Genomic DNA, 113,125 nt, shown 5'->3' with positions numbered 1-113,125 from the left:
GGCAAGGTCAGCAAGGTCGGGACGGTCAAGATCCCCCGGGGTGCGGGCTACGCACTGAGCGCCGGTCTCGGCACCGGCGCCATGGGCAACGGCACCACGGCCACGGCGGCCTCCATCCGCACCTGCCGCTGAGTCACGCAGCGACGCCCGGGGCACGAGGTCCGACCTCGTTTCCCGGGCGTCCGCGCGTCCGGGGTGAGCGAGCGCGGCTCAGCCGCGGGTGGCGGCTGCGAGCTCGGCGAGCGAGGCGAAGTGGTGGTCGGGCTCGGTGACCATCCGCTGGTAGATCGGCTCCAGCATCTGGGTGAACGGCAGCTGGGGGGTCAGCTGCTGCTGGTCCCCGGTTGTGCGCTCAAGCGTTGATCTCCGGGTCGGCGGAGTCCGGCATCTGCCCGGGCTGGGCGTCCGGGTCCGGCTCGCTCTCGGGGTCCGTGGCCGGGAACTCGGACGGCTCCGCCGGGGAGGCGGGGTCGCCGGAGGGCACGACGGTCGGGTCCTGCTCGGGTTCGTTCGGTGTGGTCGTCATGGCTGGCCCATACCCGTTCAGCCGCCGTCGTACGCCCTCCGGGACGGCGGTCAGGCTCGCCGGCCCGGGACCCGTCCGGACCGGCTCAGCGTGGTTTCCTGCGCGGTGCGGGCAGTGAGTTCACCCACACCACCGAGCTGATCGGCGCCGAGTTCGTCGACGACGAGCACTGGGTCGCCGTCAACCGGCTCGAGGGCGACTTCCCCGGTGGCGTCGTCGGGTCAGTCGGTCGCCGACTCGTGTCGCAGCGAGATGTCGTCGACGGTGGGCCAGGTGGTGGGCCAGGCCGGCTCGGCCGCATCTTCCGGGGCGAGGGCGGCGGCGGGGGTGAGGGAGACGCTGCTGAGGCGTCCTTGCTGGATGTCGAGCTCCACCTCGAAGGTCGCGCCGGCGTGCTGGAACTCCGCGCGGACCGGGAAGGCGAACGAGTGCGGCACCGCACGGGCCACGTCGTGGGCGCCGGCGACCGCGAGCCCCACGAAACCGGGCAGCTCGTCGTCCGGGCCTTCCTCGGGGTCCCACACCTCTGCCTGTGTCAGCGTCAGCTGCTCCCGCAGCACCGGGGCGCTGAAGTCGTTGGTCGCGGCGAGGATCGCGGCGACGAGGGCGCGCAGCCGCGGGTCGAGGTCCACCAGCTCGGGAGCGGTGTCCCGGTCCCCTTCCTCGTTCTCCTCCTCGTCCTCCATCGCGGATCCCAGGAGACCCGTGACCAGCGACGTCACCGCTGTGCCGGCCGCGATCACCAGGCGGGGGTGCTTCACCCCACGGGCGACCAGCCACCGGTGCGCCGCACTGTCACACCGCTCCCACAGGCCCATCGTCCCGAACATCGCACCGGTCGCTCCGGCGGCGAGCGCGAACCGAGCGGCGGGCTGGTCACCGAAGGTGTCCTCCTTGCGGAGCGTGTCGTAGGTGTAGACGCCGGACAGACCGGCGCTGACCACCCGGTAGGCCAGCAACGCACGCGGCGGCAGGGCTGCGGGGCTGATCAGTCCCAACGCGCCAGTGGCACCCGCGATCACGAGCTCTCGACGGACATTGGCTGGCAGCAACGACATGCAGCTCCTCGGTAGGGGTGTGGGTGGCCGGGCGGCCGCGTTGGCGCCCATCATGGTGGGCCGCGCCAAGTCCGTTCGCGGTGGGTGGATGCCCACCGACCGGATCACTACGCTCTCTCTCCATGACTGCTGACCGGATCACGTCGTACTCCCGGGACGGGCTCACCTTCGAGGTCCGCGACGAGGGGCCGCTCGAGGGGGACGTGGTGGTGCTGCTGCACGGCTTCCCCCAGCTGAACACCTGCTGGGACCAGGTGGTGCCGCTGTTGCACGCCCAGGGGCTGCGGACCCTTGCACCCAACCAGCGCGGCTACTCCCCCGGTGCTCGCCCCGACGGGCGCCGGTCCTACCGGACCTCGGAGCTGGTCAAGGACGTGCTCGCACTCGCCGACCTCACCGGCGGGCCGGTGCACCTGGTCGGCCACGACTGGGGTGCCGCGGTCGCCTGGGGGACGGCACTTCTCGCACCGGAGAAGGTGCGCACACTGACAGCAGTCTCGGTCCCGCACCCGGGCGCCTTCATGGCAGCGATGCCGCGCGGCCAGGCGCTGCACTCCTGGTACATGGCGTTCTTCAACCTTCCCTGGCTGCCCGAGCGGGTGCTCTCGGACCGGCGTGCCGCCGCCCGGTTCCTGGGCGGCAGCGGGATGACGGAGGCGATGCTGGCCGCCTACCAACGCGACATCGTGGAGAGCGGGGCGCTGCCCGGCGCCCTGGGCTGGTACCGCGCCCTGGCCCTGTCCAGCCCCGGCACGTTCAACAAGCACGTGCAGGTGCCCACCACCTACGTCTGGAGCGATGGCGACGCCGCCCTGGGCCGCGTGGGCGCCGAGCTGTGCGAGAAGTACGTCGACGGCCCCTACCGGTTCGAGGTGATCGAGGGCGCCTCGCACTGGCTTCCCGACGAGCGGCCCGAGGAGCTTGCCGCGGCGATCCTGGATCGGGTCGGCTCACTCACCTGACACCGAGGCCTTGACTTGATCTCGCCCCATTCATACATTCATACATCTTCTGCATAAACGTATGAATGGGGTCTGCGTGTGAAGGTTGGAACCACTGCCGTCGTGCTGGGTGGAAGTGCTGCTGGACTGTGCGCGGCCGGCGCCGTGGCGCCGTACTTCGAGCGGGTGCTGATCCTGGAGCGCGACGAGCTTCCCGCCGAGGCAGAGCACCGGCGGGGCGTCCCTCAGAGCAAGCACCCCCACTTCCTGCTCAACTCGGGCCGCCGTGCCATCGGCGAGCTGTTCCCGGGCTTCGAGGAGGAGCTGATGGCGGCCGGCGGGTTGCACCTGATGCCCTCCATGGACGCCGGTTACCTCCAGGGCGACGGCTGGTCGGCCAGGAAGCGCAGCTCGATGACCATGGTTTACAGCTCCCGGATCCTGATCGAGCGGGTCCTGCGAGACCAGGTCCGTCGCCTGGAGAACGTCACCATCCGGGAGGGGGTCACCGTCCAGGGACTGGCCACCCGGGCGGGCGGCACCGCGAGCGGCGAGGTCACCGGGGTGCGCTTCGCAACGGCGGAGGGCGATGACGAGGTGCAAGCAGACCTCGTCGTCGACGCGCTCGGTCGGGGTTCCTCCGTGGGCGACTGGCTCGTGGCCGCAGGCTGGCCCGAGGTGCCCGTGCAGACGCTGGACGCCAAGGTGACCTACACCTCGCGCTGGTACGACCTGCCGGATGCCGCGGACCGGCCAGCCTCCTGGTGGTGGCAGCACCTGGTGATCATGCCGACCGACGACAAGGGTGAGCACCCCGCCGAGCACGAGTACCTGGTGAACTTCTTCCCCATCGAAGGCAACCGTGCGATCGCGTGCATGGGTTCCTGGGGACACGACATGCCCCGCACCCCCGAGACCTTCGTGGAGTCGGCACGTCGCGTGCGTGCTCCGTTGTTCGCGGCGGCAATGGAGAAGAGCACCCCGACCTCCGAGGTCCACCTCACCCGGTCCACCGGCAACAAGTGGCGCCGCTACGACCGCTGGGAGCACGCACCGGGTGGCCTCGTCTTCGTGGGCGACTCGATCTGCGCCTTCAACCCCTTCTACGCGCAAGGCATCAGCTCGGCGTCCAGCTCCGCGGTGCTCCTCAAGGAGACGCTCGCCTCGGCAGCACGGGAGAGCAGAGCCCCGGACTCTGCCTTCCATGCCGAGTTCCTGGCGGCCCAGCGCAAGCGTCTCGAGGTGCCGTGGGGACTGGCGATGGCGCGCGACCAGGGCTACGCGTGCGCGGTCGGCACCGAGCGGCTGCCTGAATGGCGACGGCGCATCATCGCGGCAGTGAGCGAGCCCGCCTTCCGCTTCATCGTCGGCGCTGCTCGCGAGGACGCCGTGGTCGATGAGCACTTCAGCAAGGTCTTCAACCTCGACGAGCCACTGGGCGAGATGTTGAAGAGCCCTCGGGTCATCGCGGGCCTGGTCCGCTACCGCGTGCGCTCGGCTCTCGGCCTTCACCGAGTCCCCTTCGGCTTCGACTCGCAGGCCGATCCCCCGGCAACGGACTACTCCGAGCTCGATGACGGCGCCGTCCACGAGGCAGCGAGCACACGATGAGCGCGACCTGCGAGGCAGCAGCAGAACAGGTCACCCGCGGGCTCGGGTTCGACTGCCACGACGTGTCGACCGTGGCCTCGGTGCGGGCTCCGTGGGACCTGGCGCACTGGTCGATGCCGTTCCTCGAGCTGCTCGTCGTGGGAGGAGCCGTCTTCGCCCTCGTGCACGCCTGGAGGCGCTACCAGCAGGGCGACCCGGTGAACCTCGCGCTGTGGTGCACGTCCCTGGTGTACCTGTTCGTCATCGAGCCACCGTTGTACTTCCCGGAGTGGTTCGGCCTCGACGGGCAGTACGGGTTCATCTTCGCCCACAACCAGTTCACGGTTCAGTTCATGTGGGACCGGCTGCCGCTGTACATTGTCGCGTTCTACCCGGTCATCAGTCAGCTGGCCTACGAGCTGGTCCGCACGCTGGGGATCTTCAGGTCGCGCGGTGCCGCTACCGGAGCGGTCGCGGTGGCCTTCGTGTGCCAGGTGTTCTACGAGGTCTTCGACCAGATCGGCCCCCAGCTGAAGTGGTGGGCGTGGAACCCGGACAACATGCTCGTGAACCATCCGATGATGGCGTCGGTCCCGATGAACAGCGTGCTGCTGTTCGCGTCGGTCTCGATGGGAGCGATGACGTTCCTGGTCGTGAAGCTCACGGGGGGATCCCACGGCGACGGCGGGCCACGACGGGGCGCCTCGCTTGCCCTTCGCATCCTGGTGGCGGGGGTGCTGACGCCGCCCAGCATGGCGATCGCCGGCATTCCGTCGGGCTTCTTCGGCGGCGAGACTCCCAACGTGACGGCTCAGGCGTGGGTCCTCGGCGCGGAGCTGGCCATCGTGTGGATGGCAGGGGCGTTCATCATCGTGCGCGAGTGGCGTGCCGGGACTCCCGCGCTGGAGCCACTGTCGCCCTTCACGCGCTACTACCCGGCTCTGTACCTGGGCGCGATGGCCCTGTTCTGGCTCACCGCGCTTCCGGCGTACGTCGGGGCGACCGACGGGGTCACTGCTGGTGGGACCCCGACCGGGAGCGGCGCCTACGCCCTCGTCTGCTTCGCGGGTGCCGGCCTGCTGCTGGCGGCGATGTACCGGGCACACAGTCGCACCCCGGCCCTGCGCTGACGCAGCGCGGACCCGATCGGTCACCATTGCGCCATGGGACATCACGGTTGGCAGGGGAACCCTCCCGGCACGGAAGAGGCTGCGCGTCGGCGGATCGTCGAGGCGGCGACCGCCTGCATCGATCGGACCGGCCTGGCCAAGACCACTCTCTCCGACGTCGCCCATGAGCTCGGCGTCACCCGGCAGACGGTGTACCGCTACTACCCGAGCCTGAACGAGATCCTGGGCGCGGTCGCGCAGGCCGGTGTCGAGGACTTCGCCGCGCGCATGCAGGAGCATCTGGCCACGTGCACGACCGCGCAGGAGGTGGCCGTCGAGTCGGTCGTCTTCGCGGTCCGCTCCATCCCGGACGAGAAGTACCTCAGCCTGCTGGTCCAGGCGAGCGAGACGGAGTTCTTCACCGCTGGTGCGACCTCGTCTGCCGCATTCCAGGTCGGTGCGAACATCCTGCGAAGCGTGCCCGCTGACTGGGACGAGGTGGGCATCCGCAGCGACGCGGACTTCGCAGGTCTCGCAGAGATCCTGATGCGCCTGTTCATCTCGTTGCTCCAGTTCCCGACGGCACCGCCGCGTACCGAGGACGAGCTGCGCGATCTGGTTCGCCGTTGGATCGGGCCTGCACTCGTCAGCAGCTCCCCCGCCTGAAGGTCCACCACCGAGCGGTTGAGGTGAAACGAGGCGCAGAAACGAGGACGATGGCCCAGACTGGGCGCACTCCGCCCACGCGGTCAGGAACCCGGCCGACTCCCGGCCCAGAAGGAGCATCGTGACCTCCCTGGACATTTCCCACCGCACCCGCCGGCGCCTCGCCGCTGTGACCACAGCCGCACTCGTAGCCGGATCCGCCGCAGCGGTGGCTACGGCGATGGCGCCGGACGGGCCGGCCGACCCGCCGCAGGCAGCGTTGGCCGCGGCGAGCGCGGACGACCACATCAACCACGTCGTCGCCATCTCCGTCGACGGGCTGAACCCCGATGCGATTCGCAGGCTGGGCCCGTCGCGAGCGCCGTATCTGCACCGGATGATCAACGGTGGCGCGACCACCCTGAACGCGCGAACCGCAGTGGAGTCGACGAGCACGCTGCCGAACCACACCTCGATGCTCACCAGCCGCAAGGTCGCACGCAGCGCTGCGGGGCACGGGGTGCTGTTCAACGACAACCGCAGGAAGGTGACCGTGCACAAGGCCGCGGGTCGTTACGTGCCGTCGGTCTTCGACGTCGTCCATGACGCGGGCGGCGCCACCGCGCTCTACACCTCCAAGGACAAGTTCGCACTGTTCAACCGGACCTGGAACCGCAAGAACGGCGTGGTGGACCGGACCGGCGCCAACAACGGTCGCGACAAGATCGGCGCCTTCGTCTACCGCAAGAACGAGAACCGCCTGGTCTCCGCGGTGCGCAAGGACCTGCTCTCCTCCCCCAACGCGTTCACGTTCGTGCACCTCTCCCAGACCGACAAGGTCGGGCACGCGTCCGGCTACATGTCAGCGAAGTACCTGGCTGCGGTCCGTGCGGTGGATGCGCGGATCGGGGTCATCATGAACACGATCTCGCGCAAGGCGCAGCTCAGGGCGCACACCGCGATCGTGCTCACCTCCGACCACGGCGGGTACGGCAGGTCGCACTCGCTGATCACCTCGCGGGTCAACTACACGGTCCCGTTCATGGTGTGGGGCAAGGGCATCGCGAAGTCCGACCTCTACGCGCTGAACCGCGACTACCGCAATCCCGGGACCGCCCGCGTCGGGTACGCCGGCGCCCAGCCGATCCGCAACGGCGCGCTGGGCAACGTGGCCGCCGACCTGCTCGACCGGCGCGCGATCTCGGGTTCCCAGATCAACGCTCGCCGGAACCTCGACGTGTTCCGCTGACGCCCAGCCCGGTGGCACGCGTCCGGTGGCCCGGTGGCCTCCTCGGACAGACGAAGGGCGCGCACCGATGACTCGGTGCGCGCCCCACGGTCGATCGGCTACTTGGCCCAGACGTACTTCATCCGGAGCACGTCCACCGTCTGCTCTCCGCGACTGCCGGGGAAGCCGGCCACCGCGTCGCCGGCGATCCACCCGCCGACCTGCTGGACCAGTGGCACGCTCGGCATCCAGTCGGCCAGCTCCTGCTGGGCCCGGTCGTAGAGGTCGCCGCGCTCGGCCACCGGCGTCTGCGACATCTCGTCGAGCAACGTGTCCAGCTCTGGGTTGCCGGCGTGAGCGATGGTCCCGGAGGCGCCGGTCTTCAACCTGTTGCGCAGGTCGTTGGCGGCCAGGAGGGTGAACCCGATGTAGCGGTAGATCGCCTGGTAGTTGCCCTGTGCACCGTTCAGGATCGAGGTCGGCTGGTCCAGGGGCGCCACCGTGACCTTGATGCCGACGTCGGAGAGCATCTGCTGGATGATCTCGACCGCCCGGGTGCTCTCCGGGCTGGGAGTCACCTGCACCTCCAGGGTCACCGGGCTGCCCTTCGCCTGGTACTCCTTGACGGCCGACTTGGCCGCGTCGGGATCGAAGGCGGGGTAGTCGACCTCGCTGTAGTCGGGGTGGTTGGGGGTGAACCAGCCCTTCATCGGCGTCGCCCGGTTGGCGAAGACGACCTTGGAGAGGGCCTTGGTGTCGATCGCCTGGATGACGGCCTTGCGCATCGCGGCGTCATCGAACGGCGGCTTGGACAGGTTCAGGGCCAGGTAGTAGTAGGTGAAGAGCGGCTGCTCGAGCACCTTCAGCCCCGCCGCCTCGGCCTTTTCCATGTCAGCCGGCGATGTCGTGGTGGCGAGGTCCAGGCTCCCCGACTCCAGCGCAGCCAGCCCCGCCTGAGGGTCGGAGGCTGTCACCATGGTGACCTTGTCGAGGTAGGGGTACTTCTCGTCGAAGTAGTCCGGGTTGCGCTCCAGCACCAGGTCGCCGCCCGGCTGGAAGGACGCGACCTTGAACGGCCCGGCCCCAACCGGCTTCAGACCGAAGCGCTTGGGGTCCTTCTGCACCGCCGTCGGGGAAGGCACCATGCCGAGGCTTCCGGAGAGCATCAGGGGGAAGTCCAGGTTGGACGCGGCCAGCACGAACTCGACGGTGAGATCGTCCACCTTGTCGGTACTGGTGATCTGCTTGGTGCTCCCGGCGTCGCGGGCGGTGGCGCCGGGCGACTGGTAGCGCTTGACGTGGGCGACGACGGCGTCGGCGTTGTACGGCGTGCCGTCTGTGAACGTGATCCCCTCGCGCAGCTTCAAGGTCCAGCGCTTGCCGTCCTCGGACTCGAGCGACCGGGCGAGCTCAGGCACCACCACTCCGGTGGGCTCCACCCGCATCAGCGGCTCGTAGATGTTGAGCGCCGCCGAGTTGGCCGAGGTCGAGAGGCCCGCCGTCGGGTCGAGGGTGTTGATCGGTGCGACGATCCCGACCTTCAGCTCCCCACCCCGCTTCGGCTTCCCCAGCGCGAGCTGGGCACCGCCGTACTCGTTCCGGGTGACGCCCTCACCCTTGATCTGGACCTCACCGGGCTTGCCGGCCCCGGCCGCATCGGTGTTCGTCTCGGTGCCGCCGCAGGCGCTGGCCAGCGCGAGCACGGCGACCAGGCTGGTCGCCAGTCGCGCGCGTCGGGGGATGGTCGTCACGGTGTCTCCTCTTCGGTGAATCGCGGTGTGAGGTACCTCACCCCCAGAGTGTGGAGAGCAGGTGAGCCCGCGGCGCGACCACCTATCACTTAGTGGAAAACCACGTTCTCGCCCGCGGCGAGCATCCACCGAGGGGGTCAGGCGAGCTCAGCGGCAGCTTTCGACTGGTCGGGCGCACTGAGCGGGTGGTGGCACGCCACGACGTGCTGCGGTGCGAGCTCGGTCAGCGGCGGCATCGTCGAGCGGCACAGGTCCGTCGCGGCCGGGCACCTCGGGGCGAACGGGCATCCCGTCTCGGGAGCACGCCTGGACACCTCGCTCATCACCGTCTGCCGGCGGCGCCCGCCCTTCGGGTTCGGGACCGAGTCGAGCAACAGGTTGGTGTAGTGGTGCAGGGGCCGTTCGTACAGCTCGGTCGCCGGCGCGATCTCGCAGATCTTGCCGAGGTACATCACCGCGATCCGGTCGCTGATGTTCTTCACCACCGCCAAGTCGTGGGAGATGAACACCATGGAGAGCTGGTGCTCGGCCTTCATCTTCTCGAGCAGGTTCAGCACGGCCGCCTGGACGGACACGTCCAGGGCGGAGACCGGCTCGTCACAGATGAGCACCTCCGGCCTCTGCACGATGGCGCGAGCGATCGAGACCCGCTGGCACTGACCACCGGAAAGCTCATGGGGCCGCCGGTCCGCCATCCGCTCGTCGACCCCGACCTCCTCGAGCGCTGCGAGCGCGGTCTCCCGGGGGTCAGGGTGCTTGGCCAGGCGGAGCGGATCGGCCACGATCTCAAGCGCGGTACGACGGGGATTCAGCGAGGAGATCGGGTCCTGGAAGACCAGCTGGATGCGGCGCCGCAGTGGGCGCAGCTGCCGTTGGCTCAGGCCGGTGAGGCGGGTCTCCCCCAGGTGGATCTCACCCGAGGTGGGCGGCGGCAGCTGCACCAGCGAGCGTCCCAGCGATGACTTGCCGCACCCGGACTCCCCCACGAAACCGAGCGTCTCGCCCCGGAGCAGGTCGATGCTGAGTCCGCGAACCGCCTGCAGCGACGGTCGGCCGGGGACGCGGTACTCCACCACGATGTCGCGCGCCGACAGGGCGCTCTGCACACCGGACTCAGGTGGCCCCGTCTGCGTGATGGACTGGATCGGCTGGGTGGTCATGCGCGGGTCCCTTCGACGACAGGAGCCTCGCCGGCCTCGGTGCTGCCGAAGGCCGGCTCCTCGGGGTTGTGACAGGCAGCGGAGACCGGGCCCATCGGTACCAGGCTCGGATGGACGGTGGCGCAGATGTCGAGGGCCCGCGGGCACCGGGCACGGAACGCGCAGCCGTCCGGTCGGTCGAGCAGGTTGGGCGGCCGGCCGGAGATCGTGTGCAGCCGGGTGTGCGGGGGCTCCTCGAGCCGGGGGCGGGCCATCTCGAGGAGGCGGGTGTAGGGGTGCCGAGGGTTGGCGAACACGTCGGCCGAGGCGCCGTGCTCGATCACCTCGCCGGCGTACATCACCGAGACCTTGTCGCACCGTTCGGTGAGCAGACCGAGATCGTGGGAGACGAGCAGGATCGCCAGCCCCCGCTGCTCGCGCAGCTCGTCGAAGAGATCGAGCACCTGAGCCTGCACCGTGACGTCCAGCGCCGTGGTCGGCTCATCCGCGATCAGCAGCTGCGGGTCGCAGGCGAGGGCCATGGCGATCATCACCCGCTGCCTCTGCCCACCGGAGAGCTCGTGGGGGAAGGCGGAGAGCCGATGAGTGGGATCGGGGATCCCCACCTGGCCGAGCAGGTCGGCGGCCTTGGCGCGCGCCTGCTTCTTGCTCAGCCCCTGATGGAGCCGGATGGGCATCGCGAGCTGCTGCCCGATGCGCATGACGGGATTGAGCGCGGTCATGGGGTCCTGGAAGATCATGGCGATCTGCTGACCCCGGATCGAGGTGCGCATCTCCTTCTCCGAGAGCGTGGTGAGCTCTTGGCCGCGGTAGCGGATCGAGCCACCCAGGTGCGCGACGCTGCGGCGCGGCAGGATGCCGAGGATCGAGCGGGCGGTCACCGACTTCCCCGAGCCGCTCTCGCCGACCAGCCCGTGGACCTTCCCGGCCTCGATCCGCAGGTCGACGCCGTTGATGACGTTGGCGATGCCGCGAGCCGTGTGGAAGCGCAGGTGGAGATCCTCGATCTCGAGCAGCGCCGGCTCCCCGGGTCCTCCCAGGCCGGCAGCTCCCTGCTGGATGGCGCTCACAGCGCAGCCTCCTTCACGTCGAACTTGCGGTTGAGCGCCTCGGCCAGGAAGTAGATCGAGAGCAGCGTGATGAACATGGCGGCGGCGGGGAGCAGCGCGATGTGCGGGGTCTCCTCGATCTCCGTGCGCCCAGCGGCGATCATCGTGCCCCAGCTCGAGGTCGGCGGCGGCACGCCGAGCCCGAGGAAGGAGAGCGAGCCCTCGGCGACGATCGCCACGGCGACCATCACGGTCGCGAAGGCGATCACCGGACCTACGACGTTCGGCACGATCTCCCGCCTCAGGATCCGCAGGCTCCCGGCCCCCATGCCCCGGGCTGCGGTGACGAACTCACGCTGGGCGAACCCGAGAGTCGCAGCCCGCGTCACGCGAGCGATGCCGGGCGAGCTGACCAGGCCGATGCCGATGATGAGCGTCCACAGCCCGCTGCCCATGAAGACGCTCAGTGCGATCAGCGCCACCAGGGAGGGGAACGCCAGCAGGATGTCCATCAACGCGTTGATGGGACGCGCCACGAACCCGCCGTAGAACCCGGCGAGCAGACCGAGCACGGAGCCGATCAGCAACGCGATCAAGGTGCCGCCGATGCCGACTGCCAGGCTGACCCGCGCTCCGATGACAAGTCGGCTGAACATGTCGCGGCCCACCATGTCGGTGCCCAGGATGTGGCCAGGGCTCCCTGGCTCCACGGCGATGGCGAGGTAGTCGCTCCTCGTGGGGTCGGGCAGCGGCAGCAGCGGGAAGGCGACAGCGCCGACCACGAGGAGGGTGAGCCACAGGGCGGCGAGCGCCGTGCCCACGCGCATCGTGCGCTTGCCCATCCAGTGACGCTTCCGGCCGCGGGCGGTGGGCGCTCCCGTGGGCGGCGACACCAGAGCGGTGGTCGTGCTGGTCTCGATACTCATGCGCGCACCCTCGGGTCAAGCATCGTGTGGAACATGTCGACGAGGAAGTTGACGACGACGTACGTCGTGGCAACGAGGAGGATGATCCCCTGGACCATCACGTAGTCCCGGGCGTTGATGCTGCTGTAGAGCAGCGTGCCGATCCCCGGCAGACCGGAGATCAGCTCGATGACGATGGAGCCGCCGACGAGGTGGCCGACATTGACGCCCACGACGGTGATCAGCGTCGGCATGGAGGGCTTGAGGGCGTACCGCACCAGGATGTTGGGGCGGCTGATGCCGACCGACCGAGCCAACAGGATGTAGTCCTCCTGGAGGGTGCGGACCATCTCGCTGCGCAGGATGCGCAGGTAGACCGGGATCAACCCCGAGGCGAGCGCCAGCGTCGGGATGGTCAGCGACTTCACGCTCGCCCACACTCCCTCGGACAGAGGAACGTACCCGATGGCCGGCAGCAGCTTGAGCTGGACCGCGAAGAGGAAGACCAAGAGAATCGCGACCATGAAGTTCGGCACCGACTGGCTGCCGAAGGTGAACACGGCGACCGTCTTGTCGAGCACCGAATCGCGGCGGCTGGCCGCGATCGTGGCCAGCGGGATCGCGACGGCGAGAGAGACGATCTCGGCCATCACCAGGAGCTGGAGGGTGACCGGCGTCCGCTCGACGATCGCCGCGAGCACCGTCTGCCCGGTGCGGTAGGACTCTCCCAGGTCGCCTTGGAAAAGTCCTCCGAGCCAGGAGAAGTAGCGCTGGATGAGCGGCTGGTCGAGGCCGAGCTGCTGGCGAATCGCCTCCACCGCACCTGCCGAGGGCGAGTCCGTGGCAGCCACGATGACCTCGGCGGTGTCACCGGGCATCAGGTCCATCAGGACGTAGACGAAGAAGGTCACGCCCAGCAGCACACCGATCAGGTGGACCAGCCGAATGGTCAGGATCCGCATCACTTGCCTCCAGGTGTGCGGCAGGGCCCGGCGTACGGGCCGATGGACGCGCGTAGGACGCTCAACGGGCTTGCCACTGGGGCTCCCGGCGCTCGAGGAAGGCGCGTGCGCCCTCGATCTGGTCCTCCGAGGCGTACACGTCCGGACCGGCGTCGAGCCGGATCGCGGTGTGCGGCGCCATGCCGGCGGTCTTGCGATAGGTCAGCTTCAGGCGCTGCAGCGACAACGGAGCCGAGGACACGACATCGTCGAGCCACTCCATCGCCTCCGCCACCAGGTCCTCGCCGGGAAGGATGGCGTTGACGAGCCCCCACCGCTCCGCCTCGGTCACCGGGATCCGCCGACCGGTGTAGAGCCACTCCATGGCGATGCCCGGTGGCACGGTCACGGGCAGCATCACCGAGGCGAAGTGCGCGCCGCGGCCGCGCTTGGCCTCCGGGAGACCGAAGAAGGCAGTGGGCGCGACCAGCCGCAGGTCGCAGGAGAGCGCGAGCTCGCAGCCGCCGGCCATCGCAGGTCCGTTGACCACCGCGATGGTCGGCTTGCGCGTCTCGATCATGACCTCCATCAGGCTGCGCCGGCCGTTGTGCAGCGGCCCCCGGAACGGGAGGCCCTTGGCCGCGAGGTCGCGGGCATCCTTGAGGTCGGCGCCGGCGCAGAACGCCGTACCGCTCCCGGTGATCGCCACGGCATAGACGCCCGGGTCGTGGTCGGCCTCGACCAGGGCAGCCATCAGCGCCTCGTTGAGCTCGTGGTTCAACGCATTGCGGACGGTGGGCCGGTTGAGCGTCATCAGCCGCACGTGTCCGTGGTCCACGACGTCGAGCACCGGTTCGGTCATGTTCTCCTCCATCGTCTGCCAGGTGGGCTGGGGTGCCCGGGAATGTGTTCGGGGAATGTGGTTCCGAAGTTCAGCTGGGTGGGTCGGCGCGGACCGTCACCCACTGGGTGTCGGTGAAGGCCGCCAGGTTCGTGCGGTGGCCGCCGTGCCGGGCGCCGTTCCCCGAGTCCCGGACACCACCGAAGGGCACCGTCGGTTCGTCGTTGATCGTCTGGTCGTTGATGTGCACCAATCCGCTCGGCACCCGCTCCGCCAGAGCGAGGCCTTTCATCACGTCACGCGTGAGGATTCCGAGCGACAGCCCGTACGGTGAATCGGCCGCGAGCCTAGCGGCTTCGTCGAGGTCGCCGAACGCGAGCACGGGCGCCACCGGCCCGAAGACCTCCTGGACGTAGGCGGGCGTGGTCGGCGTGACGTCGGTGAGCACCGTGGGCCGGTAGAAGAGCCCCTCGAAGCTCCCGCCGGTCGCGACCGTGGCACCGTCGGCGACGCTCGCGGTCACCAGGGCGTGGATGCGGTCGCGTTGACCCTCGTCGATGATCGGACCGATCATCACGGTGGGATCGGTGGGATCGCCGACGGGCAGTCGGGCGGCGTGCTCGGCCAGCCGTGCGGCGTACTCGTCCGCGATCCGCTCGTGCACCAGATGGCGCCCGGTGGCCATGCAGATCTGGCCCTGGTGACGGAAGGCGCCTCGGGCCGCAGTGGCCACCGCAAGGTCGAGGTCGACGTCGTCGAGGACGACCAGGGCGGAGTTGCCACCGAGCTCGAGGTGCACCCGCTTGAGCTGCTGCGCGGCCAGGGTTGCGATCGCCCGCCCGGCCCCGGTCGAACCGGTGAAGGCGATGACGGGCACGTCGCGGTGACGCACCAGCGCCTCACCGACGTCGGCCCCGCCCGGCAGCACGTGCAGCAGGCCCTCCGGCAGCCCGGCCTCCTCGAAGACACGGGCGAGGACGGCACCGCCGACCACCGAGGTGCGCGGGTCGGGCTTCAGGACCACGGCGTTGCCCAGGGCGAGTGCCGGCGCCACCGAGCGGATCGCCAGCGCGATCGGGGCGTTGTACGGCGCGATCACGCCCACCACCCCGACCGGCCGCTGCTGGGTGAAGGAGAGCCGCGGCTGGGTGGAGCGGAGCAGCTCGCCGTAGGGGGCTGCGGACAGGGAGGCAGCCTCGTGGCACTCCTCCGCGGCGCTCGGCCCCTGCATCATCGCGCCGGGACGGTTCCAGCCCGCCTCGCGGACGGCCCACCCGCCGATCTCCTCGGCGTGCTCGACGAAGAGCTCAGCGGCCCGGCGCAGCACCTGCGCCCGGACCTGGTGGCCGGCCCTCGCCCAGTCCCCCTGCGCGCGTACGGCGGCGGCAACGGCGCGATCGACGTCCACGGGCGTGGCCTGACCGATCTCCCCCAGCTTGTCGCCGGTCGCGGGCTCGATCACCGCGAGTGCCTGCGGGACTGCACGCCAGCCCGAGGAGTAGATCGCCCGCTCCCAGACGCGGGGCTCCAGCAGACTCATCACGCGACCGGCCCGGGGACGCCGGCCTCGGTCTCGCCCACGACACCGTCGCTGACCAGGGCCTGCACGGCGGACTCGTCGTACCCCAGGGAGCCGAGGATGGCGGCCGTGTCGGCGCCGAGCATCGGCGGGGCGGTGGGCGCCGGGAGGTGGGCGCCGTCCACCTGGATCGGCAGCGCGACCACCTTCAGGTCAGGGACCTGCGGATGCGGGAGCTCGCGGATCCCGCCGATGGCCTGCACCTGCGGGTCGTCCGGCAGCTCGTCTGCCGCACGGATCGGTGCGTGCGGCACCTTCGCCGCGGACAGCAGCTCGCACAGCTCGCTGCGGTTGAAACCCCGGGTCACCCCGGAGAGGGTGGTCTCCACCTCGGCCCGGTTCGTGGAACGGTCACCGTTGCTGCCGAAGCCCGGCTGCTCGTCGAGCTCGGGCACGCCCAGGGCCGCGATCAGCTGGAGCCACAGCTTCTGGTTGCCGGCGGCGATGAACACAAGTCCGTCGCTGGCCGGGAACGCACCGTAGGGGACCATCCCGGGGAACCCGGACCCGAGGTTCTCGCGCTTGTTGCCGGCGTTCGCGTTCATGATCGTGCCGCCGACCCAGTCGAGCGCGGTGCTCAGCAGGGACACGTCGACCACGCTGCCGACGCCGGTCGCCTCGCGCCGCCGCAACGCGTCCAGCACCCCGATCGCGGCCCACATGCCGGTCCCCTTGTCGAGGACCGAGAGCGGGACCCGCGCCGGGCCGGCCGCCGTGTGGGGCATCATCGCGACGATGCCGGAGTAGGCCTGCAGGACGGGGTCGTACGCCGGTTCCGCGGCCTTGGGCCCGACCGCGCCGTAGCCCGTCATCTCCACGTAGACCAGGCGGGGGTTCAGCTCGCGCAGGCGGGACCAGGAGAACCCGGCGGCGGCGAGCGCGCCCGGGCGGAGGTTCTGGACCAGCACGTCAGCAGAGCGGACCAGGTCCTCCAGGATCGCCCGGCCGCGCGGGTCCTTGTAGTTCAGCTCGAGACTGCGCTTGCCCCGGTTCAGCCCGAGGAAGGCGGTGCTGACCCCGTTCCAAGCCGGCGGGTTCCACGCGCGGGTGTCGTCACCGTGGCCCACGCGTTCGACCTTGATCACCTCGGCGCCGAGGTCGCCGAGGATCATCGCGGCCATCGGCCCGGCGACACTCGTGCTGATCTCGATCACGCGCAGCCCGTGCAGGGACCCCGGGTGCTCGGACGTCGGTATCTGGCTCATCGCCGGCTCGCCTTCTCGATGGTGCGGATTCGCTCGACCGCGTCGCGATCAGCAGAGCTGATCGGCTGCTTCCAGGGGCTCGGGCAGCCCTCGTAGGCGACGGGACCGAGCCTGAAGTGCTGGGCCTGCTCCACCGTCTCCACGAACGGCATGTCCATCGGGTACAGCGAGTCGGGTCCGGGCCGCGGGCCCGCCTTGCTCACCCGCCCGTACAGCTCGTGGCCGACGACCTCCTCCGCGAGGAGTGCCGCCTCGACGAGGGCAGGCAGGTCCACGCCGGTCTCGACGCCCTCGGCCTCGAGGAGGTGCACGAGGTCCTCGGTCGGGATCATCCTGGTGGCGCGGCCGTTGCCGCCGTACGGGCAACCGCCCATGCCGCCGACACTCGAGTCGATCACCAGAGTGTGCTCGGGCCCGAGCGCCCGGTAGGCCTGGTAGGCGGAGAGCAGGGCCGTCCCCCGGCCGTCGTGCAGGTGGAGGTGGTAGGTCGTGATGTCGGGGAACTCCGCAACCATCGCCTCGATGGTCTCGTCGACCGCCGCCGGCGTGTTCCAGCTCATCGGGTCGCCGATCCAGGCGTGCGTGACCGGTATCCCCGCGGCCTCCCAGGCCCGGACCTGTAGTCGCAGGTCGTCCAGCCGTTGCCCGGTGGTGAACCCGCCCAGCCAGTTGGAGCCCCAGGCCGCGTTGATCCTGACCGAGGCCCGGGCGAGGCCTTGCTCCCGGGCCGCAGCCACCCGGTCGGGGATCCGAGCCAGCTCGTCGGCGCGGGTCTTGCCGGTGTTGCGCTGCACGAACACGTCGCACAGGTGGACGCTGGTCGCGCCCATCGGCTCGTACTCCGGGACGAGCTTGGTCCCGAGGTACGGCGCACGCCGGTCGATGCCCCGCTGGTTGAGGGCCAGCGCGAAGTACTGCACGCCGGGGACAGGCTCGAAGCGTTCCACCAGCTCGTCGATGTGTGCCATCTGCGGCACCCACCTGGGGCTCACGAACGACCCCACGTTGATGGTGCGGAGCCCGGTGCGCCCCAGCGCGTCGAGCAACCGCAGCTTGTCATCGACCGAGATCTCGGCGCTCTCGATCTGCATGCCCTCGCGCATGCCCTCCTCACGGATCTCCACGCTCGCGGCGCTCATGCCCGCCTCCTCAGGGCGTGCTGGACCCAGCCCAGCGAGGTCTCGGCCGGTGCCGATGCCAACCGGCCGATGAGCTCCGCGCTCTCGGCCGAAGTCCACCCGCCTGCGGCGAACGCGCCCGTGGCCTTGGCGACCAGCTCCTCGTCCGACAGCGGATCGCGCGCGTCACCGTGGGTCAGGTCCACGCCCTGGCGCAGCTCTCCCCCGCCGGCGAGCCGCACTGCCACCGAGGTGTGGTGACCGTCCGGTCCGCGCTGATCGGCGGGTCGCCGCACGATCCGGCACAGCCCCGTCAGGCGGCGTACGTCGGCGTCGAGGACTCGCTCGTCGGTGAAGTCGGCCAGCTCGACATGACCGGCAAATAGCGCCTGCGCCACGCAGTACTCGAGGCTGAACTTCCCCTCCAGCCCGGTGGTCGGCAGCCGGTCGATCAGCGGGCTCCCCTCGCTGTCGGGCACGGAGACCTCGATCGCGGCAACCCGGTCGGCGCCGCCGAGCTGCTGGTGCAGGTCGATGGCGGCGTCGATGGCGCGGTGGGTCGCGTAGCAGGACGGGTACTGCTTGAGGACCCAGTCCTGCACCCAGTCGCGCTCCCACGCGTCCAGCCGCTCGGCCAGGCTCTCGATGCCGGCGGGGGTGCCCGCGCCGTACATCGCGAAGAACCCGCGGCGGTCCTCCAGGACGGCGGCGTTGGCGGTGAAGTCCCTCTCCGCCAGGGCCACGGCCATCAGCGAGTCCCGGGCGGCGAGGCCCGCGTGCAACGGCTTGGTCATCGTGCCGAAGTTCGCGAGGCTGCCCGCCGCGGTCGAGGCCGCGATCCCCAGGGCGTGGCTCGTCCGGTCCGGGTCGAGACCGACCAGGTGGGCGAGCGCGGCCGTGGCGGCGAGCCGTCCCGTCGTGGCGGTGTTGTGAAACCCCCGCGCCGAGTGGTGCCCGACCGGGAGGACCTCAGAGATCGCACGCGCCACCGCGGAGCCGACGTCGTACGCCGCCACCAGCCGGGCGCCGCTGGCCTCGGTGTGCGCGAGCCTCGCCAGCAACGCCGGGACCAGCACCGTCCCGGGATGGAACGGCATGCTCGGGACCGCGTCGTCCCAGTCCAGCGCGTGCGCGAAGGTGCCGTTGAGCAGGGCGGCCTGCGAAGGGGCCAGGGACAGGTCGGTCCCCCAGACGGTGGCCGGGCCCTCGGCCGGTTCCGAGGTCACCCAGTCAAGGGCCCGCGCAGCCACCTCGGTGCGGGCGCCGGCCACCGCGACCGCGACCGTGTCCACGAGGACGCGGCCGACGGCCTGCGCGTGCGGGGCCTCGGGCCGGACCCTGCTCGCGAACTCCGCGACGGCCCGGGTGGCCCCCGGTGTACTGCTGCTCACTGCGATGGCTGCTCTCTGGGACTGATCAGTAGGAACGCGGCATGCCCAGGTCACGCTGGGCGATGCCGGCGAGGATGAGGTTGCGGCTGATCGGGGCGATCAACGAGCCGCGAGCTCCCTGGAACTTGCGCGCGATGCCGAACTCCTCGGTCAGGCCCATGCCCCCGAAGGTGTCCATGGCCGCGTTGGCCGCCTCCCACTGGGCATCGGCGGCGAGGAACTTCGAGGTGTTGGCGTACATCCCGTCGCGGCTGCCGTTGGCGAACTGCCGCGCGGCCTCCCATCGCGTCACGCTGGCAGCCTTGAGGTGGGCGTACGCGCTGGCGAGCGGGAACTGGATGCCCTGGTTCGCACCGATGGGCTTGCCGAAGACGACGCGCTCCTTGGAGTACTGAACGGCCCGGTCGATGAAGTACAGGCCGGCCCCGATGTACTCCGAGGCCACGCTGATCCGCTCGGAGTTCATCCCCGACATGATCACCTTGAAGCCCTTGTTCTCCTCGCCGATCAGGTTCTCCACCGGCACCTCGAGGTCGGTGAAGGTCAGCTGGTTCGTGTGGTGACCACTCATCACCTTGATCGGCTGTGCGTCGATCTGGCCGGTGTGCCGGGCCTCGCGGGTGTCGACGAGGAGCACCGAGATGCCGTCCGTCTTCACCGCGACGTCCTCGTACCGCTTGGTGCGCACCAGCAGCAGCATCAGGTCGGTCTGCATGAACCGCGAGGTGAAGATCTTGCCGCCGTTGACGATGTACTTGTCGCCCCGGCGCTCGGCGAAGGTCCGGATCCGGGTGGTGTCGGTGCCGGCGTCGGCCTCGGTCACGCCGAAGGACTGCAGGCGCAGGCCCTCGTTCGCGATCTTCGGCAGCCACTTCTGCTTCTGCTCCTCGCTGCCGTGTCGCAGGAGGGCGCCCATCTGGTACATCTGCCCGTGGATCGACCCGGCGGGGTTGCCCCAGCGGTTGAGCGTCTCGAGGACGACGCACGAGTCGGTGATGGTGGCGCCACCGCCGCCGTACTCCTCGGGGATGAGCATCGAGAGCCAGCCCGCGTCGGCGAGCGCCTTGACCCACTCGTCGGGGTAGACGCCGGCGTCGGCGATCTCGTTCCAGTACTCCACCGGGTACTTCAGGGCGAAGTCGGATACCGAGTCACGGATGGCCTCCTGCTCCTCGGTGAGCAGATCATCGGCCAGCCAGTCCTTAGCCATGGGGTGTTCCTTCCTCGTTCACGGGAGAGGCGCCTTGACGTGTACGTCGAGGAGCAGGGGCTCGGTGCGCTCACCGAGAGTCGGTATGACCTGGTCGAGAACCGTCACCAGCTCGTGGTGGTCGGTGATGCGAAGCGACGGGCAGCCGAAGCCGAGCGCCAGGGTGGCGGGGTCGATCTCCTCGAGGCTCGGCCACGGACCCCGGCCGCCCCGGGCAGCCGCCAACCGGTCCATCACGGCGTAGTGACCGTTGTTGAGGATCACGAAGAGAGCGCCGACCCGGTAGTGGACCGCGCTCCAGAGCGCCTGGATGCCGTAGAGGCTGGCGCCGTCGCCGACCATCGCCACGACGGGACGGTCGGGCCGCGCCATCCTGATGCCCGTCGCGGCGGGGATCGCGAAGCCGAGACCGCCCTGGGCCACGGTCACGAACCCGAACGGAGCTCGCGCCGGCATCAGGTCCAGGAGCCGGGCGCGGGTCGAGGGGCTCTCCTCGAGGACGGTCGAGGCCGCCGGGAGGCGGGCCGCGACCTCGGCGTACACGTGCTCGGCGCGGAGCGGGTCGGTTGCCGCGGGCACGAGACCGGACACGTCGCGGATGGGGACGGGCACGGCACGTCGCGGCAGCTCCGGGACGCGGGCGACGAGGTCGGTGACCACGGCCCGGACGTCCCCGACCACGGCGATGTCGGCGGCGCTGTAACCGGCCTCGTCGGGATCGTCGGTGATCACGAGGACCGACGTGCCCGGCTCCACGAACGGACCGGGACGGTAGCCGCCCTGCCGGAAGGCGGGCGCACCGACGACGACCACGGTGTCGTGGGCTGCCAGCGTGGCCCGCAGCTCGTCCCTGAACTGGGTCAGGTGTCCCTGGAAGCGCGGGTGGTCTCCCGGGAAGCCGGCCTGCGAGGCGGCCGACGACTGCCAGACGGGTACGTCGAGGCGGTCGGCGAGGGTGGTCAGCGCAGCCCAGGTCTCCGGGTCGTCGGCCCCGGGGCCGACCACGATCGCGGGTGAGTCCGCGGCGCTGAGCGCGTCCGCCAGCTGCTGCCCGACGACAGGGTCCGCAGCGGCACTGCGCACCAGTGTGCGTGGGGCCGCGGGCAGCGCCTCCGCATCCGCAGGCTCGAGCCAGTCGCTCATCGGCACGATCACCACGGCGGGCCCACGGTGCAGGCAGGCGTCGTGGTGGGCGCGCATCACGGCACCGGGGACCGCCTGCGGGTGCTCCGGTGAGTGCACGGCCACGGGGTAGTCACCTGCCAGGCCCGCGAGGTGGCCTGCGAGGAAGGGCTCCGACGCCAGGTGCCGGCGGTCCTGCTGCCCGACCAGCACCACCATCGGGGCCCGGTTGGTCCGGGCGGTCGCGATCGCGCCGACGCCGTTGCCCAGGCCGGCAGTCGTGTGCAGCAGCACCAGCGCGGGGCTGCCCGACGCCAGCGCGTGGCCGGCTGCCATCGCGACGACGGAGTTCTCGTGCAGTGCCAGGACGAAGTCGATGTCCTCGGGCAGGTCGGTGAGCAGCGCCACCTCGGTGGACCCCGGATTGGCGAAGACCTTCGTCAGGCCGAGATGGCGCAGCACCTCGAAGAGCTGATCGCGGACCGTTGCCATGTCGCTACTCTCAGCGAGTGCGGAGAGGACCGCAGTGGACCTCGCATCCAGTGGAACTCGACTCGAACCGCCCGCGGCCGGCGCCCATAGTGAGGCCATGGACATCCAGGTCAACTCCGAACGCAACCGCATCCACCAGGTCACGGACCTGGAGCCCGAGACCATCCACGGCGTCGCCGACCGCACCGCGGTCGCGACCACCTTCGAGGACCTCATCTACCGGGAGTCCGAGGTGGACGCGATGTGGTCACTGGTCGACATCCAGGTCCGGCAGGCCGAGCTCAACGGCTCGCCCGAGCTGGACAAGTGGGTCCGGCTCCGCGAGCGCCTGTGGGAGGCGCACGACCTGATCCCCGAGGGCAAGGTCGTCGAGTCCTCGGAGATCCTCCGCAGCCTGACCACGATGCTCTGACGGGCTGCCCGCGGGTCGCCCGTCCATCGGACGGCGGCCCGCGGCAGCCGGTCCGGTCCTACAGGTCCAGCACCAGCTTCTTGGTGCAGGCGCGGCTGACGCAGATCATCATCGTCTGGCCGGCGGCCCGTTCGATCGGGTCCAGCACCTCGTCGCGGTGGTCGGGGACTCCCTCGATCACCGGGGTCTCGCAGGCGCCGCAGAACCCCTCCTCACACGAGGAGATGGTCTGCGGCAGGTGCTCCCTGACCGTCTCCAGGACGGTGCGGTCGGACTCGACCGTCAAGGTGATGCCCGTCCTCTTCAGCTCGACCTGGAACGGCCCGTCGGGGGTGTGCTCCCCGCCGTCCTCGCCCGCGCCCCCCTCGACCGAGGCAGCCGCGGGCACCGGCGACACCGGTGCCTGAGTCGAGCCGGGAACCGGCCGGGACGCGGGAGTGGCCTTCGGCCCGGCCGCGAAGCGCTCCACGTGAACCGGGATCTTGAGATCCGCCCCCGTCTGCTCCACCGCCCGCAGGAGTCCCTCGGGACCACAGCAGTAGATGGCGGCGTCCATCGCGCCCTGCTCGAAGAAGGCACGCAGGTCGGGAAGGCCGTGCTCGTCCTCGGGAACGACCGTCACCGAGCTGCCGTAGGCCTCGAGCTCCTCGAGGAACGCCATCGTCCGGCGGGATCGTCCGCCGTACAGGAGCCGCCAGGGCAGGCCCTCGCTGTCGAGGTGGCGCACCATGGTGAGGATCGGCGTGATGCCGATGCCGCCCGCGACGAGGAGGTACTCCCCCGCCTCGCGCACCTTGAAGTGGTTGCGCGGGCCGCGCACGGCGATCGTCTTCCCCACCAGCTGGGTGTCGTGCAGCTCCTTCGAACCGCCCCGGCCGTGGATGTCGCGCAGCACCGCCACGCGCAGCTCCCTGCGGTCCTGGGTCCGGCCGCACAACGAGTACTGGCGCACCAGGCCTGAGGGCAGCACCAGGTCCACGTGGGACCCGGGCGTCCAGTCGGGGACGTCCTCACCCTCGGGATGGGCCAGGGCGATCGAGATGATGCCCTCGGCCTCCCAGCGCACCTGCTTGACGAGCATGTCACGCAGCGCGAAGCGCCCGGTGTCCTCAGTCATGCGTACCTCTCGTGTCCACCGTCAGACGGTGCGGAAGCCATAGATGTCCAGCGTCAACTCACCGGCCCGGATGCGCTCCATGAAGGCGGTCTCCTTCTCGATGCGCTCCTGCGACGCGGCCAGGGTGGCCTCGACCTTCTCCGGGGACAGCACGACGACACCGTCGGCGTCGGCGATCACGGCGTCCCCGGGGTTGACGAGCACCCCGCCCACGGTGACCGGCTCGTTGACGATGCCGGGGAAGTTCTTGCCGGTACGCCGTACGCACACTCCGCGGGAGAAGGCCGGGAAGCCCATCTGCTCCTGCTCGACGATGTCGCGCACGCCGCCGTCCATCACCAGGCCCACGACCCCGCGGGTCTGCGCGGCCACCGCGAGCACCTCGCCCCAGTAGCCGCACAGCTCCTCGCGGCCGTCCACGACGAGCACGTCACCGGGCCGGGCCTGCACGAGTGCGAGGTGCAGCGGCAGGTTGTCGGCCGGGTGCGTGCGCACGGGCAGGGCCCGGCCGGCGATCCTGGCGCCCTTGTAGATCGGCCGGATGGCCGGGTCGAGCGCTGCGTCGACACCAGAGGCCTCGTAGACCGTCGCGGCGCCGAAGTCCGCCAGCGCCTTGATCTGCGCGTCGGTGACCCCCATGTCAGGACTCCTGCCGCTGGAGCACGTGGTAGCCGAACTCGGCACGAGCACCGGCGATCGTGGCGCCGCCCTCGACCGCGCTCATGATCTCGTCCTCGGTCCTACCCACCTCGTCGGCGAGCCGGAAGACCTCTTCGGCGCGGTGGGACGGGATCACCACGACCCCGTCGTCGTCGCCGACGACGATGTCGCCGGGACGCACCTGCACGTCACCGAGCGCGACGGGCACCTGCACGTCGGCCACCTCGACGCGGTCCTTGCCGGTGCGCATGAAGCGTCCGGCGCTGAACATCGGGTAGCCCAGGCCCAACGGCACCCGGGTGTCTCGGCACACGCCCCAGATGGCGGTGCCGGCGAGCTTGTGGAGGTTCGCGTACGTCGTGAGGATGTCGCCCCACACCGTGCAGTCGGTGCGGCCCTGGTTGTCGAGCACCGCGACACCGCCCTCGGGGATGTCGTCGATGAAGTCGCCGACGGTGCCGACCGGGTCACCCGCCGGCACGTACCGCACCGTGTACGCGGGTCCGGCCATCCGGGTCCCGTTCTGCAGCGGCGCGACGCCGTGCACGCTGCCGGGGAGGCCGAGGCGGTCGAGTGCGTCGGAGATGGTCGCGGTCCCCAGGTCCTTGAGTCGTTCCACGTCGAGGTTCATCGTGGTTTGCCCTTCTCTCGTTGGGGATTGTCGTCATCCGCGGCGTTGGTCCACCGCGGTGCGACCGAGGCTATTGAGGAGTGGCGACCGTCCGGAGCGCTCCGATCACCGCGCGGAATACCTGTTCGCGAACCCGGTGGTTCCCGGGTGGGTGAGGCTGTCGAAACCACGCCGTCCCGCCCTGGTCGGCGGACGAGAGCCCTCAGCCCTGGGCGTCCGGCTTCAACGCGTTCTCGTAGGTGCCGTCGAGCACTTCCACGGCAGCCACCCCGGCCTGCAGCGCCTGCAGCATCCTGCGCTCCCGGGCGACGAGCTGCTCGGCCTTGGCCAGCACGGCCTCTGCGTCTTCGGGGGCGAACACGACGATCCCGCTGCCGTCGGCGACCACGAAGTCGCCGGGGTCGACACGCACACCGGCCAGGCTCACCGGCTCGTTGGTGCTGACCTCGTGCACCCGTGCACGCGCCGTACGCACGGCGCCGCCGCGTGCGAACACGGGGAACCGCATCTCACGTGCCTCGTCCACGTCGCGGCAGGCGCCGTCGGCGACGACCCCCGCGACTCCCTGGGCGACGGCCGCGGCGCTGAGCAGTCCGCCCCACGAGCCCATCGTGTCGCGACCGTCGTTGTCGACGACGATGACCCGGCCAGGCCCCGCCAGCCCGACTGCCCTCGCTCCGAGATGGACCGGAGCCGCGTCGGCGGGTGCGGGCCCCTCCGCCAGCTTCATCGTGACCGCGCGGCCCGCGACCTTGGCCCCCTCCCAGAGTGGGTGCAGCCCGTCGACGACGCCGACGAGGCCGAGCGCGTCGATGGCATCGGAGAGGGTGCAGACGTCAAGCGCCGCGATCCGGGCGTCGACGTCGTGGGTGTCCAGTGGCGCGTTCATCGGCCGCCTTTGCCTGTGGTGGTTGGGGATGAGTGCTCACCGGGTCCCGCGGAGACCGCGGGACCCGGTGAGGAAGGCTGGAGCTAGCCGCGGACGCCGGCCTCGAGGCTCTCGCTCGCCTGTACGCCGTTGAACAGGTCCGCCCACGTCTCCTCAGGGGTGCCGACCCCGGCGAACGAGCGCTGCCGGAAGGCCTTCGAGTGCTGCGCCTGGGTGGGCTCGGTGCCGTCGCGCAGCGCCTTGGCCGTGCGCAGCATCAGGCGCCGGGCCGCGACGATCGCCCGGTCCGTCGTACCGAGGTGCTCGCTCTCCCGCTGGCAGATCGGACCGTCCTGGTCCTCCTGCACCGGCATGTCCTGGCTGCGGATGCCGGTGATGCCGGTGAAGTTGTCGTTCGCCATCACCTCGAAGTCGCGCAGGTAGTCGTTGTCCATGTTGGCGATCGGGACGAAGTTGGCATCGGTGTGGACGTGCAGCCGGGTACCCGACATGTCGGCCTCCAGCTGCTCCTCGTTCATCGGTGCGTTGGCCGTCCACGACACGGTGAAGCCCCACATGCTCTCGTCGTCGATCGGGACCGCCGCTGTGAAGGTGTACTTGCCGTCACGGTTGGTGGGGACGATCGTCGAGGAAGGCATCAGGAAGGGCGTGATCCGGAAGTAGTTGCTGGCATCGCTCCGGGGCCGAGCGGCGATCGCGAGCAGTCCGACCGGGGTCTCGGCGATGGTGTACTCCGGGTTGCCCGCGGTCTCGAACATCTTCTGTGCCACGAACCCGTGCTCGGACTTGAGCTCCTTGTGCAGGAACTGCACGTGCGCGGTGTCGAGCTCACCCTCGATGCTCTGGAAGAAGTTGTTGCGCTGGTGCCGCTTGGAGACGAAGTAGTGGTCCTCGGGGAGCAGGGTCCAGTCGTGCTCCGGGAACTCCGGCTGCAGGTCCGCCGGTCCCATGTAGGTCCAGATGATGCCCCCGGCCTCGTGGGTGGGGTAGGCAACCGCCTTCACCCGTGACCGGTAGTCCGAGTCGTCCGGCTCGGCCGGCATCTCCATGCACTGACCGTCGAAGCCGAACTTCCAGCCGTGGTAGACGCAGCGCAGGCCGTCCTCCTCGTTGCGACCCCAGTAGAGGTTCGCGTGCCGGTGCGGGCACCGCGACTCCAGCAGGCCGACCTTGCCGTCCTTTCCGCGGAAGGCGATCAGCTTCTCGCCCAGCAGGGCCACCTTGACCGCGGGGCCGCCCTGCTTCGGCAGCTCGGTGGAGAGCATCGCCGGGATCCAGAAGCGACGGAAGACCTCGCCCATGGGCGTGCCTCTCCCCGTCTTGGTGAGAAGTTCGTTGTCTTCGACACTGAGCATGGTCTTTCCCTTTCCTCTGCTGTTCGTTTCAGTTGGTCGCGGCGAGCGCCGGCTGGGCGATCCGGCCGCTGCGAGCGAAGCCAGGGACAACCCGGAGCGGGTTGTCGTGGAAGATCGCTCGACGGTCCTCGTCGGTGAGGAAGTCGAGGGAGTCGAGCACCGGCACCAGGTCGTCCGAGGTGCGGCCGGTATCGGCCCGCACGGCCCCACCGGAGCCCGGAGCCTCGGTGCCGAAGACCATCCGGTTCACGCCGCGCTGCTTGATCGCCGCCTCGAGGAAGTTCAGGTCGTAGCCGCAGCTGTCGTAGAACAGGTTGTTCGACAGGTCCTTCTGCGCCAGGTGCTTGTCGGTGTCGATGAAGCGGTCGAGGGCACCGCCGCAGTGGCAGATGATCACCCGCAGCTTGGGGAAGCGGTCGAAGACCGGGCCGTGGCTGAGGAACTGCCCGGCCAGGTACTGCTCGGTGAGGAAGTGCATCTGGTAGTTCATCGGCACGTTGTTGGTGCGGAACCTCGGGTCGAGGGTGTTCGTCCCGTGCACGATCAGCGGGATGTCGTACCCCTCCGCGGCCTCGTAGAGGTCGAAGTACCACTCGTGGTCGAGTCCGTGTCCGCTCCGGTTCCCGGTGATGTCGGGCGAGAGGTACGCCGCCACGAAGCCCAGCTGGTTGACGCTGCGGTCCAGCTCCTTCAGGACGTGCTTGGTGTCGGGGTGCGAGGCGTGCAGCGGAAGCTGGGCCGCCCCGACGAACCGGTCGGGGAAGAAGCCGACCTGCTGGGCGATCATGTCGTTGACGTACTCCGTCCACCCCGGCTGGATGTGCGGCTCCATCCAGCCGAACTGGAGGAAGGGACGCGGACCGAGCACCTGCACGTCGATGTTCCGGGCGTCGATGTAGTCGACGTGGGTCTGCGCCGCGGCGCGGAACTCGTCCTCGCTGACGCCCCTCGAGGTGATCGCCTTCTGCCCGATGTTGCTCGGCATCGGCTGGTTGGAGCCGAGCATCGCGACGACTCGGTTGTTGGCGGCCGGCGGGACCGTGACGTGGCCATGCACGTCTAGAACCAGGTAATCGTTGTAGGTCATGTGGTGTTCCTTTGGTTCAGGGGTGGGGGGCTCGGCTGCTACTGCCAGTAGGCGAAGGCCATGCCGGTGCCGGTGCCCGCCGGGCTGCGGTAGCCGGGGACGTAGTCGACGATGGTGGCGGTCTGCTTCTCCAGGACTCCCGCGGCGGCGACCCAGTTGAGGATCTCGGCGCTTCCCGAACGAAGGTGCTTGCGCGGGATGTCGGCGAAGGCCGCCCCGTCGCCCGACACCAGGCCGTCGAGCACCTTCTGGTCGAGCTCCTCGTTGACCACGAAGTGGGAGAGACCACCCGAGGTGATCACGCCGACACGTACGTCGGCCTCCCACGACTCGACCGCCTCCCGGATCGCCTGCCCGAAGGCGAAGGTGCGCGCGGGCTTGGGGGTGTTGGGCGGGAAGTAGCAGTTGATGAACAGCGGCACCATCGGGATCTCGGGGTCGAGACCGAGCCGGTAGCGCGGGAACGTGAACGCGTGGCCCAGGGTGCGGTCCTCGCGCTGCTCCTTGAACCAGTGCACGTCGAAGTCGCGGTCGGTGAGCTGCCCGGTGATGTGCGCGGCCAGCTCGCCGTCCGTCTTGTGCCAGGCACGGTCACCGGCGTGGGCGGCCCACGACGCGGCCTGGATCCCAGCGGGGAGCTTGGAGAGGTCGCGCTGGTTCTCGTCGAAGAGCTTGTCACCGTGGTAGAGCGCGAAGGCGGGGACACCCTCGTCCTTGAACAGCTCCCACTGGTCGTCGCCGATCACGAGCACGACGTCGGGCTTCGCCTCGGCCAGCTTGGCGGAGAGCACCTCGATGCCCTTCTGCGCACGCTCGTACTTGGCCCGGTAGATCTCGGGGTCGAGCTGGTCGAGCACCTCCTGCGGAGCGGTCGGCAGCTCGTCGTAGGTGTGGAACTCGCCGTCCTTGCCCAGCAGCCTCGGGTTCCCGCGGTCACGCTCACCGTGGTTTGCCCACCACTCCACACCTGAACTGAGTTGGGGGGTGTGGGACGCAGCTACGCCCACTACGATCTCGGCCATCGAAGTTCCTCTCCACGCGTCATCGGACGAGTACCACTGTCGAGGTACCTACGCGTCGGAGCCAGAGGTGCTCGCACCTACCGGAACGTCTCCTGGCCGATCACCGAATCTCAGCGCGCGTCGGCGGGGGGCCTGCCCTGGTCGGCGATGAGGAGCTCGGTGATCTCGTTGCTGCACGCGGTCATCGGCTCACGGAAGTCGTCGAGGTCCTGGGGGGTGAGCCGGGTCGAGGGACCGGAGACGGTCATCGCCGCGATGACTCGCCCTCCCGGGCTGCGCACGGTGGTCGCCGCAGCCACCACGCCGTCCGTGCGCTCGCCGTACGACACCTCCCAGTGGGCCTCGCGGAGCCTCTCCAGGTCTGCAGGCGTGGGGACGAACCCGCCCCGGGGGCGCTCCAGCTCGGCCAGGACGGCTCCGCGGCGCGGTGCCGGCTCGAAGGCCAGCAGCAACCTGCCGCTCGCCCCCACCCCGAGCTCCGCGTGCCGGCCGAGCGACACGATCGGGCGCAGCGAGTAGCGGGACTCGACCGAGGCGATGCAGACGCGGGCGCCGCTGTCCACGACGTAGAGGTGGACACTCTCGCCGAGGCGATCCCGGAGCCTGCGCATCGGAGCCTCTGCATATGCCCGGAGGTTGAACCCCGCGATGGCGACAGCACCCCAGTAGAGGAGTCGCGAGCCCAGGGAGTAGCCGTCGGCCTCCCGGCGCACGATCCCGAGCGAGATCATCTCCGCGAGCAGGCGGTGAGTGGACGACTTCGGCAACCCGACCGCTGCCGCCACCTCACCCAGACGGGCGGGCGACTCGGCCGCGCACAGGTAGTCGAGCGTCTGGCTCGTCCTCTGCAGCACCGACATGGCGATCCTCACTCTCGACGCGGTCGGGCACCACCCCGGGGGTCAACTACCGACGACGGCCAAGCACTCTAGCTGGATCCGCATGCCGGTGAGCTCGGTCTTCAGTGTGTGCCGGACGGGCCGGCTATCAGCGTCGGGAAACATCTCGATCCACACCGGGTTGACGTGTGCGCGGATGTCGCGGTCGTTGACGAAGACTGTCACTTTCGCGACATCATCAGGGCTCGCACCGGCAGCGTCAAGGATGGATCTCAGGTTGGCGAAGGCCTGGGCGACCTCGGCTGCCGGGTCCTCGGGAAGCTCCCCCGACTTCGGGTCGCGTCCGCTGACGCCGCCGGTGAACAGCAGGCCGCCGAGGACCGTTGCAAGCGGGATGGGCTGGTTGCCGTGGCCCAGACCGGCCACCTCGATCGTGCGTCGCATGTTCAGACCTTTCTTTGGCGGATCAGACGGGTGCAGCGGTTCGACCGAAGAAGGAACGGGTGGCCCCGAGCTCCTCGGACACGGCACGGGCCGCCTGCCGGACGGCCTCGCCGTGGGCCCGGGTCAGGCGCTCGGTGGGAACCACCACCGAGAGCGTGGTGCGCATGGCGCCGGCGGCGTCGAAGACGGGAGCGGCGATCCAGGACCTGGTGCCCGCACGGTCCCGCGTGGTGGCCAGCCCGTGGGCACGGATCTCGGCCATGCTGCGCAGCAGGAGGAACTCCTTGCGCAGCAGCTCCTGGGGCAGCCGGACGGCGCGCTCGGCGGCCATGCTGCGCAGCTGGGCGATCGGCAGGTGGGCGAGGAAGACCAGGCCCGGGGCAACCGTGCCGAGCGGGAAGCGTCGGGTGGACTGCCAGGTGAGGTCGCACGACCGGCCGGCGATCTGGTCCACCAGCAGCAGGTCGTCCTCGTCCCGGGAGCCGAGCACCACGACCTCACGTGTCGCGGAGTAGAGGTCGACCATGTGCGGACGTGCCACGTCGCGCACCTGCCGGGCTCCCGGCACACCCCAGCCCAGGCGCCACAGCCGCATGCCGAGCTGGTAGCGACCGCGCGTGGTCCGCTCGACCGCTCCCCACTCCACGAGGCTCGCCAGCATCCGGTGCACGGTCGCCGGGGGAAGCCCGGTCTTGTCACAGAGCCGCGAGATCGTCTGCTCGGGTTCGGAGCCCGAGAAGCAGTCGAGGATGTCGAACGCCCGACCAAGCACAGAGCGCTTGGCGTCGAGATCCGCACTGATGGGGGGCATTAACTCTCCTGTTATTCGGAACGCTGCTGGACTGGTGGCCCAACCTACGAGACGCTCCGCTGCGTGTCAACGGTCACATGTGCGCTCCATCACCTACGCTTAGAGCGCAAATCTCCCTCCCGACGCCTCTGTTCCTACCCCACCCAACCGAAGCCGCAGCGTTCCGAATAACAGAACACCCACCTCTCCCCCGCCCCGCCGACACGTCGCAACTGAAACCCCAGACGTCGCCGAGACGTCACAACTGAAAGAACTGGCCGTACGCTCGGAGGCAACCCTGGAGGTCGTCATGCCGGAGCAGGTCGAGAGCGCCCCTCGCCAGAACAAGTACGCCAAGCTGCCCGAACAGGTCAGGTTCGAGGACATGGTGGCCACCCACGAGGTGCGTCAGCAGCCGACCGAGAAGGGCGAGCACGACCGCGACACGGAGTTCATGCTGCGGACCACGGGCCTGTTCATCTAGGGGCGTCGTCCGGCGTTGGCCTTCACAGCCGACGCCGCGCCCGCCGTACCCCGTCGAGCAGGATGCTCTCGATGTCGCGGTCGTTTCCGAAAACGTTCTCCTTGGTCACCGGCTCGATGATCCAGCCACGTTCCTCGCGCAGCCAGGTACGTCGCTTGAGATCACGCTCGCGCTGCTCCGGTGTACGGCGATGCCACTCCTCCCCGTCGTACTCGGCAGCGAAGCGAAGCTGCTCCACCCCGAGGTCCAGCCAGTAGGAGAACCCGCCCGGGCGAGTGATCTCGATCTGCAGGTCGGGCCGCGGCAGGATGAGGAGGTCGAGCCAACGGAGCCGGAGAATCGACTCACCGGGCGACTCCGCACGTCCGTCGGCCAGCGGGGCGAACCCACGCAGCTGACGCACGCCGCGCATCCCGCGGAACAGCTCCACCGCCTCGCACAGCTCCTCCCGGGTGAATGCGCCGAGGCGCAGCATCGCGTCCAGCGCCGCGAACGCCCGATCTCGCGGCAGGAGCCGACCGAGGTCGCAGGCCGTGCGCAGCGGCGTCGTCACCCGCAGGCCGAGAATTTCCACGATGTCCTCGGGCCGGAGGGTTCGCTGGCCGCTCGCGCTGAGGTCGTTGCGCAGGCGGGCACCCGTGCGGTTCACGAAGATCGACACGGCCGGGACGACCAGGTGGTCGCCGGGCGCGAGCACCATGGGTGCGCCGAGCAGCCAGCCGGCGGTCCGGTCGGTCACCACGGCATCGGGCGGGACCACCAGCCGTAGCGCCGCCGCACGCAGCTCGAGGGAGTCGGGCACCTGCATGGCGACGTACACGCCCTTGACCAGTCGTCGCAGATACCCCTCCGCGCACAGCACGCTCAGCTCGGATGAGCAGATCCCCGCGCTGCGCGCGTCCGCAGCGGTGAACGGTCGCTCCAGCGGCAGCGGGAAGCGCTCGTCGAGAAGCACGGCACCTGGTGCGAGGAACGGTCTCATCATGACCTGAGCCTCGACCGAAACGGCGGAGGCTGGTTCCTGTTATCCACAGGCCATCCCAGCCGGCTTTCAGATAGGACGTCTCGGCGGGGTTTGGGCTTTCAGATGGGACGTCTCGGCGGGGTTTGGGCTTTCAGATGCGACGTCTCGGCGGGAGGGTGGGGGCGGGAGGTTGGGGGCGGGGGGTCAGGCGGTGCCGTAGCGGCGGTTGCGGGTGGCGTAGGTCTCGATGGCGGCCCAGAGGTGGCGGCGGTCGATGTCGGGCCAGAGGACGTCGCTGAAGACCATCTCGGAGTACGCCGCCTGCCACAGCATGAAGTTGGACAGGCGCTGCTCGCCGGAGGTCCGCCAGACCATGTCGGCGTCGGGGAGCTCGGGGACGTAGAGGTACTTGGCGAAGGTGCGCTCGTCGATCCGCTCAGGGTTCAGCCGCCCGGACGCCACGTCGCGGCCCATCGCCGCGGCCGCGTCGGCGAGCTCGGCGCGACCGCCGTAGTTGACGCACATCGTCAAGGTGAGCACGTCGTTGTCCCGGGTGAGGTCCTCGGCGACCTGGAGCTCCTTGATCACCGAGCGCCACAGCCGCGGGCGGCGACCGGCCCAACGCACGCGTACGCCGAGCTCGTGCATCTCGTCGCGCCGGCGGCGGATCACGTCACGGTTGAAGCCCATCAGGAACTTCACCTCATCGGCCGACCTCGACCAGTTCTCGGTCGAGAACGCGTAGGCCGAGATGGCCTTCACGCCGATCTCGATCGCGCCCTCGACCACGTCGAACAGCGAGGACTCCCCCTGCTCGTGGCCGGCCGTGCGCGGCAGCCCACGCTGCTTGGCCCACCGGCCGTTGCCGTCCATGATGATCGCCACGTGGCCGGGGACCTGGTCCAGCGGGATCGCGGGCGCAGTGGCACCGGAGGGGTGGGGTGTCGGTGGGCGCACGGGACGCCGCGGGGACCTGCGCACGGCTCATCCCTCGCTGACGTAGGGCATCGAGCGCAGACCACGTTCGAGGTGCCAGGCCACGAACGCCGACACCAGCCCGCGGGCCTCGCGACGGTTGCGCTGCTGGGCTCCGTCGACGACCGCCCAGTCGCCGGCCAGGAGCGCGCCGAGCAGGAGCAGGGTCTCCGGCGCCGGGCTGGCAGAGCCGGGCACCCGGCAGTCCGGGCACAGGGTGCCGCCGGCTGCGGGGCTGAACGCGCGGTGCGGCCCCTCGAGCCCGCAGTTGGCGCAGCCCGCGAACGAGGGCGCGTAGCCGGCCACCGAGAGCGACCTCAGCAGGAAGGAGTCGAGCACGTCACCGGAGCGGTGCTCGCCGGCCGTCATCGCCCGCAGCGCCCCGACGAGCAGGAGGTACTGCTGCACCGAGGGCTGGCGCTCCTCCGAGACGAGGCGCTCGGCGGTCTCGACCATCACGCTCGCGGCGGTGTAGCGGTCGTAGTCGGCCGAGATGGCGTTGCCGTACGGCGACCGCGTCTCGGCCTGGGTGATCGTGTCGAGGTTGCGGCCCACGGCGAGCTGCAGGTCGACATGGGTGAACGGCTCGAGCCGCGACCCGAACCGGGAGGAGGTCCGGCGTACTCCCTTGGCGACCGCACGGACGACGCCGTGCTCGCGGGTGAGCAGCGTGATGATCCGGTCGGCCTCTGCGAGCTTGTGCGTGCGCAGCACGATGGCTTCGTCGCTGTACAGGGGCATGGGGCCATTGTCCCCTGCCGCGCGGACAACCGAGAACGACCCGCCGCCCGGCTCGCACAAGGCCCCGGCACTGCCCGCCCAGGGCCCGGAGAGGGCTCAGCCGCGGAGCCTGCGGGCGCTGGCCTGCTCGTCGAAGCACCGCTCCACGAACCCGGCGGCGATCTGGTTCAGCCGCTGGGGCCGCAGCCGCCACTCCAGGATGTTGTGCGCCTCGACGAAGGTGGAGTCGGGGAGCTCCTCGGCCAGCATCGCGGCGTCGGCCGCCGGGTGCACCGGGTCGCGTCGGTGCCCCACCACCAGGGCCGGGGTCTCGATGCTCCTGCGCATCCGCGAGGAGGGCGCGATCCGGCCGAAGAAGATCCCGTGGATGGCCGCGGCCATCGGTGCGGGCCGCTGGTCGAGGGTGTCCAGCACGATCCCGGTCCAGAAGGGCACGACGCCGCGGGGCACGGCCCGGGTGACGAGGCGTACGCCGGCCACCGTCGCCGGCATGAAGCGCGAGAGGAACAGCAGCGGCGCGAAGGCGAGCATGCCGGCCTCGAGGGCGTTGTCGAGCACCGGCATCTCCAGCAGCAGCCCGCGCACGCGCTCGGGGGCGAGCACCGCTGCCTCGAGGGAGGAGTTCGCGCCCAGCGACGTGCCGCCGATGACGGCGCTCTCGATCTCGCGGTCGTCGAGGAGCGCGATGATCTGCTCCCCGAATGCGGTCATGGAGTACTCCAGCGGGTCCTCGGGGCGGTCCGAGCGCCCGTGGCCGAGCAGGTCGACGGTCAGCACGTGCGCCCCCTGCGCCGCCAGGTGGCGGGCGAGCGGCTGGTGCATCCGCCGCGGCATCAGCTGGCCGTGCACCAGGACGACCCAGCGCTCGCCGCTGCCGTACTCGGTGTACTCGAGCCGGTGACCGTCGTGGAAGAACTGCCCGATCCGCTCCGAAACCAAGGTCATGGCGCCACTTTGGCACGCGTGTGCCACACGGCGTACGACCGCACGCAACGAGGGTTCGCAAAACCCATCAAAACGTCTCGCCATGCGGGACAATCGGGCGGTGCGGAGAGGATGGCTGACCTCAGGGGGCCTGCTGGTCGGGTGCCTGGTGGTCGCTGCCTACCTCGCCGGCATCAGCGCCCTCGCACTCGCGGAGCGCTCCGACAGCACTGCGGCCTGGTGGCCCGCCGCCGGGATCGGCGTCGTCGCGATGATGCTGGCCCCTCGGCGGCAGTGGCCGGTCGTCCTCACCGGGCTGTTCCTGGCCTACACCCTGGCCAACCTCACCCTGGGCCGGTCCCTGCTGGTCGCGACGCTGATCGGGGTGGTGGACCTCGCCGAGACCGTGGTGGTGGTGCTGCTGCTGCTCGCCCACGTCGGTCGCCAGATGCGCGACGTGCTGGACGTGTGGAAGCTGTTCCTGATCGCCGGCACCGGTGGGCTCGTCGCCGCCGTGGGCATCGCGGCGGTCCTGACGGCCTTCCTCGACCAGCCGTTCTGGCCGACAGCGAGCCTGATCCTGCCCTCGCACGCCGCGTCGTTGATGCTCATCGCCCCCCTGGCGCTGCTCGGGCGCGGCGGTTCACGGCCGCGGGGGTCCACGTCGTACGTCGAGCTCGCGGCGCAGGTGCTGCTCCTGGTCACGGCCACGCTGATCACCTTCAGCGACGCCCAGCTGACCCTGGGCTTCGCGCCGCTGCCGGTGATCGTGTGGGCCGCGGTGCGGTTCTCCCCGCGCGTGGTGGTGATCGAGCAGGTCTCCTACGCCACAGTCGTGACCCTGTTCACCACGTTCGGGTGGGGACCCTTCTCACCGGAGAACAGCGCCAACGCCAGCAACAGCACCCAGCACGCGCAGCTGTACCTGATCTGCCTCGTCCTGGTCGGGCTGCCCCTGGTCCAGGCGATGCGGCAGCGCGACGAGGCGATGACCCAGGTGCTGGCGAGCGAGCGCACCTTCCGGCGCAACTTCACCGAGTCCCGGGTCCCGGTGGCGATCATCCGCCGGGAGGGCGACGACCTGTTCTTCCGCGAGTGCAACGAGGCCACCAGCGGCCTCCTCGGGCTGTCCTCGGCGGAGATCGCCGGCACCCGGCTGACCGACCTGCTCACCGCTCCCGAGCTCGACACCGCGGCTCGCCGGATCGTCGACGGAGAGGCGGCCGGCTGGTCGGGCCCGATCGGGGTGGTGGGGTCGCCGCGCACCCGCCTGGACGCCACCTTGTCCCTGATCGAGCAGCGCGAGGGCGGCTCCCTGTTCTCCCTCAACCTCGTCGACGTCACCGCCCCGCACGAGATGGCCGAACGGCTCGAGGCGGAGCGCAACTACACCCGCGCGGTCATCGACACCGCCAGCAGCATGATCCTGCTGACGCGCATCGACGGCTCGGTGATCGCGGCGAACCCGGCCACCTGCCGGCTCACCGGCTACACCGAGGAGGAGCTCATCGGTCTCCCGATGTGGGAGCTGCTGATGTCAGGCCAGCAGCGCGACGGTGCCGTGGCCCTGTTCGCCCGGCAGCGCCTGCCGATGACGGGCGAGGCACAGCTGCGCACCAAGGACGGCCGCCGGATGGCGGTGATCTTCTCCAGCGCCACGCACCGCGCCAGCGCCGACGCACCGGTGACGATCGTGATCTCCGCGACCGACGTGACCGACGCCAGGCAGAACGCGGGCATGGTGAACCACCTGCTCCGCTCGGCGCGGACCATCGCCTTCGTCGGCACCGACCTCAAGGGCCGGATCACCCTGTTCAACACCGGCGCCGAGCAGATGCTCGGCATCGACGCGGACTCGGCGAACGGACGGGAGCTCGTCGAGTTCCTCTCTCCGGAGGACCTGGCCCCCTACTCCTCGCGGGAGGACGGCACCAGCACCTTCCAGGCCATCGTGGGCCACTCCGCAGGCGACCTCGCCCCCGAGACCCGCGACTGGACGTGGCTGCCGGCCGGGCGGGCTCCGCTGCGGGTCTCGATGACGACGAACCCGGTCACCGACACCTTCGGCGACCTCTTCGGCTACCTGTTCGTGGCCAGCGACATCACCGACACCCGCCGCAGCCAGGACATCCTGGTCCGGGCGCTGCAACGCGAGCGGGACGTGGTCACCCGGCTCAAGGACCTCGACAACGTCAAGGACGACTTCGTGACCACGGTCAGCCACGAGCTGCGCACCCCGATGAGCAGCATCATCGGCAGCGCCGAGATGCTCGCCGACGGGATGGTCGGCGAGCTCAGCCCCGACCAGCTCAGGATGGTCGAGGTGATCACCCGCAACGGGGACCGGCTGCTCTCCCTGGCCGACGACCTGCTGCTGCTCGCCACCTTCGACCAGAGCGCGCCGCCCGACCAGACCGGGGACGTGGACCTGCGCGACGTGGTCCACGAGAGCGCGAGCGCCGTCTCGACCGTGCTCGCCACCCGCAGGCTGGACGTGAGCTTCGTGCTCCCCGAGGAGCAGGTGCTCGTCCGCGGCGACTCCAGCCACCTCGAGCGCGCGCTGACCAACCTGCTCACCAACGCGGTGAAGTTCACCCCCGACGGCGGCAAGATCACCGTCGAGGCCCACGAGAACCGCCGCGCACGCGTCGCCGTGCTGACCGTCACCGACACCGGCCTCGGCATCCCGGCCGCGGACCTCGAGCACGTCTTCGGCCGGTTCTACCGCTCCGCGGACGCCCAGGAGCGGGCGATCCAGGGCTCCGGCCTCGGTCTCGCGATCGTGAAGACCATCGTGGAGAACCACGAGGGCCGCATCGACGTGCAGTCCGAGGCGGGCAGCGGCACCACGTTCACGGTGACGCTGCCCCTGGTGCGGTCAACCGTCCACACCGGCTGAGTCGGCTACCTGCGGTTGACCGCGGAGATCACGGCCTTCAGCGAGGCGGTGACGATGTTCGCGTCCACCCCGACACCCCAGAGCAGCTGGTCGCCGACGGCGCACTCGACGTACGCCGCCGCGAGGGCGTCGCCCCCCGAGGACAGCGCGTGCTCGGCGTAGTCGAGCACCCGCACGTCGAAGTTGTCGGGCAGCCCGTTGATCGCGTCCACGAACGCCGCGATCGGCCCGTTGCCCGACCCGTGCAGCTCTCGGATCTGGCCGTCGACGTAGACGTTGACGTCGAGCTGGTCCTTCTCACCGGCGGCCGAGGAAGTGTGCACCGAGTTCAGCTTCAGGGGCGTCTCCCGGTCGAGGTACTCGCTGCGGAACGCGTCCCAGATCGCGGCCGAGGTCATCTCGCCGCCCTCGCCGTCCGTCTGCTCCTGCACGACGCGGCTGAACTCGATCTGCAGGCGCCGCGGCAGGTCGAGCTTGTGCTCGGACTTCATCACGTAGGCGACACCGCCCTTGCCCGACTGGCTGTTCACCCGGATCACGGCCTCGTAGCTGCGGCCGACGTCCTTGGGGTCGATCGGCAGGTACGGCGCCTCCCAGGGGTGCTCGCCCACGGGGTGGCCGGCCTCCTCGGCCTCCTTCTCCAGCGCCTCGAGGCCCTTCTTGATGGCGTCCTGGTGGGAGCCGGAGAAGGCGGTGTAGACGAGGTCGCCCGCGTAGGGGTGGCGCGGGTGGACCGGCAGCTGGGTGCAGTACTCCACCGTGCGACGGATCTCGTCGATGTCGGAGAAGTCGATCTGGGGCTCGATGCCCTGGCTGAACAGGTTCATCCCCAGGGTCACCAGGCACACGTTGCCGGTGCGCTCGCCGTGGCCGAACAGGCAGCCCTCGACGCGGTCCGCCCCCGCCATCATGGCCAGCTCGGTCGCCGCGACCGCGGTGCCGCGGTCGTTGTGCGGGTGCAGGCTGATCGTCGTGTGCTCGCGGCGGGTCAGCTGCCGGGAGAACCACTCGATCTGGTCGGCGTAGACATTCGGGGTCGCGACCTCGATCGTGGCCGGCAGGTTCAGGATGATCTCGCGACCGTCCTCGGGCTGCCACACGTCGGAGACGGCCTCGCACACCTCGAGGGAGAACGGCAGCTCGGTGCTGGTGAAGATCTCCGGGGAGTACTCGTAGCCGATCACGGTCTTGGACAGGTTCTGCTCGGCGTACTTCATGAACAGCTCGGTGCCGCGCACCGCGATGTCCTTGACCTCGTCGGTGCTGGCGCGGAAGACCACGCGCCGGAACATCGGCGCCAGGGCGTTGTAGAGGTGGATGTTGGCGTGGTGCACACCCACCAGGGACTCGGTGGTGCGCTCGATCAGGTCCTCGCGGGCCTGGGTCAGCACCGAGATGGTGACGTCCTCGGGGACCTTGTCGCGCTCGATCAGCTGGCGCACGAAGGCGAAGTCGGTCTCGCTGGCCGAGGGGAAGCCGACCTCGATCTCCTTGTAGCCCATCTTGACCAGGAGGTCGAACATCTTGTGCTTGCGCTCAGGGGACATCGGGTCGATCAGGGCCTGGTTGCCGTCGCGCAGGTCGGTGGAGAGCCACCGGGGCGCCTGGGTGATCTGGGCCGAGGGCCAGGTCCGGTCGGGCAGGTCGATCGGGGGGAACGGCCGGTACCGCTCGACGGGCATGCCGCTGGCACGCTGGGTGTTGACGAATCCGGATTTCTGCAGGGTCATGGGTCTTCTCGCTTGCTGAAGTGACGGGCGCCGGGGACACACACGCTCCGCCGCGAGGGGTCCGGCTCCGCTAGATGTGCGGGCTGACCTCGCGGCGGCACCGAAGAAGGCCGCCGAGTGGGCTGAGGAGTGCTGGAAGGCGCGTCATGACCTGACCACCCTAGCAGCGGCCCCGCGCCCCCGCTGCCGGCCCGGCACTTGGGAGACTCGGGCCCATGAGCCGCCTGCTGGTCGTCCACCACTCCCCCACCGCGTCACTGCGCTCGCTCACCGAGGCCGTGGTCGCCGGCGCCCACGACGACGCGATCGAGGGCGTGGAGGTGGTGGTCACCGAGGCGCTGGACTTCGCCCGCGGCGCCGCGGGTGCCCGGGACCTCCTCGAGGCCGACGGCTACCTGCTCGGCACGCCCGCGAACTTCGGCTACATGTCCGGCGCGCTCAAGCACGTCTTCGACTCGACCTTCCTGCAGATCGGTGGCGCCCTCTCCGAGGACGGCAGCGGGCAGGAGTCGGCCCAGGAGTCGAGCGGGACGACGGCCGGGCGGCCGTTCGGGCTCTACGTGCACGGCCGCTACGACACCACGGGCGCGGTGCGCTCGGTGCTCTCGATCACCGGGGCACTGGGCTGGCGGCGCGGGTACGACGTGCTCGAGGTGATGGGTGAGACGACCGGCGCGGACACCGCCTCGGCGTACGAGCTGGGCGGTACCATCGCGGCACTGCTCGCCCCGTGACTCTCGTCACGTGCTGGCCGAGGACCCGGAAGCCTGGAGGAACCGCACGTGCCTGGCCGTACCGCGTGGACCCGCGTCGCCGCCGGACTGCTGGCGCTGCTCCTCGCGGGCTCGCTCGCCGCCTGCTCGGCACCGTTGCGGCCCCAGACGGTCGCGGACCGGACCACGACCCCCAAGCTCGGGGCCTGCTACGTGCTCACCCCCACCGACACCGAGAAGCCGAGCAACACCTCGGAGGAGGTCCCGTGCACCGAGCCGCACACCTCCCAGACCTTCGCCGTCGGCACGCTGCCGGGGTCGACCGGCAAGGCGTACGACGCACCGGGGCACGGCACCTGGATCTACCCCACGTGTGAGCGTGCCTTCGAGCGCTTCCTCGGCGTCGACGAGAGTCTCGCGATGAGGATCCAGCTGAGCTGGGCCTGGTTCCGGCCCTCCGAACGCGGCTGGGACAAGGGCGCCCGCTGGTACCGCTGCGACCTGGTCGGCGGCCCGGCCGACGCCGAGAAGTACGCCGCCCTGCCCACCACGGCCAAGGGGCTGTTCCGCGCGAAGCCCCCCGAGCAGTGGCTCCGCTGCGCACTCGGGGACACGCTGGCGGGCTCGAAGAAGGTCAGCTGCAGCGAGAAGCACAACTGGCGCGCGGTCACCACGATCAAGCTGGGTCAGCCCCAGGACCCCTACCCCGGCGACCGGCTGGCCGAGGTGCGCTCGCGCGACTTCTGCTCCGACTCGGTCGGCGCCTGGATGAACTACCCGGTCGAGTACGACTTCGGCTACACCCGGTTCCACGAGGCGGAGTGGAAGGCCGGGAACCGGCGCAGCATCTGCTGGGCCAAGACCGACCGCTGAGCGGCCCCTGCGTCGGGTCAGCGGACCGGGTGCCCGGCCCGTTCCAGGGTCTGCTTGACCTCGGCGATCCGCAGGGTGCCGAAGTGGAACACCGTCGCCGCCAGCACGGCGTCCGCGCCCGCGTCCACCGCCGGGGGGAAGTGCTCGAGGGAACCCGCTCCCCCGCTGGCGATCACGGGGATCGACACCTCCCTGCGGATCAGGCGGAGCAGCTCGAGGTCGAAGCCGTCGCGGGTGCCGTCGGCGTCCATCGAGTTGAGCAGGATCTCGCCCGCGCCCAGCTCGGCCGCCCGGGCAGCCCACTCGATCGCGTCGAGACCGGCCGACTTCCGCCCGCCGTGGGTGGTCACCTCGAACCCCGAGTCGGTGGCGTCCGGCGACCCCGCGGGGACCCGTCGCGCGTCCACCGAGAGCACCAGCACCTGGTTGCCGAACCGGTCGGCGATCTCGGCGACCAGCTCGGGTCGCCGGATCGCCGCGGTGTTCACGGCGATCTTGTCCGCACCTGCTCGCAGCAGTCGGTCGACGTCCTCGACCGACCCGACTCCCCCGCCGACGGTCAGCGGGATGAACACCTGCTCGGCCGTGCGCGAGACGATCTCCATCGTGGTCGCGCGACCTTCGTGGGAGGCCGAGATGTCGAGGAACGTGAGCTCGTCGGCCCCCTCGGCGTCGTACACCTTGGCGAGCTCGACCGGGTCGCCGGCATCGCGGAGGTTCTGGAAGTTGATCCCCTTGACCACCCGTCCGCCGTCGACGTCCAGGCACGGGATCACGCGTACGGCGAGGCTCATGCCTGTCCGGACCCCGTCGTGCCCCGGGTGAGGTCGAGCGCCTCGGTCAGGGTGAACCGGCCCTCGTAGAGCGCGGTGCCGATGATCGCTCCCTCCACGCCGCCGGGCTGGTCCGCCGGCGTGACCAGGGCCATCAGGGCCTCGAGGTCGGCCAGCTCGGTGATGCCACCGGAGGCGACCACGGGACGGTCGGTGCGGGCACACACGCTGCGCAGCAGCTCGAGGTTCGGGCCCTGGAGCATCCCGTCCTTGTTCACGTCGGTGACCACGTAGCGCGCACAGCCCTGCTCGTCGAGGCGCTCGAGCACCTCGTACAGGTTGCCGCCCTCACGGGTCCAGCCCCGGGCGGCGAGCGTCTCCCCGCGCACGTCGAGCCCGATCGCGATCCGGTCGCCGTACTTCTCGATGACGCGCGCGCACCAGTCGGGCGACTCCAGCGCGGCGGTGCCGATGTTCACGCGGCGGCAGCCCGCGGTCATGGCGGCCTCGAGGGAGTCGTCGTCGCGGATCCCGCCGCTCATCTCCACGTCGATGTCCAGGGTGCCGACGATCCTGGCGAGGAGCTCACGGTTGTGGCCCCGGCCGAAGGCGGCGTCGAGGTCGACGAGGTGGATCCACTCCGCCCCGGCGTCCTGCCAGCGCAGGGCGGCCTCGACGGGGTCGCCGAACCGCTTCTCGGAGCCGGCGACCCCCTGGACGAGCTGTACGGCGTTCCCGCCGGCGATGTCGACGGCTGGGAGCAGCTCGAGGTGGGTTCCCTGGCCGGTGGGGATGGGGGCGGCGGTCATTGGATGGTCTCCGGTTCTCAACGTCGGCGGAACAGCATGGTGTGCAGGACAGGGGCAGCGAGCAGGCTCACGATCAGGGCCATCGCCCGTGCGGGCCAGCCGGGGAAGAGCACCCAGACGACCACGTTCACGACGAGCAGGAGGGCAAGCGTGGCACCGGTCTCCCGGCGACGGCGGGCGGCCAGGATCCCGGTCGGACGCGAACGACGCCGGGGCAGCCACGACCCGAAGGCGCGCCGACGAGCGGCACGGCGCTCACGGCGCTCGGCCTCGGAGGCGCGCGCGGCGGTCACGATCGCGGCCTCCTTCTCCCGGGCCTCGCGTCGCCGGGCGCGTTCCTTGCTCATCGCGGGCTCATCGGGGGCTCATCGTGCGGGCATCAGGACGTGCCGGGGCGGCGCAGGCTCCGCACCCAGTTCGCCAGCAGACGCGCACCGGCGTCGCCGGACTTCTCGGGGTGGAACTGGGTCGCGGTGAGCGGACCGTTCTCGACCGCGGCCACGAACCGGTCGCCTCCGTGGGAGGCCCAGGTGACCAGCGGCGCCCGGGTGCGGCCGTTCGTGACCAGCGACCAGTCGCGGACACCGTAGGAGTGCACGAAGTAGAACCGCTCGTCCTCGACCCCGGCGAACAGCGTGGACCCGGCGGGCGGCTCCACGGTGTTCCACCCCATGTGGGGTACGACGGGCGCCTGCAGCCGCTCCACGACGCCGGGCCACTCGTCGCAGCCGGCGGTCTCGACGCCGTGCTCGACCCCGCGCTCGAAGAGGATCTGCATCCCGACGCAGATGCCGAGGACCGGGCGCCCGCCGGCTAGGCGGCGCCCGATGATCTCGTGGCCGAAGACGGCACGCAGCCCCTCCATGCACGCGGCGAAGGCGCCCACCCCGGGCACGACCAGTCCGTCGGCGGCCATCGCGGCGTCACGGTCCGCGGTCAGCGTGACCTCGGCACCGGCCCGCTCCAGGGCGCGCACGACCGAGCGCAGGTTGCCGGAGCCGTAGTCGAGGACCACCACCTTCGGGGCGGTGCCTGCGGTGTCCTCGGGGGTGGGGGCGTCGGTGCTCAGAGCGTTCCCTTCGTGGAGGGGACCCCGGTCTCGCGGGGGTCGTAGGCCACGGCGTCGCGCAGGGCGCGGGCGACCGCCTTGAACTGCGACTCGACGAGGTGGTGCGGGTCGCGGCCCGACAGCACCCGCACGTGCAGGGCGATCTGGGCGTGGTGCGCGAGGGTCTCGAAGACGTGCCGGGTCAGCGAGCCGAGGTAGGCGTTGCCGATGGTGACGAACTGCTGGCCCTCGGGCTCGCCGAGGTGCACGCAGTACGGCCGGCCCGAGACGTCCACGGCGCACTGCACCAGGGCCTCGTCGAGCGGCACCAGCGAGTCGCCGAAGCGGCGGATGCCGGACTTGGGCCCGAGCGCGAGCAGCAGCGCGTCGCCGAGCGCGATCGCGGTGTCCTCGACGGTGTGGTGCGCGTCGATGTGGGTGTCGCCCTCGGTCTGGACGGTGAGGTCGAACAGGGCGTGACGCCCGAAGGCGGTGAGCATGTGGTCGTAGAACCCGACGCCGGTGGAGACGTCCGTGCGGCCGGACCCGTCGAGGTCGAGCTCGACGAGCACCTTCGACTCCTTGGTCTCCCGCTCGATGCGTGCGATCCGGTTCGTGCTCGGAGTCATGCTGTCACCTCTCTCATGGCGTCCTTGAACGCCTTCATCTCTGCTGGAGTGCCGATCGAGACCCGCAGCCAGCCCTCCGGTCCGGTCACCCGGATCAGCACGCCGCGGTCGAGCAGCTGCTGCCACACTGCCGCACGATCCGCGAACCGACCGAACAATACGAAGTTCGCGTCGCTCGGCGCGACCTCGTAGCCCTCGGCCAGCAGCCACTCCACGGTCCGGTCGCGCTCCTCGCGCAGCTCCGCGACCTTTCCGAGCAGCTCGTCGGCGTGGCGCAGGGCCGCGTTCGCCACCGCCTGGGTGACCGCCGAGAGGTGGTAGGGCAACCGCACCACCCGGAGCGCGTCGCACAGCTCCGGGGCGGCCGCGAGGTAGCCGAGCCGGGCCCCGGCCAGCGCGAAGGCCTTGCTCATCGTGCGGCTCACCATCAGGTTGCGGTGCTCGGGCAGCAGCTCCAGCGCCGAGGGGGTGCCGGCGCGCCGGAACTCGGCGTAGGCCTCGTCGATCACCACGACGCCGGGCACTGGCTGGTCCTCGGCCAGCTCGCAGAGCTCGCTGATCACCTCGTGCGGCAGCGCCGTCCCGGTCGGGTTGTTCGGGGACGGCAGCAGGATCACGCTGGGCTGGTGCTCGTCGATGAGCCGGCGGGCCTCGTCGAGGTCGAAGCTGAAGTCCTCGTGCCGGCGGCCGGCCACCCAGTTGGTCATCGCGTCGCGGGCGTACTCGGGATACATCGAGTACGTCGGCGCGAACGAGATCGCCGTACGCCCGGGGCCGCCGAAGGCCTGCAGGATCTGCAACATCACCTCGTTGGAGCCGTTCGCGGCCCAGACCTGGGAGGGGGCGATCGTGGTCCCGGCCTCGACGCTGAGGTACGCCGCCAGCCCGCTGCGCAGCTCGGTGAACTCGCGGTCGGGGTAGCGGTTGAGCGTGGCGGCGGCCAGGGTCACTGCCTCGGCGACGTCGTCGACGACAGCTTGGGAGGGACCGTAGGGGTTCTCGTTGACGTTGAGCTGCACCGGCACGTCGAGCTGGGGTGCGCCGTACGGCTCCACGCCCTGGAGCTCCTCACGCAGGGGCGGCCAGCTGGACGCTCCGACCGCTGCGTCCGGGGCGGGCCTCACCGGCGCCCGAAGCGCACGTTGACCGCGGCTCCGTGACCGGGGAGGTCCTCGGCGTCGGCGAGGGTGACGACGTGGTCCGCGACCTCGGCGAGCGCGTCGCGGGAGTACTCCACGACGTGCACCGCCCGCAGGAACGAGCGCACCGAGAGACCCGAGGAGTGGCAGGCGCAGCCGGCCGTGGGCAGCACGTGGTTGGAGCCGGCGCAGTAGTCGCCCAGCGACACCGGCGCCCACGGGCCCACGAAGACGGCGCCCGCGTTGCGCACCCGCGCGGCGACCGCCTCCGCGTCGGCGGTGTGGATCTCGGTGTGCTCGGCGGCGTAGGCGTTGATCACCTCGAGGCCCTGGGTGACGTCGTCGACCAGGACGATTCCCGACTGCACGCCGGACAGGGCGGTGCGCACGCGGTCGGTGTGGCGGGTCGCGGCCACCTGCTTGTCCAGCTCGACCTCGACCTCGTCGGCGAGCCGGACCGAGTCGGTGACCAGCACCGAGGCGGCCATCGGGTCGTGCTCGGCCTGGCTGAGCAGGTCGGCGGCCACGAACGCCGCGTCGGCGGTGTCGTCGGCCAGGATGGCGATCTCGGTCGGCCCGGCCTCGGAGTCGATCCCCACGACGCCCTTGAGCAGCCGCTTGGCGCTGACGGTGTAGATGTTCCCCGGACCGGTGACCAGGTCGACGCGGCGGCACGGGCCGGCGCCGTGGGCGAACATCGCGATCGCCTGGGCGCCGCCGACGGCGTACACCTCGTCGATGCCGAGGAGCTCGCAGGCCGCCATGATCGTCGGGTGCGGGAGCCCGGGGCCGTAGCTCTTGAACGACGTCTTCTGCGGCGAGCTGCTCAGCGCGATGGAGCCGACCTCCGCGACCTGCGCGGGTACGACGTTCATCACCACGCTGGAGACCAGCGGGGCGACGCCGCCCGGCACGTAGAGGCCCACCCGGTCGACCGGGATCAGCCGCTGGATCACGCGGGCGCCCGGGCCGAGGTCGGTGACCACCTCGGTGCCGAGCTCGGCCAGGCAGGTGATCCTCAGACGACGCACGGACTCCTCGAGACCGGCGCGCACCTGGGGGTCGAGGTCGGCCAGTGCCTCGCGGAGCGCCTCACGCGGCACCCGGATGTCGGTCTGCGTGACGCCGTCGAACTGTGCGGCGTACTCCAGGATCGCCTCCACGCCCCGGTCGCGGACACCGTCGCAGATCGGGCGCACCACGTGCTGCGCGGCCTCGACGTCGAAGTCGGCGCGCGGCACCAGGGTGCGGTAGTCGGGAGCAGCGCCGGCGCTGCCGTCCCGGAGGTCGATCCGGCGTATCATGCCGCCCATTCTAGGTGGGCAGCCGAGGCGGCTCCGACCACGGCCCCGGAGGCGGACCGGGCGTGGCCCCACCGCTCCGGAGAGGCGGCGTCAGCGCCGCAGCAGCCCCAGCATCTCGGGGAGGTCGAAGAAGGTCGCGATGGCCACGGCCGACTTCGGGCCGAGGTCGGGGTCGGCACCGGCGTCGAGCAGATCGGTGACGATCTCGGCGCTCTGCCGGAACGCGGCCGCGGCGAGCGCGGTCTGCCCCATGTCGTTGACCCGGCTGTGGTCGGCGCCGCGAGCGATCAGCGCACGCACGACGTCGGGCTGCACGTGGTAGGCCGCGAGGATGAGCAGCGTGTCCCCCTTGCTGTTGGTCAGGTTGACCGGCACGCCCGCATCGAGGACCTCGGTGAGGCCGACCAGGTCACCGTTGCGGGCGTGGTCGAAGGCGGAGGTGACGAACGCCAGCTCCTCGGGGGTCAGTTCGTGGGACACGTCCGAAAACGTACCCCTCGGTGGCGGGAACCCCCGACGACGGGGGCTTGCCCCTAGATTGGCCTCGTGCCCATGGTCCCGCTCTTCCCCCTCAACGCGGTGGTCTTCCCCGGTGTCGCCACCCCGCTGCACATCTTCGAGGAGCGCTACCGCGTGCTGGTGCGCGAGCTGATCGAGGTCGAGGACGCCGCCGACCAGGTCTTCGGCATCCTCGCGATCCGCGAGGGCTACGAGGTCGGCGAGCACGGGATGCAGTCGGCCCACCGGGTCGGCACCCTGGTCCAGCTCACCGAGGTCGAGGCCTACGACGACGGTCGCTACGACATCGAGGTCGTCGGCCGGCAGCGGCTGCGGGTGCTCAACTCCGACAGCTCGGGACCGTTCCTGCGGGGCGAGATCGAGCTGATGCCGGACCAGGACGAGCCGGAGGCCGTCGTCGAGGCAGAGGCGGCGCGCTCGGCGTTCGAGTCCTACCGGCACCAGCTCTCGGACCTGCGCGGCGGTCCGGTGCTCACCGGCGAGCTCCCCACCGACCCGGCGTACCTCTCCTACGCGCTCGCGAGCACCTGCCTGCTCACCCTGCCGCAGCGGCAGGCGCTGCTGGAGGCCGACAGCGCCCAGGTGCGCCTGGGGATGATCCGGCGCACCCTGCACGAGGAGATGCGGGCGATGCGCGCCCTGCCCTCCCTGCCGGCCACCGAGGTCGCCCGGACCCGGTGGTCCCCCAACTGATGGCCCGGCGGTCCCCCGCCTCCAGATCCGGCGGTACGCCGGCCACGCTGGCGCTCGAACGTGCCGGGGTGCCCTTCACGCTGCACCCCTACACCCACGACCGCGCGGCCGCCTCCTACGGCCTGGAGGCCGCCGAGCAGCTGGGGCTGGATCCGACTGCGGTGCTCAAGACGCTGGTGAGCGAGGTCGACGGGCAGCTGACCGTCGCCGTGGTCCCGGTCTCGGGCCAGCTCGACCTGAAGGCGCTCGCAGCCGCGGTCGGCGGCAAGAAGGCCGCCCTGGCCGACCCCGCCGCCGCGGAGCGGACGACCGGCTACGTGGTCGGCGGGATCTCCCCCCTCGGCCAGCGCCGGCAGCTGCCCACCGTCGTGGACCGCTCCGCGCTCGACCGGCCGACCGTCTACGTCAGCGCAGGCAGGCGCGGCCTCGACCTCGGCCTGGCTCCCGCGGACCTGGTCGCCCTGCTGGACGCGACCGTGGCCGACATCGGGCGCCACTGAGCCGTCGTACCCCCGCGTCACAAGGGACTGTTCAGCCGAGGAGCTCGAGGGTCCGGGGGTCCGGGGTGCCGTCGAAGAACCGCTCCAGCACCCCCGTGAAGACGGGCTCGTCGGGCTGCGCGCGGTCGAAGAGGGTCATCGAGGAGCGCAGCTTCATCGCGTCGGTGGACCCGAGCACGTCCTCGGCCCGGGTCTCCCCGGACTCCAGGAGCGCGGCGGCTGCCTCGCGGAGCCGGGGGCCGAGCAGCGGGTGGGCCAGGTAGGCGCGGGCCTCGGCCAGGCCCGAGACGGCGTACTGCTGCGCCGTGGCACTGCGCCCCAGGCCGGCCACCTGCGGGAAGACGAACCACATCCAGTGGCTGGTCTTGCGTCCGCGGCGCAGCTCGGCCACCGCCTGCTCGTAGGTGCCGCCGGAGTCCTGCGCCGTGACGAAACGCTCGAGGTCGAAGTCCATACCTGCCGTCGTACCCACCGAGGGGGTCACCCCAACCGGGGCCGGCCCTGTTCGGGCTCGTTCTGATCAGGGCCGGGCTGCTCGGGGGCTGTCTGCTCGGGGGCCGGCTGCGGCCGGTCGGGGCGACGCAGCACCCACAGGTAGACCAGGGCACCCAGCGCCGCGGCGATCGGCCACGTCCAGGCCACTCCGGGGGCGTGCAGCTTGAGCTGCATCCTCACCTCGGCGCCGTCGGAGAGCCCCTTGAGCGCGGACAGCTCCCGTTCCGGGCCCAGGGCGAGGCCCACCTTGATCATCAGCCACGACGCCAGGCCTGCCCCCAGGGTGACCAGCAGCACCATCAGCAGCGGGTCGCGCCGCCGCCAGGCGAGCAGCACCGCGCCGCTGACCACGCCGGCGACCGCCGCGATCACGAAGAACCACCCGTCGATGCCGGCCTGCTTGACCAGCTCCTCGGGCGCCAGGGTCGCTCCCGCCCCGGTCTTCACCACGGTCGGCAACGGGGTCACCTGCCACCACACGACCGCACCGAGGAGGCCGAGGAGCGCGAACCACACCGCCACCACCAGCACGTCGGCGGCCACGCCCCGCCGGGTCGACGGCCTCCCGGCCGGGCCCGAGGTGAGCACCGGCTCCGAGTCGGGCGGCGAGGGGCGGGTCATCCCAGGCACCCAGGGCCGAGCAGGTGCTTGAGGTCTCCGTAGAGCGCCGGCGAGGCGAAGACCCGCAGCCGGTCGTCGAGCTTGAGCACCCGGGTGCCGCTGCGCGAGACGAGCTTGAGCCGTACCTCGGTCGTGCCCGGGTGCGTGTGCAGCACCTCCTTGAGCTGCTCCACCACCGGCGGGGTGCAGCGGGTGGAGGGCAGCGTGATCACCACCGGCCCGCCGCTCCCCCGGTCGTCCATCACCGGGGCGGAGACGGTCTTGCCGCGGAGCTCGGCCTGGTCCTTGCTGCGGTCCAGGCGGCCCTGCACGGTGACCACGGTGTCCTCGACGAGCAGGGTGCTTGCCAACTGGTAGTCGCTGGGGAACAGCAGCACGTCGATGGCACCCTCGAGGTCCTCGACGGTCACGATGGCCCAGGCGTTGCCGGTCTTGGTCATCTTGCGGGTCACCGAGGTGATCAGGCCGCAGATGGTCGCGAAGGACCCGTCGGGGCGGTCCTCGTCGGTGACGAGCTGGCCGATGGTGCAGTCGGCCGCCGCGGAGAGGACGTGCTCGAGCCCGGTCAGCGGGTGGTCGGAGACGTAGAGGCCGAGCATCTCCCGCTCGTGGCCGAGCAGGGTGCTCTTGTCCCACTCGTCCATGTGGTCGGGTACGACGACCTCGGTGCTCGCACCTCCGACCTCCTCGACGCCGAGCATCTCCATCAGCGAGCCCTGCCCGCCCTCGTCGTTGCGCTTCGCGTCGATGTACTTGTCGACCGCCTCCTCGTGGATCGCCACGATGGCGCGACGCTTGTGCTTCATGTCGTCGAACGCCCCGGCCCGGGCGAGCGAGTCGATCAGCCGCTTGTTGCACACCAGCACGGGGACCTTGGCCATGAAGTCGTTGAAGTCGACGTAGCGGCCCTTCTCCCGCCGCGCCTCGACGATCTGCTCGACGACGTTCCAGCCGACGTTGCGGATCGCGGTCAGGCCGAAGCGGATGTCGGTGCCGACCGGGGTGAAGTTGGCCTCCGACTCGTTCACGTCGGGCGGCAGCACCTTGATCTTCATCCGGCGGCACTCGTTGAGGTAGATCGCCATCTTGTCCTTGTCGTCCTTCACCGAGGTGAGGAGCGCGGACATGTACTCGGCCGGGTAGTTGGCCTTGAGGAACGCGGTCCAGTACGACACCAGGCCGTACGCCGCGGAGTGCGCCTTGTTGAACGCGTAGTCGGAGAACGGCAGCAGCGTGTCCCACAGCGCCTTGATCGCGGCGAAGGAGAACCCCCGCTCGGTCATGCCTGCGGAGAAGGTCGCGAACTGCTTGTCCAGCTCCTCCTTCTTCTTCTTGCCCATCGCCCGGCGCAGCAGGTCCGCCTGGCCGAGCGTGTAGCCCGCCAGCTGCTGGGCGATCGCCATCACCTGCTCCTGGTAGACGATCAGGCCGTAGGTCTCGCCCAGCACCTCCTCGAGTGCCTCGGCCAGCTCCGGGTGCAGCGGCTCGACCGGCTCGCGGCCGGTCTTGCGGCGGGCGTACTTGTTGTGCGAGTCCGCGCCCATCGGACCGGGACGGTAGAGCGCGCCGACCGCGGAGATGTCCTCGAAGGTGTCGGGCTGCATGCTGCGCAGCAGCGCGCGCATCGGGCCGCCGTCGAGCTGGAAGACACCGAGGGTGTCGCCCTTCTGCATCAGCGCGTACGTCGCCGGGTCGGTGAGCTCGAGCTCCTCGAGCACGATCTTCTCGCCGCGGTTGGACTCGATGCTGATCAGGGCGTCGTCGAGGACCGTCAGGTTGCGCAACCCGAGGAAGTCCATCTTGATCAGGCCGAGCTTCTCGCAGGTCGGGTAGTCGAACTGCGTGATCTTGGCGCCGTCGGCGGGCCGCCGCATCACGGGGATCACGTCGAGGAGCGGCTGGCTGGACATGATCACGCCTGCGGCGTGCACGCCCCACTGGCGCTTGAGGCCCTCGAGGCCGATCGCGGTGTCGACCACGGTCTTGACGTCCTGGTCGCCCTCGTAGAGCGCCCGGAACTCACCACCCTCGCCGAAGCGCTTGTGGGCCGGGTCGAAGATCTCCTTGAGCGGCACGTCCTTGCCCATCACCGAGGCGGGCATCGCCTTGGTGATCCGGTCGCCCATCGCGAAGGGGTAGCCCAGGATCCGCGAGGAGTCCTTGACCGCCTGCTTGGCCTTGATGGTGCCGTAGGTGACGATCATCGAGACCCGGTCGTCGCCGTACTTGTCGGAGACGTAGCGGATCACCTCGCCGCGGCGACGCTCGTCGAAGTCGATGTCGAAGTCGGGCATGGAGACGCGGTCGGGGTTGAGGAACCGCTCGAAGATCAGGCCGTGCACGATCGGGTCGAGGTCGGTGATCCGCATCGCGTAGGCCACCATCGACCCCGCGCCGGAGCCGCGGCCCGGCCCCACCCGGATGCCGTTGTCCTTGGCCCAGTTGATGAAGTCGGCGACGACGAGGAAGTAGCCCGGGAAGCCCATCGCGATGATCACGCCGACCTCGTAGTCGGCACGCTTGCGGACCTCGTCGGGGATGCCCTGGGGGTAGCGGAACCGGAGTCCCTTCTCCACCTCCTTGACCAGCCAGGAGTTCTCGTCCTCGCCCTCGGGGACCGGGAACCGGGGCATGTAGGTGCCGTTGCCCTCGGTGAACTCCACGTCGCAGCGCTCAGCGATCAGCAGCGTGTTGTCGCACGCCTCGGGCAGGCCGTTGCGCACCGCCCACAGGTCGCGCATCTCGGCCGGTGACTTGATGTAGTAGCCGTCGCCGTTGAACCGGAACCGCTTCGGGTCGCTCATCACGCTGCCCGAGGAGACGCAGAGCAGGTGCTCGTGGGAGGGCGCGTCGCGCTGGTGCACGTAGTGGGAGTCGTTGGTGGCGACCGGCGGGATCGCGAGGTCCTTGCTCAGCCGCAGCAGCCCGTCACGGACCCGGGTCTCGATGTCGAGACCGTGGTCCATCAGCTCGAGGAAGTAGTTGTCCTTGCCCAGGATGTCCTGGAAGTCCCCGGCGGCCTGGCGGGCCTTCTCGTAGTCACCGATCCGCAGCCAGGTCTGCACCTCGCCCGAGGGGCACCCGGTGGTGGCGATCAGGCCATCGGCGTACTCGGTGAGCAGCTCGCGGTCCGCGCGCGGCTGGTAGAAGAACCCCTCCATCGAGGCCCTGGAGGAGAGCCGGAACAGGTTGTGCATCCCCGCGGTGGTCTCGGCGAGGAGCGTCATGTGGGTGTAGGCGCCCGAACCGGAGACGTCGTCGTTGCCGCCGTCGTTCCACCGCACCCGCTTCTTGTCGAAGCGCGAGGTGTTCGGGGTGAAGTAGGCCTCCATCCCGATGATGGGCTTGACCCCCGCCGAGCGCGCCTTGGACCAGAAGTCGTAGGCCCCGAACACGTTGCCGTGGTCGGTCATCGCGATGGCGTCCATGCCGAGCTCGGCCGTGCGCGCGAACATGTCGCCGAGCCGGGCGGCCCCGTCGAGCATGGAGTACTCGGTGTGGACGTGCAGGTGGACGAATCCATCTTTGCTCGACATGGAGCGCGATCAGCCCTTCCCGGAGCTCAGTCGTTCGATACCCGTCTTCAGCACGGGCGCGGCCAGTGGTCGGCGCCCGGTCGTGCGGGGAAGAAGGTCAGCGTACGTCAGCCTGACAGGCCCCCCTGACAGGACACGGGCGTCGGTCAGGGGGGTCCGGAGGCCTCCGGGGACCCGTCGTGAGACCCGTCACGGGACCCCTCGCCGGGCCGGTCACCGGGTCGGTCGCCGGCCTCCCAGGCGGCCAGGCTCTCCTCGATGATCGTGTGCATCACCCGGGCGATCCGGTCGGCCCCCAGCCCGGGCACGTGCCGGGCCATCCGGGCCACGATCTCGGCCTCGCGGCCGGCGTCACGGCCCTGCTCCCCCGCGGCCGCGCCACTGCTCAGCTTGTGGTCCTGCACCGCGGCCGTGAGCGCCGTACGCCGGGCCAGGAGCACGGCGAGCTCGTCGTCGACGAGGTCGATGCGGCCGCGCAGGTAGGCCAGCGGCTCCTCGCCCGGCCAGGCCATGGCCACGTCGGGAGTGCCGTCGGGGTAGCTGCTGCCGTCGGTGTGCTCGAGCTCGACCAGCCCGCGCCTGGCGTAGAAGGCCCGGGCGCGGGTGTTGGCCCGGTGCACCCTGAGCCCGAAGCCGCGCGGTCGCAGGCCCTTGACCAGGTCCAGGAGGGCGGCGCCCACGCCGGCCGCCGGGCGCTCGGGATGGACGTAGAGCAGGTCGATCCACTCGTCCTCGATCAGCACGAACCCGAGGAGGACCTCCTCACGTGCGGCGACCCACAGCTCCCGGCCGGGCAGGTCGAGCAGGGCCAGGAGCCAGGCACGGACCTCCTCCGCGGAGCGCACGTCCTCCGGCAGGCCGGGTCCGCCTGCGGAGGCGCGGTAGACCTCGCAGAGCTCGTCCAGGTCCTCGAGGTGTCCCGGACGCAGCGCGAAGTCCTCGAAGTCCTCGAGGTCGGCGTCGACGGCCTCCCCAGCCGGCTGCGCCGGCCGGTCCTCAGCGCTCATCGCGCAGGATGTCCAGGGCTTGCGCCAGGTCGTCGGGGTACGGCGAGGAGTAGTGCACCTGCTCCCCCGTGCCGGGGTGCTCGAAGCCGAGCCCGACCGCGTGCAGCCACTGCCGCTCCAGGCCGACCCGCTGGGCGAGCGTGGGGTCGGCGCCGTAGGTCAGGTCGGCGACGCACGGGTGCTTCAGGGCGGCCATGTGCACCCGGATCTGGTGGGTGCGGCCGGTCTCGAGGTGGACCTCCAGCAGGCTGGCGAACCGGTGCGCCTCGAGCGTGGAGTAGTGGGTGACGCTGTGCTTGCCGTCCTCGCGCACCGCGAACTTCCAGTCCGACTTGGTGTGCCGCCCGATGGGCGCGTCGATGGTGCCCTCGAGCGGGTCAGGATGCCCCTGCACCAGGGCGTGGTAGGTCTTGTCGACCTGCCGGTGACGGAAGGCGTTCTTCAGCACCGAGTAGGCGCGCTCGCTCTTCGCGATCACCATCACTCCCGAGGTGCCGACGTCGAGGCGCTGCACGATCCCCTGCCGCTCGGGGGCACCGCTGGTGGCGATCTGGTAGCCGGCACCGCGCAGGTGCCCCACGACGGTCGGCCCGGTCCACCCCATCGAGGGGTGTACGGCGACCCCGACCGGCTTGTCGATGACCACGATCTCGTCGTCGTCGTGGATGATCCGGATCCCCTCGACCACCTCGGCGACCACGTCGAGGGGGTCCTCCTCGCGGGGGAAGGTCACCTCGAGCATCGTGCCGGGCACGAGCCGGTCGGACTTGGCGGCAGGGTGCCCGTCGAGCTGCACGAGGGCCTGGGCGACCAGCTCGGCCGCCTTGCTCCGGGAGATGCCGAACATGCGGGCGAGGGCCACGTCGACGCGCTCGCCGCCGAGCCCCTCGGGGACGTGGACGGTGCGATGCTCTCCACTCCGGGCGGTCATCGCTTCTTCTTCCGTGGTTCGTGGGGGATGCGGTTGCCGTCGAGGTCGATGCCGCGGACGAGCAGGATCACGAGCAGGACCCCGGCGGCGTTGATGCAGATGTCGGCGATGTTGAACACCGGCCAGTTGGGCAGCGCGAAGAAGTCGACCACATGGCCGTGGAACGGGCCCGGGGCCCGGAACATCCGGTCGATGAGGTTGCCGACGACCCCTGCGAACAGGAGCCCGAGCGCGATCGCCCAGGGCCGGTACCTGACCCGCAGGAGGTAGTAGCCCACCACCACCGTCGCCACGATGGCCACACCCGTGATCACGGGCGTGAACGAGGCGCCGGCGCTGAAGGCGGCCCCCGGGTTGCGCACCAGTCGCAGCTGCAGGAACGAGCCCAGCACCTCCACCGGTGCCCGACCGGTCAGCTCCCGCACCGCGAGCTGCTTGGTGAGCAGGTCGGCGGCCAGGGCGATCACCGCGACGGCCAGGGCGAGACCGGTGGCCGAGCGGCCCGGACGGCCCGAGCCGCTGGGTGCATCGGACCCGTCAGAGCCGGTGGGTCCGGTGGGCATGGTGGGCGTGCGGGGGTCCTCCTCGGTGCTCAGCGACGCTCCTCGCGCTGCTTGCAGCTCAGGCACAGGGTGGCGCGCGGGAAGGCCATCAACCGGTTCTTGCCGATCGCGTTCCCGCAGTCCTCGCACTGTCCGTAGCTGCCGTCGGTGATCCGGTGCAGGGCGTGCTGGGACTGCTCGAGCATGTCGCGGGCGTTGTTGACGATGACCATCTCCTGGTCACGCTCGAAGGAGGCCGAGCCGACGTCTGCCTGGTCGTTGCCGGCGCCCTCGCCGGAGTTCGCGATCATGCCGGCGAGGTCTTCCTCGACCTCGGCGAGCTCGCTGGTGAGCCGCTTCACGTCGTCGTCGAGCTGGACGCGGACCTCCTTGAGCTCGGTCTTGGTCCAGGGGTCCTCCTGCTCGAGGACCACCAGGTCGGTCGGCATCGCCGATCCTGTGGTCGCCGGCGCCGTCGTACGCGCTGCGCTCTTAGGGGTCACGGCCTTCTCCACTTTCGTCTTCGCCGACAGCTTCTTCGCCGGCATCTTCTTGGCCGGGGCCTTCTTCGTCGGGCTCTTGCTCACGGTGCTCTTCTTGACTGGCCGCTTCTCGACCGGGCTCTTCTTCGCGGGGGCCTTCTTGGCGACGGCCTTCTTGGCCGTGCCGTTCGTCGCCGCGCTGGTCTTCGTGGGGGACTTCTTCGTCGTGCCGTTCTTCTTGGCGGCCTTCTTCGCCGTGCCGTTCTTCGCCGTCGAGACCGCCGGTGCCGCGGCCTCCGCTGCCGCGGCTCCACGACCCACCACCTTGCGCGCTGCGGCGCCCGCGAGCCGGGTCAGGGACTTCCTGCTCGCTGGTGCCATGGCTCGACCTGCCCCCTACCGGGTGATGGATATGAGCTGCGTCATACGTGCTGGCAGAGGATATGTTGCTGGTTCAAGCCCTTCAACCTGGTCGTCCGGCAGCGCCGGCCACCAGGGTCGTAGAACTCTCCCACAGTTCTGGCACACTGGACCCACCGCAAGGCGTGGAAGGGACCAAGGACCCGGTTGCACGGCCACGAGCGAGCCGGGGATGGTGTGAGCCCGGTGGCACGGCAGCCGGTGACATCACCCCGGAGCCGCTGGAAGAAACGCGGACGGCTGCTCGGGTCGTCCCGGACTAGAACCAGCTGCGGTGAGACCCAGCCGGGTCGCCCATGAAGTGGGTCGGCGAGCAGGTGGCGCCGGCCAAGGAGGGTGGTACCGCGGGGCACGGCGTACGCCGCTCCTCGTCCCTTCGGTTCGATACGAGAGCACCGACCCGAAGACGAAGGACAGCCGTGAGCGCGTACCGCCCCGTCCCCCCGCAGGTCGACCTGCCTGAGCTCGAGTCCGGCGTGCTGGACTTCTGGAACCAGGAACAGGTCTTCGAGAAGTCCGTGGCGCGCAACGCCGGCGCGGAGACCTGGACCTTCTACGAGGGCCCGCCCACGGCCAACGGCCGCCCCGGCACCCACCACATCGAGTCCCGCACGTTCAAGGACGTCTTCCCCCGCTTCAAGACGATGCAGGGCTACCAGGTGAACCGCAAGGGCGGCTGGGACTGCCACGGCCTGCCCGTCGAGCTCGCCGTGGAGAAGGAGCTCGGCTTCTCCGGCAAGGCCGACATCGAGGCGTTCGGCATCGCGGAGTTCAACGAACGCTGCCGCGAGTCGGTTCAGCGCCATGTCGACCTCTGGGAGCAGATGACCGACCGGATGGGCTGCTGGCTCGACATGCGCCAGCCCTACCGGACGATGGACTCCGAGTACGTCCAGTCGGTGTGGTGGGCCCTGAAGCAGATCCACGGCAAGGGGCTGCTGGTCGAGGACTACCGCGTGGCGCCGTACTGCCCGCGCGACGAGACCGGCCTCTCCGACCACGAGGTCGCCCAGGGCTACGAGACCGTCACCGACCCCAGCGTCTACGTCCGGTTCCCGCTGACCTCCGGTCCGTGGGCCGAGCGCGGCGCCGCCCTGCTGGTGTGGACCACCACCCCCTGGACCCTGGTGTCGAACACCGCCGTGGCGGTGCGGCCCGACGTCACCTACGTCCTGGCCACCGACGGCACCGAGCGCCTCGTGGTGGCCGAGCCCCTCGTCGGGGCCGCTCTGGGCGAAGGCTGGACCGTGGAGGCCACGGTGACCGGTGCGGAGATGGAGCGCTGGACCTACCAGCGGCCCTTCGAGCTGGTCGAGTTCCCGGCGGTCGAGGAGGGCGCCACCGCGCCCCACCTGGTCGTGCTGGCCGACTACGTCACCACCGAGGACGGCACCGGCCTGGTGCACCAGTCCCCCGCCTTCGGCGCCGACGACATGGAGGTGTGCCGCTCCTACGGGCTGCCGATCGTCGTACCCGTCGGCTCCGACGGCCACTTCGCCCAGGACATCCCCCTGGTCGGCGGCCAGTTCTTCAAGCACGCGGACGCCGACCTGGTGCGCGACCTCGAGTCGCGTGGCCTGATGTTCCGGCACGTGCCTTACGAGCACAGCTATCCGCACTGCTGGCGCTGCCACACCGCGCTGATGTACTACGCCCAGCCCTCCTGGTACGTCCGCACCACCCAGATCAAGGACGCCCTGCTCCGGGAGAACGAGAAGACCAGCTGGTACCCCTCGACGATCAAGCACGGCCGCTACGGCGACTGGCTGGAGAACAACATCGACTGGGCGCTCTCGCGAAGCCGCTACTGGGGTACGCCGCTGCCGATCTGGCGCTGCGAGGAGGGGCACCAGACCTGCATCGGCTCGCTCGAGGAGCTCTCCGGCCTGACCGGCACCGACCAGTCCGGGCTCGACCCGCACCGGCCGTTCATCGACGAGGTCGTCTTCGCGTGCCCGACCTGCGGCCAGCAGGCCCGACGGGTGCCCGAGGTGATCGACGCGTGGTTCGACTCCGGGTCGATGCCGTTCGCGCAGTGGGGCTACCCCCACGTCGAGGGCTCGGAGCAGATGCTCGAGCAGGCCTACCCCGCCGACTTCATCTGCGAGGCGATCGACCAGACCCGCGGCTGGTTCTACACCCTGATGGCCGTCGGGACGCTGGTCTTCGACGAGTCGTCGTACCGCAACGTGCTCTGCCTGGGCCACATCCTGGCCGAGGACGGGCGCAAGATGTCCAAGCACCTCGGCAACATCCTCGAGCCGATCCCGCTGATGGAGGAGCACGGAGCAGACGCGGTCCGCTGGTTCATGGCGGCCGGAGGCTCCCCGTGGGCGGCGCGTCGCGTCGGGCACACCACGATCCAGGAGACGGTCCGCAAGGTGCTGCTGACCTACTGGAACACCGTGGCCTTCCACGTGCTCTACGCCAACCTCGCCGACTGGACGCCCGGCGGGACGGTGCCCCCGCCCGCGGAGCGGCCCGTGCTGGACCGGTGGGCGCTCTCGGAGGCCCACCGCCTGGTGGGCGAGGTGACCACCGCGATGGAGAACTTCGACACCCAGCGCGCCGGGTCGCTGCTCTCGGCGTACGTCGACGACCTGTCGAACTGGTACGTACGGCGCTCCCGCCGGCGGTTCTGGAACGGCGACCCCGCAGCCTTCGCGACGCTGCACGAGTGCCTGCGGATCACCACCCAGCTGATGTCGCCGATGGCGCCGTTCATCACCGAGCGGGTGTGGGGCGACATGTTCGCAACGACCGAGTCGGACCTGCCGGTCTCGGTGCACCTCTCCCAGTGGCCCACCCAGGACCCCGCACTCGTGGACGCCGAGCTGACCGGCTCGATGAAGCTGGTGCGGCGACTGGTCGAGCTCGGTCGGGCCGCACGCGCGGAGGCCAAGATGAAGACCCGGCAGCCGCTGCGGCGCGCCCTGGTCGCATCAGCTGCCTACGACCGGCTCAGCCCCGAGCTGCGCGCCGAGGTGGCCGAGGAGCTGAACATCGGCGGCCTGGAGCCGCTCTCGGCCGCCGGCGCCGACCTGGTCGACCACACGGCGAAGGGCAACTTCCGCGCCCTGGGCAAGCGGTTCGCCAAGGACACCCCGCGGGTGGCGGCCGCGATCGCGGCCGCCGACGCCGAGGCGCTGGCTGCAGCGCTCGCCGCCGACGGCGTGGCCACCGTCGACCTCGACGGTGCGCCGGTGGAGGTGACCAGCGACGAGGTGATCGTCTCCGAACGCCCCCGCGAGGGCTGGTCGGTGGTCAACGAGCAGGGTGAGACCGTGGCCCTCGACCTCGAGATCACCGCGGAGCTGCGCCGGGCCGGACTGGCCCGTGAGGTGGTGCGGATGATCCAGGAGGCCCGCAAGGGGACCGGGTTCGAGGTCTCCGACCGGATCACCGTCTCCTGGGCGGCGCTCGACTCCGGGGACGCGGAGCTCGCCGCGGCCATGGCCGAGCACGGCGACCTGATCGCCGAGGAGGTGCTGGCCTCGGGGATCCTGGAGAGCTCGGATCCCGAGGCCCTCGAGCACCGCGACGCCGAGCTCGGACTGGCCTTCAGCGTCCAGCGCGTCTGAGGACGCGACGAGGGGCGTCGCAGGCGCGACGCCCCTCGTACGGACTTGCTCGGCTGCAGCTGCGGCCGTGGTGCAGGTGGGGCCGATTCAGCCCTGGTCGCCCTTGGGCCCCGGGCCGCCCGCGACGGGGTCTCCGTCGAGGTCGGCGTCGACCTTCGTCGTGGACCCGTCCTTGTCCTTGTCCAGCAGCGAGCTCAGCCGGCGCGGCGGGGCCGCGCCACCACCGAGGTCGTCGCTGCCACTCGCGTCGAGGGCCTGGAGCTGCTCGGTGAAGTAGCTCTTCAGCCGGCTGCGGTACTCGCGCTCGAAGGCGCGCAGGGTGTCGACCTCCTCGTCGAGGTGCACCTTCTCCTGCTCGAGCTCCCCGAGCAGGGTCACCCGGCGGGTCTCGGTCTCGGAGTCGAGGTTCTGGGCCCGGGCACGGGCCTCCTGCTCGAGCTGGTCGGCCTGGCCCCGGGCGGCGACCAGGATCTGGGAGGCCTCCTCCTTGGCCTCGGCCACCACCTCGTCGGCGTTGCGGGTGGCGAGCTCGAGGAGGCGCAGCGCGGCCGAGGACGCCTCGGCGGCGGTGACGACCTTGATCGTCTCGGCGGGGGGCTCCTCCGCGGCCGCGACGGCGGGCTCGGGGGTCTCGGGGGTCTCGGGCACCACGGCGATCGCCGGCTTCTCGGCCGCTGCGTCGTCGGCCGGGGCGGCCTCGACCGGGTCCGTGACCTCGACTCCTGCGGCGACGAGCTGGGACCGGAGGTCGGCGCTCTCCTTGAGCAGACGCTCCAGCTCGGCCTCGACCTCGTCGAGGAACTGGTCGACCTCGCTCATGTCGTAACCCTCGCGGAGCCGCACGGGGGTAAAACGCTTGTTGCTCACGTCCTCGGGCGTCAACGGCATGAACTCACCTGATCCTCGTTCGTCGGGCCATCGGTTTGTTGCGCCTGAACCATAACTTGTCCGGCACCGATCCGAGTCCGAGCACCTGTTCCGGTGGTCACCGCCGAGGCAGCCGGGGACCGGGTGCGACCCCGCTGGGCCCACTTTCCGGTGCCCTTGCAGTGCCTGCTCAGCTCAGCAGGATGGCGCTGTTGAGGGCCTTGAGGATGTAGCAGATCAGCAGCACGGCGAGGAAGCTCAGGTCGATCGCCACGCCGCCGAGGCGCAGCGGCGGGAGCACCTTGCGCAGTGCCTTCACGGGTGGGTCCGTGACCGAGTAGACGCCCTCGAGCGCCACCAGGACCGGGCCGTGCGGAGTCCATGAGCGCGCGAACATCTGGATCCAGTCCACGATGAGACGCACGAAGAGCAGAGCGATGAACACGAACAGGATCGTGTCGATGACCGTGCCGATGATGACCACGTGAGGAGCCTAGGTCAGCTCTGGTTGAAGAATCCGCCTTCGGCGATGCGCTGCTTGTCCTCCGCCGTCACCGAGACGTTGGGCGGGGAGAGCAGGAACACCTTGTTGGTGACGCGCTCGATCGTGCCGCGGACCGAGAAGACCAGGCCGGCGGCGAAGTCCACGAGCCGCTTGGCGTCGGTGTCGTCCATCTCGGAGAGGTTCATGATCACCGGGACACCGTCGCGGAAGTTCTCGCCGATCACGCGCGCCTCGTTGTAGGTGCGCGGGTGCAGCGTGGTGATCCGGGACAGCGGCGAGACCGTGCTCGTCGGCTGCGCGACCTCGGCCTCGCGCACCGGGCGGCGACGCTCGGAGAGGTTGGCGACCGGACGCGCCGGCTCACGCTCGGGGCGGGACTCGGCACGGGGCTCGGTGCGACGCGCGGGCTCGTCGTACTCGCTGTCGGCGTCGGCGTAGGTACCGTCCGCGTCCTCGAGGAGTCCGAGGTAGACGCCCATCTTCCGCATCGCGCTCATTCGTTTGGTTTCCTCTGCTTCTCGTGGAGCTGTGTGCCGTCGTCACTGTTCTGACGGCACTTCGGACACTACTTGACCGTGGGGCGCGGACCGAGCACCGCAGAGCCGATCCGCAGGTGTGTCGCACCCTCCGCGATCGCCTGCTCGAAGTCGCCGCTCATCCCCGCGGAGATCCACGTCGCCTCCGGCGCTTCCCGGCGTACGACGTCGGCGGTCTCGCGCAGCCTGGCGAACGCCTCGCGGGGGTCGCCGTCCAGCGGTGCGACCCCCATCACACCGCGCAGCCGGAGGCCCTCGGTGCCCAGGATCCGCTCCACCAGCGCGGGAACCTCGGCGACCGGCGCGCCGGCACGCCCCTGCGCCTCGGGCGGGTCCAGGCTGACCTGGACCAGGCAGTCGAGGTCGGAGCCGCGTTCGCGGGCACCCCGGCCGAGGCCGCTGATGAGCTTGGCGCGGTCCACCGACTCGACGACGTCGGCGTAGCCGGCCACCGCGGCCGCCTTGTTGCTCTGCAGCCCGCCGATGAAGTGCCAGCGCACGTCGACCCCGGCACACTGAGCCGCCTTCTCGACGGCCTCCTGGTGACGATTCTCACCGACGTGCCGCACCCCGAGATCGGCCAGCAGGGCGACGTCGGAGGCGGGGAAGAACTTGGTCACCACCACCAGGGTGGTCTCCGCAGGCCTGCGCCCGGCGTCGGCGCACGCCTGCTCGATCCGCTCCCGGACCACGCCCAGACGTTGCGCGAGCTCCTCGCGGCGCTGCACGTTGCCTTCGTTGCCTTCGTTGCTCATGCTCTCCTCCGGATCAGGCCGGCCATCCGGCCCGAGCTCCTGCCGTCGCGACGGTAGGAGTAGAGGTCCGGTGACTCCAGGGTGCACCGGGAGAGGTCACGGACCGTCACCTCGAGCCGTTCCAGCTGGGCCCGCACCCCCGCACCGAGGTCGAGCGCGGGCGTGCCCCACGACGTCGTGGAGGCGGTGGCCGGCTCGATGGCGGCGACCTCGGCCTGCAGGTCGGCCGGCACCTCGTAGCAGCGGCCGCAGATGTGCGGCCCCACCCACGCCTGCACCTCGCGGGCGCCGAGCACCCACATCTGCTCCACGCAGGCGGCCACCACGCCCGCCGCCACGCCCTGGCGACCGGCGTGCGCGGCCCCGATCACGCCCGCTTCCGGATCGGCGAGCAGCACCGGCACGCAGTCGGCGACGCGCACCATCAGGACGGTGTCGGCCCGGCCGGTGACCAGGGCGTCGCACTGGGGCCGTGACTGGGGCTGCGACTGGGGTTGCGACTGGGCTTGCGACTGGGGACCGGCGGCCTCCACCACGGTGTTGCCGTGCACCTGGTCCATGTCGGCGAGCTCGGCCCCGGGGGCGAAGTCGCCGACGAGCAGGTCGGTGTTGCGCTGCCTGGCCTGCGGGTCGTCGTCGCCGGTGATGGCGAGGTTCAGGCTGTCGAAGGGCACAGCACTGACCCCGTCGTACCTGTCGGTGAACGCCAGGTCGACGGGGCCGGTGCTGCTGCGGTGGGAGTACATCCGAGCGGGCTGTTCCCTACTTCAAGAAGTCGGGGACGTCGAGCTCGTCGTCGTCGAAGGTGGGACGCGACGACTGTGCGGGCCGCTGCGGCGCGGACCCGGCAGCCGACTCGGGGGCACGCTGGCCGCCGAACTGGCTTCCCTGCTGGCTCCCGCTCCCCGACGGGCTCGCCGACTGGCCGGAGGGCGCCCCCACCGTGACCGGCTCCCGGCGGGGGGCCGCCGGCTCGCTGGTCCGGCGCTGCTCGGCGATGGCCCGGGCGGCTGCCCGGGTCTCCTCCTGGCTCTGCGGCTTCGGGGTCTGGGCCGGACGCGGCCGCAGGGACTGCCCCTCGTCGCGGCGCTTGGGCCGGCCACCCTCGAACCCGGCAGCGATCACGGTCACCCGCACCTCGTCACCGAGCGCGTCGTCGATCGTCGCGCCGAAGATGATGTTGGCGTCGACGTGCACCGCGTCGGCGACCATGGCGGCCGCCTCGTTGATCTCGAACAGGCCGAGGTCGGAGCCACCGGCGATCGAGAGCAGGACACCCTGGGCGCCGTCGATCGACTCCTCGAGCAGCGGGCTGGACACGGCCAGCTCCGCGGCCTCCACCGCGCGGTTCTCACCACGCGCGGAGCCGATGCCCATCAGCGCCGAGCCGGCGTTGGACATCACCGACTTGACGTCGGCGAAGTCGAGGTTGATCAGGCCGGGGGTGGTGATCAGGTCGGTGATGCCGGAGACACCCTGCAGCAGGACCTGGTCGGCCTGCTTGAAGGCGTCCAGCATGCTCACGTTGCGGTCCGAGATCATCAACAGCTTGTCGTTGGGGATCACGATCAGGGTGTCGACCTCCTCGCGGAGCGAGGCGATCCCCTCCTCCGCGGAGGTGGCGCGACGGCGGCCCTCGAAGGCGAACGGCCGGGTCACGACACCGATCGTCAGCGCTCCCAGCGACCGGGCGATCTTGGCCACGACCGGGGCGCCACCGGTGCCCGTGCCGCCGCCCTCGCCCGCGGTCACGAAGACCATGTCGGCGCCCTTGAGCACCTCTTCGATCTCCTCACCGTGGTCCTCGGCGGCCTGCGCACCCACGTCGGGGTTCGCGCCGGCACCGAGCCCACGGGTCAGCTCTCGACCGATGTCGAGCTTGACATCGGCGTCGCTCATCAACAGGGCCTGTGCATCTGTGTTGATGGCGATGAACTCGACGCCCTTCAGCCCGACCTCGATCATCCGGTTGACGGCGTTGACTCCACCTCCACCAATACCCACGACCTTGATGACGGCCAGGTAGTTCTGGGGTGCTGCCACGGCGTTGCCTCTCATGTGCTTGCCACCCTGCCCGACTGCAGAGCGGCGACGGATGTATCTGGGGAAGTGCTCTGGCCTGAAAAACCCTAACCCTGAAGTAGAGGGTTAATGTTATGTCAACCTGAGGTAGTTAGAACAAGGTAGGTGGACGGGTCCCGCGGACCCGCGCAACACGCGGACGCGCCACCAGAAAAAAGAATTCCGGTGGCGTCGGTCAGCGGGTGGTGGGCCGCCCGGGGACCGAGACGTCGATCTGCCGACTGGGTCGCTCCAGGAGCACGGCGAGCACCTCGGCCTTCTGCTCCGACTGCTCGGCACTCCCCCACACCACGCGGCGACCGTTGCCCAGCACCAGCCCGATCTCGTCCACCGAGGACACCTCGACGACGTCGACGCGCTGGGCGACCGAGGCCGGCAGCGCCTCGATCACCAGGCCCGCCTCGGCGAGGGCCTCGCCCTCGGTGTCCGGCTCGGTACGGACCAGCGGCAGGTCGGCCGGGCGCCGGGTGTGCGCGCCGAAGACCACGCCCTCGGCGTCCATGGACCTCAGCCCGCTGCCGCGGTCGATCACCGCGACCGGGGTCCGCTCGGTGACCTCGATGTGCACGGCGTCGGGCCAGCTGCGGGACACCTCGGCGCGGCGTACGGCGGCCAGCGACTCCACCCGGGCGCGGACCGCGTCGAGGTCCACGCGCGCGAGCGGCGTCCCGATCGGCACCTCGGCGCTGCGCTCGATCCGGGCGTCGCCCAGGGTCCTGGTGCCGCTGACCTCCACGGTGCGAGCGGTGAGGTGGCTGGAGAAGAACACCACCCAGACGGCTCCCGAGACGAGACCGACCACGACCAGCGCGATCAGGACCATCCGCACCCGGCGCCACAGGCCGGCACGCCGGCGCCTGCGGAAGTCCTTGCTGGCGATCCGCACCGTCTCCTCGTCGGGACCCGCCGACGGCGGGGGTGCGGTGCGACCGCGGCGCTTGAGCCGGCTGGACCGGTCAGACATCGTCGTCCTGTGCGCCCCGCTCCGTGAGGAGCCCCAGCACCTCGGGACCGAGCAGGGTGACGTCGCCGGCACCGAGGGTGAGCACCACGTCGCCCGGGCGGGAGCGGGCGACCAGGTGGCCGGCCGTGGCCGACCAGGAGGGCTCGAAGACAACGTGCTCCGGCGCGAGGGGTACGGCGGCCGCCACCAGGGCGCCGCTCACCCCCGGCTCGGGCTCCTCTCGCGCGACGTAGACGTCCATCACCACGACCTCGTCCGCGGCCCCGAGCGCCACCCCCATGTCGTGGCCGAAGATGCGGGTCCGCGAGACCATGTGCGGCTGGAAGGCCACCACCACGCGGCCCTCCCCCGCCAGCGAGCGAGCCGCCTGGAGGTCCCCGCGGATCTCGTTGGGGTGGTGGGCATAGCTGTCGTAGACGCGTACGCCGCCGGCCTCGCCCTTGAGCTCCATCCGCCGCCGGGTGCCGCTGAACGCGGCCAGTCCGCGGGCCAGGTCGGCGAAGTCGAAACCGAGGCGCAGGCCGCAGGCCAGGGCGGCGAGTGCGTCCAGCACGTAGTGGCGACCGGGGATCTGCAGGGTGATGTCGCCAAGGCGTACGCCGCGGTCCACCACGGTGAACGTCGACGTGGCGCCCTCGAAGCGCACGCCCTCGGCGCGGACCTCGGCGTCGGCGCTCTCGCCCACGCGGACGACCGTGCGCCCACGGGCCACCGCGGTGCGGCCCAGCGCGTCGGCGCCGGGGTCGTCGGCGCACACGACCATGAACCCCTCGGGCGAGACCCGGTCGACGAAGGTGTCGAACGCGGCCCGGTAGTTCTCCTCGGTGCCGTAGTTGTCGAGGTGGTCGGCCTCGACGTTGGTGACCAGGGCCGCGTACGGCGAGTAGACGAGGAAGGCGCCGTCGCTCTCGTCGGCCTCGGCGACGAACAGGTCACCGCTGCCGTCGTGGGCGTTGGAGCCGGTCTCGTTCAGGTCCCCGCCGATCGCGAACGAGGGGTCCGCGCCGCAGTGCTGCAGCGCCACGGTGAGCAGCGAGGTGGTCGTGGTCTTGCCGTGGGTGCCCGCGACCGCCACCACCGTGCGTCCCTGCATCACCGACTCCAGGGCGGCCGAGCGCGGCAGCAGCCGGAGCCCGCGGCGGGTGGCCTCGACCACCTCCGGGTTCGTCTCCCGCACCGCGGTGGAGACCACGACGGTCTCGGCGGAGCCGAGGTTGGCCGCGTCGTGGCCCACGTGACAGGTGGCCCCGAGCGCGCGCAGGGCCTCCAGCGTGCGGGACTCCTTGGCGTCGCTGCCCGAGACCTCGATGCCCCGGGCGAGCATGATCCGGGCGATGCCGGAGAGCCCGGCGCCGCCGATGCCGACGAAGTGGACCCTGCCGAGCTGGTCGGCGGGCAGCAGGACGTCGGGGACGGGGACCCTCATCTGTTCGGCCCCCGCTCGGCGGCGGCCTGCAGGATCATCTCGGCCAGCTTGTCGTCGGCGTCGAGCGGGATCACGTCGCGGGCGGCGGCCGACATCGCTGCCAGCCGGGCGGGGTCGGTGAGCAGGCCGGGGACCTCGCTGCGGACCCACTCGGGCGTCAGGGCGGCGTCGGAGACCAGCAGCCCGCCGCCGGCGTCGACCACCGGGCGGGCGTTGAGCGCCTGCTCGCCGTTGCCGATCGGCAGCGGGACGTAGATCGCGGGCAGGCCCACCCCGGAGACCTCGGTCACGGTGTTGCTCCCCGAGCGGCACAGCACCGCGTCGGCAGCGGCGTAGGCCAGGTCCATCCGGCTCACGAACGCCTCGATGACGTACGCCGGGCCGCCGGCCGTGACCTCGGGGGACGCCTCGCCCTTCGGCCCCACGATGTGCAGCACCTGCACCCCGGCGGCGGCGAACGCGGGCGCGGCCGCGGCCACCGACTGGTTCAGCCGGCGGGCCCCCTGGGAGCCGCCGGTGACCAGCAGCGTCGGCCGGTCGGGGTCGAGGCCGAAGAACTCACGGGCCTGGTCGCGCAGGGCAGCCCGGTCCAGGGTGCTGATCATCCGGCGTACGGGCAGCCCGAGGTAGCGGGCGTGCGGGAGGTCGGTGCCGGGGAAGCTGGTCGCGACGTGCTCGGTGAACCGGGCCCCGAGCTTGTTGGCGATCCCGGGGAGCGCGTTGCCCTCGTGGACCACGAGCGGGAGCCTGCGCTTGCGGGCGGCGAGGTAGGCCGGCACCGAGACGTAGCCGCCGAACCCGACCACCACGTCGGGACGGAGCCGGTCGACGACCTCCAGCGCCGCCAGCCGCGCTGCGCGCAGCCGGTTCGGGGTCGAGAGCAGGTCGCGGTTGAGCCGCCGGGGCAGCGGCACCGGGGGGATCAGCTCGAGGGCGTAGCCCGCCTCGGGGACCACGCGGGTCTCGAGCCCTCGGGCGGTGCCGAGGGCGGTGATCTCGATGTCGGGGTGGATCCGGCGCAGGGCGTCGGCGGTGGCGAGCAGCGGCGAGGTGTGGCCGGCACTGCCGCCGCCGGCCAGCAGGACCCGCGGCGGAGACTGGTGGGGAACCATCAAGGACGCCTCGAGCGGGCGCTGCCCGCAGAGGTCGCACCCGGGAACGTGCCGCCGGGGCGGCCCTTGCCCCTGCGGGCCCCGTGCCGGGCCTGGAGAGCGGCGGCCGCCTCCGGCTCCGCACGCGCGAACCCGACGAGCAGGCCGAGCGCCACCAGCGAGGGCACCAGCGCGGAGCCGCCGTAGGAGACGAGCGGGAGCGGAATGCCGATCACGGGGAGCAACGTGAGCACCATGCCGACGTTGATGAGCATCTGGGACATCAGCCAGATGGTGACACCCGCGGTGAAGTAGCGGACGAAGGGGTCCTCGGTGTTGATCGCCAGCCGGATCGCGGCGTACGCGATCGCCCCGAACAGGACCAGCACCAGCAGGGTGCCGACCAGCCCGAGCTCCTCGCCCAGCACCGCGAAGATGAAGTCGGTGTGCGCCTCGGGGAGGCTGCCCCACTTCTGCTGGCTGGCGGAGAGGCCCTTGCCGAAGATGCCGCCGCTGGCCATCCCGAGCAGGCCGTGCCCGGCCTGCCAGCCCGAGCCCTGGAAGTCCTTGAACGGATCGATGAAGCTCAGCAGCCGCTCGCGCCGCTCGGGGTTGGAGGCCGCGAGGTAGAACGCGACCACCCCCACCAGCGAGAGCGCGATGCCGAACAGCCGGGCAGGGAGGCCGACCACCCACAGCAGCCCGAGCAGCAGCGCGAACAGCACCAGCGCCGTGCCGAGGTCGCGCTGCACGACCACGAGCAGCGAGATCATCGCGACGACGGGCGCCACCGGGAGCAGCGCGTGCACCGGCTTGGCGAGCAGCCGCTCCTTCTTGGCGTAGACGTCGGCCGACCACAAGATGATGGAGAGCTTGGCGACCTCGGAGGGCTGGATCGTCAACGGGCCGAGCGCGAGCCAGTTGCGGTTGCCGTTGACCTCGAAGCCGAGGCTGGTCTGGGTCAGCGCGAGCAGCACCACCGCCAGCAGCACCGAGGGCCAGGCCAGCAGGCGCAGCAACCGGCGGTTCATCCGGCTGGCGACCCAGGCCGCGGGCAGGCCGATCATCACCCAGGTCAGCTGCTTGAGGAAGATGTGGTAGCTGCTGTCGTGGACCCGGTAGGAGTAGACACTGGAGGAGCTGAGCACCATCATCAGCCCGATCGCGAGCAGCATCGTGGCGCCGCCGAGCAGCAGGTAGTACGACGTCAGCGGCCGTTCCATGTTGGCGCGCAGCGCAGCGACCTTCTGGCCGATCCACCCGGTCCCGGAGGTGTTCCGCGTCTGACTCGTGACGCTCACAGTTCCTCCTCCTCGCCGTCAGTCCTGCCTGCGTTGCACCGCCGCCACGAAGGCATCACCGCGGGCGCCGTAATTGGCGAACATGTCCATGGAGGCGCATCCCGGTGCCAGCAGCACCGTGTCTCCGGGACGAGCCAGGCTCGCCGCCCCGGCGACGACGCGGTCCATGGGTTCTCCGTGTTCAGTCTCGCCGTCGGTCACTTCGATCACGGGCACATCGGGCGCGTGTCGCGAAAGCGCCGCCCGGATCACACCGGCGTCGCGACCGAGCAGCACCACTCCGCGCAGCCGGTCGCGGACGCGGACGACCAGGTCGTCGAAGCTCGCTCCCTTGGCCAGTCCCCCCGCGATCCAGACCACGTGCTCGTAGGCCTGGAGCGAGGCCAGGGCCGCGTGCGGGTTGGTGGCCTTGGAGTCGTCGACCCAGGTGACCTCGTCGAGCACGGCCACCTCGGCGATGCGGTGGCCGTCGGGGCGGAACTCCCGCAGCGCGCGGCGCACGGCGGCGGCGGAGACCCCGTGGGAGCGGGCGAGCGCGGCGGCTGCCAGCGCGTTGGCCACGTAGTGGGGGGCGTTGCTGGCGAGGTCCGCGAGCGTGGCGAGCTCGGCCGCGGAGTTCTCGCGGTCCTCCACGAACGCGCGGTCCGCGAGCACGTCGTCGACCAGGCCCACCATCCCGACCGTGGGGGTGCCCAGGGTGAACCCGATCGCCCGGGCCCCCTCGGTCACGTCCGCGTCCCGGACCAGCTGCTCGGTGACCGGGTCGGCGACGTTGTAGACGCAGGCGCGCTCGACGCCTTCGTAGATCCGGCCCTTGTCGGCGGCGTACGCCGTCATGCCGTCCTCGCCGGGGTACCAGTCGAGGTGGTCCTCCGCGACGTTGAGCACGGCGGCGGACTGCGCCTTCATCGAGGAGGTGTAGTGCAGCTGGAAGCTGGAGAGCTCCACGGCGAGGACGTCGTAGGGCTCCGGGTCCATCACGGCCTCCACGATCGGCAGGCCGACGTTGCCGCACGCCACGGTGCGCAGGCCGTCCGCGCGCAGCATCGCCTCGAGCATCTGCACGGTCGTGGTCTTGCCGTTGGTGCCGGTCACGGCCAGCCACGGCGCCGGACGGGCCGGGTCGCGCAGCCGCCAGGCCAGCTCGACCTCGCCCCAGACCGGGATCTCGCGCTCCCGCGCCTGCGCGAGCAGCGGGGCCGAGGGTGACCAGCCGGGTGAGGTGACCACCAGGTCCACCTCGTCGGGCAGGGTCGCAGTCGACCCGGGTCCCAGCAGCACGGTGGCTCCCAGGCTGTTGAGCAGGTCGGCGCGCTCGCGCCGGTCCCCTGCCTCGGACTCGTCGAGCGCGGTCACCTGGGCACCCAGGAAGGTCAGGTTGTCCGCGGCGGCGTACCCGGAGACCCCGAAGCCGGCCACCACGACCCGGACGCCGCTCCAGTCGCTGGTGCGGCCCAGGGAGTCGATCACCGTGGTCATACCCCGGCGACCCACTCCCCGTAGAAGACCCCGAGCCCGGCGGCGACGAAGATGCCGGCAATCAGCCAGAACCGGATCACCACGGTGATCTCCTCCCACCCGAGCATCTCGAAGTGGTGGTGCAGTGGTGCCATCCGGAACAGCCGTTTGCCCTTGGTGGCCTTGAAGTAGCCCACCTGGAGGATCACCGAGAGCGTCTGGATCACGAACAGCCCGCCGAGCAGGACCAGGAGGAGCTCGGTGCGGGTGAGCACGGCGAAGCCCGCGAGCGCCCCGCCCAGGGCGAGCGAGCCGGTGTCGCCCATGAAGATCTTGGCCGGGGACGCGTTCCACCACAGGAAGCCGAAACACGCCCCGGTGATGGCCGCCGCGACCACGGCGAGGTCGAGCGGGTCGCGCACGTCGTAGCACTTGGGCCCGGCGTCGCGCCCGCACCACTGGTTGTTCTGCCAGATGTTGACGATCGTGTAGGCCCCGAAGGTCATCACCGACGCCCCGGCGGCCAGCCCGTCGAGCCCGTCGGTGAGGTTCACCGCGTTGCTGGCACCGGCGATCATCACCCAGATGAACAGCACCAGCACGACCGAGGGCAGGACCAGGTCACGCGGCTCCCGGATGAACGAGATCGCGTGCCCGGCGGGCGTCCGGAACCGGTCGTCCTCGAGCCAGGGTGAGATCGCGAGGGCGCCGAAGACCAGGGCCACGAACGTCTGTCCGATGAACTTGGCCCGGCTGCGCAGGCCGAGGCTGCGCTGCCGCGAGATCTTGATGTAGTCGTCGAGGAAGCCGACCGTGCCCAGCCCCACGAACAGGAAGAGCAGCAGCAGCGCCGAGGCGCTGGGCCTGTTCCCGGTGACGAAGGTCGCGATGAAGTAGCTGGCCACCGAGGCGAGGATGATCACCAGCCCGCCCGTGGTGGGCGTGCCGCGCTTGGTGTGGTGCGTGGTCGGACCGTCGTCGCGGATCAGCTGGCCGTAGCCCCGCTCGGAGAGGACCCGGATGGCGTACCTGGTCCCGATCAGGGTGAGCACCAGGGACAGGCCGCCGGCCAGCAGGATCGCTCTCAACTCACCGACCCCCCTTCCGCCTCGATGAGCATGTCCGCGACCCGTTCCAGCCGCTCGCCCCGCGACGCCTTCACGAGGACGACGTCGGGACCCGCCACATTCTCGCGCAGCCACTCCGCGGCCTGTGCCGTGGTCTCCACCTGGCGCGTCGCCTCCCCCTCGCCACGGGCCTCGACGAGCGCTTCGTGGATGCCTCCGGCGCCGGCTCCGACCACGACGACGACGTCGATGCCGAGCCTGTCGGCGAGCAGGCCGACCTGCCGGTGCTCCTCCTCGGCGTCGCCGCCGAGCTCGCGCATCTCCCCCAGCACCGCGACCGTGCGGCGCCCGGCCCCGCGGCCCATCCGGGCCAGGGTCTCCAGCGCGGCACGCATCGAGTCGGGGTTGGCGTTGTAGGCGTCGTTGAGCACGGCCAGGCCGTCGGCCCGCTCGTGCAGCTCCATCCGCCACCTCGAGAGCCGCTCGACGGCGCGCAGGGTGGTCGCCACCTCCGCGAGCGTGAGACCGGCCGCGAGCGCAGCGGCAGCCGCTGCGGCCGCGTTCATCGCCTGGTGCTCGCCGAGCAGGCGCAGCGAGACGTGCTCGGAGTCTCCTGCATGGACCAGGTCGAAGGACGCCCGGCCCAGGTCGTCGACCTCGACGCCGGCGAGCCTGACGTCGGCCCCCTCGGAGCGCCCGAAGGTCCACACCGTGGCCCGGGTGCGCGAGGTCATCGCGGACACGAACGGGTCGTCGAGGTTGAGCACCGCTGCCCCGGTGGGCGGCAGCGCCTCCACCACCTCGCCCTTGGCCAGGGCGATCCGCTCCTGGGAGCCGAACTCGCCGATGTGGGCCTTGCCAACGTTGAGCACCATCGAGATGTCGGGTGGGGCGATCGAGCACAGCTCGGCGAGGTGGCCCACTCCGCGCGCGCCCATCTCGAGGACGAGGAAGCGGGTGTGCTCGTCGGCGCGGAGCACGGTCAGCGGGAGGCCCAGCTCGTTGTTGAACGAGCCCGTGGTGGCCACCGTGGCACCGGCGGCCGCGAGCACCCGGGCCAGCATGTCCTTGACGGTCGTCTTGCCCTGGGATCCGGTGAGCGCGATCACCAACAGCTGCGGACCGGCCCGGCGCAGCCGCACCAGCACCTCCCGGGCCAGCGCCTGGAGCGCGTGCTGCGCGTCGGTGACGAGCACCGTCGGCACGCCGGTCGCCCCGGTGCCGAGCACGGCCGCGGCACCGCCCTGGACGGCGCCGGGCGCGTAGTCGTGGCCGTCCACGTGCTCGCCGGCGAAGGCGACGAACAGGCCGCCGGGCTCGGGGGTCCGGCTGTCCAGGAAGGCGGGGCCGGTGACCTCGAGGTCCTCGGGACCGTCGACGACCTCGCCGCCGACGATCCGGGCGATCTCCCCCAGGGTGAGCCGGATCATCGCTCTCCCCCGGCGTGCGCGAGGGCCTGCAGCTCGGAGAGCAGCTCGGCACGGTCGTCGAAGGGGTGCACCACGCCGTCGATCTCCTGCCCGGTCTCGTGCCCCTTGCCCGCGATCACGACGGTGTCGCCCGCGGAGGCCATCGAGACGGCCTGCCGGATCGCCGTACGACGGTCGCCGATCTCGAGGATCTCGGCGGTGGTGCTGTCGCGGTCGACACCGGCGAGCACGGCGGCCCGGATGGCGGCGGGGTCCTCGCTGCGGGGGTTGTCGTCGGTGACGACGAGCACGTCGGCCAACCGGGCACCGATCTCGCCCATCAGGGGGCGCTTGCCCGTGTCCCGGTCGCCCCCGGCGCCGATCACCAGCACCAGCCGGCCTGCGGTCAGCGGCCGCAGCGCGTTCAGCGCGGCCTCCACCGCGTCCGGCTTGTGCGCGTAGTCGACGACCGCGAGGAAGTCCTGGCCCGCGTCGACCGGCTCCAGCCGGCCCGGGACCCCGCCGCTGCGGGCGATCCCGTCCGCGACCAGCCGTGGGTCCAGGCCGGCCTCGCCGGCGAGCGCGATCGCGCACAGCGCGTTGGCCACGTTGAAGTCACCGGGCAACGGCACCGCGGCCTCGACCCGGTCGCCGTCGGGGGTGACCACGGTGAACCGTGAACCCGCCCGGCCGAGCTCGACCTCCTCCGCGCGCCAGTCCGCGGGCGCCCCGGAAGGCGAGAACGTGGCCATCGGCACGGTGGCCTCCTCCAGAAGCCGGCGACCGAAGGCGTCGTCGACGTTGGTCAGCCCGCGACGGGTCCGGGCGGGGGTGAACAGCGAGGCCTTCGCGGCGAAGTACTCCTCGACGTCGGCGTGGAAGTCGAGGTGGTCGCGGCCGAGGTTGAGGAACGCGGAGACGTCGAAGACCACTCCGGCGACCCGGCCCATCACCAGCGCGTGGCTGGAGACCTCCATGGTGCACACGCCGACCCCCTGCTCGACCATCACGGCGAACAGGGCGTGCAGGTCCGGTGCCTCCGGGGTGGTCAGGGCGGTCTTCACGTCGCGGCCACCGATGCGGGTGCCCACGGTGCCGATCACGGCCGCGGGGATCCCGGCGGCGCCCAGCCCGCCCTCGAGGAGCCGGGTGGTGGTGGTCTTGCCCTGGGTGCCCGTGACCGCCAGCATCGTCAGCGACCGGGCCGGGTCGGCGTAGAGGTGGGCCCCCAGCACCCCGAGGACCGAGCGGGGGTCCTCGAGCACCACCAGGGGCACGCCGGCGTCCCCGATGAGCGCGGCGCCCTCGGCGTCGGTGAGCACGGCGACCGCCCCGGCGGCCACCGCGTCCGCGGCGAACCGCGCGCCGTGGGCCCGGCTGCCCGGGAGCGCGGCGTAGAGATCACCGGGCCGGACCCGCTGCGAGCTCAGGCACAGGCCGGTCACCACGGTGTCCGCGCCGGGGTTCGCACTGTCGTCGCCACCGGTGCGGAGCTCGCCGCCGACCCAGTCGCTGACCTGGCGCAACGAGGTCCGCGGAGGACGCGTCGGGCGGGTGAGATCGGTCGGACTCACGACGTGGTGTCGCGCGTCATGGGGTTCTGCCACCACTCGAGGCTATCGACCGGCCTGTGCGGCCCGTTCGGCCAGCACGGCCTGACGACCCCACATGGTGGGCAGCGTCGAGGGTGGCGTCGCGGTCGGAGGTACGGCGTACTTCTGCAGGACGTAGGTGAGCAGCTTGCGGAACACGGGGCCGGCCGTGCCGCCGCCGCTGGCGCCGGCCCGGGGGCCCTTGATCACGACGTAGACGGTGAAGCGGGGCTTGTCCGCCGGGGCGAAGCCGCCGAAGGAGACCGCCGTGCCGCCGTCGCGGTAGCAGTTGCACTCGCCCCCGGCCTGCTGGGCGGTGCCGGTCTTGCCTGCGACGCGGTAGCCCTCGATCCCGGCGCCCGGCGCGGTGCCGACCTCCGGGGTGGTGACGAGCTCCATCATCTCGGCCGTCTGGCGGGCGGCCTGCGGGCTCACCACGCGGCTGCGGGTGGTGGTGGCCGTGCCGACCGACTCCCCGTTGGCCGTGGACGCCTGCCCCTCGACCAGGCTGGGCGAGACCAGCTCGCCGCCGTTGGCCAGGGCGTTGACGGCCGAGGCCATCTGCAGGACGTTGACCGAGAGGCCCTGCCCGAACGCGATCTGGGCGCGGGTGAGCTCGGACCAGTTCTCGGCGGCCGGGAGCAGCGCGCGGCTCTCGAACGGGATGCCGACGCCGGTACGCCGCCCGAGGCCGAACTTGTCGAGGTAGGAGTGCATCTCCTGGGGCGTGAACTCCATCGCGGCGAGTGCCGTGCCGATGTTGGAGCTGCGGGCGATCACCCCGGCGAGAGTGAGGTTGAGCTGGCCGTGGTCGAACCAGTCGCCGATCGTGCGGTCGAGGACCGGGAGCTCCTTGGGCACCTTGATCTTGGTCGTGGGGCTCAGCTTGCCCGCGTCGATCAGGGCCGCGGCCGTGAGCACCTTCTCCACCGAGCCCGGCTCGTAGACGTCGCCGAGCGCCTTGCTGGTGAGCAGTCCCTTGCCCACCTTCGCCGGCTTGTTGGGGTCGTAGGTCGGGTAGTCGGCCAGGGCGAGCACCTCGCCGGTGCGCGAGTCCATCACCACGGCGGCGCCGGACTTGGCCTGGGCCTGCTCGACGGCCTGGCGGATCAGCCGCTGGCTGTACCACTGCACGTCGCGGTCGATGGTCAGCGCGAGGTCCTGGCCGTCGACCGGCTTGACCTGGCTGTTCTCACCCAGCGGGAGGCGGTTGCCGCCGCCGACCTCGTAGGTCTCCTTGCCGTCCTTGCCGGCGAGCAGCTTGTCGAAGTTGAGCTCGAACCCGGCCAGCGGGACGCCACCGTCGCCGACGAGGCCGACGAGGTTCGCCGCCACGTCGCCCGCCGGGTAGGTGCGCAGCGGGTCGGAACGGGTGTCGACGCCGGCGTACTCGTGCTTGCGCAGCTCCTCCATCACGCTGCTGGCCAGGGTGGAGGGGATCCGCCGGGCCACGTAGACGAACCGGGTCTTGTCGTCGGTCTTGGTCAGCTTGGCGAGCAGGTCGAAGTAGTCGAGGTCGAGCCGCTCAGCGAGGATCTTGGCGATCGCCTCGGCGTTCGGGGTGGTGCGCGTGGGGTCCGCGACGATCATCATCCCGGCCACCGACTCCGCGAGCGGGACGCCGTTGCGGTCCAGGATCCGTCCGCGCTTGGCAGGCAGGTCGATGGTGACCACCCCGGACTCGGCCGCACGCGCCGCGTAGGCCTTGGAGTCGATGCCCTGGAGCTGGAACAGGCGTGCCCCGAACAGCGAGAGCAGCATGGCGATCAGCACCATCCCGACCCTCAGCCGCAGTCGGGTCTCGCCACGCTGGTTGGCCGACCGAGCGCGCTGGGGAGGTGTCAACGAGATGCTCCGGAGTTGGCCTGGTTGTTGGCCTTCTTCCTATCGTTCTCGCGGGTCTCGTTGGTGGAGGCGCGAGGGGTGTCGCCCCGCGAAGTGCCCGCAGCGCCTGCCTGGACGGGCTGGGCCACCTCGGGCCGGACGAAGATCTTCCTCGGCTTCAGGGAGTCGGGCAGCTCCGCGGGCATCGGGTTCACCCGCACCGCTCCGTCGAGGGTCGCCGGGGTCGGGGTGCCGAGCACGCGGCCGTCGGAGAGCTGCACGAACGCGGGCTGGGCCGGAGCCACCATCCCGAGGCGCTTCGCGGACACGGCGAGGCTCTGCGGGTCGCGCAGCCCGTCGAGCTCCATGTCCAGCGACTGCTTCTTGGCGGTGAGCTCGTTGACCTGGTTCTGCAGGGCGGTGGCCTTGAAGGAGGACTGCTGCATGTGGGTGTTGAACATCAGCAGGCCGACCACTCCCCCGGCCAGCATCAGCAGCACGAGCACGGCGAACGGCGTACGAGCGGCCTGGCTGCGGCCGAGCTGGCGGCGCGGCGGCACCACGGTCAGGCGGGCCCGCTCCACGGCCGCCTCGGCGAAGCGCGGGACCCGGTTGCGGGCGCCGGCCCTGGCAGAGTTGATCAAGGTGCTCATGCGGCGGTGACCCCCGGGTTGTTGTTGACGCGTTCGACGGCGCGCAGCCGGACGGAGGCTGCGCGCGGGTTGTCCTCGATCTCGGTGGCGGAGGCCTTCTCGGCCCCGCGGGTGAGGTTGCGCAGGGGCGGCTCGTGGCCGGCCGGTACGACGGGCAGGTCGTGGGGCACCCGCGAGGTGGTGCCCGCTGCGAAGGCCTGCTTGACCAGGCGGTCCTCGAGCGACTGGTAGCTCTCCACCACGACGCGCCCGCCGACGCCGACGGAGGCGATCGCTGCGGGGATCGCGCGCCGCAGGGTGCCGAGCTCGTCGTTGACCTCGATCCGCAGCGCCTGGAAGGTGCGCTTCGCCGGGTGCCCGCCCGTACGCCGGGCCGGGGCCGGGATCGTGTCGCGGAGCAGCTCGACGAGCCGCGCGGAGCGGGTGAACGGCTCGGTCTCGCGGGCCTGCACGATCGCGCGGGCGATCTGGCGGGAGAACTTCTCCTCGCCGTAGCTGCGCAGGATCCGGGCGAGCTCCTTGGCGGGGTAGGTGTTCAGCACGTCGGCGGCCGTGGGGCCCTGGGTGTCGTCCATCCGCATGTCCAGCGGCGCGTCCTCGGCGTAGGCGAAGCCGCGCTCACGGACGTCGAGCTGCATCGAGGAGACGCCGAGGTCGAACAGGATGCCGTCGGCGGCGGGGATCCCCAGCTCCTCGAGCACGTCGGGGATCTCGTCGTACACCGCGTGCACCAGGGTGGTCCGGCCCTCGAACCGGGCGAGGCGGCCGCCGGCGAGCTCGAGGGCGTGCTCGTCGCGGTCGATGCCGACCAGGCGTGCCTCGGGGCACCGGTCGAGCACCGCCTCGGAGTGGCCGCCGAGGCCGAGCGTCGCGTCGACGAAGACGGCGCCCGGGTGCTGGAGCGCGGGCGCCAGCAGGGCGACGACCCGGTCGAGGAGCACCGGGACGTGGGCGGGAGTGGTCATGGCGAGGGGCTCTAGTTCCCGAGCCGGACGACGAGCATCAGGAGCAGTGCGAGGCCGCAGGAGGCGACGGCGGAGAAGAGCATCACGGCGAGCGAGTCGCGCACCTCGTGCCTGACCCGACGGGAGGGTGTGACGGTGCTGCTCATGAGATTCGACCCCTAGGTTGCCCTGCTCGTGCTGCGTGACTGCTGGATGCGGTGGTGCTTCGGGGATCGCAGGGCCAGGTTCCCGTCCGCTCGACCCCCGGTTGGAGGGGCGACCCATCTGACACCGGGGAAGGTGCGTCAGAGGGGTCAGTGGGAGGAGCGGACGCGAGCCTCGCCCTGCGATCACCGTTGTTGAGTTGTCCGTGCTGTGCGTCGGGACCGGGGTCCCTTCCTCTAGAAGCCGGGGAAGATCTCTTCCTGGAGGTTGGCGAAGGCCTGTTCCTGGTCGGCCGTGTAGGTGGCCCACGAGCTCGGCTCCCAGACCTCGATGCGGTCGAAGACCCCGATCACCACGGCGTCACGGTCGAGGCCGGCGTACTGCCGCAGCTCGGGGGTGATGGTGACCCGGCCCTGCTTGTCGGGGACCTGCTCGGAGGCCAGTGCGAAGAGCATCCGGCCGTAGGCGCGCAGGCGGGCGTCGGTCTGCGAGGCGTTGCGGAACTTCTCGCTGAACGCGTCGAAGTCGGCCTTGGTGCGGATGTCGAGGGCGCGTTCTTGACCTCTGGTGATCACCAGGCCCTCCTTCATCTCGTCTCGGAACTTCGCCGGGAGGATCACGCGGCCCTTGTCGTCGAGCTTCGGGGTGTAGGTGCCGGAGAACATCTGCTGCTCCCCTCACCCCTGCTCTGTGAACCCGTTGACCGCCAGGTCCCTCCACTTCGCACCACTTTACTCCACATCCCTCCACATGCAACCACTTTCCCGCCACTTGCCTCCCCTTTTCGCCAGCAAATGCGCCCCACCGTCACCGCGCCCGGGCCGGGGCGCCGGCGCCACCGGCCCGAAACGGGGAGCCGCTCGTCGTACCCGCCCGCCGCGCTTGTGTGGTGCTATGGGCTTCACTTGGGAGAGGCGTCCCTCAGGCGGTGGTGGGGCGAAGTGGTGAGAGGTGGAGCCAGACGTGTTCGGAGCGGGAACGCAGAGCCCTGCGCAGGCAGGGCAGGACGCGTCGGGCGGCGCCGAGATCGATGAGGTGCGCACGGTCGCCGAGCGCATCTCGGACAACGTCGCTCGCGTCATCGAGGGCAAGCCCGAGATCGCCCGGTCGGCACTGGTGGTGCTGCTCGCCGGCGGCCACCTGCTGATCGAGGACGTCCCCGGCGTCGGCAAGACAATGCTGAGCAAGGCCCTGGCCCGCTCCATCGACTGCAGCGTCCGCCGGATCCAGTTCACCCCCGACCTGCTGCCCTCCGACGTCACCGGCGTCTCGGTCTTCAACCAGGACACCCGGCAGTTCGAGTTCCGACCGGGCGGGATCTTCGCCAACGTGGTGGTCGGCGACGAGATCAACCGGGCCAGCCCCAAGACGCAGGCAGCGATGCTGGAGTGCATGGAGGAGGCCCAGGTCACCGTGGATGGGACCACCTACTCCCTCGAGTCCCCGTTCATGGTCATCGCCACCCAGAACCCGATCGAGATGGAGGGGACCTACGCCCTCCCGGAGGCCCAGCGCGACCGGTTCATGGTGCGGCTCTCCATGGGCTACCCGGTGGAGTCCGCGGAGATCGCGATGCTCTCCGCGCGTGACGGGACCAGTCCCCTCGAGGACCTCGAGCCCGTCACCGACGCCGCCGAGGTGCGCAAGCTCATCGAGGTCGCCAGCAGCGTGCACGTCTCCGAGACCGTCCAGCGCTACGCGGTCGCCCTGAGCACCGCGACCCGGCGCTCCCCCCACCTCCGGCTCGGCGCCTCGCCGCGGGCCACCCTGCACCTGGTCCGCGCCTCGAAGGCGTGGGCAGCGATGCAGGGTCGCCAGTACGTGCTGCCCGACGACGTGCGCGACCTCGCCCCGCAGGTGCTGCCGCACCGGCTGGTCCCCACCCTGGAGGCCACGATGAGCGGGCGGCGTACCACCGAGGTCGTCGAGCAGGTGCTCGCACAGGTTCCGGTCCCCAACGCCTCCGGCCGGGTCACGCCGGACAGCGTCCGGCCCTGACGAGTCCGAGGAGCAGCGGCGTTGCGCAACCTGACCGTGCAGGGACGGTGCTTCCTCGCAGCCGGCGCCGCCGCGGTCGTGTGCGGCATCCAGATCGGCGAGCGTGACTTCGTCCGGATCGGCCTGCTCGCCCTGCTCGTCCCCGTCCTGACCTGGCTGCTCCTGCGGCACCGCGAGCGCCGGCTGTGGGTACGCCGCGCGCTCAGCGCCCTCCAGGTCGAGGCCGGCACCACCGCCCACGTCGAGGTGGAGGTGGGCACCACCGGCCGACGCACCGGACTGCTCCTCGTCGAGGAGGAGCTCCCCGCCGCGCTGGGCGGGCCGCAGCGGTTCCTGGTCGACCCGCTGGGAGCAGGCGAACACACCACGCTGCGCTACCAGGTGAACACCGACCAGCGCGGCCGCTACCTGCTCGGGCCGCTGCGGGTGCGGGTGGCCGACCCGATCGGGATGGTCGACCTCGGCCAGACCCTTCCCTCCACCGCCTCCCTCCTGGTCACCCCCCACACCGAGCCGCTGCCGCGCGTGCCGCTGACCGGCGCCTGGGCCGGGGCCGGTGAGAACCGGACGCGCGACCTCGTCGGGGGCGGCAGCCCCGACGTGACCACCCGGGAGTACCGGCTCGGCGACGACCTGCGCCGGATCCACTGGCCGACGAGCGCGCGCACCGACCAGCTGATGGTGCGCCGCGAGGAGCAGCAGTGGCAGTCGCGGTGCACGCTGCTGATCGACAACAGGCGGAGCTCGCACCGGGGCCAGGGGGCTGCCTCCTCGCTGGAGACGGCGGTCGGTACGGCGGCCTCGATCGTGCGTCATCTGGTCGGGATGGACTTCGAGGTCCGGCTGGTCACCGCGAGCGACGAGCCCGCCTACCGCGGGTGGCACCAGGGGGCCCGCGGTGCCACGCTCCCCCAGCAGCTCGAGCGGCTCGCGCTGCTCGGCCCGGCTCGCGCCGAGCGGCTGTCCACCGGGTGGGCCGATGAGTCGCGCCAGGGCGGGATGGTGCTCGCCGTGCTCGGTGACCTCGGCGACGCGGACCGCGAGCTCCTCTCCGGCCTGGCCCGGACGGGTTCCTCCCCGGCGTACGCCGTGGTGCTGGATGTCTCCACCTGGGGCGGCGGGAGCAGCAGCGGGCCGCCGGCGACCGCTGCCCTGCGTGAGACGGGCTGGAAGGCCACCACGCTGGAGCGCGGCGCGCCACTGGCCGCCTCCTGGCTGGAGCTGGCGCGATGAGCCGCTCCCCCTTCACCAGGCGCTGGGTCATCGGTCCCCCGGTGCTGGGGCTGCTGGCCGGCTGGACGGCGCTGCTGTCCTGGAGCGGGATGGTGAGCGAGCCGTCCCGGTTCCTGGTGCCGACGCTGTTCGCGGGCCTGGTGCTGGCACTGGCGGGAAGCGTCCTGCGCGCGCTGGGCGTGGCCGCCTACGCCGTCGTGATGGCCCAGCTGGTGCTGGCGCTGGTCTCGCTCAACGTGGCGGTCGCGTCCGGCCAGTCGGTGCTCGGCCTGATCCCGACCGAGAGGTCCGTGCGGAGCACGTCGTACGCCGTCTACAACGGTGCCGCGACGTTGAACACCTACGGCGCCCCGGTGGAGGTCAACCCGATCGCCACCGCTGCGATGCTCACCGCGTGCGGCCTGGCCGTGATCTTCTCCATCGACGTGCTGGCGATGAGCCTGCACCGTCCGGCGCTGGTCGCGCTGCCGCTGCTGGCGGCCCTGAGCGTGCCCGTGACGATCATGACCGACGCCCTGGCGGTGCCGGTCTTCGTCGCCGTGGCGGTGCTGTTCCTGTGGCTGCTCGCCGCGCAGTTCCCCGACCGCCTGCGCAGGTGGGGCAACGGCGGGTCGGCCCGGGTGCCGGACGGCCCGGCCCCGGTGAGCAGCCGGGCGGAGGTCCGCACCGGCACCGGCACGGCGACGCTGTGGCAGGTCTCGGCCGCCGCCGTCCTGCTCGCCCTGTTCGCCGCCCCGCTCGTCCCCGTCGCCGACCTGCTCAGCCGCACGCCCGCCGACAGCCTCGGGAACGGGCTCGGCGACGGACGCGGCTACCAGCTGGCGGTGAACCCGTTCATCCGGATGCGGCGCGACCTCGTGGTGAAGACGAACACGCCCCTGGTCTATGCCGAGACGAAGTCGCGGACGACCGGCTACCTGCGCACGACCGTGCTCGACGACTTCACCAGCAGCGCCTGGCGGCCCTCGCCCCGCGAGCTCCCCAGCGAGAACGACGCCGACGGCACCTTCCCGAACCCGCCCGGGCTCGCTCCCTCCGTCGACGGGGTCGAGGACGAGTGGAAGCTCCAGCTCGCGCCCCGGTTCAGCACGATGTGGCTCCCGCTGCCCTACCCGATCCGCAACCTGGACGTGCCCGGGCTGTGGCGCTACGACGACCGCACCCTCGACGTCGCCTTCCTCAGCCGCGGCAGCACCTCGCAGCTGGAGTACCGCGCCACCGCCTTCACCCCCACCATCACCGCCGAGCTGCTCGACGCGGGAGGCAGTGCGCCGAACAGCGTCCGGGAGCCGATGACCGAGGTGCCCGAGGACCTCCCCGACGTGATCGCCGAGCGGGCTCGTGAGGTGACCCGTGGGGCCGAGGGCGACTTCGCCAAGGCGGTGGCGCTGCAGGACTGGTTCCGCGAGGGCGGGGGCTTCCGCTACTCCCTCGAGCAGCGGAGCGGCTCGGGGATGGACCTGCTGGCTGCCTTCGTCACCAACGACCGGGTCGGGTACTGCGAGCAGTTCGCCGCGGCGATGGCCGCGATGGGGCGCACCCTGGGGATCCCAAGCCGGGTCGTGGTCGGGTTCCTGGACGGCACCACCGAGCCGGACGGGCGCATCCTCTACACCAGTGACGACCGGCATGCGTGGCCGGAGATGTACTTCTCCGGGGCCGGGTGGGTCCGGTTCGAGCCGACGCCCAGCCAGCGCGCCGGCGCCACCCCGTCGTGGACCCGGCAGGCCCTCCCGGCGGTCGCGCCCTCGGTCGCCCCCGGCGACCAGGCTCCGCGGAACCAGGCACCTGCCCCCGCGCAGGCGGCAGACGAGGACTCTGCGAGCGATGGGAAGGGACGCAGCCTGCCGGTGTGGCCGCTGGTGGCCCTGGCCGTCGTGGTGGTCCTGGGCCTGGGGCCGGGCCTGGCACGCCGAGTCCAGCGGACCCGCCGGCTCGGCGCCTCGGACCCGACGCACCTGGCCGAGGGGGCCTGGTCCGAGCTGCGGGCAACGGCTCTCGACCTGGGCCTGGAGTGGCCCGAGCAGCGATCGCCCCGGGAGCAGGCGCGCAGCGTGGCCGGACAGGTCCCCGTCCGCGACGAGGATCGGCACGCCCTGGAGGACCTGCTGGTCCGGGTGGAGCGGGGACGCTACGACCGCGGCGGGGCCCCGGGATCGGGCGGGGGATCCGGCGGGGGGTCCGGCGGGAGCGTCGATGCGCAGCTGCGCGACCACACCGTGGAGACGGTGGGTTCGTGGCGACGGGCGATGGTGAGCAGCGTCGACCGGCGGCGCGGCTGGCGTGGCCGGCTCTGGCCCAGCTCCCTGCTGCGGCGCGAGCGCTGATCGACCGGGCTGATGGCGCCGTGCTGATGCTCCGGCTTCCGGACTCAGGGGTGGTTCACGTTCCGGGCTCAGGGGCTCAGGGGCTCAGGGGCTCGGCGTCGGGACGGGCTCGTCCTGATCGGGCCGTGATGTCGGCCCCACGTGCTCAGGCCCGGGACGCTGCTGTCATGGTCGCGGGGACCTGGTTGGGCCCCTCATGGTCGGGGGCCAAGGATGATCGGATCGGGCTCAGTAGCCCTCGTGCCGCCGGCGCTCCCAGCGCTGCTCCATGCGCTGCATGAAGGTGCCGTGCTTGGGTCCCCGACCACCGCCGCGGCGCTGCTTGGTGGGACGCATCTTGCGGGAGCGGCCACCCTCGATCACCTCGAAGCGGTGCGGGTTGTCGTCGAAGTCGAAGAGCTGGTCCTCACCGGTCTGGGCCTGCGCCGGCACTGCGTGTCGCCCGCGCCAGGTGGCCAGGCCGATGGTGGCGGAGGCGAGCATCACCACGAAGCCGAGCACCCCCAGCCAGATCTGTGCACTGATGGTGCCGCCCATCATCATCGCGACACCGAGCACGAAAACACCGCCGGCTGCGGCGGTGCGCATTCGCGCGACTCGCTGGAGGGTGCTGCCCCTCAACGTCGAGGCGAACTTGGGGTCCTCCTGCGCGAGCGCATGCTCCATCTGCTCAAGCAGGCGGAGCTCCTCTTCGGAGAGCGGCACGGCTTCCTCCCGAACTGATCTGGTCCCTGCTTTGAGTCTAGGCAGGCTCCCCACAACTCGGTAGCCGGGTTCGGAAAATGTTGATCGCGATTTCGTCGTCGCGGGATTGCCGACCGGCGCTGGGGCCGCTGCCCGAGCACTGTCCGGGGCACCTTCGAGGGCGGTCTCAGGGCCCGGTCCAGTGCCCGGTCTCAGGGCCGGTCACCGAGCAGGAGCGTGGCCCGGCGTACGGCGCCGCCACCGAAGCGGAGCGCAGCCGCGTCGGCCGCCCGGTCGGCCTCCTCCCAGCCGCGCTCCCTCGCGCCGAGGACGAGCTGGCGCTGCACCTGATCGCGTGGGACCAGGCCCTCGACGCGTACGCCCACCAGGCGGATCCGGGCACGCTGCAGGCCGAGTGCGTCGAACAGCGCCGCCGCGGTGGCATGGATCTCACCGGTGCCGTCGGTGGCATCGGCCAACGTCCGGGAGCGGGTGATCGTGGTGAAGTCGGCGAACCGCACCTTCAACGTGACCGTGCGCCCCGCGACCCCGGCGGCCCGCATCCTGGACGTCACCTTGGTCGCCAGCCGCAGGAGCTCGCGCAGCACCACGGCCCGGTCGTCGGTGTCCCGGCCGAAGGTCTCGTCCGCCCCCATGCTCTTGTCGGGGTCCTGGGTCACCCGGCGCGGGGTGAGCGTGCGCCGGTCGGTGCCCCACGCCAGGTGGTGGATCTGGGTGCCGGCCGCCACGCCGATGCCGCGCTGCAGGGTGGTCAACGGCGTGTGGGCGACGTCGCCGACGGTGCGCAGGCCGAGGCGGTACAGCTGCTCGCGGGTCTTCTCCCCCACCCCGTAGAGCTCGCCCACGTCGAGGGGGTGCAGGAACCGGGTGACCTGGCGCGGCGGGACCACCAGCACCCCGTCCGGCTTGGCACGGCGGCTGGCCAGCTTGGCCACCGAGACCGAACCGGCGAGGCCGACCGAGCAGGTGATCCGCTGCTCGTCGGCCACCCGGGCCCGGATGTGCTCGGCGATCTGCACGGGACTGCCCAGCCTGCGCACCGATCCGGAGACGTCGAGGAACGCCTCGTCCATGGAGATCGCCTCCACCACCGGGGTGACCTGCCGGAAGATCTCCATCACCGAGGCGGAGACCGCTTCGAAGTCGGCGTAGTCGGGGGCGATCACCACCGCGTCGGGACACATCCGCCGGGCCCGGGTCATCGGGAGCGCCGAGTGGACGCCGTACCTGCGGGCCGGGTAGTTCGCGGCCAGCACCACCCCGCGGTGTCCTCCGCCCACGATCACCGGCAGGTCGGCCAGCTCGGGGCGGTCCCGGATCGCCACCGAGGCGTAGAAGGCGTCCATGTCGACGTGGAGGATCGGGCAGTCGAGGGAGGGGTCTCGGGTCATGAGGGCCCCCGGCGGGGGTCAGCGGGTGGCGACGAGGTGGAGCTGGCTGGCCAGGGTGAGGTACTCGGGGCGTTCGGAGACTGCGCGCTCGAGCTCGAGCAGGGCTGCGCTGGCGCCGGGCTCGAGGTCCAGGAGGGTGGAGGGGACCAGGTCGGTGAAGACGCGGATGCCGTGGCTGCTGCGGATGCCGAAGCCGGCACCTTCGAGGAGGCTGGTGATCTCCTCGACGGTGAAGCGGTGCTCGTTGGCGCGGGCGTCACCGGCCGGGCGGTCGGGATCGCCCTCGAGCAGGCGCATGGCCTGGGTGAAGTGGCCGGCCATCGCGCGGGCCAGCACGGCGGCGTGCCGCTGGCTGACCACCAGGGAGAGGGATCCGCCGGGGCGCAGCACCGAGGCGATCTCCCGCAGCCCGGTCTCGGGGTCCTCGAGCAGGCCCAGCACACCGTGGCACAGCACCAGGTCGACGCCGCCCTCGGGCGCGAGCTCGCGCAGGGTGCCCAGGTCTCCCTGGAGACCGGTGACCCGGTCGGCGACGTCCTGCTCGTCGGCGCGACGAGCCAGCGCAGCGAGGGCGTCGGGGCTGGGGTCGATGACGGTGACCCGGTTGCCCTGGGCGGCAACCCGGACCGCGAACCCGCCGGTGCCACCTCCGATGTCGAGGACCTGCTGCTCGCCGGTGCCCTCGAGGAGGGCGTGGACGGCGTCCCAGACCACCGCGGTGCGGGCAGCGGTACGTCGTTCGAGGGGGCGTTCCATGAGCGCCAGCCTAGGGGGTGAGGTCCTGGAGGCCGGGAGGTCATCCGGCGCTCCCCGGGCTGCGGTGCCACAGCTTGCGGGCCACGTCACCGGTGAGGGTGCCCGGGGCCCCGGTCTGGGTACCGGTCTTGATGCCGGTCTTGATGTCGGTACCGGCGGGCTTGATGTCGGCGTACGGCGACATCCGGAAACCGCTGGTGTGCACCATCACCCGGCTCGGGCCCTGGGTGGACCCAGCGGACCCGGCGCCGAACCCGGCGGGCACCCGGTCGATCTCGGCGTGGACGGCCGCCATCCCCTCGGCGAGCCACAGGTCGTGCAGCTTCCCGAGGTCCCAGGCACCGGTCGCCCGCAGCGAGACGCCCCGCCGGCCCGTGCGGCGCAGCTCTCCACGGACCACGAGCAGCCAGGAGCCGAAGACGGTGGCGGCGTAGGGCCCCTGGGCGTCCTCGAAGAAGGTCGCGTCCACCGGGCCGGTGGCGTCGTCGAGGGTCAGGAAGATGACCCGGCGGCCCGAGCGGATCGGCGGGGTCTGGGTGGCCACCTTCACCCCGGCGACCAGCAGCTCGCTGCGGCTGCGGGCGGAGAGCAGGCCGGAGGAGCGGGTGATGCCCAGCCGGTCGAGGAACTCGGCGTGGAAGTCGATCACGTGCTTGCTGGCATCGAGGCCGAGGATGTCGAGCTCGGCCCGGACCCGGTCCCCCTCGGTCATCTCCGGCAGTCCGCTGGGGATGCCGGCGCCGGAGACCTCGTCCCCGAGGTCGAGGGTCAGCTGGAAGGAGGCGTCGCCCTCGCGTGCGGCGCCGTTCTGTGCCCCGTTCTGTGCCCCGTTCTGTGCCCGGTTCTGTGCCCAGTCCGGGGACCCGCCTCGGGCCCCGGGCCGGGACAGTCCGCGGGCCCGCTTCGTGCCCGCCCGGTCGGAGGCACGCCGCAGCCGGTCGAGGTCGCTGACCTCGAGCAGCAGGTCACGCCTGGTCAGCCGGCCGCGACGGCCGGCCCCGCTCCCGCCGATGCCGTAGATGCTGTCGAAGGCGCCGGCCTGCACCAGGCGCTCGACGACCGGCCGCGCGACGTGGGTGCGTTGCCAGAAGTCGGTCAGCGAGGCGTACGGCGCCCCCTCCCGGGCGGCGACGACCCGGCTCACCTCGCCGTCGTTGATGCCCCGCACCTCCTCGAGGGCGATCCGGATGCCCCACCCCTCGCCGGTCTCCTCCACGACGTACGCCGCCTCGCTGGCGTTGACGTCGAGGCCGAGCACGGCGATGCCGAGCTGGCGGGCGTCGTCGAGGATCAGCCGCTTGGGGTACATCCCGGGGTCGTGGGTCAGGACACCGGAGAGGAAGTGGGCCGGGTAGTGCGCCTTGAGCCAGGCCGACTGGTAGGTCGGCAGCGCGAACGCGGCGGCGTGGGCCTTGCAGAACCCGAACGAGGCGAACGCCTCGATCACCTTCCAGATCTCCTCCACCACCGGCAGCGGGTAGCCGCGGCCGAGCGCCCGCGGGTAGAACCAGGTCTTCGTCTCGGCCATGCCGTCCCGGTCGCCGAGGGCACGGCGCCACTCGTCGCCCTCGGCGTAGCTGCAGCCCGCGAACTCGGCGATGATCTCGATCACCTGCTCGTGGTAGACCACCACGCCGCGGGTGCCCTCCAGGATCGGGCGCAGGTCGTCGTGGAGGTAGCTGGCGCTCCGCCAGCCGTTCTTGACCTCGAGGTAGGGCGTGATCATGTCGCTCTTGACCGGTCCCGGCCGGAACAGCGAGATGTCGGCGATGATGTCGGAGAACTTCTCGATCCCGGACTTGCCGACCAGCTCGCGCTGCCCGGGCGACTCGATCTGGAAGACGCCCAGGGTCTTGGCCGAGGAGATCAGCGAGTAGGTGGTGGGGTCGTCGAAGGGCACCTGCACCTCGTCGTCGAGATCGATGGCGCGGCCCGAGGTCCGCTCGATCTCTCCCACCGCGTGCGCCATCGCCGACTGCATCCGGATGCCGAGCACGTCGAGCTTGAGCAGCCCGAGGTCCTCGACGTCCTCCTTGTCGAACTGGCTCATCGGGTAGCCCAGGGAGCTCTGCTCCACCGGGGTGCGGTCCAGCAGGGTGCGGTCGGAGAGCAGCACCCCGCACGGGTGCATCGCGATGTGCCGGGGCAGCCCGTCGAGGCTCTCCACCAGCCGGAAGAACATGTCGAAGGTGCCCCACTCCCCGGCCGCCGCCTCCCGCGCCATCCCGGTGGAGCGCAGCTCGGGCAGGTCGCGCAGCGCCATCCGCGCGTCACGTGCGCGGATGTGCGGGAACGCCTTGGCGATGGCGTCGATCTCCCCCATCGGCATGCCCAGCGCCGCCCCCACGTCGCGGATCGCGTGCCGCACCTTGTAGGTGTCCATCATCGAGACGGTCGCGCACCGGTCGGTGCCGAAGCGCTCGAGGATCGCGTCATAGACCTCGAGCCGGCGGGCCGACTCCACGTCGATGTCGATGTCGGGCAGCGAGCGGCGCAGCGGGGAGAGGAACCGCTCCATCAGCAGGCCGTGCCGGATCGGGTCCACCCCGGAGATGCCGAGCAGGTAGTTGACCAGGCTGCCCGCGCCCGAGCCGCGCGCCGCGCTCCGGATGCCGAGCTCGCGGATCATCGTGGTCACGTCCCCGACGGTGAGGAAGTACGACGCGAAGCCCAGCTGGCCGATCGTCTGCAGCTCGTCGTCGAGCCGCTTCCAGATCCGCTGCCGCGGTGCCGAGCCGTAGCGCCACCCGACCGCGGCCTCGCACCGGGCCCGCAGCTCGAGGTCGACGGAAGCCGCGCCACCACTGCCACCGCCGCTGCCTGCGGCGACCTCGAACTCGGGGAAGTGCACCTCCCCGATCCCGAGGTCGTCGCGCGGGTCGAGCACGCACTGGTCGGCGAGCGCGCGGGTCCGGGCGAGCAGCTCGGTGGCGCCGCGGGAGCCGTGCTCCCCCAGCCCGGCGAAGCGGCAGATCTCCTCGGCCACCTCGTGCATCTGCTTGCCCGACTTCAAGAAGCCCTCGGCGTTGGCGCGGTCGAGATGACGGACGTCCATCGGCACCAGCCGGCGCGCGGCGTCGAGCACGTCGATCGTGGGGGCGTCGAGCCGATCGGCGTAGCGGACCGCGTTGGAGAGCACGGCCGGGACCCGGGCCGCGCCGGCCAGGCCGGCCATCCGGGCGGCGTGCGGGGAGGAGCCGGGACCGGACCCCTGGATCCGGTGGGAGACGACCTCGACCACGACCTGCTCGGTGCCGACCAGGTCGAGCCAGTGGCGCAGCACGGCACTGCCGAGGTCGTCGCGACGCAGCGTGGCCGCCCGCCCCAGCTCCGAGGCCGGTCCGAGCAGCACCCGCACGTCACGACCTGCGACGTGCTCGGCCACCAGCTCGGGGGTGCACACCGGGGTCCCGCGCTCACCTGACTGGTGGGTCGCCGAGACCAGCCGGCACAGCGCCGCCCAGCCGCTCCTGCCACCGGCCAGGAAGGTGACCCGGGGCAGCCGGGCGTCGCGGAACGCACCACCGCGGGTCGGGGTCCGGGTGGGGATCCGGGCCGGGGCCGGCCTGCCGGTCGGGTCAGGTGTGCTCGGGGAGAAGGCCAGGTCGACGCCGAGGACCGGCCGGATCCCCGCCGCGACCGCGGCCTTGACGAACCGGACCGCGCCGTAGGTGCCGTCGCGGTCGGTCAGCGCGAGCGTGTCCATCTCCTGCTCGGCCGCCCGTTCCACCAGGACGTGGGGGTGCGAGGCGCCGTACTGCAGGGAGTAGCCCGAGGCGACGTGGAGGTGAACGAAGGGATCAGCCACGAAGCGCTCTCAGGCGACCCGGATCGGGGCGTGCTCGGTCAGTCCCAGCGAGGTCTCCACCAGGGCCAGGAACCGGTCGGCGTCACGGACCAGGTCGTCGGCCTCACGCTCGGTGACCGCCCGGCGCGAGCCGGCTTCGGCAGCGGCGCGCTTGCCGGCACCCGCGGCGAAGAAGGCGGCCCACTCGGCGAGCTCGGGAGCAACCTCCGCGAGCAGGACCCACGCGTTCTTCTGCGGGCGTCGCCGCGACGAGATCGCGGGCTGGGCGCGGGCGGCCAGGAGGGCGGCGGTGGCACGCAGCGCGGAGACGTGGGCCAGGGCGTAGCGCTCCGGCACGTCGGTGCTGGCGATCGCCTCGCGCAGCGACTCCGCTGCCCGCTCCAGGTAGGAGTGCGTGGCGGCGCTCAGGAAGTGGGGCGGCGCCGCGTGCCCTGGGTGGGCTGCGGGGTGGGTTGCCGGGGTGGCTCTCGGAGCGGTCATCTGCTGGGTCATCTCGTTGTCCTCTCGATCCGTCGATCCGTCAGTCCATGGCCCGGACGAGCTGCCAGCTGCCCTCGGACCAGCTGAAGACCAGGTCGAAGACGCCGAAGCCGGGGTCCTGCCCAGGAGGCTGTCCGGGTGAGTGCTGGGCGGCGACCCTCCCCCTGGCTGCTGCCACCCGCCACACCTCGCGCTCCCGGAGGAGGTCGGTGTCGAGTGCCCCAGAAGTCGGGCCAGAAGTCGGGCCAGAAGTCGGGCCGGAAGTCGGGCCAGAAGTCGGGCCGGAGGTCGCCGGGCGGCTGGCCCACCAGGCACCGGTCTCCACCCAGTGCGCCACCACCTCGCGCACTTGCCACAGCCGCCCCCGCCACAGGAACTGGTCGGGGTCCTCGTCTGCGCCCTTGTGCACCTCAACCGGGTCGTCGTAACGCCGCACCGTCTGCTCCTCACTGTCCGCAGCTGTTCGACCCGCTGTCAGTGCCCTGGCGGAGGATGGGGGTCGAGGTCACCCTCCGCCAGGACTTGTTCGAACAGATGTTCGAACAAGTCCAAAGGTACACCTCCCCTCCGACAACCCGTCAAGAGCCGATCCGTGGCGGCGCCCCACGACCGGGCCGGTACGTTGCCCCCATGACCGAACGACCAGTCGAGCTCCCGGCCGAGATCCCCGGCGAACAGGGCCGGCCCGTGGGCGAGCACGCCGCCATCACCAGGTTCCGCGCCGAGCTCGCCCGCCGCGGCGGGCGCGGGCGGATCGTCGTGCTCCCCGACTCCGTGCACACCGCCCAGCTCGCCGCCGACGCCCTCGGCTGCGAGGTCGGGGCGATCGCCAACAGCCTGCTGTTCGCGGTGCCTGACGGCGCTGAGGGCGAGGACGAGCCGCTGCTGCTCCTGACCAGCGGGGCGCACCGCGTCGACACCGACAAGGTCGCCGCCGAGCTCGGCCTGCCCGCGCTGCGGCGTGCCAAGCCCGACTTCGTCCGCCGGCACACCGGCCAGGTCATCGGCGGCGTCTCCCCCTTCGACCATCCCGCGCCGGTGCGCACCTACCTCGACCCCTGGCTGCGCCGGCACGAGGAGATCTGGGCGGCCGCGGGCCACCCCGCCGCGGTGTTCTCCACCACCTTCGAGGAGCTGCAGCAGCTGACCGGTGCCGACGAGCTGGAGGTGGAGTGATGGAGATCTGGATCAACCCGGCCTGCACCAAGTGCCGGGTCGCCAAGTCCGAGCTGGACACGGCCGGACTGGACTACACCGAGCGGCGCTACCTCGAGGACCTGCCGACCCCGGCCGAGCTCGCCGACGTGCTGTCCCGGATGGGACTGGAGCCCTGGGACCTCGCCCGGCCCAAGGAGACCAAGGAGGCCGGCATCGACCTCCCCCGCGACGCCTCCCACCGCGACGACTGGATCGCGGCGATGGTGGCGAACCCACGCACGATCCAGCGCCCGATCATCACCCTCGACGACGGGACGACGGTGGTCGCCCGGGACACCGAGACCCTGGCCGAGGTCGTCCGGCGCGCCGGGGGCTGACCCGGCCCGTAGGGTGACCGCCATGTCAGCAGTCGTGGTGGTCGGAGGCGGGTTCGGCGGGATGGCGAGCGCCGCACGACTGGCCAAGATCGGCCACCAGGTCACCCTGGTCGAGGCCTCCGGCAAGCTCGGCGGCGCCCTGGGCTACGTCGAGCAGGACGGGTTCCGCTGGGACTCCGGGCCCACGCACACGCTGCTGCCGGCCGTGCTGCGCGACCTGTTCCGCAAGTCGGGTCGGGCGCTGGAGAAGGAGATCGAGCTCGTCCCCGTCGAGCCGGTGGCCCGGCACATGTTCGACGACGACGACGACACCGTCCTCGACCTTCCCGGAGGCAGCCGCGCCGCCCAGATGGAGGCCGTCGAGAAGGCCCTCGGCGACGGAGCCGGAGCGCAGTGGGCGGCCTACGTCGACGCGTTCGCCGACGACTGGGAGACGCTGCGCCGCGACTGGCTCGAGCGGCCCTACTCCGCCGACCTCGCCAGCAAGCAGGCCAAGGCACTGCTCACCACCAGGATGAGCCTGCACAAGCTGGTCCAGAAGGCGTTCAAGGACGAGCGGCTGCGCCAGGTGGCGGCGTACCCGATGACGCTCGAGGGCCACGACCTGCGCAATGTCCCCGCGTGGATGGGGATGTGGACCTACGTCGAGCAGAACTTCGGCGCCTGGACCGTCCCGGGCGGGATGGGCTCCCTGGCCGACGCGCTCGCCTCCCGCCTGCGGACCCGCGGGGTCACGGTCCTCCTCGACTCCCCCGCCCTCGACCTGGAGCTCGCCGGCGGCCGTGCCGTGGGGGTCCGCACGCCTCAGGGAATCCTCACGGCCGACCACGTGGTCTGCGCGATCGACCCGCGCCGGCTCCCCTCGGTGGCGCCGCTGGTGCAGCGCACGATGCCGGTGATCCCGCCGGTGACCTGCCACATCGGGCTGGTCGGCGAGGTGCCGGACCTGCCCGCCGAGGTGGTGCTGCACGGCGACCCGATGGTGGTGGTGCGTACCGGCGGCCAGGCACCCGCGGGCGCGCACGCGTGGACCCTGCTCGGCCGCGGTCAGCTTGCCGAGGACATCGTCACCGCCATGCACCGGGCGGGCCTGCGGGTCCGCGACCAGGTCGAGACCCGCGTCGACCTCTCGCCGCGCCAACTGGTCGAGCAGTGGCACGGCTCGCCGTACGGCGTGCTCTGGCAGGGCCGCAACACCGTCACCCGTCGTCTCGGCCCCACCACCCCGATCCCGGGGCTGCTGATGGCTGGAGCCCACGCGACGCCGGGAGCGGGTCTGCCCTCGGTCGGGCTCTCCGCGGCCCTGGTCTCCCAGGTGATCGGGCCCGCCTGACCCGAGTCCACTCCCCGGGCGTCAGGCCTGGACGGACAGCGCGGCGAAGATCTCGCGCGTGGCCTTGGAGCGGTTCAGCGTGTAGAAGTGCAGGCCGGGCGCGCCCTGCTCGAGCAGCGTGTCGCACAGCTCGGTGGCGATGGCGATGCCTTCGGCGCGTACGGCGGCCGGGTCGTCCTTGAGCGGCTCCAGCCGGGACATCACCTCGTCGGGGATCTCCCGACCCGAGAGCTCCACCATCTTCGCCATCGAGCGGAAGTTCAGGATCGGCATGATGCCGGGCACGATCGGGAAGTCGACGCCGACCGCCCGGGCCCGCTCGACCAGCCCGAGGTAGTCCGAGGCGCGCAGCACCATCTCGGTCACGGCGAACTCGGCGCCGGCGTCGCGCTTGGCCTTGAGCACGGCCACGTCGTCGTCCAGAGACGCGGCGTCGCGGTGGCCCTCCGGGAACGCCGCGACCCCGATGGAGAGGTCGCTGACCCGGCGCAGGTGCGCGACGAGGTCGGAGGCGTACTCGATGCCGCCCTCGGTGGAGACCCAGTCCGACCCGGGACCACCGGGCGGGTCGCCGCGCAGGGCGAGCACGTTGCGCACCCCGGAGTCGACCAGCGCCTGCACGATCCGGTCGAGCTCCTCGGTGGTGTGCCCCACGCAGGTCAGGTGGGCCATCGGCAGCATCGAGGTCTCGTGGGCGATCCGGCGGGTGATCGCGACGGTCCGGTCGCGCGTCGTACCTCCGGCGCCGTAGGTGACCGAGACGAACGTCGGCCGCAGCGGCTCCAGCTCGCTGATCGAGCGCCACAGCACCTCTTCGCCGGCCTCGTCCTTGGGCGGGAAGAACTCGAAGGAGAAGGAGCGCCCGTCCTGCCGGAGCAGGTTCCCGATGCGTCCAGAGCCCTCATTCATGGGTTCGAGAATACGGGTCTACGCTCGCCGGGTGACCTTGCATCACCAACCGTGGGACGCCCGCTGGGACTCCGCCCGCTTCCGCGACGACGTCGAGTCCACCCTCCAGGAGTTCGTCAGCACCCGTGCTGCCTGGCTGGACCGCCTGGGCCCGGACGCCCAGCGGCTGGTCGAGCACGCGCGGGTCAGCGTCTCGGGCGGGAAGCGGCTCCGGGCCGCGTTCTGCTGGTGGGGGCACCAGGCCGTCCGGGAGCCGGAGGACCGCGCCGCCCTGGTGCGCGCGTGCGCGTCCCTCGAGCTGCTCCACGCGAGCGCGCTGGTCCACGACGACTACATGGACGCCTCCGACGTACGCCGTGGCCGGCCCGCGACCCACCGCGCCTTCGAGCAGCTCCACCGCGACCAGGGGTGGGCGACCAGCCCCGAGCAGTACGGCGCCTCCGCCGCGATCCTGATGGGCGACCTGCTGCTCAGCTGGTCCGACGAGCTGCTGCGCACCTGCGGCCTGCCCGCCGACCGGGTGCTGGACGCGCTGGGCTACTTCGACCTCACCCGCAGCGAGGTCGTCACCGGGCAGTTCCTCGACGTCTCCGCGCAGGCGCGGGGGTCGGCCGACGTGGAGACCGCGATGACGGTGCTGCGCTACAAGTCGGCGAAGTACTCCATCGAGCGGCCGCTGCACATCGGTGCCGCCCTGGCCGGGGCCAGCCCGGAGATGATCACCCAGCTCACCCGGTTCGGCCTGCCCCTCGGCGAGGCGTTCCAGCTCCGCGACGACCTGCTCGGCGTGTTCGGCGACCCCGAGCTCACCGGCAAGCCCGCCGGCGACGACCTGATCGAGGGCAAGCGCACCGTGCTGATCGCGCTCGCGCTCGACACGCTGCCGGCCGCCGACGCGAAGGTCCTCGACGCCGGCCTGGGCACCGCCCTCGACCCGGGCCAGGTGGAGCACCTGTGCCGCCTGATCGACCAGTCCGGGGCCCGGGAGCAGGTCGAGGCCGTGATCACCCAGCTCACCGAGCGGTCACTCTCCGCCCTCGCCGCAGCCGACATCACCGAGCGCGCCCGCGGCGTACTCGCCGGCCTGGCCGCCGACGCCACCCAGCGCGCCGTCTGACCCAGCCGTGGTCCGCTGAGCGGGCACCCACGACCCACCGTGGCGCCGAGCGCTAGAGCGCGAGGGCCTGGGCGCGGCGCTTGACCTCGGAGCCGCGGTTCTCGCGGAGGGCGTCGATGGGGCGGCCGGGGAGGGTCTCGTCGGGGGTGAACAGCCAGGTCAGCTTCTCGCGGTCGTCCCAGCCGCCGTCGGAGAACAGGGTCAGCAGGCCCGGCACGCCCTTGACGATCTCGCCGTCCATGATCAGCTCGGCGGGGATCTGCTGGCCCGCGCCAGGGGTCGGTACGGCGGCAGCGAGCTGGTGCTCGCGGATCCACTGCCGGATCTTGCTCACGCTCACGTGCAGCTCGGCGGCGGCCGCCTTCCAGTCGAGCCAGTCGGTGATCAGCGTTGCCAGGTCGTCCTCGGGGGTGTTGTCACTCACCTGCACATGCTCCCATCACGCCCAATCACCCGGCCCACCTACCGGGTCTGGGCGCCCGGAGCGCCTAAACTCCCGGGGCAGTCGGGTCTCTTCCCCAGCCCGGCGCAGGAGGAGACCGTGGACCGCAGCGCCGATGCCTTGACCGGGCGCGTCCTGGACGGCCGGTACCGCGTCGGCCCCCGGATCGCCCGCGGCGGGATGGCCACCGTCTACGAGGCCACCGACCTGCGCCTGGACCGCACGGTGGCGGTCAAGGTGATGCACGAGGGGCTGGCCGACGACGACGAGTTCGTACGACGCTTCCAGCGCGAGGCGCGCTCCGCGGCCCGCCTGTCCCACCACAACGTGGTCGCCGTCTTCGACACCGGCGACGACAACGGCACCTTGTTCCTGGTGATGGAGTACGTCCCCGGCCGGACCATGCGCGACCTGATCCGCACCGAGGCGCCGATGTCGCCGGGCAGGGCCCTGGCCGTGATCGAGCCCGTGCTGGCCGCGCTCGCCGCCGCCCACGACGCCGGCATCCTGCACCGCGACGTCAAGCCCGAGAACGTGCTGCTGGCCGACGACGGCCGGGTCAAGGTCGCCGACTTCGGCCTCGCTCGCGCGATCAACTCCGAGACCCAGCACACGGCCACGGGCGGGGTGCTGATCGGCACCGTGTCCTACCTCTCCCCCGAGCTGGTGGTCAACGGCAAGGCCGACGCCCGCGCCGACGTCTACGCCGCCGGGGTGCTCATCTACGAGATGCTCACCGGGCACAAGCCCCACCAGGCGGCCAGCCCGATCCAGGTCGCCTACAAGCACGTCCACGAGGACATCCCCGCGCCGTCGGCCTCCACGCCCGGCATCCCGCCGTACGTCGACGCGCTGGTCGCCCGGGCCACGGCCCGCGACACCGCCCTGCGGCCCGCCGACGCACGCGTGCTGCTGCACCAGGTACGCCGCGTCCGGAACGCGCTCGACCACGGCGTCGTCGAGGATCCCGACCTGGTGGACGACCTCGTCCCGACGGTGCCCGTGGGCGGCATCCGCACCCCCACCGGCGAGCTCCCGGCGCAGATCATCGAGGCGCACGACCTGAGCAGCCTGCAGGACGACGAGGACGACGACCGCGACGCGCTGCTCCTCGCCACGGCTCCCCCCGGCAACCAGCGCCCCGTGCGCAGCGACCCTGCCCCCGTACGCCCCGCGCAGCGCTCCCGCCGCGGGCCGGCGCTGCTCGCGGTCGTGGTCACGCTCGCGGTCCTCGCGGCCCTGGGCGGGTGGTACCTCGGGGTCGCCCGCTACACCTCCACCCCCGGTGTGGTGAACACCAGCGAGGCCGCCGCCCGGGTCAAGCTCCACCAGGCCGGGCTCTCGATGGAGGTCACCGACGAGGCCTTCCACGAGACCGTCGCCAAGGGCGCGGTGATCTCCACCGACCCCGACCCGGGCGAGCGCGTCCGCAAGGACGGCACCGTGGGTGCGGTCATCTCGCTGGGCCCCGAGCGCCACGACGTGCCCGACGTCGCCGGGAAGAGCCTCGACGAGGCGCAGCGCGCCCTGGACGACTCGAAGCTCCAGTACGGCGACTCGATCGAGCGCTTCCACGAGAAGGTCCCCGCAGGCCGGGCGATCGGGACCGACCCCGAGAGCGGCACGTCGTTGCGGCGCAACGCCGCCGTCGACGTGATCATGAGCAAGGGCCCGCGGCCGATCACGATCCCGAGCATGGTGGGCAAGCCCCTCCCCGCCGCGAAGACCGCCCTGGAGAAGCTGGGCTTCAAGGTGGGCGCCTCCGAGGCCAACGACGACACCGTCCCCGCCGGCCGGATCATCTCGCAGAACCCCGCCGAGGGCACCGGAAAGAAGGGCGACACGATCTCGTTGGTGGTCTCCAAGGGCCCGGTGATGGTGCAGGTGCCCGACGTGGTCTCGATGGGCTTCGAGGCCGCCAAGCAGCGCCTGGAGGCGGCCGGCTTCAAGGTGACCTCGCGCGAGGCGAGCCTCTACATCGGGGTCAGGTACGTCGTGGCCACCGATCCCGCGCCCGGGACGATGGCGCCCAAGGGCAGCGTCGTCGTGGTCAGCATCGTCTGAGCCGGATCTCCACAGCGGCTCACCCGGCGCGCCGCCACGCCTGCAACATCAGCAACTTCAGTCACTTCCGTCACACTGGTAACGTGCTTGGCTTCGCCCGCAGACGGAGGAAACATGTCACTTCCCCGACGCAGAGCACGATCCCTGATGGCCACGCTGGCCGGCACCGTGACGGCAGCCGCGCTGCTTCCCGCGGCGCCTGCCCAGGCCCAGCCGATGACGCAGGCCCGCGCCTCGGCGCAGGCACCCGCGGCACTGCCCCAGTGGCAGCCCTGGCCCGGCCACCCCGACCGTGCGATCAGGCGGCACGTGGTGGGTCCCGGCGACACGGCGACCGGCCTCGCGGTGCGCTACCGAGCCTGGACCGCCGAGCTGATCCGGTTGAACGGCCTCGGGCCCCGCGGGGTGCTCAGGCAGGGCCAGGTCCTGAAGATCCCGGTGGTGCTCTCCGCCGTACGCCGTGACGGCGGAGCCGCGTCCACCGGCAAGCCGCGCAAGAAGGCGAAGCCGAACCCCGCCTGGCTCCAGATGCACCAAGCCCGGCCGGCCGGGCGGGGCTGGTTGCACGCCGACCTGTCGCGCCAGCAGGTCCGCCGGCTCGTCGTACGCACGGCCCGGCAGCAGGGTGTGCCCCCCAAGCTCGCGCTCGCCGTCGCCTGGCAGGAGTCGGGCTGGCAGCAACACCGGGTCTCCAGCGCCGGCGCGCTGGGCGTGATGCAGGTGATGCCGGACACCGGCCGCTGGATGCGCTGGTACGTCGGCCGGCCCCTGCGGCTGCGCGACACCCACGACAACGTGCTCGCGGGGGTGACCGCCCTGCGCGTGCTCCGCGACTCCACCAAGCGCAACAACAACGCGATCGCGGCGTACTACCAGGGCCTCGGCGCCGTACGCCGCATCGGCCTCTTCGACGACACCGTCGCCTACGTGAAGTCGGTGCGCGCCCACGAGCGCCAGATCACCCGGACCGGCAGCCCCGCGTAGGGACCGCCCACCGGGATAGTCCGAGACGTTTCCGTTGCCAGATGTCCGTTTCGACGACGGAAAGGTCGCGGACTATCCGGAAATGGCGGCGATCAGGCGAGTGAGCACCTTGGCGGCCTGTTCCACGGCGGCGCGGTCGACGTCGAGGTGGGTGAGCATCCGGACGCGGCGAGGGCCGACGGCTCCGATCAGGACGCCCTCCTCGCGGGCCGCGGCGACCAGCTGGATCGCGTCGGGGACGTCCACGACCACGATGTTGGTCTCGGTCAGGGCCGGGTCGCCGCCGCACGCCTCGGCGAGGAGGCGGGCGTGCTCGTGGTCCTCGGCCATGCGCTCGAGGTTGTGGTCCAGCGCGTAGAGACCGGCCGCGGCGAGCACGCCGACCTGGCGCATGCCGCCGCCCATCCGCTTGCGCAGCACGCGCGCCTCGGCGATCTGGTCGGCGCTGCCCAGCACCAGGGAGCCGATCGGCGCGCCGAGCCCCTTCGAGAGGCACACCGCCATCGTGTCCGTGATCGCGCCGTACGCCGCCAGCGGGACGCCGTGGGCCACATGGGCGTTCCAGATCCGGGCACCGTCCATGTGCACCGCGCAACCGGCCTCGTCGGCGAAGGAGCGCAGCGCCTCGAGGTCCTCGATCGGCAGCACGGTGCCGCCGGCGAAGTTGTGGGTGTTCTCCACGGAGATCGCGGTGGTGCGCACGAAGAACGACCCCATGTCGGGGGCGTACATCGACCGGATCGTGTCCAGGTCGATCTGCCCCTCGGGGTGGACCCAGGTCCGGCTGGTCAGCCCGGTGAACGCACCGTGCGCGCCGAGCTCGGCGCGCAGGATGTGCGCCCGGGACTCGCACAGCACCTCCTGGCCGGGGCCGACCAGGAGCGCGAGCGCGATCACGTTCGCCATCGAGCCGGTGGGGGTGAACAGCGCGGCCTCGTGGCCGAACAGCTCCGCGACCCGCTCCTGGAGCAGCCCCACCGTGGGGTCCTCGCCGTAGACGTCGTCGCCCACCTCGGCCTCGGCCATGGCGCGGCGCATGCCCTCGCTGGGGCGGGTGACGGTGTCCGAGCGCAGGTCGATCATGGGTCGAGCCTAGAAGGCGGGCGGCTGCCTGGGGCCTCCGGAGCAGATCCGGTGTCGTCCGGACCCTGCTGAGGACGTGGTGGTCGAGGCGCCAGCAGCGGGCTGATCAGCTCGACGAGCGCCAACCGCGTCTGTTCGGGGTCCAGACGAGCGTCGAGGCGCAGGATCCGCCACGTGGTCGCGTCACACGCCGCCGTGACCTGCGCCAGTCGGCGATCACGGGTGAGCGCGTCCCCATCGTCGTCGAGGTGCCGCTCGAAGGTGCGGCGGCACCAGGACAGATGGTAGGCGCGGCCGTCCGCCACCGCCTGGGCCAGGCCCTCGATCATGCCGGCCTCCGCGTAGACCTTGAGGATGAGCGCTCCGTAGGTCTCGTAGTGCGTGACCAGGTCCGCAACGATCCCGGCTGGGTCCTCCGAGGCGCCGGCCTCACGCGAGGCCACAATGCGCGCCAGCTCACGCTCGACGGTGGCGCGCATCAGACCCGCCTTGCTCCCGAACCGGCGGATCACGGTCTGGGTAGTCACGCCGGCGTCGGCCGCGACGTCGTCGAGGCGCACCTCGTCGTACGGCAGCCGGCCGAACCGCCGCAGCATCGCGTCGACGATGCGCGTACCCGTCTCCTCGGCGGCAGCGGCGCGCGCCGTCATGGTATAGACCCGATCTTTCATGTTAGTTAGACTAACACCAATTATTCTGGACTCCACGAAACGAAAGGCACGACATGACCACCACTTCGCCCTCCGAGCGGACGGTCGCCGTCTCGACCCGTCTCGGTGCCCTGCACGTCCGCACGCTCGGCACGGGCCGGACAACCGTCCTGTGGCCGTCGATGTTCGTCGACAGCCACACCTGGGACCTGATGCTGCCGCACCTGGCTCCCGATCGGCGCTACCTACTGGTGGACGGGCCCGGCCTGGGTCTGAGCGAGCCGCTGAGCCGCGAGAGCGACATCGCCGAGGCGGCTGACGCGGCGGTCGACCTCTTGGCCGGCCTGTCGATCACCGAGCCCGTCGACTGGGTGGGCAACGCCTTCGGAGGACACGTCGGTTTCAAGCTCGCGACCCGACCCGGCCTGCTGCGCAGCCTGGTGGCGGTCAGTTCCCCCACGGAGCCGATCACTGCCGCGCTCCGCCGCCGCATCCTCCTGCTTCGCCCCCTCTTGCGGACGGTCGGCGCCGTTGGTCCCGTCCGGAGCGCGGTCCTGGACGCGATGCTCACCGAGACCTCGCAGGCGGACGACGCCCTCCGGCGCACGGTCGTGGACAGCCTGGGGCGCCCGACCCGCGCCAGCATGTCGAGAGCGCTCGGCTCCTTCATCCTCAACCGCGTCGACGTCACGGACGAGCTCGGCGACATCTGCGTCCCGAGCCTGTTCGTCGCCTCGGACGACCGCGGGGACTGGAGCCCTCAGGACGCCGCGGCAGCCGCCGACCGCGCCCCGGACGCTCGAGTTGCAACGGTCACCGGAGCCCGCACCCTGATCCCGCTCGAGCAGCCGGAGGCGTTGGCCGCACTACTGCAGGGATTCTGGGACCAGCTGTGACCCGGGGTGCCCTGGCGACCAGCCGCGCTAGCGTGCGACGAGTGGACATCACCGTTCCCGGCCCCCGCGTCCTCGTCGGGGGCGGTATCCGTGGCGCCGAGGCCCGCACGGGGCCGTTCACCACGGCGCGCACCTCACCAGATGGTCTCGACTGACCGCTCGCGTACCTCGATGCTCGACCGGCGGTCCCGACCACTCGACCACCGACGGATCACACGTTGCCGATGGCGCTGGTGATCGTGATCCGCAGGGCCACCCGGTCGGGGTTCTCCCGTGGCTGGCGGTAGCGCTCGGCGTAGCGGCGTACGGCCTCGGCGACGGAGCCCGGGTCGTCGAGGACCTCGGCCGTGCCCTCGATCGTGGACCACCGCCCGCCGTCGACCTGGCACGCCGCGACCCGGGGGTCGCTCCCGGCGCGGAGGTTGGCGACCTTCTGCGAGGTCCCCGAGGTGATCGCCCAGGCGACACCGGCCTCCACGTCCACCACTACGCCCATCGGTACGACGTGCGGGGACCCGTCACGGCGCAGGGTGGTCACGGTGCACAGGTGCCGCTCCCGCCAGAACGCCAGGTGGTCCCCGGCGAGCTCGCGGACCCGGGGCACGCGGCTCAGGCCTTGCGGAGCATCTCGGCGACCAGGAACGACAGCTCGAGGGACTGGACCCGGTTCAGGCGGGGGTCGCAGACCGACTCGTAGCGGTTGCCCAGGTCGACCTCGAGCAGCTCCTCGCCACCGCCGACGCACTCGGTGACGTCGTCACCGGTGAGCTCGACGTGCAGGCCGCCGGGCCACGTGCCGACCGCGCGGTGCACGTCGAAGAAGCCCTGGACCTCCTCGATCACGTCGTCGAACGCGCGGGTCTTGTAGCCCGAGGACGCCTCGAAGGTGTTGCCGTGCATCGGGTCGCAGACCCAGGCCACCTCGACGCCGGCCGCGTGCACCTTCTCCAGCAGCGGAGGCAGGTGGGTGCGGATCTTGCCCGCACCCATCCGGGTGATGAACGTGAGCCGCCCGGGCTCGTTGGCCGGGTTGAGCTTGGCGGCCAGCGCGATCGCGTCGTCGGCGCTCGTGGTGGGACCGAGCTTGACCCCGATCGGGTTCTGGATGTGGCTGAGCAGCTCCACGTGGGCGCCGTCGAGCTGGCGGGTGCGCTCACCGATCCACACGAAGTGGCTGGAGACGTCGTAGGGCAGCTGGGTGCGGCTGTCGGTGCGGGTCAGGGCGTGCTCGTACTCCAGCACCAGCGCCTCGTGGCTGGAGTGGAAGTCGACGCGGTGGAACTCGTCGGGGTCGGCGCCGATGGCCGACATGAAGTTCAGCGCGCGGTCGATCTCGGCGGCCACCTGCTCGTACTTGCGGCCCGCCTCGGAGCCGCGGACGAAGTCGGTGTTCCAGGTGTGCACCTGGCGCAGGTCGGCGTACCCACCGGTGGTGAAGGCGCGAACGAGGTTCAGGGTCGCCGCGGAGGCGTGGTAGACCTCGACGAGGCGCTGCGGGTCGTGGCGGCGGGACTCCTCGGTGAACGCGAAGCCGTTGACGGCGTCACCGCGGTACGCCGGCAGCGTCACGCCGTCGCGGGTCTCGAAGTCCGAGGAGCGCGGCTTGGCGTACTGGCCGGCCAGCCGTCCGAGCTTCACGACCGGCACCGACGCGGCGTAGGTGAGCACGACGGCCATCTGGAGCAGGACGCGCAGCTTGTTGCGGGTGTTGTCGGCGGTCACTCCGGCGAAGGTCTCGGCGCAGTCACCACCCTGGAGCAGGAACGCCTCGCCGCGGGTGACCGCGGCGAGCTTCTCCTTCAGCGCGTCGCACTCTCCCGCGAACACGAGCGGGGGCATGCTGCGCAGCCGCGTGACGGCTGCCTCGACCGCTGCGGGGTCGGCGTAGGTGGGCTGCTGAGCGGGACCCATGGCGTGCAGCGTCGCCAGGTCGGGAACTGATTCGGACACCACGCCAGACTACGTGGCCTGTGGGCTCCGGTCCGAACCGCGGTCACCCCTCCAGCTTGCCGACGTCCTTGAACTCGCCGCCGCCCTGGCCCGAGGCGCGGTTGAGCCCCAGGGTCACCAGCCACAGCACCACTCCGAGGACGAGCAGCCCGCCGGCGATCTGGTACTGGATCCAGTCGTCGCGGTCACGCGCCCAGGGGCCGACCAGGAACAGGCAGGCGACCGCGGCGACGAGCGGCGTCGGCCCGGGCGCGCGGAAGGCGCCCTCGGCACCCGGCTCGCGCCGCAGCACCAGGCAGGCGATGTTCACCACGGCGAACACGCACAGCAGCAGCAGGCCGGTGGTGCCGGCCAGCGAGGCGATCACGTCGTTCTCAGCCATCAGCGTCACCACCACGATCACGCACAGCGCGAGCACCGTGGAGAACGCGATCCCGGCCCACGGCGTACGCCGCCCGGGGAGGACCTTGCCCAGCACCCGGGGCAGCACCCGCTGGTTGGCCATCCCGTAGAGCAGCCGGCTCGCCATCAGCATGTTGATCAGGGCGGTGTTGGCCACGGCGAACACGGTCAGGAACGGGAAGACCTTGTCGATCGGGAAGTTCGGCGCCCCGGTCTTGACGACCTCGAGCAGCACCTTGCCCTCGTCGTTGACCACGCTCTCGATCCGGCCCTCGGGGATCACGGCGATCACCGAGATCGCGACGAGGATGTAGCAGACCACCGCGATCCCCAGCGCGGTGAGCATGATCTTGGGGAAGACCTTCACCGGGTCCTTGGTCTCCTCGACCATGTTGACCGAGTCCTCGAAGCCCACCATCGCGAAGAAGGCGACGGCCGTGGCGACCGTCACGGCCAGGAACATCCCGCGCTCGCTGCCGGAGTTGAACACCACGATCCGGCCGAGGTCGGCATTGCCCTGGGCCATCACGTAGAAGCCGACCCCGATCACGATCGCCAGCGCGATGATCTCGATCAGGGTCAGCAGCACGTTGAACTTCACGCTCTCGCCGACCCCGCGCAGGTTGATCACCGCGAGGACCAGCATGAACAGCAGCGCGACCACCAGGACGGGCGTGGTGCCTCCCGGCACATCCATCCCGATGCCCTCCAAGCCCGCGAGCAGGTTGGTCGCCAGCAGGTTGGAGGAGGTCGACGCGCTGGTGATGCCCGAGCAGATCACCCCGAAGGCCACCAGGAACGTCACGAAGTGCAGACCGAAGGCCTTGTGCGCGTACAGCGCCGCGCCGGCGGCCTGGGGATGGTTGGTGACCAGCTCCAGGTAGGACAGCGCGGTCAGGGTGGCCACCCCGAACGCCACCAGGAACGGCACCCACACGATGCCGCCCACCTCGAGCGCCATCTCCCCGGTCACCGCGTAGATGCCCGCGCCCAGGATGTCGCCGACGATGAACAGCAGCAGGAGCTTGGGGCCCATCACCCGCTTGAGGCCCTCGTCCTGCTCGGTGAGGTCGTCGTGCTCCGAGGTGCTTGGCGACATTGCTTCCTCCAGGGTGGGGAGTTCCTTCGCCCAATCGTGGACCACGCCCGGCCTCACTGCGAGCGTGGCGCGCCTCAGCCGAAGAAGACCTCGGCCTCGGCGTACTCCTCGGGCTTGACCAGCTTGAGCTCGGCGGTGCCCTCGGCGAGCGGCACCCGCACAATGTCGGTGCCTCGCAGGGCCATCATCTTGCCGTAGTCCTGGTCGGCGACGGCGGTGACCGCCTGGAGGCCGAAGCGGGTGGCCAGCCACCGGTCGAACGCGGTCGGGGTGCCGCCGCGCTGCACGTGGCCCAGGACCACGGCGCGGGCCTCCTTGCCGGTGCGGTCCTCGATCTCCTTGGCGAGCCGGTCGCCGATGCCGCCGAGCCGGACGTGGCCGAACGCGTCCTTCTCGCCGCTGATCAGGGTCATGTCGCCGCCCTCGACCGGCGTCGCCCCCTCGGAGACGACGATGATCGGCGCGTAGTGCGACTCGAACCGCTTCTCGACGTACCCGCACACCTTCTCGATGTCGAAGGGCTGCTCGGGGATGAGTACGACGTTCGCCCCTCCCGCGATGCCGGCGTGCAGCGCGATCCAGCCCGCGTGCCGGCCCATCACCTCGACGACCAGGACGCGGTGGTGCGACTCCGCGGTGGTGTGCAGCCGGTCGATCGCCTCCATCGCGATGTTCACGGCCGTGTCGAAGCCGAAGGTGAAGTCGGTCCCGGAGAGGTCGTTGTCGATCGTCTTGGGCACCCCGACGACGTTGACGCCGAGGTCGGCGAGCTTGGTGGCCACGCCGAGCGTGTCCTCGCCGCCGATGGCGATCAGGGCGTCCACGCCGTTGGCGGCGAGGTTGTCCTTGATCTTCTCCACCCCGCCGTCGATCTTGAACGGGTTGGTGCGCGAGGACTTCAAGATGGTCCCGCCGCGGGGCAGCACACCGCGCACCTGGTCGACCCCGAGCTCGGTGGTGAGGTTCTCCAGCGGACCACGCCACCCGTCGAGGAAGCCGACGAACTCGAAGCCGTACTCCTTGACGCCCTTGCGGACGATGGCCCGGATCACAGCGTTCAGTCCGGGGCAGTCGCCCCCACCTGTGAGCACTCCGACGCGCATGTTCTCTCCCTCTGCTGGAATTGGATCGTTCAACATCCAACCTCTATCCGGCTCGGTCGTCCACCCCGGCACCGGGTCCCCCTAATGTCAGGGTCCATGAGCGGAACGAACAGTGCCACAGCCGTCCTCGCCATCGATGCCGGCACCACCGGGGTGACCGTCCTCGTGGTCACCGCGGACGGGCGGATCGTGGCCCGCGGCTACCAGGAGTTCCGGCAGCACTTCCCCCGCCCGGGCTGGGTCGAGCACGCACCCGAGGAGATCTGGCAGGCGACCCTGGAGGCCACCCGGGACTGCCTCAAGGCGTGGGACGGGACCCCGAGCGACCTCTCCGGCATCGGGATCACCAACCAGCGCGAGACCGTGCTGCTCTGGGACCGCGAGACCCTGGGCTCCCCGCGGCGCGCGATCGTGTGGCAGGACCGGCGTACCGCCGACATCTGCCGCCGGTTGCGCGAGGAGGGCCACGAGGAGCGCGTCACCGAGCTCACCGGCCTGCGCCTGGACCCCTACTTCTCCGGCACCAAGCTGGTCTGGCTCGCCGAGAACGAGCCGAACACCTGGGCCCTGGTCGGCGACGGCCGCTACGCGATCGGCACCATCGACTCCTACCTGATCGCCCGGATGACCCGCGGCACCTGGCACGTCACCGACGTCTCCAACGCCTGCCGCACGCTGCTGTTCGACCTCGAGACCGGGGACTGGTCCGAGGAGCTGTGCCGGCTCTTCGGCGTCCCGATGGACGCGCTGCCCGAGATCGTGCCCAACTGGGGCGAGCTGGCACGCACCGACCCGAAGAGCTACCTCGACCTCGACCTGCCCATCTCCGGCATCGCCGGCGACCAGCAGTCGGCGCTGTTCGGCCAGACCTGCTTCGACGTGGGCGACTCCAAGTGCACCTACGGCACCGGTTCGTTCATCCTGACCAACACCGGGACCGAGGTGATCCGCTCCGACGCGGGGCTGCTCTCCACCGCGGCGTGGCGCTCCCCCGCCGGTGAGACCACCTACGCGCTGGAGGGGGCGATCTTCGTCACCGGCGCGGCGGTGCAGTGGCTGCGCGACGGCCTCCAGATCGTCGGGTCCGCGGCCGAGACTGCCGCGATCGCCTCCACGGTGGAGACCACCGACGGCGTGGTGTTCGTCCCGGCGCTGACCGGGCTGGGCGCGCCCCACTGGGACCCGCACGCGCGAGGCACGATCCTGGGCATCACCCGGGGTACGACGCGCGCGCACCTGGTCCGGGCCACGCTGGAGGCGATCGCCTTCGAGGTGCGCGACGTCACCGACACGATGCCGACGAAGCTGACCTCGCTGATGGTGGACGGCGGCGCCGCCGCGAACGACCTGCTCTGCCAGTTCCAGGCCGACCTGCTCGGCGTACCCGTGCAGCGGCCGGAGATCGTCGACACCACCGCTCTCGGCGCCGCCTTCATGGCCGGGCTCGGCACCGGGGTCTGGGACTCGACCGAGGACCTGCGCGAGACCTGGCACCTGGACCGGGAGTTCGGCCCCGACGAGTCCGCGGAGGCCCGGGAGCGCACCGACGCCTCCTACGCCCTGTGGCGCAAGGGCGTGGAACGCGCCAAGGACTGGGCGCAGTAGCCACTCGCGCGCTCCACTGCGCCGGCTCCATGGAACGGCGACCCGGCAGTGCGGGCCTAGGGCCTTTGGTCCCGGCACGCCACTGCATTCCGCCCTACTCCCGCCGCGTCCTCCGGGGCGAGAGTGGAACTGAGTCGCACGGGTCCCTCACAGAGCTGGAGCGAGCATGAGCCTCACTGCGGGATCCATCGTCGTCGGCGTTGACGGCTCCAGTGCCTCCGACCAGGCCCTCGCCTGGGCCGCCAGGCGGGCCGGCGCCGAGAACCGGGTCCTGTCGGTGGTGCACGCCGTGCCGCCGACCACGCCGGTGCTGCTCGATCCGGCCGGCCACAACCCGCGGGAGGCCCGCGACCTGTCCCTGCGGCAGAAGGGCCAGGGGGTCCTCGCCGCCGCCCGTGAGCAGGTGTTCCAGGTGGCGCCCGACGTCACCGTCGAGGAGCTGTGCCTGGTCGACGACCCCCGCGAGGCGCTGGTCGAGATCTCAGCCACGGCCCGGACCATGGTGCTCGGGTCGCGCGGGCGGGGGCGGATGAAGAGCCTGCTCCTCGGTTCCACGGCCGTGGCCGTCGTACGCCATGCGAGGTGCCCGGTGATCGTGCACCGCCCCCGCCCCCCGGGCACCGCGACCCAGCGCCACGGGATCGCCGTGGGCGCCGACGCCACACCGGACTCCCTGCCCGTGCTGGAGTTCGCCTTCCGCGAGGCCTCCATCGAGAAGCTGCCCCTGACCGTCGTGCACAGCTTCTGGTACTTCGAGGCAGCACCCACCGCGCTCGGCGACGACTCCTCGGTCGTGGGGCAGCGGCGTCGGGCGCTGGCGGAGTCGCTGGCGGGGTTCGGGGAGAGGTACCCGGACGTGAGCGTCTACACCGAGATCGACCAGGGGATGCCGGAGCGGTTCCTGCTGGGGCTCGCCGAGAGCATGGACATGCTGATCGTCGGCGCCCACCACGGCAGCCGCGCGGAGCAGTTCATGTTCGGCTCCGTCTCGGTGTGGCTGGTCGAGCACGCCCGCTGCCCCGTCGGGGTCGTCCCGCTGTCGGTGGGCTGACCCGTATGGGTTGGTGACATGGCACCCTCCGGCTTGTCCACCGCCGAGGCCACCCGGCTGCTGAGCGAGGTCGGGCCCAACGAGGTCGCCCAGCGGGGACGGGTCTCGGTGTGGTCCAGCATCGGCGTCCAGCTCCGCGACCCGCTGATCCTGGTGCTCCTCGGGGCCTGCGTGCTGACCGTGTTCATCGGGGACCTCACCGACGCGGCCGTCATCGTGGTCGTGGTCGTGGTGAACACCACCGTGGGCGTCTACCAGGAGCTCAAGGCCGACCGCGCGATCACCGCACTGGCGGCCATGTCGGCCCCCTCGGTCCGGGTACGCCGCGACGGGGTGGAGGTCTCGCTGCCCAGCGCCGACCTCGTCCCCGGTGACGTGATCGCCCTGGGCGAGGGAGACATCGTGCCGGCGGACTGCGAGGTGCTCGAGGCCTCGTCGCTACTCATCGACGAGGCGGCGCTGACCGGCGAGTCGGTCGCGGTGGGCAAGGGCGTCGGCGACCCCCTCTCCTCGGGCACCGTGGTGGTCAAGGGGCGGGTCTCGGCACACGTCACCGCGACCGGTCCCTCCAGCGCGATGGGCAGGATCGCCGCGCTGATGGACTCCCGGGTCCAGGTGACGCCGCTCCAGCAGCGGCTCGCCGGGCTGGGGCGCGTCCTGGCGATCACCGCCGTGGCGCTGTGCGGGGTCGTCCTGGTGATCGGCGTGCTCAACGACCGGTCGCTGGAGCTGATGCTCGTCACCGCCGTCAGCCTCGCGGTCGCCGCGGTCCCGGAGTCGCTGCCGGCGGTCGTCACGCTGAGCCTCGCGCTGGGGGCGAGCCGGATGGCGGCACGCAGCGCGGTGGTACGCCGGCTCCCGGCCGTCGAGACCCTCGGGTCGGTCACCGTGCTCAGCACCGACAAGACCGGCACGCTGACGCAGGCGGTAATGGTGGTCGAGCAGCTGTGGACCCCCGAGCACACCGTGCGCGTCACCGGGGACGGGTACGCACCGGTCGGGGAGCTGCGCCCCGAGGGGACGACGCAGGACCCGGCCGACCTCGCCGACGTACGCGACCTGCTCCTGGCCGGCACCCTGTGCAACGACGCCGCCCTCGTTCCGCCGGCCGAACCCGGCGGCCAGTGGTCCGGGTTGGGCGACCCCACCGAGGTCGCGCTGGTCACCGCCGGCGCCAAGGCCGGGATCGACAAGGCGCAGGCCGAGGCGGAGTACCCGCGGGAGGCGGAGGTCCCGTTCGACAGCGCGACCCAGCAGATGACCACCGTCCACCGCACCCCCGGCGACCGCCTCCTCGTGGTCACCAAGGGATCGGTCGAGGCACTCCACGAGCGCCACGGCCGGTTCGGTCGCGGAGACGAGTGGAGCAGCGCCCTGGCCCGGGCCGCGGAGCTCTCGTCGCAGGGCTTCCGGGTGCTCGCCCTGACCTCCGCGGAGAGCGCCGACGCCTCCTGGGAGGACGCCGAGCACCGGCTGCTGGGCCTGGTGGCGATGGAGGACCCCCCGAAGCCGGCCGCACGCTCCACGATCGCGGCCTGCCGGGCGGCCGGCATCCTGCCGGTCCTGATCACCGGCGACCACCCCGCGACCGCAGGTGCGGTCGCACGCCAGGTCGGTGTGCTGAGCGAGGCGGAGGCGGCCCAGCACGACGCGGTGGTGACCGGTGCCCAGATCGCGGCGGGCGAGGTCCCCGACCTCACCGCCGTGCGGGTCTTCGCCCGGACCAACCCCGAGCAGAAGCTCGACATCGTCCAGGCCTGGCGCGACCGCGGGGCCATCGTGGCGATGACCGGGGACGGGGTCAACGACGGTCCCGCGCTGCGCCGCTCGGACATCGGCGTCGCGATGGGGCACCGCGGCACCGAGGTGGCCCGGCAGGCCGCCGACCTGGTCCTGGCCGACGACGACCTCAGCACCGTGGTGGCAGCCGTCGAGGAGGGACGCCGGGTCTACGCCAACATCCGGGGCTTCCTCGTCTTCGGGCTCTCGGGCGGCGCGGCGGAGATCCTGGTGATGCTCCTGGGACCGGCCGTGGGCCTCGGGGTGCCGCTGCTCGCGGCGCAGATCCTGTGGATCAACCTGCTCACCCACGGGGTCACCGGAGTCGCCATGGGGGCCGAGCCCGCCGAGCCCGACCTGATGGCGCGTCCCCCGCGCCCACCCGACCAGAGCGTGCTCGGCGATGGACTGTGGCAGCGCGTCCTGGCCCTGGCGGTCATCTTGTCGGTGACCAGCCTGGCGGTGGGGGTCTGGGCGCGGGAGGCCGACAAGCCCTGGCAGTCGATGGTGTTCCTGTCGCTGGTCGCCGTCCAGCTGGGGGTGGCGATGGGGCTGCGACCCAAGCAGCTGACCCGCGAGAACCCGCTGCTGCCGGTCACCGTGGCCGGGTCGCTGGTGCTGGCCTTCGTCGGCCTCTACGTGCCGGTCTTCCAGACCTTCCTGGGGACCGAGGCGCTGTCCCTGCCCGACGTGGCCGTGGCGACCGGGACGATCGTGGTGGGGTGGGCGGCCGCGATGCTCATGCGCCGGCTGTTCCAGAGCAACGACCGCACCCCGGCCGGCGACCACGTCGCGGTGGCGGCCCCGTGACGGAGGCGGTCACGGGGCCGGCCCGGGCATCACACCTGGGCATCACACCTGGGCATCACACCTAGGCAGAGGCCAGTCGCCGCCCGGGAGCCACGTCGTCGCCGTAGATCCCCTTGGCGCGCAGGATCGGCTTGACCCCCTCGGCGAACCAGTACGCCTCCTCGACGTGCGGGTAGCCGGACAGGATGAACTCGTCGATGCCGATCCGGTGGTACTCCTCGAGCCGGTCCGCGACCTCCTGGTGCGAGCCCACGAGCGCCGTACCTGCTCCACCACGGACCAGGCCCACGCCGGACCACAGGTTCGGGGCGATCTCCAGGTCGTGGACCGAGGCGAACGTGCTGCGCCCGCCGTGCAGGGAGCGCATCCGCTGCTGGCCGGTGGACTCGCTCGCGGCCAGGGCCGCCTGCGCCTGCTCGATGGTGGCCGGGTCGATCCCGTCGAGGAGCCACTGCGCCTCCTGCCAGGCGCGCTCGCTGGTGTCGCGCGACAGCGTGTGGATCCGCAGCCCGAAGCGGATCTCGCGCCCCTGCTCGG

Annotated in this window: 105 protein-coding genes (2 of these 105 only partly in view); 27 read left to right on the top strand and 78 right to left on the bottom strand. The window is 71.2% G+C overall.

Going from position 1 to position 113,125, the window contains the following annotated elements:
* A protein-coding gene (locus AC4BGC_RS05055; RefSeq protein ID WP_490545566.1) for a hypothetical protein crosses the window boundary here: on the top strand, positions 1–132 show its end. 291 nt of this gene lie to the left of the window's left edge; the window shows 132 of its 423 coding nt (coding positions 292–423); its start codon lies off the left edge, out of view; the stop codon is at positions 130–132.
* Positions 133–352: 220 nt separating this feature from the next.
* On the opposite strand, the gene AC4BGC_RS05050 is transcribed toward AC4BGC_RS05055, so the two are convergent.
* Positions 353–526, bottom strand: coding sequence for a hypothetical protein (locus AC4BGC_RS05050; RefSeq protein WP_490545568.1), 174 nt, complete (start codon positions 524–526; stop codon positions 353–355).
* A 221-nt stretch (positions 527–747) separates the two neighbouring features.
* Positions 748–1,584, bottom strand: a complete 837-nt coding sequence (locus tag AC4BGC_RS05045) for a hypothetical protein (protein WP_490554635.1) — start codon at positions 1,582–1,584, stop codon at positions 748–750.
* Positions 1,585–1,706: 122 nt separating this feature from the next.
* On the opposite strand from AC4BGC_RS05045, the gene AC4BGC_RS05040 reads away from it, so the two are divergent.
* The 5 genes from AC4BGC_RS05040 (at position 1,707) to AC4BGC_RS05020 (ending at position 7,118) form a co-directional block, all read left to right on the top strand.
* Complete coding sequence (locus tag AC4BGC_RS05040; RefSeq protein ID WP_490554634.1) at positions 1,707–2,546, top strand: alpha/beta fold hydrolase; 840 nt, start codon at positions 1,707–1,709, stop codon at positions 2,544–2,546.
* A 78-nt stretch (positions 2,547–2,624) separates the two neighbouring features.
* Positions 2,625–4,136, top strand: a complete 1,512-nt coding sequence (locus AC4BGC_RS05035; RefSeq protein WP_490554633.1) for an FAD-dependent monooxygenase — start codon at positions 2,625–2,627, stop codon at positions 4,134–4,136.
* On the top strand, positions 4,133–5,245 hold the full coding sequence (locus tag AC4BGC_RS05030; protein WP_490554632.1) for a hypothetical protein: 1,113 nt from the start codon (positions 4,133–4,135) through the stop codon (positions 5,243–5,245). The genes AC4BGC_RS05035 and AC4BGC_RS05030 overlap by 4 nt, the downstream gene beginning before the upstream one ends.
* A gap of 33 nt (positions 5,246–5,278) precedes the next feature.
* Positions 5,279–5,890 (top strand): TetR/AcrR family transcriptional regulator, encoded by a 612-nt coding sequence (locus AC4BGC_RS05025; protein WP_490554630.1) that lies wholly within the window; start codon positions 5,279–5,281, stop codon positions 5,888–5,890.
* Between the two features lie 121 nt (positions 5,891–6,011).
* Positions 6,012–7,118 carry an alkaline phosphatase family protein gene (locus AC4BGC_RS05020; RefSeq protein WP_490554629.1) on the top strand — a complete coding sequence of 369 codons (1,107 nt, stop codon included), beginning with the start codon at positions 6,012–6,014 and terminating at the stop codon, positions 7,116–7,118.
* A 98-nt stretch (positions 7,119–7,216) separates the two neighbouring features.
* On the opposite strand, the gene AC4BGC_RS05015 is transcribed toward AC4BGC_RS05020, so the two are convergent.
* From AC4BGC_RS05015 to AC4BGC_RS04960, 12 genes are all read right to left on the bottom strand, one after another.
* Positions 7,217–8,848, bottom strand: coding sequence for an ABC transporter substrate-binding protein (locus AC4BGC_RS05015; RefSeq protein WP_490545580.1), 1,632 nt, complete (start codon positions 8,846–8,848; stop codon positions 7,217–7,219).
* 137 nt (positions 8,849–8,985) lie between these two features.
* Positions 8,986–10,008: an oligopeptide/dipeptide ABC transporter ATP-binding protein gene (locus tag AC4BGC_RS05010; protein WP_490545581.1), complete on the bottom strand. Its 1,023-nt coding sequence runs from the start codon at positions 10,006–10,008 to the stop codon at positions 8,986–8,988.
* The gene (locus tag AC4BGC_RS05005; protein ID WP_490554628.1) at positions 10,005–11,078 is read right to left on the bottom strand and encodes an ABC transporter ATP-binding protein; all 1,074 of its coding nucleotides are present in this window, start codon (positions 11,076–11,078) and stop codon (positions 10,005–10,007) included. The genes AC4BGC_RS05010 and AC4BGC_RS05005 overlap by 4 nt, the downstream gene beginning before the upstream one ends.
* On the bottom strand, positions 11,075–11,983 hold the full coding sequence (locus tag AC4BGC_RS05000; protein WP_490554627.1) for an ABC transporter permease: 909 nt from the start codon (positions 11,981–11,983) through the stop codon (positions 11,075–11,077). Before AC4BGC_RS05000 ends, AC4BGC_RS05005 begins: the two co-directional genes overlap by 4 nt.
* Complete coding sequence (locus AC4BGC_RS04995) at positions 11,980–12,924, bottom strand: ABC transporter permease (protein WP_490545586.1); 945 nt, start codon at positions 12,922–12,924, stop codon at positions 11,980–11,982. The genes AC4BGC_RS05000 and AC4BGC_RS04995 overlap by 4 nt, the downstream gene beginning before the upstream one ends.
* A 61-nt stretch (positions 12,925–12,985) precedes the next feature.
* Positions 12,986–13,765 carry an enoyl-CoA hydratase/isomerase family protein gene (locus tag AC4BGC_RS04990; RefSeq protein ID WP_490545587.1) on the bottom strand — a complete coding sequence of 260 codons (780 nt, stop codon included), beginning with the start codon at positions 13,763–13,765 and terminating at the stop codon, positions 12,986–12,988.
* A gap of 70 nt (positions 13,766–13,835) precedes the next feature.
* Complete coding sequence (locus AC4BGC_RS04985; protein WP_490545589.1) at positions 13,836–15,284, bottom strand: aldehyde dehydrogenase family protein; 1,449 nt, start codon at positions 15,282–15,284, stop codon at positions 13,836–13,838.
* Positions 15,284–16,528 carry a CaiB/BaiF CoA transferase family protein gene (locus AC4BGC_RS04980; RefSeq protein WP_490554626.1) on the bottom strand — a complete coding sequence of 415 codons (1,245 nt, stop codon included), beginning with the start codon at positions 16,526–16,528 and terminating at the stop codon, positions 15,284–15,286. Before AC4BGC_RS04980 ends, AC4BGC_RS04985 begins: the two co-directional genes overlap by 1 nt.
* Positions 16,525–17,667 (bottom strand): hydroxymethylglutaryl-CoA lyase-like TIM-barrel protein, encoded by a 1,143-nt coding sequence (locus AC4BGC_RS04975; RefSeq protein ID WP_490554625.1) that lies wholly within the window; start codon positions 17,665–17,667, stop codon positions 16,525–16,527. The genes AC4BGC_RS04980 and AC4BGC_RS04975 overlap by 4 nt, the downstream gene beginning before the upstream one ends.
* Entirely contained in the window at positions 17,664–19,037 is a 1,374-nt protein-coding gene (locus tag AC4BGC_RS04970) for an MmgE/PrpD family protein (protein ID WP_490554624.1), read from the bottom strand. Before AC4BGC_RS04970 ends, AC4BGC_RS04975 begins: the two co-directional genes overlap by 4 nt.
* Positions 19,038–19,062: 25 nt before the next feature.
* Complete coding sequence (locus tag AC4BGC_RS04965; RefSeq protein WP_490545597.1) at positions 19,063–20,247, bottom strand: acyl-CoA dehydrogenase family protein; 1,185 nt, start codon at positions 20,245–20,247, stop codon at positions 19,063–19,065.
* 18 nt (positions 20,248–20,265) lie between these two features.
* Entirely contained in the window at positions 20,266–21,861 is a 1,596-nt protein-coding gene (locus tag AC4BGC_RS04960; RefSeq protein WP_490554623.1) for a thiamine pyrophosphate-dependent enzyme, read from the bottom strand.
* A gap of 97 nt (positions 21,862–21,958) precedes the next feature.
* Here AC4BGC_RS04960 and AC4BGC_RS04955 point away from each other — a divergent pair, with 97 nt between their 5' ends.
* Complete coding sequence (locus AC4BGC_RS04955) at positions 21,959–22,273, top strand: hypothetical protein (RefSeq protein ID WP_490545601.1); 315 nt, start codon at positions 21,959–21,961, stop codon at positions 22,271–22,273.
* A gap of 58 nt (positions 22,274–22,331) precedes the next feature.
* Here AC4BGC_RS04955 and AC4BGC_RS04950 read toward each other — a convergent pair whose 3' ends face one another.
* From AC4BGC_RS04950 to AC4BGC_RS04905, 10 genes are all read right to left on the bottom strand, one after another.
* Entirely contained in the window at positions 22,332–23,390 is a 1,059-nt protein-coding gene (locus AC4BGC_RS04950; RefSeq protein ID WP_490554622.1) for a PDR/VanB family oxidoreductase, read from the bottom strand.
* A 21-nt stretch (positions 23,391–23,411) separates the two neighbouring features.
* Positions 23,412–24,029 (bottom strand): 4-carboxy-4-hydroxy-2-oxoadipate aldolase/oxaloacetate decarboxylase, encoded by a 618-nt coding sequence (locus tag AC4BGC_RS04945; RefSeq protein WP_490554621.1) that lies wholly within the window; start codon positions 24,027–24,029, stop codon positions 23,412–23,414.
* Position 24,030: 1 nt separating this feature from the next.
* Positions 24,031–24,681: an RraA family protein gene (locus tag AC4BGC_RS04940; protein WP_490545607.1), complete on the bottom strand. Its 651-nt coding sequence runs from the start codon at positions 24,679–24,681 to the stop codon at positions 24,031–24,033.
* Positions 24,682–24,883: 202 nt separating this feature from the next.
* Positions 24,884–25,570: an RraA family protein gene (locus AC4BGC_RS04935; RefSeq protein WP_490554619.1), complete on the bottom strand. Its 687-nt coding sequence runs from the start codon at positions 25,568–25,570 to the stop codon at positions 24,884–24,886.
* A gap of 83 nt (positions 25,571–25,653) precedes the next feature.
* On the bottom strand, positions 25,654–26,871 hold the full coding sequence (locus tag AC4BGC_RS04930) for a Rieske 2Fe-2S domain-containing protein (protein ID WP_490545611.1): 1,218 nt from the start codon (positions 26,869–26,871) through the stop codon (positions 25,654–25,656).
* A gap of 82 nt (positions 26,872–26,953) precedes the next feature.
* Positions 26,954–28,012 (bottom strand): amidohydrolase family protein, encoded by a 1,059-nt coding sequence (locus tag AC4BGC_RS04925; RefSeq protein WP_490545613.1) that lies wholly within the window; start codon positions 28,010–28,012, stop codon positions 26,954–26,956.
* A gap of 38 nt (positions 28,013–28,050) precedes the next feature.
* Positions 28,051–29,034 carry a DODA-type extradiol aromatic ring-opening family dioxygenase gene (locus tag AC4BGC_RS04920; RefSeq protein WP_490545614.1) on the bottom strand — a complete coding sequence of 328 codons (984 nt, stop codon included), beginning with the start codon at positions 29,032–29,034 and terminating at the stop codon, positions 28,051–28,053.
* Between the two features lie 110 nt (positions 29,035–29,144).
* On the bottom strand, positions 29,145–29,894 hold the full coding sequence (locus tag AC4BGC_RS04915) for an IclR family transcriptional regulator (protein WP_490545616.1): 750 nt from the start codon (positions 29,892–29,894) through the stop codon (positions 29,145–29,147).
* Positions 29,895–29,936: 42 nt separating this feature from the next.
* Positions 29,937–30,317, bottom strand: coding sequence for a RidA family protein (locus tag AC4BGC_RS04910; RefSeq protein ID WP_490545618.1), 381 nt, complete (start codon positions 30,315–30,317; stop codon positions 29,937–29,939).
* Between the two features lie 22 nt (positions 30,318–30,339).
* Positions 30,340–31,128, bottom strand: a complete 789-nt coding sequence (locus AC4BGC_RS04905; protein ID WP_490545620.1) for an IclR family transcriptional regulator — start codon at positions 31,126–31,128, stop codon at positions 30,340–30,342.
* A 289-nt stretch (positions 31,129–31,417) separates the two neighbouring features.
* On the opposite strand from AC4BGC_RS04905, the gene AC4BGC_RS04900 reads away from it, so the two are divergent.
* Entirely contained in the window at positions 31,418–31,591 is a 174-nt protein-coding gene (locus AC4BGC_RS04900; RefSeq protein ID WP_490545622.1) for a hypothetical protein, read from the top strand.
* 22 nt (positions 31,592–31,613) lie between these two features.
* On the opposite strand, the gene AC4BGC_RS04895 is transcribed toward AC4BGC_RS04900, so the two are convergent.
* The 4 genes from AC4BGC_RS04895 to AC4BGC_RS04880 form a co-directional block, all read right to left on the bottom strand.
* Positions 31,614–32,576, bottom strand: coding sequence for a type IV toxin-antitoxin system AbiEi family antitoxin (locus AC4BGC_RS04895; RefSeq protein WP_490554618.1), 963 nt, complete (start codon positions 32,574–32,576; stop codon positions 31,614–31,616).
* A 183-nt stretch (positions 32,577–32,759) separates the two neighbouring features.
* Positions 32,760–33,536 (bottom strand): isoprenyl transferase, encoded by a 777-nt coding sequence (locus AC4BGC_RS04890; protein ID WP_490554617.1) that lies wholly within the window; start codon positions 33,534–33,536, stop codon positions 32,760–32,762.
* Positions 33,537–33,539: 3 nt separating this feature from the next.
* Positions 33,540–34,271 (bottom strand): DNA repair protein RecO, encoded by a 732-nt coding sequence (gene recO / locus AC4BGC_RS04885; RefSeq protein ID WP_490545627.1) that lies wholly within the window; start codon positions 34,269–34,271, stop codon positions 33,540–33,542.
* 96 nt (positions 34,272–34,367) lie between these two features.
* Positions 34,368–35,216, bottom strand: coding sequence for an alpha/beta fold hydrolase (locus AC4BGC_RS04880; protein WP_490554616.1), 849 nt, complete (start codon positions 35,214–35,216; stop codon positions 34,368–34,370).
* An 82-nt stretch (positions 35,217–35,298) separates the two neighbouring features.
* On the opposite strand from AC4BGC_RS04880, the gene AC4BGC_RS04875 reads away from it, so the two are divergent.
* The gene (locus AC4BGC_RS04875) at positions 35,299–38,094 is read left to right on the top strand and encodes an ATP-binding protein (RefSeq protein WP_490554615.1); all 2,796 of its coding nucleotides are present in this window, start codon (positions 35,299–35,301) and stop codon (positions 38,092–38,094) included.
* Between the two features lie 5 nt (positions 38,095–38,099).
* Here AC4BGC_RS04875 and leuA read toward each other — a convergent pair whose 3' ends face one another.
* A complete protein-coding gene (gene leuA, locus AC4BGC_RS04870; RefSeq protein ID WP_490554614.1) occupies positions 38,100–39,824 on the bottom strand; it encodes a 2-isopropylmalate synthase in 1,725 nt (574 codons plus the stop codon).
* A 215-nt stretch (positions 39,825–40,039) separates the two neighbouring features.
* Between leuA and AC4BGC_RS04865 the strand changes: the two genes are divergently transcribed.
* On the top strand, positions 40,040–40,558 hold the full coding sequence (locus tag AC4BGC_RS04865; protein ID WP_490554613.1) for a flavodoxin family protein: 519 nt from the start codon (positions 40,040–40,042) through the stop codon (positions 40,556–40,558).
* A 48-nt stretch (positions 40,559–40,606) separates the two neighbouring features.
* Positions 40,607–41,410: a septum formation family protein gene (locus tag AC4BGC_RS04860; RefSeq protein ID WP_490554612.1), complete on the top strand. Its 804-nt coding sequence runs from the start codon at positions 40,607–40,609 to the stop codon at positions 41,408–41,410.
* 17 nt (positions 41,411–41,427) lie between these two features.
* On the opposite strand, the gene hisF is transcribed toward AC4BGC_RS04860, so the two are convergent.
* From hisF to AC4BGC_RS04820, 8 genes are all read right to left on the bottom strand, one after another.
* Positions 41,428–42,204, bottom strand: a complete 777-nt coding sequence (gene hisF / locus AC4BGC_RS04855; protein ID WP_490554611.1) for an imidazole glycerol phosphate synthase subunit HisF — start codon at positions 42,202–42,204, stop codon at positions 41,428–41,430.
* Positions 42,201–42,992: a bifunctional 1-(5-phosphoribosyl)-5-((5-phosphoribosylamino)methylideneamino)imidazole-4-carboxamide isomerase/phosphoribosylanthranilate isomerase PriA gene (gene priA / locus AC4BGC_RS04850; protein WP_490545647.1), complete on the bottom strand. Its 792-nt coding sequence runs from the start codon at positions 42,990–42,992 to the stop codon at positions 42,201–42,203. The genes hisF and priA overlap by 4 nt, the downstream gene beginning before the upstream one ends.
* 17 nt (positions 42,993–43,009) lie before the next feature.
* Positions 43,010–43,339 carry a hypothetical protein gene (locus AC4BGC_RS04845; RefSeq protein ID WP_490554610.1) on the bottom strand — a complete coding sequence of 110 codons (330 nt, stop codon included), beginning with the start codon at positions 43,337–43,339 and terminating at the stop codon, positions 43,010–43,012.
* Positions 43,340–43,371: 32 nt separating this feature from the next.
* Positions 43,372–44,010, bottom strand: a complete 639-nt coding sequence (hisH, locus tag AC4BGC_RS04840; protein ID WP_490554609.1) for an imidazole glycerol phosphate synthase subunit HisH — start codon at positions 44,008–44,010, stop codon at positions 43,372–43,374.
* Between the two features lie 47 nt (positions 44,011–44,057).
* The gene (gene hisB, locus AC4BGC_RS04835; protein WP_490545652.1) at positions 44,058–44,669 is read right to left on the bottom strand and encodes an imidazoleglycerol-phosphate dehydratase HisB; all 612 of its coding nucleotides are present in this window, start codon (positions 44,667–44,669) and stop codon (positions 44,058–44,060) included.
* Entirely contained in the window at positions 44,666–45,793 is a 1,128-nt protein-coding gene (locus AC4BGC_RS04830; protein ID WP_490554608.1) for a histidinol-phosphate transaminase, read from the bottom strand. Before AC4BGC_RS04830 ends, hisB begins: the two co-directional genes overlap by 4 nt.
* Positions 45,790–47,112, bottom strand: coding sequence for a histidinol dehydrogenase (gene hisD / locus AC4BGC_RS04825; RefSeq protein ID WP_490554607.1), 1,323 nt, complete (start codon positions 47,110–47,112; stop codon positions 45,790–45,792). Before hisD ends, AC4BGC_RS04830 begins: the two co-directional genes overlap by 4 nt.
* A gap of 90 nt (positions 47,113–47,202) precedes the next feature.
* Entirely contained in the window at positions 47,203–47,592 is a 390-nt protein-coding gene (locus AC4BGC_RS04820; protein WP_490545657.1) for an ankyrin repeat domain-containing protein, read from the bottom strand.
* Positions 47,593–47,664: 72 nt separating this feature from the next.
* On the opposite strand from AC4BGC_RS04820, the gene AC4BGC_RS04815 reads away from it, so the two are divergent.
* Entirely contained in the window at positions 47,665–48,324 is a 660-nt protein-coding gene (locus AC4BGC_RS04815; RefSeq protein ID WP_490546789.1) for an LON peptidase substrate-binding domain-containing protein, read from the top strand.
* Entirely contained in the window at positions 48,324–48,824 is a 501-nt protein-coding gene (gene ybaK / locus AC4BGC_RS04810; RefSeq protein ID WP_490555714.1) for a Cys-tRNA(Pro) deacylase, read from the top strand. The genes AC4BGC_RS04815 and ybaK overlap by 1 nt, the downstream gene beginning before the upstream one ends.
* Before the next feature lie 31 nt (positions 48,825–48,855).
* Here the strand turns inward: ybaK and AC4BGC_RS04805 are convergent, their stop codons facing one another.
* The 7 genes from AC4BGC_RS04805 to AC4BGC_RS04775 all read right to left on the bottom strand — a co-directional run bounded on the left by AC4BGC_RS04805 (position 48,856) and on the right by AC4BGC_RS04775 (position 56,819).
* Entirely contained in the window at positions 48,856–49,278 is a 423-nt protein-coding gene (locus AC4BGC_RS04805; RefSeq protein ID WP_490554604.1) for a DUF1810 domain-containing protein, read from the bottom strand.
* A 26-nt stretch (positions 49,279–49,304) separates the two neighbouring features.
* Positions 49,305–49,940 (bottom strand): hypothetical protein, encoded by a 636-nt coding sequence (locus AC4BGC_RS04800; protein ID WP_490554601.1) that lies wholly within the window; start codon positions 49,938–49,940, stop codon positions 49,305–49,307.
* Positions 49,937–53,476, bottom strand: a complete 3,540-nt coding sequence (gene dnaE / locus AC4BGC_RS04795; protein ID WP_490554599.1) for a DNA polymerase III subunit alpha — start codon at positions 53,474–53,476, stop codon at positions 49,937–49,939. Before dnaE ends, AC4BGC_RS04800 begins: the two co-directional genes overlap by 4 nt.
* Positions 53,477–53,622: 146 nt before the next feature.
* Positions 53,623–54,483, bottom strand: coding sequence for a GNAT family N-acetyltransferase (locus AC4BGC_RS04790; protein ID WP_490554598.1), 861 nt, complete (start codon positions 54,481–54,483; stop codon positions 53,623–53,625).
* Complete coding sequence (locus tag AC4BGC_RS04785; RefSeq protein WP_490545666.1) at positions 54,473–55,414, bottom strand: RluA family pseudouridine synthase; 942 nt, start codon at positions 55,412–55,414, stop codon at positions 54,473–54,475. The genes AC4BGC_RS04790 and AC4BGC_RS04785 overlap by 11 nt, the downstream gene beginning before the upstream one ends.
* Positions 55,411–55,977 (bottom strand): signal peptidase II, encoded by a 567-nt coding sequence (gene lspA, locus AC4BGC_RS04780; RefSeq protein ID WP_490545668.1) that lies wholly within the window; start codon positions 55,975–55,977, stop codon positions 55,411–55,413. The genes AC4BGC_RS04785 and lspA overlap by 4 nt, the downstream gene beginning before the upstream one ends.
* 29 nt (positions 55,978–56,006) lie before the next feature.
* Positions 56,007–56,819: a TraR/DksA family transcriptional regulator gene (locus tag AC4BGC_RS04775; RefSeq protein WP_490545670.1), complete on the bottom strand. Its 813-nt coding sequence runs from the start codon at positions 56,817–56,819 to the stop codon at positions 56,007–56,009.
* Between the two features lie 458 nt (positions 56,820–57,277).
* On the opposite strand from AC4BGC_RS04775, the gene ileS reads away from it, so the two are divergent.
* Positions 57,278–60,439: an isoleucine--tRNA ligase gene (gene ileS, locus AC4BGC_RS04770; protein ID WP_490554597.1), complete on the top strand. Its 3,162-nt coding sequence runs from the start codon at positions 57,278–57,280 to the stop codon at positions 60,437–60,439.
* Positions 60,440–60,526: 87 nt separating this feature from the next.
* Here ileS and AC4BGC_RS04765 read toward each other — a convergent pair whose 3' ends face one another.
* The 19 genes from AC4BGC_RS04765 to mraZ form a co-directional block, all read right to left on the bottom strand.
* Positions 60,527–61,327, bottom strand: coding sequence for a DivIVA domain-containing protein (locus AC4BGC_RS04765; RefSeq protein ID WP_490554595.1), 801 nt, complete (start codon positions 61,325–61,327; stop codon positions 60,527–60,529).
* Positions 61,328–61,496: 169 nt separating this feature from the next.
* Positions 61,497–61,790 (bottom strand): YggT family protein, encoded by a 294-nt coding sequence (locus AC4BGC_RS04760; protein WP_490545675.1) that lies wholly within the window; start codon positions 61,788–61,790, stop codon positions 61,497–61,499.
* A 14-nt stretch (positions 61,791–61,804) separates the two neighbouring features.
* On the bottom strand, positions 61,805–62,299 hold the full coding sequence (locus tag AC4BGC_RS04755; RefSeq protein WP_490546791.1) for a cell division protein SepF: 495 nt from the start codon (positions 62,297–62,299) through the stop codon (positions 61,805–61,807).
* Positions 62,300–62,376: 77 nt separating this feature from the next.
* Positions 62,377–63,102 carry a YggS family pyridoxal phosphate-dependent enzyme gene (locus AC4BGC_RS04750; RefSeq protein WP_490554591.1) on the bottom strand — a complete coding sequence of 242 codons (726 nt, stop codon included), beginning with the start codon at positions 63,100–63,102 and terminating at the stop codon, positions 62,377–62,379.
* Positions 63,099–63,848: a purine nucleoside phosphorylase YfiH/LACC1 family protein gene (locus AC4BGC_RS04745; protein WP_490554590.1), complete on the bottom strand. Its 750-nt coding sequence runs from the start codon at positions 63,846–63,848 to the stop codon at positions 63,099–63,101. Before AC4BGC_RS04745 ends, AC4BGC_RS04750 begins: the two co-directional genes overlap by 4 nt.
* Before the next feature lie 16 nt (positions 63,849–63,864).
* Positions 63,865–65,160 (bottom strand): cell division protein FtsZ, encoded by a 1,296-nt coding sequence (gene ftsZ / locus AC4BGC_RS04740; RefSeq protein ID WP_490554589.1) that lies wholly within the window; start codon positions 65,158–65,160, stop codon positions 63,865–63,867.
* 199 nt (positions 65,161–65,359) lie between these two features.
* Entirely contained in the window at positions 65,360–66,148 is a 789-nt protein-coding gene (locus AC4BGC_RS04735) for a cell division protein FtsQ/DivIB (protein ID WP_490554588.1), read from the bottom strand.
* Positions 66,141–67,574: a UDP-N-acetylmuramate--L-alanine ligase gene (gene murC, locus AC4BGC_RS04730; RefSeq protein WP_490554587.1), complete on the bottom strand. Its 1,434-nt coding sequence runs from the start codon at positions 67,572–67,574 to the stop codon at positions 66,141–66,143. Before murC ends, AC4BGC_RS04735 begins: the two co-directional genes overlap by 8 nt.
* Entirely contained in the window at positions 67,571–68,686 is a 1,116-nt protein-coding gene (murG, locus tag AC4BGC_RS04725; RefSeq protein ID WP_490554586.1) for an undecaprenyldiphospho-muramoylpentapeptide beta-N-acetylglucosaminyltransferase, read from the bottom strand. Before murG ends, murC begins: the two co-directional genes overlap by 4 nt.
* Positions 68,686–69,966 carry a putative lipid II flippase FtsW gene (ftsW, locus tag AC4BGC_RS04720; protein ID WP_490545688.1) on the bottom strand — a complete coding sequence of 427 codons (1,281 nt, stop codon included), beginning with the start codon at positions 69,964–69,966 and terminating at the stop codon, positions 68,686–68,688. The genes murG and ftsW overlap by 1 nt, the downstream gene beginning before the upstream one ends.
* 18 nt (positions 69,967–69,984) lie before the next feature.
* A complete protein-coding gene (murD, locus tag AC4BGC_RS04715) occupies positions 69,985–71,460 on the bottom strand; it encodes a UDP-N-acetylmuramoyl-L-alanine--D-glutamate ligase (protein WP_490554584.1) in 1,476 nt (491 codons plus the stop codon).
* A complete protein-coding gene (gene mraY, locus AC4BGC_RS04710) occupies positions 71,442–72,512 on the bottom strand; it encodes a phospho-N-acetylmuramoyl-pentapeptide-transferase (protein WP_490554583.1) in 1,071 nt (356 codons plus the stop codon). Before mraY ends, murD begins: the two co-directional genes overlap by 19 nt.
* Positions 72,509–73,921, bottom strand: a complete 1,413-nt coding sequence (locus tag AC4BGC_RS04705; RefSeq protein ID WP_490554581.1) for a UDP-N-acetylmuramoyl-tripeptide--D-alanyl-D-alanine ligase — start codon at positions 73,919–73,921, stop codon at positions 72,509–72,511. Before AC4BGC_RS04705 ends, mraY begins: the two co-directional genes overlap by 4 nt.
* Positions 73,918–75,507: a UDP-N-acetylmuramoyl-L-alanyl-D-glutamate--2,6-diaminopimelate ligase gene (locus AC4BGC_RS04700; RefSeq protein WP_490554580.1), complete on the bottom strand. Its 1,590-nt coding sequence runs from the start codon at positions 75,505–75,507 to the stop codon at positions 73,918–73,920. Before AC4BGC_RS04700 ends, AC4BGC_RS04705 begins: the two co-directional genes overlap by 4 nt.
* Before the next feature lie 9 nt (positions 75,508–75,516).
* Positions 75,517–77,268, bottom strand: a complete 1,752-nt coding sequence (locus tag AC4BGC_RS04695; RefSeq protein WP_490545695.1) for a peptidoglycan D,D-transpeptidase FtsI family protein — start codon at positions 77,266–77,268, stop codon at positions 75,517–75,519.
* A gap of 65 nt (positions 77,269–77,333) precedes the next feature.
* The gene (gene ftsL / locus AC4BGC_RS04690) at positions 77,334–77,969 is read right to left on the bottom strand and encodes a cell division protein FtsL (RefSeq protein ID WP_490554579.1); all 636 of its coding nucleotides are present in this window, start codon (positions 77,967–77,969) and stop codon (positions 77,334–77,336) included.
* The gene (rsmH, locus tag AC4BGC_RS04685) at positions 77,966–78,934 is read right to left on the bottom strand and encodes a 16S rRNA (cytosine(1402)-N(4))-methyltransferase RsmH (protein WP_490554578.1); all 969 of its coding nucleotides are present in this window, start codon (positions 78,932–78,934) and stop codon (positions 77,966–77,968) included. The genes ftsL and rsmH overlap by 4 nt, the downstream gene beginning before the upstream one ends.
* 11 nt (positions 78,935–78,945) lie before the next feature.
* Positions 78,946–79,080, bottom strand: coding sequence for a hypothetical protein (locus AC4BGC_RS04680; protein WP_490545700.1), 135 nt, complete (start codon positions 79,078–79,080; stop codon positions 78,946–78,948).
* A 234-nt stretch (positions 79,081–79,314) separates the two neighbouring features.
* Positions 79,315–79,743, bottom strand: coding sequence for a division/cell wall cluster transcriptional repressor MraZ (gene mraZ, locus AC4BGC_RS04675; protein ID WP_490545702.1), 429 nt, complete (start codon positions 79,741–79,743; stop codon positions 79,315–79,317).
* Positions 79,744–80,041: 298 nt separating this feature from the next.
* Between mraZ and AC4BGC_RS04670 the strand changes: the two genes are divergently transcribed.
* From AC4BGC_RS04670 to AC4BGC_RS04660, 3 genes are read left to right on the top strand one after another with little or no spacing between them, the layout of a single operon-like run.
* Positions 80,042–81,076, top strand: a complete 1,035-nt coding sequence (locus AC4BGC_RS04670) for an AAA family ATPase (protein WP_490554577.1) — start codon at positions 80,042–80,044, stop codon at positions 81,074–81,076.
* A 21-nt stretch (positions 81,077–81,097) separates the two neighbouring features.
* On the top strand, positions 81,098–82,309 hold the full coding sequence (locus AC4BGC_RS04665; protein ID WP_490554576.1) for a DUF58 domain-containing protein: 1,212 nt from the start codon (positions 81,098–81,100) through the stop codon (positions 82,307–82,309).
* Positions 82,306–84,636: a transglutaminase TgpA family protein gene (locus AC4BGC_RS04660; RefSeq protein WP_490554575.1), complete on the top strand. Its 2,331-nt coding sequence runs from the start codon at positions 82,306–82,308 to the stop codon at positions 84,634–84,636. Before AC4BGC_RS04665 ends, AC4BGC_RS04660 begins: the two co-directional genes overlap by 4 nt.
* 228 nt (positions 84,637–84,864) lie before the next feature.
* On the opposite strand, the gene AC4BGC_RS04655 is transcribed toward AC4BGC_RS04660, so the two are convergent.
* From AC4BGC_RS04655 to AC4BGC_RS04630, 6 genes are all read right to left on the bottom strand, one after another.
* Positions 84,865–85,341, bottom strand: coding sequence for an SCO2097 family morphological protein (locus AC4BGC_RS04655; RefSeq protein ID WP_490545708.1), 477 nt, complete (start codon positions 85,339–85,341; stop codon positions 84,865–84,867).
* 191 nt (positions 85,342–85,532) lie between these two features.
* Positions 85,533–86,732 (bottom strand): DNA polymerase IV, encoded by a 1,200-nt coding sequence (gene dinB, locus AC4BGC_RS04650; RefSeq protein WP_490545709.1) that lies wholly within the window; start codon positions 86,730–86,732, stop codon positions 85,533–85,535.
* 18 nt (positions 86,733–86,750) lie between these two features.
* Positions 86,751–87,488, bottom strand: coding sequence for a methyltransferase (locus AC4BGC_RS04645; protein ID WP_490545711.1), 738 nt, complete (start codon positions 87,486–87,488; stop codon positions 86,751–86,753).
* A gap of 40 nt (positions 87,489–87,528) precedes the next feature.
* The gene (locus AC4BGC_RS04640) at positions 87,529–91,296 is read right to left on the bottom strand and encodes a DNA polymerase III subunit alpha (protein WP_490554573.1); all 3,768 of its coding nucleotides are present in this window, start codon (positions 91,294–91,296) and stop codon (positions 87,529–87,531) included.
* Between the two features lie 9 nt (positions 91,297–91,305).
* Positions 91,306–91,788 carry an SAV_6107 family HEPN domain-containing protein gene (locus AC4BGC_RS04635; RefSeq protein ID WP_490554572.1) on the bottom strand — a complete coding sequence of 161 codons (483 nt, stop codon included), beginning with the start codon at positions 91,786–91,788 and terminating at the stop codon, positions 91,306–91,308.
* Positions 91,789–91,816: 28 nt separating this feature from the next.
* On the bottom strand, positions 91,817–92,212 hold the full coding sequence (locus AC4BGC_RS04630) for a DUF6504 family protein (protein WP_490545716.1): 396 nt from the start codon (positions 92,210–92,212) through the stop codon (positions 91,817–91,819).
* 194 nt (positions 92,213–92,406) lie between these two features.
* On the opposite strand from AC4BGC_RS04630, the gene AC4BGC_RS04625 reads away from it, so the two are divergent.
* From AC4BGC_RS04625 to AC4BGC_RS04615, 3 genes are read left to right on the top strand one after another with little or no spacing between them, the layout of a single operon-like run.
* Entirely contained in the window at positions 92,407–92,952 is a 546-nt protein-coding gene (locus AC4BGC_RS04625) for a YbaK/EbsC family protein (protein ID WP_490545718.1), read from the top strand.
* On the top strand, positions 92,952–93,311 hold the full coding sequence (locus AC4BGC_RS04620; RefSeq protein WP_490545720.1) for an ArsC/Spx/MgsR family protein: 360 nt from the start codon (positions 92,952–92,954) through the stop codon (positions 93,309–93,311). The genes AC4BGC_RS04625 and AC4BGC_RS04620 overlap by 1 nt, the downstream gene beginning before the upstream one ends.
* Before the next feature lie 22 nt (positions 93,312–93,333).
* The gene (locus AC4BGC_RS04615; protein WP_490554570.1) at positions 93,334–94,644 is read left to right on the top strand and encodes a phytoene desaturase family protein; all 1,311 of its coding nucleotides are present in this window, start codon (positions 93,334–93,336) and stop codon (positions 94,642–94,644) included.
* Positions 94,645–94,665: 21 nt separating this feature from the next.
* On the opposite strand, the gene metF is transcribed toward AC4BGC_RS04615, so the two are convergent.
* Positions 94,666–95,553, bottom strand: coding sequence for a methylenetetrahydrofolate reductase [NAD(P)H] (metF, locus tag AC4BGC_RS04610; protein WP_490554569.1), 888 nt, complete (start codon positions 95,551–95,553; stop codon positions 94,666–94,668).
* A gap of 31 nt (positions 95,554–95,584) precedes the next feature.
* Here metF and AC4BGC_RS04605 point away from each other — a divergent pair, with 31 nt between their 5' ends.
* Positions 95,585–96,670, top strand: coding sequence for a polyprenyl synthetase family protein (locus AC4BGC_RS04605; RefSeq protein ID WP_490545726.1), 1,086 nt, complete (start codon positions 95,585–95,587; stop codon positions 96,668–96,670).
* A 52-nt stretch (positions 96,671–96,722) separates the two neighbouring features.
* On the opposite strand, the gene AC4BGC_RS04600 is transcribed toward AC4BGC_RS04605, so the two are convergent.
* Positions 96,723–97,094 carry an Rv2175c family DNA-binding protein gene (locus AC4BGC_RS04600; protein WP_490545728.1) on the bottom strand — a complete coding sequence of 124 codons (372 nt, stop codon included), beginning with the start codon at positions 97,092–97,094 and terminating at the stop codon, positions 96,723–96,725.
* A 117-nt stretch (positions 97,095–97,211) separates the two neighbouring features.
* Between AC4BGC_RS04600 and pknB the strand changes: the two genes are divergently transcribed.
* Together pknB and AC4BGC_RS04590 are read left to right on the top strand one after the other, a co-directional pair.
* Complete coding sequence (gene pknB / locus AC4BGC_RS04595; protein WP_490554567.1) at positions 97,212–99,176, top strand: Stk1 family PASTA domain-containing Ser/Thr kinase; 1,965 nt, start codon at positions 97,212–97,214, stop codon at positions 99,174–99,176.
* A 147-nt stretch (positions 99,177–99,323) separates the two neighbouring features.
* Positions 99,324–100,160 carry a lytic transglycosylase domain-containing protein gene (locus tag AC4BGC_RS04590; protein ID WP_490554566.1) on the top strand — a complete coding sequence of 279 codons (837 nt, stop codon included), beginning with the start codon at positions 99,324–99,326 and terminating at the stop codon, positions 100,158–100,160.
* A 72-nt stretch (positions 100,161–100,232) separates the two neighbouring features.
* Here AC4BGC_RS04590 and AC4BGC_RS04585 read toward each other — a convergent pair whose 3' ends face one another.
* Both AC4BGC_RS04585 and AC4BGC_RS04580 read right to left on the bottom strand, forming a co-directional pair.
* Positions 100,233–101,243 (bottom strand): threonine aldolase family protein, encoded by a 1,011-nt coding sequence (locus tag AC4BGC_RS04585; protein WP_490554565.1) that lies wholly within the window; start codon positions 101,241–101,243, stop codon positions 100,233–100,235.
* Entirely contained in the window at positions 101,240–101,893 is a 654-nt protein-coding gene (locus tag AC4BGC_RS04580) for a TetR/AcrR family transcriptional regulator (RefSeq protein WP_490554564.1), read from the bottom strand. Before AC4BGC_RS04580 ends, AC4BGC_RS04585 begins: the two co-directional genes overlap by 4 nt.
* A gap of 74 nt (positions 101,894–101,967) precedes the next feature.
* Between AC4BGC_RS04580 and AC4BGC_RS04575 the strand changes: the two genes are divergently transcribed.
* Positions 101,968–102,789, top strand: a complete 822-nt coding sequence (locus AC4BGC_RS04575; protein WP_490554562.1) for an alpha/beta fold hydrolase — start codon at positions 101,968–101,970, stop codon at positions 102,787–102,789.
* Positions 102,790–103,000: 211 nt separating this feature from the next.
* Here AC4BGC_RS04575 and AC4BGC_RS04570 read toward each other — a convergent pair whose 3' ends face one another.
* The 4 genes from AC4BGC_RS04570 to AC4BGC_RS04555 all read right to left on the bottom strand — a co-directional run bounded on the left by AC4BGC_RS04570 (position 103,001) and on the right by AC4BGC_RS04555 (position 107,343).
* Positions 103,001–103,393 carry a pyridoxamine 5'-phosphate oxidase family protein gene (locus AC4BGC_RS04570; RefSeq protein ID WP_490554561.1) on the bottom strand — a complete coding sequence of 131 codons (393 nt, stop codon included), beginning with the start codon at positions 103,391–103,393 and terminating at the stop codon, positions 103,001–103,003.
* Between the two features lie 5 nt (positions 103,394–103,398).
* Positions 103,399–104,739, bottom strand: a complete 1,341-nt coding sequence (locus AC4BGC_RS04565; protein WP_490545751.1) for a class II 3-deoxy-7-phosphoheptulonate synthase — start codon at positions 104,737–104,739, stop codon at positions 103,399–103,401.
* Positions 104,740–104,782: 43 nt separating this feature from the next.
* Positions 104,783–106,240, bottom strand: coding sequence for an APC family permease (locus AC4BGC_RS04560; RefSeq protein WP_490554559.1), 1,458 nt, complete (start codon positions 106,238–106,240; stop codon positions 104,783–104,785).
* Between the two features lie 74 nt (positions 106,241–106,314).
* Positions 106,315–107,343 (bottom strand): 6-phosphofructokinase, encoded by a 1,029-nt coding sequence (locus tag AC4BGC_RS04555; RefSeq protein ID WP_490554558.1) that lies wholly within the window; start codon positions 107,341–107,343, stop codon positions 106,315–106,317.
* A 96-nt stretch (positions 107,344–107,439) separates the two neighbouring features.
* On the opposite strand from AC4BGC_RS04555, the gene glpK reads away from it, so the two are divergent.
* The 3 genes from glpK (at position 107,440) to AC4BGC_RS04540 (ending at position 112,588) form a co-directional block, all read left to right on the top strand.
* Positions 107,440–108,948 (top strand): glycerol kinase GlpK, encoded by a 1,509-nt coding sequence (glpK, locus tag AC4BGC_RS04550; protein ID WP_490554557.1) that lies wholly within the window; start codon positions 107,440–107,442, stop codon positions 108,946–108,948.
* Positions 108,949–109,114: 166 nt separating this feature from the next.
* The gene (locus AC4BGC_RS04545) at positions 109,115–109,999 is read left to right on the top strand and encodes a universal stress protein (protein ID WP_490545759.1); all 885 of its coding nucleotides are present in this window, start codon (positions 109,115–109,117) and stop codon (positions 109,997–109,999) included.
* A gap of 18 nt (positions 110,000–110,017) precedes the next feature.
* Positions 110,018–112,588: a cation-translocating P-type ATPase gene (locus AC4BGC_RS04540; protein ID WP_490554555.1), complete on the top strand. Its 2,571-nt coding sequence runs from the start codon at positions 110,018–110,020 to the stop codon at positions 112,586–112,588.
* Positions 112,589–112,649: 61 nt separating this feature from the next.
* Here AC4BGC_RS04540 and AC4BGC_RS04535 read toward each other — a convergent pair whose 3' ends face one another.
* Positions 112,650–113,125, bottom strand: partial view of an LLM class flavin-dependent oxidoreductase gene (locus tag AC4BGC_RS04535; protein WP_490554554.1) — the end only. 694 nt of this gene lie beyond the right edge of the window; 476 of the gene's 1,170 nt are visible here — the last part of the coding sequence; its start codon lies beyond the right edge, outside the window — the gene reads right to left on this strand; its stop codon occupies positions 112,650–112,652.

The sequence above is a fragment of the Nocardioides sp. Z38_18 genome (assembly GCF_058215695.1).
This window is presented reverse-complemented; position numbering and strand designations above follow the sequence as displayed.

Coding starts and splice junctions, on each gene's coding strand:
- AC4BGC_RS05050 (WP_490545568.1), bottom strand. CDS start 526: ATGACGACCACACCGAACGAACCCGAGCAGGACCCGACCGTCGTGCCC.
- AC4BGC_RS05045 (WP_490554635.1), bottom strand. CDS start 1,584: ATGTCGTTGCTGCCAGCCAATGTCCGTCGAGAGCTCGTGATCGCGGGT.
- AC4BGC_RS05040 (WP_490554634.1), top strand. CDS start 1,707: ATGACTGCTGACCGGATCACGTCGTACTCCCGGGACGGGCTCACCTTC.
- AC4BGC_RS05030 (WP_490554632.1), top strand. CDS start 4,133: ATGAGCGCGACCTGCGAGGCAGCAGCAGAACAGGTCACCCGCGGGCTC.
- AC4BGC_RS05025 (WP_490554630.1), top strand. CDS start 5,279: ATGGGACATCACGGTTGGCAGGGGAACCCTCCCGGCACGGAAGAGGCT.
- AC4BGC_RS05010 (WP_490545581.1), bottom strand. CDS start 10,008: ATGACCACCCAGCCGATCCAGTCCATCACGCAGACGGGGCCACCTGAG.
- AC4BGC_RS05000 (WP_490554627.1), bottom strand. CDS start 11,983: ATGAGTATCGAGACCAGCACGACCACCGCTCTGGTGTCGCCGCCCACG.
- AC4BGC_RS04995 (WP_490545586.1), bottom strand. CDS start 12,924: ATGCGGATCCTGACCATTCGGCTGGTCCACCTGATCGGTGTGCTGCTG.
- AC4BGC_RS04990 (WP_490545587.1), bottom strand. CDS start 13,765: ATGACCGAACCGGTGCTCGACGTCGTGGACCACGGACACGTGCGGCTG.
- AC4BGC_RS04985 (WP_490545589.1), bottom strand. CDS start 15,284: ATGAGTCTGCTGGAGCCCCGCGTCTGGGAGCGGGCGATCTACTCCTCG.
- AC4BGC_RS04980 (WP_490554626.1), bottom strand. CDS start 16,528: ATGAGCCAGATACCGACGTCCGAGCACCCGGGGTCCCTGCACGGGCTG.
- AC4BGC_RS04975 (WP_490554625.1), bottom strand. CDS start 17,667: ATGAGCGCCGCGAGCGTGGAGATCCGTGAGGAGGGCATGCGCGAGGGC.
- AC4BGC_RS04965 (WP_490545597.1), bottom strand. CDS start 20,247: ATGGCTAAGGACTGGCTGGCCGATGATCTGCTCACCGAGGAGCAGGAG.
- AC4BGC_RS04960 (WP_490554623.1), bottom strand. CDS start 21,861: ATGGCAACGGTCCGCGATCAGCTCTTCGAGGTGCTGCGCCATCTCGGC.
- AC4BGC_RS04955 (WP_490545601.1), top strand. CDS start 21,959: ATGGACATCCAGGTCAACTCCGAACGCAACCGCATCCACCAGGTCACG.
- AC4BGC_RS04950 (WP_490554622.1), bottom strand. CDS start 23,390: ATGACTGAGGACACCGGGCGCTTCGCGCTGCGTGACATGCTCGTCAAG.
- AC4BGC_RS04945 (WP_490554621.1), bottom strand. CDS start 24,029: ATGGGGGTCACCGACGCGCAGATCAAGGCGCTGGCGGACTTCGGCGCC.
- AC4BGC_RS04940 (WP_490545607.1), bottom strand. CDS start 24,681: ATGAACCTCGACGTGGAACGACTCAAGGACCTGGGGACCGCGACCATC.
- AC4BGC_RS04935 (WP_490554619.1), bottom strand. CDS start 25,570: ATGAACGCGCCACTGGACACCCACGACGTCGACGCCCGGATCGCGGCG.
- AC4BGC_RS04930 (WP_490545611.1), bottom strand. CDS start 26,871: ATGGGCGAGGTCTTCCGTCGCTTCTGGATCCCGGCGATGCTCTCCACC.
- AC4BGC_RS04925 (WP_490545613.1), bottom strand. CDS start 28,012: ATGACCTACAACGATTACCTGGTTCTAGACGTGCATGGCCACGTCACG.
- AC4BGC_RS04920 (WP_490545614.1), bottom strand. CDS start 29,034: ATGGCCGAGATCGTAGTGGGCGTAGCTGCGTCCCACACCCCCCAACTC.
- AC4BGC_RS04915 (WP_490545616.1), bottom strand. CDS start 29,894: ATGTCGGTGCTGCAGAGGACGAGCCAGACGCTCGACTACCTGTGCGCG.
- AC4BGC_RS04910 (WP_490545618.1), bottom strand. CDS start 30,317: ATGCGACGCACGATCGAGGTGGCCGGTCTGGGCCACGGCAACCAGCCC.
- AC4BGC_RS04905 (WP_490545620.1), bottom strand. CDS start 31,128: ATGCCCCCCATCAGTGCGGATCTCGACGCCAAGCGCTCTGTGCTTGGT.
- AC4BGC_RS04900 (WP_490545622.1), top strand. CDS start 31,418: ATGCCGGAGCAGGTCGAGAGCGCCCCTCGCCAGAACAAGTACGCCAAG.
- AC4BGC_RS04895 (WP_490554618.1), bottom strand. CDS start 32,576: ATGATGAGACCGTTCCTCGCACCAGGTGCCGTGCTTCTCGACGAGCGC.
- recO (WP_490545627.1), bottom strand. CDS start 34,271: ATGCCCCTGTACAGCGACGAAGCCATCGTGCTGCGCACGCACAAGCTC.
- AC4BGC_RS04880 (WP_490554616.1), bottom strand. CDS start 35,216: ATGACCTTGGTTTCGGAGCGGATCGGGCAGTTCTTCCACGACGGTCAC.
- AC4BGC_RS04875 (WP_490554615.1), top strand. CDS start 35,299: ATGCGGGACAATCGGGCGGTGCGGAGAGGATGGCTGACCTCAGGGGGC.
- leuA (WP_490554614.1), bottom strand. CDS start 39,824: ATGACCCTGCAGAAATCCGGATTCGTCAACACCCAGCGTGCCAGCGGC.
- AC4BGC_RS04865 (WP_490554613.1), top strand. CDS start 40,040: ATGAGCCGCCTGCTGGTCGTCCACCACTCCCCCACCGCGTCACTGCGC.
- hisF (WP_490554611.1), bottom strand. CDS start 42,204: ATGAGCCTCGCCGTACGCGTGATCCCGTGCCTGGACGTCGACGGCGGA.
- priA (WP_490545647.1), bottom strand. CDS start 42,992: ATGACCGCCGCCCCCATCCCCACCGGCCAGGGAACCCACCTCGAGCTG.
- AC4BGC_RS04845 (WP_490554610.1), bottom strand. CDS start 43,339: ATGAGCAAGGAACGCGCCCGGCGACGCGAGGCCCGGGAGAAGGAGGCC.
- hisB (WP_490545652.1), bottom strand. CDS start 44,669: ATGACTCCGAGCACGAACCGGATCGCACGCATCGAGCGGGAGACCAAG.
- hisD (WP_490554607.1), bottom strand. CDS start 47,112: ATGATACGCCGGATCGACCTCCGGGACGGCAGCGCCGGCGCTGCTCCC.
- AC4BGC_RS04815 (WP_490546789.1), top strand. CDS start 47,665: ATGGTCCCGCTCTTCCCCCTCAACGCGGTGGTCTTCCCCGGTGTCGCC.
- ybaK (WP_490555714.1), top strand. CDS start 48,324: ATGGCCCGGCGGTCCCCCGCCTCCAGATCCGGCGGTACGCCGGCCACG.
- AC4BGC_RS04805 (WP_490554604.1), bottom strand. CDS start 49,278: ATGGACTTCGACCTCGAGCGTTTCGTCACGGCGCAGGACTCCGGCGGC.
- AC4BGC_RS04800 (WP_490554601.1), bottom strand. CDS start 49,940: ATGACCCGCCCCTCGCCGCCCGACTCGGAGCCGGTGCTCACCTCGGGC.
- dnaE (WP_490554599.1), bottom strand. CDS start 53,476: ATGTCGAGCAAAGATGGATTCGTCCACCTGCACGTCCACACCGAGTAC.
- AC4BGC_RS04790 (WP_490554598.1), bottom strand. CDS start 54,483: ATGAGCGCTGAGGACCGGCCGGCGCAGCCGGCTGGGGAGGCCGTCGAC.
- AC4BGC_RS04785 (WP_490545666.1), bottom strand. CDS start 55,414: ATGACCGCCCGGAGTGGAGAGCATCGCACCGTCCACGTCCCCGAGGGG.
- lspA (WP_490545668.1), bottom strand. CDS start 55,977: ATGCCCACCGGACCCACCGGCTCTGACGGGTCCGATGCACCCAGCGGC.
- AC4BGC_RS04775 (WP_490545670.1), bottom strand. CDS start 56,819: ATGGCACCAGCGAGCAGGAAGTCCCTGACCCGGCTCGCGGGCGCCGCA.
- AC4BGC_RS04765 (WP_490554595.1), bottom strand. CDS start 61,327: ATGCCGTTGACGCCCGAGGACGTGAGCAACAAGCGTTTTACCCCCGTG.
- AC4BGC_RS04755 (WP_490546791.1), bottom strand. CDS start 62,299: ATGCGGAAGATGGGCGTCTACCTCGGACTCCTCGAGGACGCGGACGGT.
- AC4BGC_RS04750 (WP_490554591.1), bottom strand. CDS start 63,102: ATGAGCAACGAAGGCAACGAAGGCAACGTGCAGCGCCGCGAGGAGCTC.
- AC4BGC_RS04745 (WP_490554590.1), bottom strand. CDS start 63,848: ATGTACTCCCACCGCAGCAGCACCGGCCCCGTCGACCTGGCGTTCACC.
- ftsZ (WP_490554589.1), bottom strand. CDS start 65,160: ATGAGAGGCAACGCCGTGGCAGCACCCCAGAACTACCTGGCCGTCATC.
- AC4BGC_RS04735 (WP_490554588.1), bottom strand. CDS start 66,148: ATGTCTGACCGGTCCAGCCGGCTCAAGCGCCGCGGTCGCACCGCACCC.
- murC (WP_490554587.1), bottom strand. CDS start 67,574: ATGAGGGTCCCCGTCCCCGACGTCCTGCTGCCCGCCGACCAGCTCGGC.
- murG (WP_490554586.1), bottom strand. CDS start 68,686: ATGGTTCCCCACCAGTCTCCGCCGCGGGTCCTGCTGGCCGGCGGCGGC.
- AC4BGC_RS04705 (WP_490554581.1), bottom strand. CDS start 73,921: ATGATCCGGCTCACCCTGGGGGAGATCGCCCGGATCGTCGGCGGCGAG.
- AC4BGC_RS04695 (WP_490545695.1), bottom strand. CDS start 77,268: ATGGTGCTGATCGCCATGCTGCTCTCGCTGTTCGGGGCACGCCTGTTC.
- ftsL (WP_490554579.1), bottom strand. CDS start 77,969: ATGAGCACCTTGATCAACTCTGCCAGGGCCGGCGCCCGCAACCGGGTC.
- rsmH (WP_490554578.1), bottom strand. CDS start 78,934: ATGACCACTCCCGCCCACGTCCCGGTGCTCCTCGACCGGGTCGTCGCC.
- AC4BGC_RS04680 (WP_490545700.1), bottom strand. CDS start 79,080: ATGAGCAGCACCGTCACACCCTCCCGTCGGGTCAGGCACGAGGTGCGC.
- mraZ (WP_490545702.1), bottom strand. CDS start 79,743: ATGTTCTCCGGCACCTACACCCCGAAGCTCGACGACAAGGGCCGCGTG.
- AC4BGC_RS04660 (WP_490554575.1), top strand. CDS start 82,306: ATGAGCCGCTCCCCCTTCACCAGGCGCTGGGTCATCGGTCCCCCGGTG.
- dinB (WP_490545709.1), bottom strand. CDS start 86,732: ATGACCCGAGACCCCTCCCTCGACTGCCCGATCCTCCACGTCGACATG.
- AC4BGC_RS04645 (WP_490545711.1), bottom strand. CDS start 87,488: ATGGAACGCCCCCTCGAACGACGTACCGCTGCCCGCACCGCGGTGGTC.
- AC4BGC_RS04635 (WP_490554572.1), bottom strand. CDS start 91,788: ATGACCCAGCAGATGACCGCTCCGAGAGCCACCCCGGCAACCCACCCC.
- AC4BGC_RS04625 (WP_490545718.1), top strand. CDS start 92,407: ATGACCGAACGACCAGTCGAGCTCCCGGCCGAGATCCCCGGCGAACAG.
- AC4BGC_RS04620 (WP_490545720.1), top strand. CDS start 92,952: ATGGAGATCTGGATCAACCCGGCCTGCACCAAGTGCCGGGTCGCCAAG.
- AC4BGC_RS04615 (WP_490554570.1), top strand. CDS start 93,334: ATGTCAGCAGTCGTGGTGGTCGGAGGCGGGTTCGGCGGGATGGCGAGC.
- metF (WP_490554569.1), bottom strand. CDS start 95,553: ATGAATGAGGGCTCTGGACGCATCGGGAACCTGCTCCGGCAGGACGGG.
- AC4BGC_RS04590 (WP_490554566.1), top strand. CDS start 99,324: ATGGCCACGCTGGCCGGCACCGTGACGGCAGCCGCGCTGCTTCCCGCG.
- AC4BGC_RS04585 (WP_490554565.1), bottom strand. CDS start 101,243: ATGATCGACCTGCGCTCGGACACCGTCACCCGCCCCAGCGAGGGCATG.
- AC4BGC_RS04580 (WP_490554564.1), bottom strand. CDS start 101,893: ATGACGGCGCGCGCCGCTGCCGCCGAGGAGACGGGTACGCGCATCGTC.
- AC4BGC_RS04575 (WP_490554562.1), top strand. CDS start 101,968: ATGACCACCACTTCGCCCTCCGAGCGGACGGTCGCCGTCTCGACCCGT.
- AC4BGC_RS04560 (WP_490554559.1), bottom strand. CDS start 106,240: ATGTCGCCAAGCACCTCGGAGCACGACGACCTCACCGAGCAGGACGAG.
- AC4BGC_RS04555 (WP_490554558.1), bottom strand. CDS start 107,343: ATGCGCGTCGGAGTGCTCACAGGTGGGGGCGACTGCCCCGGACTGAAC.
- glpK (WP_490554557.1), top strand. CDS start 107,440: ATGAGCGGAACGAACAGTGCCACAGCCGTCCTCGCCATCGATGCCGGC.
- AC4BGC_RS04545 (WP_490545759.1), top strand. CDS start 109,115: ATGAGCCTCACTGCGGGATCCATCGTCGTCGGCGTTGACGGCTCCAGT.
- AC4BGC_RS04540 (WP_490554555.1), top strand. CDS start 110,018: ATGGCACCCTCCGGCTTGTCCACCGCCGAGGCCACCCGGCTGCTGAGC.